Below are 111272 nucleotides of genomic sequence, written 5' to 3' on the forward strand. Positions count from 1 at the left end.
GCCCCTCCGAGAGGGGCAGATGAGAGGGGCAGAACCACACGCAGTGAGCCGGGTGACCCGCCCAGTCATCCGGATGTGTCTCTGAGGGCCGGAAGCTCACGAGGGTGAAGTCCTCGTACTCGAGGCCTGAATGCTGGTGCGGAACACGACATATGTCGCAGGACGGCGGCATCATCGGGCGCTCTCACTCTCTGACGGGTCGGCCATGGCTCGCCGCTCACAGTAGCGATCCACAGAAGCTGAGCCAGAGCCGCTTCACGCGAGCACAGCCACCTGTCCAACCAGGGAGGCGCACCGCGGGCCCTCGCTGTAAACCTTGTCGCAGGCCACGCCGTCCGGCTTCTTCCGAGGTCTGCCCGGACCGGTCCGGGGGACACGAATCTCTGCAGCACAAGCTCGAACTGCGAGCAGTCGGCTCGCTGTCCCGCGGTGAGGACGAGGGACAGCGGGCGGCAGCGGCCATCCACGCCAGGTGGACCTTGCTGGTGAACCCACCGCGCGAGCGGCCCAGGCCCTCGCCTCCAGCACCACCTCCGCCAAGCGGACGACGAGGCTCTGCCACGGCGTCTCGTTCTGGTGTTCTGCCGGCCCAGCCCCTTGTGGGGCAAGGGCCCGCGGCAGATCTTTGCGAGCGTCGGCCGCGTGCTGATGAGCCCGGACGATCGTGGAGCCCACAGAGACGTCCCAATCGATCTCACCGGCCGCCTCCGCCTCAGCCTGGATCTGCTGGAGCAAGCGCTCCCACGTTCCGTCCGCGGACCACAGCCGGTGGCGCTCGTAGACCGTCCTCGACGGGCCGAACCGCTCGGGCAGGTCGCGTCAGTGCGCGCAGGTCCACACTCGGTGAGGCGTGTCACCAACGTCCCCGGACAACACACCTAGGCCGACAACGAAGGCGACCCCGACTGGGTCGTCGCGGTCGACCCCACCATCGTCCGTGACCATCAGCACGTTGCCGGGGCCCGGTCGGTGAGTCGCCCGGTCCTGCGCTCGGCCACTCGTGGCGAGCCGGGGTACTGGGGCCTTCGCCCGGCACGCAGGTCCCTTCCGGACGCGGAGGTCGGATGCCTCGGCGGCTGCCGGTCTCAGGAGCAGGGGATGACGAAGTTGTCGAAGGAACGCTCGGCAGTGAGCACGCGGTCGTCCCCGTAGTAGGGGCCGGTCTGCTCGTAGTGCACATCGAGGCGGTAGGTCCCGCACGTGATCGCTTCGTTCATGGCGCCCAGGCTGGTGTGGTAACTGCGGGACACCAGCGTCCAGATCTTGAAGCGTCCCTCTGAAGGACCCTGCTGCCCTGGGGTCGGCTTGATGCGGACCGTTGCAGTCGCGCCGGCCGGGTAGTTGTCGCTGGCGGAGTACCAGATTCCCCAATCCCGGTAGGTGGTCTTACTGGTTTCGATGGTGAAGTGATAGTCGCCCTGACGGTCGAGAACATCGACGCAGGTGCGGAGATCGGTGTACGTGGTGCCGCCCTGGCCGTAGAACCCCTCCCAGGGGGTGCAATGACTGCCGACCGCGGCGGTGCCCCCGTCATCGGCCGACGCGGCGGCGGGGGCGGCAAGACCGAAGGCGGCCAGGGCGACGGTCGCGGCGATGGCGCGAGTAAAACGCTTGACCCTCATGATGTCCTCTCTGTCCGTCAGATGCCGCGGCATACGCAGCAGTACCTGAAACGACCGGAGGACTGATCAGGTGATGCTTCCTTGGGGTGAAGACTGGATCGAACGGGTGATGTGGCGGTATTCGGGGAACCAACGCTGACGGCCGGTGCGCTCCAGGCGGAACCAGCCGGGCATCACGGCACCAGCCGGGCATCACGGCAAAGGCGATCGGGCTCGCCGTCCACATCCAGTCCCTGCCCGCCCCTGAACGGACCCGCCGTAACGACAGGGGCCCGGCACCGCGAGCTGCTCGCGGTGCCGGGCCCCTGCCCCTGCTTTGGTGCGGTACGTCAGGAGGAGTCGCCACGCGGGAAGGAGACCTCCACGCGGCGGTTCTTCTTGCGGCCCTCTTCAGTGGCGTTGCTGGCGATCGGGTACTGCTCGCCGTAGCCGCGGATCTCGAAGGTGACACTCGAACCCGTGGACTTCACCAACACCGACTGCACGGCATTGGCGCGCTGCTTGGAGAGCACGTCACCGTGCGCGGAGGAGCCGAGGTTGTCGGTGAAGCCGAAGACGCGCACCTTGGTGGCGTTCTGCTTCTTGATCTCGGCGCCGATCGCGGCGATTCGGGAGTTGGCAGCGGGGCTCAGCTTGGCACTGTCCTTGCCGAACAGAACCTCGGCCTGGAGCGCGAACTTGATGTCCGCGTTCGTGTCCTCGCGTCGTTCCTCGCCGCCCTCGTCCTCGACGACCTGGATGATGTCGAGAACCTTGCCCGGAGCGAGGGTTCCGCCCTCGGGCATCTTGAGGTCGGGGTCGCTGCTGTCGAGCTTGACGGGCGGTTCGGACGAGGCCTCCGTGCCCGGAGGAACGCTCGGACCGTCGTCTGCCAGGGCCGTCGTCGCACCGAGGACCGTGGTGCCCGCCAGCAGTACCGCTACAGCAAGCGCCCGCCCTGCACGATGGCTTGGCCGGCGCGGTGCGCGAATGGAGTTCATGTCGGCCATCACCCAGAGATCTTCAGCGAAGTGGTGGCAAACGTGGGCAGCGTGAAGTCGACTTCGGTGCTGGTTTCCGGCGGCGCCGGGAACTGCATGAAGACAGGCGTCGACTTGCCCGGCTGCAGCGGAAGAATCCCCGTGGTGCACAGGCAGCGCGAATCCGTGTCGCGAAGGATGTAGTAGCGCTTCTTGCCGGCCTTGTCGACCAGCGTGGCCCCAGCGACAGAGTTCGGGTTCTTCGCTACGACAGCGCTCTCGGCGCCCACCCAACCAGCCGAGTTCTTGGGCTGGTCGCTCTCGTTCTTGATCTCGCCCTGAACCGTGATGAAGCCGCCGGAGTCACGCTTCACCTGCTGGATGACGAGAGTCAGCCCGCCTTGGCCCTTGATCTCTGCGAGCTTCGCATTCGGGTCCACGTTGTCCCCTGCGGCGGTGTCGCCCCCAGCCCCCTTGTCTCCGTCGGAAGGCTTCGCGGACGACGAAGAGCCGGAGTCCCCCGTCTTACCCCCTTCATCGCCGCCACAACCGGTGACGACGAGGGCCAGAGCTGCAGCCAAGGAGGCAACAGCCACTGCCCTTCGGGACTTCGTGGTGCGCCGAATACTCATGGATTCAGGTTCCTTTACTCGTCGTTCGCTGTCAGTCGTCGATCAAATGCACGGCAAAGATCAGCTTGCTCAGGCCTGCCAAGGGGTCACTGCTACCCAGATCGATCGGGACATCCCGTCCGTCGCAAACGAGGGTGACGATGGGAAGATCCGCCGAACCGCCGGAATCGCCCCCGTCATCCCCACCGACTCCGGAGTCCGGAAGATCCTTGACCTTCGGGCCGCAGCGGAACTCGATCACTGCGGTCGCCGTAGCCGTAGCACGCTTGTTCTCCGTGCCAGGAATGACGGAATCACCCACTGTGTAACGAGTCTTGACCTTGGCTGTAACCCGGTCCTGCCAATAGCCCGGCCGCCAATAGAAATCAATGACGTCCGACCGGTTGTCAGATGCAAGCTGCATAGCTTTCCCGCGGCCCGCCTGGAAGTACTGGTACGTCGCCAGAAACTCATTCAGGCCGTTTGGCTCCCGAAGCGCCTGGAGAAGCGGCGGTGTCAACCCGTCCCGAGCATCCTGGGCAGCAGCAAGCGCGGCGGCATCCGCCGCACCCTGAGCACCGTTCCGCGTGGCGGAGGCCTTGCCGACAGCAAAGAACGCGAACGCGAGGAAGAGCAGGCCCGCCACCATCACAATGTAGATGGGGAAGGCCTGCCCTGCGTCGCTACGTTTGCGCGGCGCCACTAGCCGGCGGTGATCGAGTCCACCAGACCCGTGATGCGAGTCGTGATCGCCCCACCGATACCCGAGGCCACCATGCCACCGATGATCGCGACGACCACCAGGATGATGCCGAGGTACTCGAAGGCCGTCTGACCGCGGTCCGACGTCTCGTAGCGCTTCTGGATCTTGGAGATTGCGGTGTTGGCCCAGCCGTTGACGCGGACGGCGGTCTTCAGGGTGATGTTCGACATGGTGATTCCCTCCAGGTTCGGCCGACCGCCTGCCGGCCGACTCGTAAGTTCCTTTGTTCTCGCTCCCGTTACCGGCTTCCTCCTGGCCGGTGCCGTTTGCGATACGAGAAACATACGGCGGAACACCATGCCCACCAGAGGGTCCCAGGGCCCATTCCCGGGCCCAATCGCCCAGTTGGGCCCTGGGTGCCCGGGACTGGGTCCTCGGGCCCTGACTCGCCACGCCTCGTTCGATCCCCCGATCAGCCATGACTACCTGTCCCTCCGCGCAGCAGGTCCAGCGGGCGATGCCGTGCCGAGCCAGCGGGCGATCGCCTCGCTGCGGCTGCCGCTGTGCAGTTTGGTGAAGATGCGGTTGATGTGGTTCTTGACCGTCTTCTCGCTGATGAAGCAGGTGGCGGCGATCTGCTGATTGCTCATGCCGGACGCGATCAGCTCCATGACCTCCACCTCCCTCGAACTCAGCCCGTACTGCTGCCTGTCAGGAGGCACTCCCGGCCGCCCAGTTACGGAAGACTGTGCCACACCTGATTGCATATGCGAAAGACCCTGCGCGGGAACAACCGTTCGCGCCCCAGGTGGGGCCTGTTGAGGCGCCGGCAGGGAAGTCGGCATATGTGCATACGCATCGTGTTGCTGTGGCGATCCCGGCACGCGGCCGTCATAGCCGGGCTGCTGATACGGAACACCTGAGGTCAGCGCCGTGCCCAGACCCTCCGGCAGCACCGAGCCCTGCGGCCCGGGCCCCTGGCGCATATGGGCCAGGAGCGCGTTCGCCGCTGTGGCGGTGAAGTGGGCCCGGCCGCTCTGCGTGTCACGTACGGCCTGCACCAGCTGATCCGCGGTGAACTCTCCGTGCACCAGGTACCCGCCCGCCCCCAGCCGGAGCGCCTCGTGGACGATCTCGCTCTCACGGCTGTAGGTCAGCATCATCACGGGCGCGACCTGGACCAGGTGCGGCAGCGCGGAGATGCCGTCCACGCCCGGCATGCGGACGTCGAGCAGCACGACGTCCGGGCGGTGCTGGACGGCCATGTCGTAGGCCTGACGGCCGTCCGCGGCCTCGGCGACGACTTCGATGTCGCTGCGGCCGGACAGCAGGGCACCGAGCCCGGCCCGGACCACGGGGTTGTCGTCGGCGACGACGACCCTCATCGGCCGTGGAGCGGGAAAGCCGGGGGCAGGAGGGAAAGCGGGCATGGTTCCGGATGCCGCGGCCTGCTCAGGAACGGGGAACCCTGGGGAGCTGGATTCGGAAGTGACCGGTGTGCCATGCGAGGACGTGTGCTGGGAAGCGTGGTGCTGTGCGGCCCAGTTCTGGCCCGAGGCACGGGAGACGTCGTCCGACATTCTGCGACCTCCTCTCGTGTTTCTGTGGGGACGGATGGTGGGGGGGGGTCAGTCGAGCGGTACAGCGGGTGTTTGGACCAGGGCGGCCATCGGCAGTTCCAGGCGGACTTCCGTGCCGGTGACCGCCTTGCCCTTGCCGATGCGGATGCGGGCGCCGATGGACGCGGCGCGTTCGACCATGCCGACAAGGCCGAAGTGGCCGGCCCGCCTGAGGTCGTCGAGCGTGACGCCGGCGGGCAGGCCGCGCCCGTCGTCGTACACGGTGATCCTCAGGACATCGCCCTTCACTCCGGCGAGCACAACGAGGTAGGTGGGGTGGGCGTGGCGGTTGGCGTTCTCCATCGCCTCGGAGGCGATGGTGAGCAGTTGCCGGGCCACGACCTGGGGCACGGGCGGGACAGGAGTCTCGTTGAGCAGCCGGAAGCTCGCGGTGAGGCCGTGACGTCGGGTGAAGTCGTCAGCGCGTGCCTGGAGTTCCGCCACGACGTCGATTCCGCCGTCGAGGCCCGACTCGCGCCGCAGGTCGGACAGCAGCTCGCGCGACTCCGCCGCCGCGCGGCGTGCGGACCGGGCGACGAGCTCGGCCTGGTGCTTGACGGTCAGCGGGTCCATCCGGTCGGAGGAGCTGGCCAGGCCGTCGGCGGCCATGGCCAGACCGTGCAGCGTCTTGGCCACGGAGTCATGCATCTCCCTGGCCAGACGCGTGCGTTCGCCTTCGATGGCCTCGCTCACGGCCAGGCGTGCGCGGGTCTCGGTGAGGGCTTGACTCGCCGTACCGAAGCGGAGCAGCAGGTTGCGCAAGGTGACGCCGACCGCGCCGGCGATCACGCAGAATCCGGGGAGCAGCAGGGCCGTGGCCTCGCTGGCCTCCAGTTTCGAGTCGGTGCCGTACACGCCGAAGATGATCAGCGTTTGAAGCGCGGCAAAGATCGCCGCACCGCGCCATCCGTAGACAAGCCCGGCAAGCAGTGGCGTACAGACCGTGACGTACGCCAGGGTGGATTCCGGTGTGGCGGTGATCAGCAGCAGGGCACCGAAGAATGCGTCGATTCCGAGCAGCCAGGGGTAGCGCAGGAAGAGCGGGCCGAAGCGCTCCCAGTCCCGGAAGAGGACGTAGGAGCCCATGAAGGTGACGAGAATGGCCGCGCCGATCAGCCACGTGGCGAGGCCGGGTGCGGTGCGGTCGATCGCGAACGGCGTCGCTATGGCCGTCATCGCCAGGCGGAAACCGAAGACCTGACGGCACATGGCCTGGAGCGCGTTGAGCTGGATCGTGAAGGCCGGCTGCGCGCCCGGGTTCGCGAGCGCCTGGCGTACCTCGCTCGTCAACCCCGGTTGAGAGTCGCTCAGTTGGAATGCCATGCGCCTGTCACCTCCTCGAGCTCGTCATTCTCGTCATCTTCTTCATGCGGGTCATCACTTGATGAAGGAGAAGTCGACGTTGGCGCCGTAGACGAATCCGACCGTCAGCATGACCAGCGTTCCGGGAAGCAGGAACGAGGTGACCGCGAAGGTGGCCTTCGGGACGGCCTTGGCCGCCTTCCGCCGCGCGTTCTGCGCGTCGGTGCGGCGCATGTCGTTGGCGATCTGGATCAACGTTTCGACGATCGGCGCACCCAGTTCCTCGCCCTGCTGGAGTGTGGTCACGAACATGGCGACCTGCTCCGAGTCGTTGCGCTTACGCAGCTCCTCGAAGGCCTGGCGGCGGCTTACACCCATGTCCATCTGGCGGAGGGTGATGCGGAGCTCGTCCGCCCAAGGGCCCTCGTACTTCTCGGCGACGCGTTCCAGCGCCTGGCGGAAGCCGAGTCCCGCCGAGACGACGACCGCGAGAACGTCGAGGAAGTCGGGGAGCGTGCGTTCGATGTGGTCCTTGCGGACGCGGACCGCCGACCAGATGCCGACCTCCACCCAGAAGGCACCGAAGGCGAGGAGCAGGATGGAGACGAAGATCTGGCCACGCATGAGGGTCGACAGAGCGCCGAACACGCCGAGTGCCCCGTAGACCGCACGCCGGGCCGCGTAACGGTCGATGGTGAGGCCGCCGGGGTTACCCGCCATGTCGATCTGGTGGCGCTTCTTGTTGACGGCCTTGGGGCCCATCATCCTGAGCACCGCCGGTGCCCACCGCATGCCCATCCGGTCGATGCCGGAGCCGACCGCGCTGGTGCGCGTGGCGCCGACCTCCAGGGCGACGGCCAGGTCGCCGGGCAGCTTGGCGTCGGCACGGTACATCCGGATGCCGGCGATCGCTCCGTACACGGCAAGACCTACAACGAGTGCGAGCAACAAATCCATGTCCGCTCCTCCCCTCAGACGTCGATACGGGACAGGCGGCGGATCACGATGAATCCGATCGCGTACAGGACGAGCGAGACGATGACCGCGACCTGGCCGATGAACGCACCGGTCATACGGTCGAGGGCGCCCGGCATCACGGCGTTCATCAGGAGCATGGCGCCGATGCCGAAGCCCGGGACCGCGTAGGCGGTGACGGTGACCTGTGAGAGCTGCGTCTTGACCTCACGACGGGTCTCCTTGCGCTCCTCCAGCGTCTCGGTGAGGTTGCGCAGGGAGCTGACGACCGTACCGCCGGCCCGGTTGGAGAGCACGAGGGTCGTGACCAGGACGACGAGTTCGCGTGACGGCAGCCGCTCGGTCAGCTCGCTCATGGCGTCCTCGAGTGATTCGCCGACGCTGAGGCGGCGGGCAACCCGGGCGAGCTCCTCACCCGCGGGGTCTTCCAGCTCATCGGCCGCCATGGAGAGCGCGGTACGCAGCGCGAGCCCGGCCTGGGTGGCGTTGGCGAGGATGCGGGAGAGCTCGGGGAGCTGGTTGATGAAGCGCTCGGTGCGCTTGGTCCGCTGGTAGTTCAGGAAGGCGTTGGTGCCCCAGAGCCCGACCAGTGCGGCGACCGGGCCGAAGAAGGAGGCCAGGATCGACGAGGCCGCCATCCAGAGGCCCGCCATGGCGATCAGCGCGTAGACGAAGAACTCGCCGGGCGTGATCTCCAGGCCGGTGGCAGCGAGCTTCAGCTCGATCCTGCGGCCCAGCCCGGTCTTGCGGAGCCTGCGGTCGACGCCCTGGAAGCGGCGGTGGCGTCCAACGGCCTGTATCTGGCCGGTGTGCGAGAGGCGGTCGACGAGAGCGTCGCGGTCGGCCTTGCCACCGGCGTACGCGTGCAGACCCGTGACGCCGAGCACGCCGCAGACGAGCGTGACGCCGATCGTGAGGAGGGGGAGATTGGTCATGGCGCGGTACCTACTTGGCCTCTCGGGTGGCGAGCTGTTCGTCGGACGAGGCGACACCGAAGGCCTGGGGAATGGGCTGGCTGGCCATGTAGAGGCGTTCGGCGATCTTGCGCGGGAGCGGAAGGTACTGGAACTGGCCGTAGATCCGCCCGTCGGCGGCCATCGGCTGGGGAATGAAGCGGGCGACGCTGACGATGCGGTAGTTGTCGCGGCCGTGCGAGTCGAGGATCGCGATCTCGGTGATCTTTCGGCCACCGTCCGCGTGCCGGGTGAGCTGGACGATCACGTCCACGGCGCTGTTGATCTGGTCGTGCAGGGCCTCGAAGGGGATCTTGATCTCCGACATGGAGGCCAAAGTCTGCAGACGCATCAGCGCGTCCTCGGCGTTGTTGGCGTGGACGGTGGCGAGCGAGCCGTCGTGGCCGGTGGACATCGCCTGGAGCATGTCGAGCGACTCGCCGCCTCGGACCTCACCGACCACGATGCGGTCGGGACGCATACGCAGGGAGTTGCGGACCAGGTCGCGGATCGAGATCTGGCCCTTGCCCTCCACGTTGGCCGGCCGTGATTCCAGCCGGATGACGTGGTTCTGCTGGAGCTGGAGCTCGGCGGAGTCCTCGATGGTGATGATGCGCTCGTTGTTGGGGATCAGCCCGGAGAGCGCGTTGAGCAGGGTCGTCTTGCCGGTGCCGGTGGCGCCGGAGACGATGATGTTGAGCTTCGCCTGGACGAGGCCCGAGAGCAGGATCAGCATCTGCTCGTCGAGCGAACCGAAGTTGATCATCTCCTGGAGGGTGAAGGCCCTCGGGAACCGTCGGATCGTGAGCGTGGCGCCGGTCAGCGCGAGCGGCGGGATGATCACGTTGACACGCTCGCCGCTGGGGAGGCGGGCGTCCACCATCGGGTTGGACTCGTCCACGCGCCGGTTGACGGTCGAGACGATGCGCTCGATGGTCTGCATCAGCTGTTCGTGCGAGCCGAAACGCATCGGGAGCTGTTCGACCTTGCCGCTGCGCTCGACGAAGATCTGGTCCGGCCCGTTCACCATGATTTCGGTGATGGACGCGTCTTCGAGCAGCGGTTCCAGGATGCCGAGGCCGAGGGCCTCGTCGACGACCCGGCGGATCAGCTGCGTCCGTTCGGCGGTCGAGAGGACCGGCCCTTCGCGGCTGATGATGTGCCCGAGTACGCGCTCCAGGCGGGCCCGCCGGTCGGCTGCGGCCAGCGAGGACATCTCCGCGAGGTCGATCTCCTCAAGCAGCTTGGCCCGGTAGGAGGCGACCATGTGGCCGTCCTCCCGCCCTCCGGCTTGCTCCTCGGGGGCGGTGATGCGTGCCCGCAGGCTCATTGTGCTGACTCCTCGGTCCGGCTTGCCGGTGTGGTGCGGTGTGGGTGGGTCGGTCGCTCCGCGCTATTCGCGGGGCATGGTGGAACTGCGGGTGGCGGTTCCGAAGTCGTCGACCCACGGGATGATCGAAGGGATCTTGACCTTGGCGGTGTAGGTCACGGTGTCGGCCCCGTACGAGGGAACGAAATAGGCGTTGCCGTGCTTGGAGATCCAGCTGCTCATGGCGCGGTGACCAGCCAGGGTCGGCGGTATGTCCGGCAGATCGTGGCTGGCGGTACGCGCAGCCGCCCGGGCACCAGTACCTGCCTGGTTGGCCGCGTATGCCGCGATGCCCAGCTGGATGGCGCAGAGGCCGACCAGCAGCAGCAGCGGGACGAACCCCATGTACTCGAAGGCGACCTGTCCGCGGTCGCGGGCAGAGCGTCGCTTGTTCCCTGTCATGAATCAGCCCTCCTTCGCCGAGGCCGCTTCGCCGGTGACCTTCGGCCCCCAGTCGAGTACTCCGGGCACCAGCACGGGCACGGTGAGGCGGACCTGCACCTTGTACAGGCCGGGCTCGAACCCGCTGTTGCAGCTGAATCGGGCCTTGCCCTGCCACGCGCTCGGCAGGTCCTCCCGCCCGGCCTCTTCGCAGGCGGCCGACTGCCTCCACTGCGACCCGTTCCCCGCCCGCGCCGCCACGTCCGCCGCGTTCCCTGCCAGAATGAACGTGTAGCCGAACAGCGCGCACTGCCACAGCGCGATGAGCATCAGGATGATCAGTGGCGTAACCCCGACGAACTCGATCGCGGTCTGTCCGCGGTCACGGCCGCGGTCACGCCTCCTGCCTATCCGGGTTTCCGCCCTCTCGGTGGTCACCATGGATCAACCTGCCCCCTCAGTCGTTTTTGCCGCGGCCCGCGGAATCGCCCCGCCTGCGCGAGCGCCCGATCGAACCCCGGTCGTTCTTGTACTTGCCACTGCCTTCCGCCCCGGCGGGGACCTTCACCAGGCCCAGCTCACCCGCCAGAGCCCAGAGCGCCTGCTTGACGACGCTCTTCGAGTCGAGTTCGTGCATGCGGCCGGCGTCGACCGCGCCCTGAAGTTCCTTGAAGTTGGCGGGGATCGCCGTGCCCGCGATCCGGGTCCCGGTGATCTTCTGGATCAGCGGGGGCTGGATCTCGGTGTTGCGGCTGTAGCGGTTGACGAGCGTGGTCGTCTCCTCCGCCTTGCGGATCTGGAGGCGGTCCCACATCCGTACGATGCGCTTCGCGCCGCGTACCGCGACCACGTCCGGCGTCGAGACCAGCAGGGCGACGTCGGCCATCTCGATGGCTGCCGCGTTGGCGCCGTTCATCTGGCTGCCGCAGTCGATGACCACGATCTCGTACCGCGAACGCAGTGCGCTGACGATCTGCCGGGCGGACCGGTCGCTGACCTCCTCGCCCCGTTCGCCCTCGCCGGGTGCCAGCAGCAGGGCGAGCCCGCTGGTGTGGCTGAACACGGCGTCGGCCAGGACGCGGGGCGAGATGTCGCTGATCGCGGCCAGGTCGACGATGGAGCGGCGGAACTGTACGTCCAGGAACGAGGCGATGTCCCCGGACTGCAGGTCCATGTCGACCAGGGCGACGGTGTGGCCGGAGGCCTGGGCCGCCAGGGCCAGCTGTACGGCGGTGACGGTCGCGCCGACGCCGCCCTTCGCGCCGCTGACGGTGACGACCGTACCGCCGGGGCCGGTGAAGACCTCGGCGCCCGCGCCCAGGTGGCGGCGGACTCCGACGGACCAGCCGGCGGCGGCCTGGACGCGCTGGGCCAGCTCCTCGTACGAGAGCGGCAGGCCGACCAGGCCGCGGGCGCCGGAGTCCATGGCTGCCGAGTAGAGCCCGGGGCTCGCGTCGGCGGTGACGAGCACGACCCCGACCGCCGGAAAGCGCAGGGCCACCTCCCGGATCAGCTCAAGGGCTGGAACCGGACCGATCCGCTCGTGCACCAGCACGACCTCGGGCAGCTCGTCCAGGGACTCGGCGGCGAGCCGGGCCAGGGTGTCGAGCAGCGCGGTGGAGTCACCCAGGGGCCCGGCCGGCTCCGCGTCGGGGAGCTGGCTGAGCAGTGTGGTGATGGATCGGGCGGCGTCGGCATCGCCGACAGCCGGGAGGATTCGTGTGCTCATCCGGTCCTCACTTGTTCTTGTCTTCGTCGAGGTTGTAGCTGCCCTCGCCCGGACGCAGGGTGGTCGGGCTGTCGTTCGGCAGCAGGGCCAGTCGGACGTGCTCGGCGAAGGACTCGGCGTAGGCGACGCGCTGCGCGTCGGTGGTGTCCAGGGCGAAGGTGATCGGCACGGCCTCGGTCGGGCCGCTGCGGGAGTCCTCCTTCGGGTCGAGGGAGGTCAGCTGGCCGACGTCGATGACCTTGGCGTTGGGCACGATGACGCGCGAGGTGGGCTGTTCCTTGTCGTTCTGGCCGCCGAAGGTCGCGTAGATGTTGACCAGGTTGCCCGGCCGGATCTTGCCGGCGACGCCGGTCGCGGCGTCGATCATGATGGCGATCTCCTGCTGCCCGCTCTCCAGCGCCGGGCGCTTGACGAGCATGTCCTCCTGGAGCAGCGAACCCTCGCGCAGCTTGGTGACCGCGATCTTGCCGTCCAGCACCGACAGGTCGGTGACGGCGTTCTTGGACAGCCAGCGCTTCGGCATCGAGACCTTCTCGAACTGCCCCGGGTCCAGCGGCCGGTAGGGAAGTATTTCCTTTTTGACCTGGTAGGCAGTCACCTCCGGCCCTACCTTCGAGTTCACATCACTGATCACCGAGAGCACACCGGCGAACGCGCCGAAGGCACAGAGGACCGAGAGAAGGAGAAGGATGACGCCGCGGCGTTGCCGTGAGTTCATGAGCGGAGCAACCTCGTTGAGAGACGTGGGCCGATGAGCGGACAGAGGGGCGGAGCGGGGTCGGGCCGTCGCGGGTCACGCTCCGGCGTCCGCCCGCAGGGATGCGGGCCGGCGCCGTACGCGGTTCACCGGGCTGTGGGTGCAGCAGCGGCACACCGCCGTCGCGGTGGCTCACGACCCGTGGTGCATGGGTGTTCCTTGGTTCAGGACACCGGAACCGTGCGTTTGGTTCTCCGGAGGCTTCAACGGGGCCGAGCACAGGCCGCAACGGTCGCCGATGAGTTCATTTCCGCACCAAGTGCAGACCTCCCTGCGAACCGAAGAAACCAGCTGATAAATCAGTGAGATATCGGGCAGAAAGGCAGCGAATTCGATCATTTTCGGAGTACCCCACCAAGGGGGCGAATCCGCAGGCAATGCAACCTCGTGCACGGCCTGCACCTGCCAGGCCGGAGCGATCGTGGAAGTCACCCAGTCCGACTGCAACTGCCCTTTGGCTACGAGCAGATGGGTCGAGAACTCGGGGCCCGTGAGGTCTCCCGAGCCGATCTTGATCAGCTGGGGGTTCGGGTTGGCCAGCACACCGAACTGCGAGCCCGGCACCCATGACTTCGCGTGGGCCTTCAGGCTGACGGGCACCCGGTCCAGCTTGGTGACCGAGTTCAGCAGCGCCCCGGCGTGGATGTAGTGGGAGAGCAGCCGTGCGGCCGAGGCGACGACTCCGGCACTGAAGTCACAGATGGACAACTGCCGCAATTGACGCACCAGTACCGCCACACCCAAGGGGGGCAGATCGGCCTTGATCAGTGCGATGCGGTCGCTCTCCAGCACCGAGCGGATCATGTGCAGCCGCCGCTCGTGGGCGACCGGGATGCTGGCGGGGTAGACCGCGATGACGTAGCCGTGCTGCTCCAGGAGCAGGTGCATATCGCTCAGCGCCTGGTCGAGCGGCTGCTCGTCGGGCGCCCTCAGGACCACCGCCGGAGGCGTCTGCTGATCGGTCGGAGGCAGCACGAGGTCAGCACTGGTCACTGCTATTGCTGTCGGCACGCTGTTCCCCGTTCGGCTCCGGCCGCCGCGTACCGCCGGCCGCAATCGCTCCTGCCAGGTGCTCCTTACTCGGGCGCTCCTGCCTCAGCACTTTATCCACGTCCGGGGAGGCAGAGAACACCTTTGGGGGCCCAGTGAGGCAGGGCTCACGAAGTCCGCACAGGGCTTTCGCCTGACAAATCATCTCAAGTGACTGGTAGTTAAATTCCGTACCATTCAGCGGCTTAGCCGCGCACGTCGAGATAATTCATGATCCTTTTCCGCTTCCGCGCACGTCAGAGCGCACGAGAGCGCCCAAACGCGGCGGTTATCGGTGTTTCCGGTGGGCCCACCGTGAACTCTGGGCCCGGATTGAGGCCCCCGGGCCTACGGCGCCGGCGCGACCGGGAGTGCCGATGCGCCCGCCCCACCGCGAGGCGATCCACGTCCCTCTCGGGAGTGAACGGACAGCGGAGCGCACACCCCCTGCCGTGCGGGCTGCCGTGCGGGCTGCCGTGCGGGATATTGCGGCCGGTCGCTGCCAGAGGTCTTGACAACTCGATTGGTCTGGACCAGTTTTATCGCCCAGCGGTGGCCACCGTTCCTCGATTCCACACCCAGCACTCCCCGTGCCGCACCCCCGGCATCCCCGTGTCGCTTCCCCGCCATCCCCGACTCCCCCACGGAGGCAGCAAGTGGAACGTTCCCCCGCCACCAGCCACAGACGGCGTCACACCCGCCCGCTCCTCGGCTCCGCCATGGCCGTCGTCGCCGCCGGCGCGCTGACCCTCACCGGTCTCGTCAGCAGCGCCGAGGCCGCCGACGTCAACGTCGCCAAGAACGCCGGGTTCGAGTCCGGCCTCGCCAACTGGACCTGCTCCGGCGGTTCCGGCGCCACCGTCTCCTCCCCCGTGCACGGCGGCACCGCGGCCCTCAAGGCGACGCCGGCCGGCCAGGACAACGCGAAGTGCACGCAGACCGTGGCCGTGAAGCCGAACTCGACGTACAGCCTCAGCTCCTGGGTCCAGGGCGGGTACGCCTACCTGGGCGCGAGCGGCACGGGCACCACCGACGTGTCGACCTGGACGCCCGGATCCAGCAGCTGGACCCAGCTCTCCACCAGCTTCAAGACCGGCCCCAGCACCACGTCCGTCACCGTGTACACGCACGGCTGGTACGGGCAGGCCGCGTACGTCGTCGACGACGTCTCGGTCACCGGCCCGGACGGCGGCGGCGGTACGGACCCCGGTCCGACGATCCCCGCGGCCCCCGCCGGTCTCGCCGTCGGCACGGCCACGCCCTCCTCCCTCGTCCTGTCCTGGAACGCGGTGTCCGGCGCGACCGGCTACAGCGTCTACAAGGACGGCGCCAAGGCCACCACCGCCACCGGGACCTCGGCGACCATCACGGGGCTGGCGGCCGACACGGCGTACCAGTTCTCCGTGACCGCCACCAACGCGGCCGGCGAGTCCGTGAAGTCCGCCACCGTCAGCGGCCGCACGGCCAAGTCCGGGGGCGGCGAGCCCAACCCCGGCACCTCCGTGCCCAAGCACGCGGTCACCGGCTACTGGCAGAACTTCAACAACGGCGCCACCGTGCAGAAGCTCAGCGACGTGCCCGCGAACTACGACATCATCGCGGTCTCCTTCGCCGACGCCACGGCCACGCCCGGCGCCGTCACCTTCAACCTGGACTCGGCTGGCCTGAACGGGTACACCGTCGACCAGTTCAAGGCCGACATCAAGGCGAAGCAGGCGGCCGGCAAGAACGTCATCATCTCGGTCGGCGGTGAGAAGGGTTCCGTCTCGGTCAACAGCGACGCCTCCGCCACCAACTTCGCCAACTCGCTCTACTCCCTCATCCAGGAGTACGGCTTCAACGGCGTCGACATCGACCTGGAGAACGGCCTCAACTCCACCTACATGACGAAGGCGTTGCGCTCGCTGTCGCAGAAGGCGGGCTCCGGCCTCGTCATCACGATGGCCCCGCAGACCATCGACATGCAGTCCACCTCGGGTGAGTACTTCAAGACGGCGCTGAACATCAAGGACATCCTGACCGTCGTCAACATGCAGTACTACAACAGCGGTTCGATGCTCGGCTGCGACGGCAAGGTCTACTCGCAGGGCTCGGTGGACTTCCTCACCGCCCTGGCGTGCATCCAGCTGGAGGGCGGCCTCGACCCGTCGCAGGTCGGCCTCGGTGTCCCCGCCTCCACCAGGGGCGCGGGCAGCGGATACGTGGCCCCGTCGGTCGTGAACGCGGCCCTGGACTGCCTCGCGAAGGGCACCGGCTGCGGTTCCTTCAAGCCGTCGAAGACCTACCCGGGCCTGCGCGGCGCGATGACCTGGTCGACCAACTGGGACGCCACGTCGGGCAACGCCTGGTCGAACGCGGTCGGCCCGCACGTCCACGGTCTTCCGTAACCTGCGTGACCTCCGCGACCTCCGTAACTTCCTTCTGAACGCATCCTGTTGCGCCTGACGCGCCACTGACCAGCAGCGCCGCCGCTCCCCCGGTGGCGCTGCTGCATGTGCGGGGACCGGCGGGCGTCCCGGGCATGTACCGGCCCCGCAACAGTGTGTCCGGGAGTTGCCGCATTCCATGGCTGTCCGGGCGCCCCCGTGGCACGGTTGGGGGGCGCAGTGGTGGTGCGACAGGGGGAGTGACATGGCCGGGGCGCGGGTTCAGGCGCTGGGCGGGGACGATCCGGCGACGCTCGGACCGTACCGGCTGATCGGACGGCTCGCGTCCGGCGGCATGGGACGGATCTATCTCGCCCGCGGCGGCGATCGCGGCGCGCGGGGTCTCGTCGCCGTGAAGACGCTGCTGGCCGAGGGCACCGTCAGCGATGTCGACCGGCGGCGCTTCGCGCGCGAGGTGGCGGTCGCGCAACGGGTCGCCAGCGCCTACACGGCGCGGGTGCGGGATGCCGACCCCGCGGCGGAGCGGCCGTGGATGGCCATCGACTACATCGCCGCGCCGCCGCTCTCCGAACTGGTGCGCACCTGCGGGGTGCTGCCCGCCTCGGCCGTCCGGTGGATCGCCGCCGGCACCGCGGAGGCCCTGGTCACGCTGCACGGGGTGGGCATCGTCCATCGCGACGTCAAGCCGCAGAACGTGCTGCTGCCGCTGGACGGCCCCCGGGTCATCGACTTCGGCATCTCCCACGCCAGCGACCTCACGCTCACCGGGCTCACGCTCGGCACGATCGCCTTCACCTCGCCGGAGCAGGCGCGCGGCGAGGAGTCCACGGCCGCGTCCGACGTCTACTCGCTCGGCGCGACCCTGTTCCTGCTCGCCACCGGTCGGCCGCCCTACGCCTCCGACGGCGACACCCTGCGGCTGCTGGCCCGCGTCCAGCGCGGCGAACTCGACCTCGGCGGGCTGCCGAAGGAGCTCGTCGCGACGATCCGGCCGTGTCTCGCCGTCGACCCGGGCCGGCGTCCCGAGCCCGCCGAACTGCTCGCCCGCTTCCGCGAGGCGCAGGCCCATCTCCCGGCCTCCCACAGCGGCACCCGGTGGCTGCCGCCGCGGTGGACGGCACTGATCGGCGCGTACGCGACCCAGGGCCTGGAACTCGCGAACGACCACCGGACACCCGGAACGGGCCGTCCGGACCGGACGGCCCGGACGGCCCGGACGGATCAGCCGGACCGGACGAGGCCGCCGGTGGTGAATCCGGTGGCCCCGACGCTCGTCCAGCGCACGAACACGGTGCCGCCCCCTCCCCCCACGCTGGTCTACCCGCCGGAGCGCCGGGCCCGCGCGGCCCGCGACCGTGAACGCCGCGAGCGGACCCGGCGGGAGATGGCGGCTCTCGCGGAACTGGCGGAGCGGCAGCGCGCGGAGCAGGCCGAGCAGGAGCGCGCCGAACGCGAACGTGTCGAGGCGGCACGCCTGGAGGCCGAGCGGCAGGCGGCCCAGCGCCAGGAGGCCGAGCGCGCCCGCCGCGAGCGGGAGCGCGCGGCCCAGGAACACGCGCGCGCCGAACAGGAGCGTGCGCGGCGGCGGGCGGAACGGGAACGGGCCCAGCGCGAGCAGGCGGCGCGGGAGCAGGCCGAGCGGGAGCGCGCGGCACGAGAGGCGGCCGAGCGCGCGGCACGGGAGCGGGCCGAGCAGGAGGCCGCACGCCGGGCGGCTCGTGCCGCCCGGGCCCGTACGACCTCGCCCAGCACCGCCCCGACCGGGCCGGCCGGGCCGACGACGACGCGTCCGGCGCCTCCTCGGACCGGCTCCTCGGGAAACTCCTCGGCGCTGGGCTGGCTGGTCGCCGTGGCCGTCGTCATCGGACTGCTGGCCTGGCAGCCCTGGGAGACGGCGGGCAACGGGGGCGGCAGCGGGGGCAGTTCGTCGAGTTCCGGCAGCGGCGGCTCGGCGTCGTCCGACTCCGACAGCGACACCCGCGCGGACGACTCCGGCTCGGACACCGACACCGATTCCCACAGCGACAGCAGCTACGACTCCGACAGCGACACGGCGGACGATCCGACGCCCACTCCCACACCCACGCCCACGCCGACGCCCACGCCGACGCCCACGCCGGACGCCACCGACCTGGCGTTCGCCGCGGTGCACGCCGGCGACTGCCTCGACGTGTACAACGACGGGCACGACGACATGAGCGCCGACAGCCCGATCCGGGTGAGCTGCAAGGCCTCGAACGCCTACATGCACGTCAACCGTGTCAGCACCCGGTCCGGGGGCTCCAGTTCCTGCGACACGGGCGCGGGCTTCACCTGGTGGAGCAGATCCGGTGACGACGGGGTCGACCGGACGCTCTGCCTCGACCGGGTGTACCAGGTGGGGCAGTGCTTCCCCGCGGACGTGAACGGGGCCACCAACGCCGACCTGACGGTGGTCTGGCGCTGCAACGCGTCGACCGTGCCCAAGGCCGGTCAGTCCATCCTGCGCATCACCGGCTTCTACCGGGCCCCGACGGCGGGCCAGAACTGGACCTGCCCGTCGGGGCGCGGTGAGAAGTTCTGGTACTGGCAGGTGAACCAGGGCAAGAGCATCATCTGCGCGTCGGCGGCCTGAACCGGTCCGGACCCGTGCGGGCACCCGCACGGGTCCGGACCGGCCGAAGGTCCTAGATCACCAGGCTCAGCAGCGCTGCCACCGCGAAGCCCGCGACCGACAGGACCGTCTCCAGGACCGTCCAGGACTTCAGGGTGTCGCGCTCGGAGATGCCGAAGTACTTCGACACCATCCAGAAGCCGCCGTCGTTGACGTGCGAGGCGATGATCGAACCGGCCGAGATCGCCATGATGATCAGCGCCAGGTGCGGCTGCGAGAAGCCCTGGTCCTCGACGAGCGGGACCACGATGCCGGCGGTGGTGACGATGGCGACCGTGGCCGAGCCCTGGGCGATGCGCAGGACCGCCGAGATGAGCCAGGCGAGCAGGATGACGGGCAGACCCACGTCGTTGAACGTGTCGGCGAGCGCGTCCGCGATGCCGCTGGCCTTGAGTACGGCACCGAAGATGCCGCCCGCGCCGACGACGAGAAGGATGTTGCCGACCGGCTTGAGGGAGGAGGTCGACACGGACTCCAGGGACTTGCGGGACCAGCCGCGCCGGATGCCGAGCAGGTAGTAGGCGAGCAGCAGCGCGATCGTCAGGGCGACGAACGGGTTGCCGAAGAACTCGATGACCGAGCGGGGCGTCGAGGGGTCGAGCGCGATGGAGGAGAACGTCGCGGCGAGGATCAGCACCAGCGGGGTGCCGATGATCGCGAGGACGGTGGAGAGCGCGACGGGGGCCTCGCGCGGGGTGACCCCGGCGGCCCGCTGCTCGGCGACGACGGCGGCCTTGGCCTCCTCGGCGGCCTCGACCATGTCCTGCGGGACCTCGACGAAGATCCGCTTGCCGATCCAGGCGGCGTAGGCCCAGGCGGCGAGGACGGACGGGATGCCGACGACGGCGCCCATCAGGATGACCCAGCCCAGCGAGACGTGGAAGAGGCCCGCGGCGGCGACCGGGCCGGGGTGCGGCGGCAGGAACGCGTGGGTCATGGACAGGCCCGCGAGCAGCGGCATCGCGTAGAGCAGGATCGATTTGCCGGAGCGCTTGGCCGCCGCGTACACGATCGGCGCGAGCACGAAGATGCCGACGTCGAAGAAGACCGGGATACCGAAGATCAGACCGGTCAGGCCCATGGCGAGCGGGGCGCGCTTCTCACCGAAGAGGTTCAGCAGGCGGGCACTCAACACCTCGGCTCCGCCCGAGACTTCGAGGATCGCGCCGAGCATCGTGCCGAGGCCGATGATGATCGCGACATGGCCGAGGATGCCGCCCATGCCGGACTCGATGACGGAGACGGCGGCGGACTTCTGCACCGTACCGAAGAGCTCGGTGACGGAGAGTCCGGCGCCCAGGCCGACGGCTATGGAGACGGCGAGCAGGGCGACGAAGGGCTGGAGCCTGACCTTGATGATCAGGAAGAGGAGGAGCGCGATGCCGAGGACGGCGACGGTCAGCAGACCGGCCGTCCCGTCCATGAGCAGGAGGAGTCCACCGGTGTGGGGTGGCGTCTCGACCGGTGGGGGGCTGGCGGCGAGCAGCATGGGTAACTCCGTTGTCGTCCATGGTTCTGGGTGGGGTGCGCCGTCCAACTGCCGTCGGCGCCCGGAGGGCGGCCGCGCGGCGCCCGGTGCGTGCGATCACAAGGCGCCGGAGTGGCCTTGGAGCGGGCAGCCTCCCATGCCCTTCGGGCTATGGGGGTGGAGCTGCCGGGCCGTTTCGGCAGTACCGCGAGCGTGCGTGCCGGGCGCCGCGCGGTAGGCGGCAGTCGGCCGGCACGCCCTGCGGGCGGAGCGCGGCACGGCGTCCCGATGGGGCGGGGCGCCGTGCCGTGCGTGGTGGTGCGGTGGTGCGGTGGTACGGGTGCGGCAAGAGGATCGGGCTCAGCCGAGGACCGCGAGGGCGTCGATCTCGATGAGGAGGCCCTTGGGCAGGCCGACGTACACCGTCGTGCGGGCGGCGGGCGCCTCCTTGAGGTTCTGCTCGCCGAAGTAGGCGTTGTAGATCTCGTTCATCTCGGCGAAGTGGTCCACGTCCGTGAGGTAGACGCGCATCATCATCACGTCGTCCCAGCTCGCGCCGCCCTCCTCCAGGATCGCCTTGACGTTGGCGAAGGTCTGGAGGGTCTGCTCGCGGAGGGTCGGGCCGGCCGGGGTGGGGGCCTGGCCCTCGACCGCGGGCAGGAAGCCGACCTGGCCGGCGACCTGGAGGATGTTGCCCTTCCGCACGCCGTGCGAGAACTTCGCGGGCGGGGCGGTGTGGGTGCTCGGGGTGAGCGGGGTCTTCACGGTCTTGTCGGTGCTGTCGGTCATCGCTGATCAGACTTTCTTGGGTTGGTTGGTGCCGGAGTACTCCCGGCTGATGGTGTCGGCGGTGCGACGGACCAGGGGGAGCAGGGTGAGGAGTTCCTCGGCCGTGACGACCACGTTCGGTGCGGAGACCGACATCGCGGCGACGACGCGCCCGTCGGCGCCGCGAATGGGGGCGCCGATGCAGTTGATGGACTCCTCGTGGCCACCGAGGTCGGTGGCCCATCCCTGTTCGCGCACGGTGGCGAGTTCCTTCAGGAAGGCGCCGGGGCCGGGGGTCGAACGGGACGTGTACATGGGGTAGTCGAGCTTCTCCGCGATGGCGCGCCGCTCGGCCTCCGAAAGGTCGGCGAGCAGGAGTTTGGCCACGGCGGCGACGGTGATCGCGACGGGCTTGCCGATGCGGGAGTACATCCGGACCGGGTAGCGGCTCTCGACCTTGTCGATGTAGAGGACCTCGTTCTCCTCGTACACGGCGAGGTGGACGGTGTGGCCGCAGTTCGCGTTGAGCTCGACGAGGTGCGCGTGGGCGATCTCGCGTACGTCGAGGTTCTCGACGGCCTCCTGGGCGAGGGCGAAGAGCCGCGCGCCGAGGCGGTAGCGCTGGTCCTGCTGGCGGTAGACGAGCCCGTGCTCGTGGAGCGTACGCAGCAGCCGCAGGGCCGTGGACTTGTGGACGCCGAGGCGCTCGGCGACCTGCCCGAGGTCGGCGGGCCCCTGGGCGAGCAGCGGCAGGATGCTCAGCGCCCGGTCGACGGTCTGGCTCATGCGCGTGCCTCGCTGCCCTCGGCCCGGCTTTCGCCGGTGACGCCCCTCTGATCGAATCGCTCGCTGCGCTCGCTCATGCGCGTGCCCCGCTGCCCTCGGCCCGGCCCTCACCGGTGACGCCCCGCCGGTCGAATCGCTCGCTCATGTCGTACGTACCTCCGTGTCGTCCCCCGTCCACCCGGGGCCGAGACGCAGTCTCCCCCAGTCGGTGTCGTCGAGGGCCGCGAGGCGGTCAGCCCGGTCGCGGGCGGGCGGGTCGGTGAGGTCGCCGGGGACGGTGAGGACGGCGGCGGCCATCAGGTGCCCGTGCCGGGCCCGGTCGCGGACGGGCAGTCCGCGCAGGGTGGCGGAGAGGAACCCGGCGGCGAAGGCGTCACCGGCCCCGACGGGGGCGACGACGTCGACGCGGAGGGCGGGGACATCGGTGACGGTGCCGGCCGGGCCCGGCTCCGCGGAGAACACCGTCGCGCCCTCCGCGCCCCGCTTCACGACCAGGACCGCCGGTTCCGGCAGCGCCTCGCGGATCGCGGCGGCGCCCTTCACCCCCCACGCCTCCTCCGCCTCGTCCTCGCCGACGAAGACGAGGTCGGCGCGCCGGGCCAGGTCGAGCAGGACGTCCGGGGACGCGTCGGCGCCGCGCCAGAGGCCCGGGCGGTGGTTGACGTCGAAGGAGATGAGCGGGCGCGCGGGGCGCGGGGCCGTCAGCTCGTGCAGCAGGGCCAGGCAGTCGGCGGAGAGCGCCGCGGTGATGCCGGACAGGTGCAGGACCCGGCCGGTGAACAGCGCCTCGTACGGGACGTTCGCCGGAGACATCGCCGAGGCCGCGGACCCGGCCCGGTAGTACGCGACCTCGTGGACGTCGGTGCCGCGGTCCGTCGCCGTACGGAAGTAGATGCCCGTGGGCCGGTCCGGGTCGCGCCGCACGGCGGAGGTGTCGACCCCGTATGCGGAGATCGCGTCGACGAGATGGTCACCGAAGCCGTCCGCGCCGACCCGGCTCACCCAGGCCGCGCGGTGCCCGGCCGCGGCGAGGGCGCAGGCCACGTTGGACTCGGCGCCGCCGATGCCGCGGCCGAAGGACGGAACGTCGGCGAGGCGCCCGGGCCGCGAGGGCAGGAACGTCACCATGGACTCGCCGAGGCACACGACATCGGTGGCCGTTTCGGCGTCGGTCCTGGCCGGGGTTCCGGACACGCGGGCTCCTCGGGGTCGGGCGGGGCGCCGGATCTCATCATTGACCGGGCGTCGGCTCGGATGTTAGACAGCCCTGAGCGATATACGCAATGGGTGTTGCATATGTTGCAACGCGAGCGACGTGCGACGCCGCGCCGGCGACCTGCGGCGACGACGACGTGCTTCGCATCACTTCGAACGAGAAGGAGCCCCCATGGCTGCCGACCGTCCCGTGGCCCGACTCGCCGACGAGCGTGTCGACCACCGGTTCAAGGCGCTCCCGCCCGACGCGGAGGGCCTGACCGTCGGCGAGCTGGCCGCCGAGCGGCGCAACCTCTTCACCGGCGGGTTCACCACCCCCGTGCTCGCCCTGTCGGCCGAGTCCGTCGCGCACAACCTCGCACTGCTGGAGACGTACGCACAGCGCCACGGCCTCGCCTTCGCGCCGCACGGCAAGACCTCGATGTCCCCGCAGCTGTTCGCCCGCCAGCTGGAGCACGGCGCCTGGGGCATCACCGCGGCGGTCCCGCACCAGGCACGCGTCTACCGGGCTTTCGGGATCCAGCGGATCTTCCTCGCCAACGAGCTCGTCGACGCGGCCGCGCTGACCTGGCTCGCGGGCGAACTGAACGCCGACCCGGAGTTCCGCTTCATCTGTTACGTCGACTCGGTGCGCGGCGTCGAGCTGATGGACCGGGCCCTGAGCGCGGCGGACGCCTCCCGCCCGGTGGACGTCGTCGTCGAGCTCGGCGCGGGCGAGGGCGCCCGCACCGGCGCCCGCAGCGAGGCCGACTGCGCCGCCGTCGCCGACGCGGTGGCCGCCGCCGGGACGCTGCGTCTGGTGGGCGTGGCCGGTTACGAGGGCGAGGTGCCGGACGCGACCGGCGAGCGCGTCCGGGACTGGCTGCGACGGCTCGTCGCGCTCGCCGCCGGCTTCGACGCGGCGGGGCGGTTCGGCGCGCTGGAATCCGGCGAGCCGGTCGTGATCAGCGCGGGCGGCAGCGCGTGGTTCGACGCGGTCGCGGACGTGTTCGCCGATATCCCCGAACTCTCCGCTCCTGTACTCAAGTTGCTCCGCTCGGGGGCGTACGTCTCGCACGACGACGGGCACTACCGCCACCTCACCCCCTTCAACCGGGTCCCCGAGGAGGGCGCGCTGCAGCCCGCCTTCCGGCTGTGGGCCCAGGTCGTGTCGCGCCCCACCGGCGAGCAGGCGTTCCTGAACGCGGGCAAGCGGGACGCCGCCTACGACCTCGACCTGCCGCAGGCACAGGTCGTGCGGTCCGGGCGCGACGGCTCGGTGCGGGAGGCGACGGGGATCGAGGTCACGGGCCTGTCGGACCAGCACGCGTGGGTGCGGACGGACGGGGCGGCCGAGCTGGAGGTCGGGGACTGGGTGGGGATGGGGCTCTCGCACCCCTGCACGAGCTTCGACAAGTGGCAGCTGATTCCGCTGGTCGCGGCGGACGGGACGGTCACCGACTACATCCGTACGTTCTTCTGAGCCCCGCCTTCCACGCCCCATCGATGAGCGCGGGCCGGGGGCAGTTCCCCGGCCCGCCCTGAAAGGCACACCCCCCATGGACCTGGTCATCCGCGACGCCCGCGTCATCGACGGCACCGCCACGCCCTCCTACCGCGCCGACGTGGCCCTCGCCGACGGCCGCATCGCGGAGATCCACCGCGAGGACTCCCCCGGCCGCCGCCCCACGGCCGCCCGCACCCTGGACGCCGACGGCCTCGCCCTCTCCCCCGGCTTCGTCGACATGCACGCCCACAGCGACCTCGCCCTGCTGCGCGACCCCGACCACAGCGCGAAGGCGGCGCAGGGCGTCACCCTCGAAGTGCTCGGCCAGGACGGGCTGTCGTACGCCCCGGTCGACGACCGCACCCTCGCCGAGGTCCGCCGCGCCATCACCGGATGGAACGGCGACGGGAGCGACATCGACTTCGACTGGCGCAGCGTCGGCGAGTACCTCGACCGGCTCGACCGCAACTTCGGCGGCCGGGGCATCGCGGTGAACGCCGCCTACCTGATCCCGCAGGGCACCGTCCGGATGTACGCGGTCGGCTGGGACGACCGGCCCGCCACCGACGCCGAACTGGCCCGGATGAGGCAACTCGTCGCCCAGGGCATGGCGGAGGGAGCCGTCGGCATGTCCTCGGGGCTCACCTACACCCCGGGCATGTACGCGGACGACGCCGAACTCACGGCCCTGTGCCGGGTGGTGGCCGAGCACGGCGGCTACTACTGCCCGCACCACCGCTCGTACGGCGCCGGAGCGCTGGAGGCGTACGAGGAGATGGTGGCGCTCACCCGCACCGCCGGCTGCGCCCTCCATCTCGCCCACGCCACCATGAACTTCGGCGTGAACGAGGGCCGCGCCCCGGAGCTGCTCGCCCTGCTCGACGGCGCGCTCGACGCGGGCGCCGACATCTCCCTCGACACCTACCCGTACACCCCGGGCTGTACGACCCTGGTCGCGATGCTGCCGAGCTGGGCGAGCGAGGGCGGCCCCGAGTCGGTCCTGACGCGTCTGGCCGACGACGCCACGGCGGCGAGGATCTGCCACGACCTGGAGGTCGTGGGGTCGGACGGCTGCCACGGGGTACCGATCGAGTGGGACACCATCGAGATCTCCGGCGTCAGCGTGCCGGACCTCGCCGCCCACGTCGGCCGTACGGTGGCCGAGTCCGCGCGTCTGCGGGGCGAGGAGCCCTGGGTGACCGCGCGGCGGCTGCTGATGGAGGACCGGCTGGGGACGACGATCCTCCAGCACGTGGGCCACGAGGAGAACGTCCGGCAGATCATGCGCCACCGCGTCCACACCGGCGGCAGCGACGGCATCCTCCAGGGAGACAAGCCGCACCCCCGGGCGTACGGCACGTTCCCGCAGTATCTCGGCCGGTACGCGCGGGAGTTGGGAATCCTCTCGCTGGAGGAGTGTGTCGCCCATCTCACCTCGCGCCCGGCGGCCCGGCTGCGGCTGGCCGACCGCGGGTACGTGCGCGAGGGCTACCGCGCGGACCTGGTGCTCTTCGACCCGGCGACGGTGGCGGCCGGCTCGACGTTCGACGAGCCCCGTACCCTGCCGACCGGCATTCCGCACGTACTGATCGACGGCCGCTTCGTCATCGAGGACGGGAAGCGGACCCAGGTGCTGGCCGGCCGCTCGGTGCGGTCCGGCGGGGCGGCCGCTGCCGGGGCCCGGTAGTTTCCCGGCGTCCGGCCGGGGCAACCGGCTGCGTATGAATATTTCTGCGACAGCCCGGAAGAGTCACGGAAAGGCGAGACGGGCAGGTGACAGTCCGGCGGTCGAGGCGGGCGGCCGGGCGGGATTCGCGGCCCGTGGAGTGATCTATGTCCTGGTCGGCGTCCTCGCGCTGCGTATCGCGTTCGGCGACGACGGGGGCGGCGGGAAGCAGGCGGACCGGGGCGGGGCGCTCGCGGAGATCGCGCAGAAGCCCTTCGGCTCCGTCCTGCTGTGGGTCCTGGGAGTGGCCCTGGCCGGCATGGCCCTGTGGCGGCTCTCCGAGGCGGCGTTCGGCGCCGCGGGCCCGGACGGGCGCAAGGCGACCAAACGGCTCGCTTCCGCCGGGCGCGCCGTCTTCTACGGCTTCGTGTCCTACTCGGTCCTGATGTTCGCGGCGGGCGACCGGGGCAGCGGCAGCGGTTCCGGCGACGCGCAGTCGAAGGACGTCACGGCACGGGTGCTCGGCATGTCCGGCGGGCGCTGGCTGGTGGGGGCGGCCGGCGCGGTCATCGTCGGCGCGGGCCTGTGGATCGCGGGCCGGGCCGCTCTGCGGAAGTTCCACAAGCATCTGCGGATGGGCGAGATGTCGCCCGCCGTGCGACGCGTGGTGGATGCCACCGGGATCTTCGGCGGCGTCTGTCGCGGACTCGTCTTCGCGGTGGCCGGCGGATTCGCCGTGGCCGCGGCGGTCGAGGCCCGCTCGGGCGAGGCCAAGGGAATGGACGACACCCTGCGGTCGTTCAGCTCGACGCCGGCCGGCCCGTGGCTGCTGGCCCTGATCGCCGTCGGACTGGCCGCGTTCGGTCTCTTCTCCTGGGCGAACGCCCGGTGGCGCAGGATCTGACCCGGGAGACCCGCGCGAACGCCCGGTGGCGCAGGATCCGACCCGGAAGACCCCGCGCGAACGCCCGGCGGCGCAGGATCCGACCCGGGGGCCGGCCGACAGCGGGGCGGCGGCACGACGCGTCCGCCCCGCTGCTCGTCTCACGGCTTGGGCAGCGCACACCCCGCACGGTCGAGGTCGAAGACGTTGCCGGTGCCGATGCACGGCACGATGCCGTAGGTCTCCTGGGCGTAGTTGATGCCCTCGCGGACCGTCACCCGCCCGCTCTCATCGACCTCGCACGGGTTGTTGTCCGTGCACTCCTGCCCGTCCTCGTTGCCGGTGTTGTTGACGGCGACGACCTTGCCGGTGGCGTTGTCGATCACCGGCGAGCCGGACGTACCGCCGATGGTCTGGCAGGCGGAGGTGTAGCGGACCGAGTCCTTCCAGGTCCACTCCCCCTCCTTGAGCCGGTAGACGAACCCGTCGACGTTGCAGCTGTACGTGCGCTTCCAGTACCCGGACACGACGGTGATCGCGGTGCCCTGCACCGGGTGGGCCGTGTTGAGCTCCAGCGCCTTGATGCCGTAGGTGCTCTCGATCTGGGCGTACGTGGAGGTGAGCTGGTACACCGATATGTCGGTGTCCGTCATCGTCCCGTACGCGATCTTGCTCGCCCGGACGGTTCCGACGCCGCTGCCCGAGGCATTGAGCAGGGTGAAGCTGCGGGTGGACGGCTGATTGAACACGACCTCGCCCGGGCCCGGGAATCCGGACTCCATGCAGTGCCCGTTGGAGAGCACGAGCGCGGGGTCGCCCGCCTGGGAGCCGGGCGTACGGACGACCGATCCGGAGCAGTTGCTGAGCGCCACGGTTCCGGCGAAGCCGATGGCCTTGGGCCTGACCTTCGCCCGGACGGCCGTGCTGCCGGATGACGCCGCGTCCGCCGCGCTACGACTCGCGGCGGCCGCTGCCGCCTTGACCGTGCTGGGCGCTGCCGCGTCATGGCTTGTGGCCGCTGCCGCGGGCGCGGTGCCGGCTCCGAGGAGCAGCACCGCGAAGAGCGCACCGACGAGAGGCTTTTTCATGTGGGGGTCCCCTCAAGTGACCTGCGCAGAGCGTGGGAAGCCTCTGCGACCGAAGTTCTTCCGGTTTTGACATGCGCATGGTGGCGCACTGAGGAGAGCCCCACAAGGGGCGAATTCAGGTCACCAGGCCCTGCCGGTAGGCGTAGACGACTGCCTGGACACGGTCGCGGAGCCCGAGTTTGGCGAGGATGCGTGACACGAAGGTCTTGACGGTCTCCTGACTGATCAGGAGGGTCACGGCGATCTCGCTGTTGGAGAAGCCGTCCGCGATGAGGCGCAGGACCTCCAGTTCACGCGGGGTCAGCGGGATGTCGTCCGGGGTGCCGTCGCCCGGCCGGATCCGGGCGGCGTACCGGCCCACGAGCCTGCGCGTCACCTCCGGGTCCAGCAGGGCGGCGCCCGTCTGCACGGTCCGGATTCCGTGCAGCAGGTGGACCGGCGGCGCGTCCTTGAGCAGGAACCCGCTCGCCCCGGCGCGCAGCGCCTCGTAGACGTACTCGTCCAGGTTGAACGTGGTCACCACGAGCACCTTGGCGGGATGCCGCACCCCGGCACCGGCCAGCAGCCGGGTGGCCTCGATGCCGTCGAGCACGGGCATCCGGATGTCCATCACCACGACGTCCGGGCGCAGCCGGCCGGCCATCTCGACCGCCGTCCGCCCGTCCCCGCACTCGCCCGCCACTTCGAGGTCGGGCTGGGCGTCGATGATCGTGGCCAGCCCGGTACGGACCAGGACCTGGTCGTCGCAGACCAGGACCCGGATCGGCTCGCTCATGCGGAGCTCCCCGCGGGTATGCGGGCCCGGACGACGAAGCCGCCGCCGGCCCGCGGGCCGGCGCTGAACTCGCCGCCCAGGACGTCGACCCGCTCGCGCAGACCGGCGAGACCCCGCCCGCTGCCGCCCGGAACCCGGGCCCGCGCGCCCGCGCCATCGGTGCTGACCTCCACGGAGATCTCCCTTTCACTGTGCCGCACATGGACCGAAGTGAGGCTTCCCTGAGCATATTTGAGGGCATTCGTCAGCGATTCCTGCACGACCCGGTAGGCCACGAGATCGGCGCTGCCGGTCGACTCGGCCGGAGTGCCCTCCTCGGTGAACTCCACGGTCTGCCCGGCCCGGCGGGTCCGTTCCACCAGCGGGAGCAGCCTGCCGACGGTCGGCTGCCGTGCCTCGGCGCCGTGGTCGGGGTTGAGGAGGTCCAGCAGATGCCGCAGGTCGGTGATGGCACGCCGGCCCGTGTCGGTGACGGTGGTCAGGGTCTGATCGAGGCGTTCGGGCGCGGCGGTCAGATAGCGGGCCGCCTCGGCCTGCACGACCATCGCCGTGACGTGATGGGTCACGACGTCGTGCAACTCCCGGGCGATGCGGGTGCGTTCGGCGGCACGTGTGTCCTCGGCGACGCGGCTGCGGCGTTCGGCCTCCGCCCTGCGGGTGGACCGCAGCCAGGCCCCGGCGCCCCAGGCGAAGGCCAGCACCAGGTAGAACGTCACGAACTCGATGGGCGGTTCGCCGGTGCCGAACCTCAGGAGCACGAGCGACAGCGGCACGTACGCCGCGGAGAGCAGAAGCACGACGGCCCGCCGGTGCCGTTCCAGATGCGATCCCGCGCTCAGCAGCGCGATGGGCAGCGAGACGCCCGCGACCAGGTGGTAGCCCCGGAGCTGGTCCGCGGCGAAGCCGAGTGACACCAGGGCCGCACAGGCCACCGGCCACCGTCGGCGTGCGGCGAGCGGGAGGCATTCGAGGGCCAGGACCACCAGGGCCGGCACGTCGAAGGAGTGGGTGGGCATCCCGCCGAGCTGCGTCCCGCGGCTGTGGAGCACCGGGACGAGCGACGCCGCGAGGAGCAGCAGTCCGAGCGGGAGATCGCGCAGGGCGACGGGGAGCCGGCGCCACTGCTCGGGAAGGCGCGAAGGACTGGTCACCGGGAAACTGTAGTGGCGGCTTCGCTCCGGACGGCCGGGCGGCGACGGGGGACCACATGGCCGCGCCGGTGGGCCAGCCACATGAACACGGCGGCCAGCACCGCGCCGAACACCACCGAGTACACGCTGCCTTCGGGGCCGAAGGCGCCTCCGGTGATCAGCTGCGGGCCCGAGGTCGCGGCGTCCAGCAGCCCCTGCTGGGTGTCGTTGCCCGAGACCTCGGTGCTGAAGATGCCGGACGCGGCGAAGTTCCACCCGAAGTGCACGCCGATGGGCAGCCACAGCGTGCGGGTGGCCGCGTACGCGGCGGCGAGCATGCCGCCGGCCTCGATCGCGATGGCGACGGCACCCCACAGGTCGGCGTCCGGGTTGAACAGGTGCGCCAGCCCGAACAGCGCGCCCGTCAGCGCCAACGCGATCCAGGTACCCGTGCGCTCCTCGACGAGCCGGAACAGCACGCCGCGGAAGAGCAGTTCCTCCGTCACGGCGGCCGCGGCCATGAAGCCCATCAGTCCGATCGCCCCCGTGACGGTTCCCAGCCCGTCGACCTCGTAGTGGCCGAGAAGGGCGATGTTGGCGATGACGGCCCCGAACAGACCGACGCCGATCAGTACTCCACGGCCGACGCCCGACCCCGCGCCCTTGCGGGCCAGTTCGGCCACCGGGCGGCGCTCCGTCCGCCCCACCACCCACCGGTACACCGGCACGGCGAGCACCGCCGTCAGAAGGCCGAGAACCAGCGTCGGCCACGGATTCCCCTCCACCGCGGCGACGCACTGACCGCCGATCATCGCGATCGCGACGACGGCGGCGATCTGCCAGACCACTCTCATGAGAACTCCTCAGCGGGACCCGCGGACGGTGCGCCGCGGCTTCGCTTCGACGCTACGGATCCGGCGGACAGGAGTCGTCACCGCACGGTGGACACCTGCGGGTAGCTCGCACGGGGGACGGCCCGTGGTCCACGGGGCGTCCAACGCACCGTGAACCACGGGCCGTTCGACCGGGGAACCGGAGCAAGCGCCGGGCTCCTCAGGCTGTGGCGACCCGCTCCACCGGGATCCACAGCTGCGCCTCCGCCCGCGCGCCGTCGGGCGAGACGTGGACCCGCAGGATCTCCGGTCCCGGCCGGCTCCGGTACGGATTCGACGGGAACCACTCCGTGAAGACGTCACGCCACAGGTACTGGAGCGCCTGCGGGAAGGCGCCCGAGCTGTCGAAGACGGCCCAGGTGCCCGCGGCCACGGGGAGGGCGTCCATGTCCTCGGGCACGGGCGCCGAGCTCACCACCCCGTGGTAGTAGTCCAGTTCGGTGCCCTCCGCCCGGCCGTCGGCGAGATCGTCGCTCACCTGGACGATGCCCTCCGGCTCCTGATCGGACAGGCCCTTGATACGCGCCACGGTCTCCTTGCCGATGCTCCGGACGAACGTGGCGATGGCCGGGTTCACCCCCTCGTGCACCAGCGGAACGCGCGCCTTCCTGCCCACCACACGGAACTCCTCCTTCTCCACGATCCGGTATCGCATGCTGCTGGTCCCTTCGACGACGAGACGGAAGGACATCCGGGGCTGGGACCGCAACGCGGCACCGGTACGCCTGGCCTCACCCGGACCGACACCGTGCACGGTCCGGAACGCACGGGCGAAGGCCTCGCCCGAGGCGTACCCGTACCGCACCGCCACATCCAGCAGCGTCCGGTCCCCGGCCAGCACCTCGGCGCCCGCGACCGTGAGCCGCCTGCGCCGGATGTACTCCGACAGCGGCATCCCGGCGAGCGCGGAGAACATCCGCCGCAGGTGGTACTCCGAGGTCATCGCGATCCTGGCCGCCTCGGCGACGTCGATGCGGCCGTCGAGCCGGTGCTCGACGTACTCCATGGCCTCGTTCAGCCGCTCCAGCACCCGGGCCTCCTTCCTTTGACGTCCACCACGCTAGGAAAGGACCACCCTGCCCCACCCGACTTCCTGTGCCCGGTCCGGTCGGGTGCGCGTCAGCGGGGCGGGGGCGGCAGGGTGCCGACCGTCCTGCCCCGCCCCGGACGGCAGGACGCCGGCCGCCTTCCGCCTCAGCGCCCGGGCCGTGGAGAGTCAGGCGCGCGCCGGCCCGCGTCATCACGCCCTTCCCGCCTGCCCGCGCCCGGCCCGTCATGCGGCTCACAGGGGCCGGTTGTCACACCCGGCTGCGAGACTTCCGCCATGAGCGATGCAGTGAAGGGCCCCGCGAGCTATTTCCCGTCGATCGAGCAGAAGTACGGCCGTCCGGTCGCGGAGTGGAAGGAGCTCATCCGCGCCTCGCCGCTGACGAAGCACATGGAGATCGTGGGCTGGCTCAAGTCCGAGCACGCGATGGGACACGGCCACGCCAACGCCCTGGTCGCCCACACCCTCGCCGAGGACAAGGGCCGGTAGACGCGGCTGCGGGACCGGGGGACCAGGACCCGAGGACGAGAAGGTCCCGGCCGAAGGCAGGAGGCGCCCGGGCGCCCCGGCTGCGTACCGTCGGTCCATGACCCGCGACCACACCCTCGACCTCGACGCCTACCTCGCCCGCATCGGCTGGAGCGGGGAGCGCCGGCCCACCGCGGCCGTGCTGCGCTCCGTGCACCGGGCGCACGCACTGGGCATCCCGTTCGAGAACCTGGACCCCGTTCTCGGTACCGTGCCCTCCCTCGCCCTGGCCGACCTGGAGGCGAAGCTCGTACGGAGTGAGCGCGGCGGCTACTGCTACGAGCACAACACGCTGCTCACCGCCGTCCTCCGGGCCCTCGGCTTCGACGTCACACTGTTGTGCGCCCGCGTCGTGCTGGGCGCGGGCCCCGGGGACGTCCGGCCCAGGACGCACATGCTGATGCGGGTCGGGGTGCCGGGTGAGGCGACGCCGTATCTCGCCGATGTCGGTTTCGGTGCCGTGGGCTCGCTGCTGGAGCCGATCCCCCTGGTCCCCGGCGCCGAGCTGCACGACACCCCGCGCCACCACCGGCTCGTCCACACCCCGCACGAAGGGCCGCTGGAGCAGTGGGAGCTTCAGGCAAGGACGGGAGAGGGCGCGTGGCAGGGGCAGTACGCGTTCACGGTGGAGCCGTTCGAGGCGCCCGACTTCGAGGTCATCAACTGGCACATCGCGACCAACCCGCGCTCGCCGTTCGAGCATCTGCTGTACGTCCAGCACACCACCGGCGACGCCCACCTGTCGCTCAGCGGCCGCACGCTCGTGGTGACGGCCGCCGACGGCGGGCGGGAGGAGCGGGAGCTGGCGGACACCGCGGAGGTGGTGCGCGTCCTCGCGGACACGTTCGGGATCCGGCTGCCGGAGGGCGCCCGGCTGCCGGAGTGACCCGGACGGCGCCCGCGGACCGCGGCGCGCCGTGGCGCATGTCACCCGGCGCGGTCCGTCACGTCCCCGTTCCACCCCATTCCAAGCCCCGGCCCGGCCCGCGCCCGGGGTTCCCACGGCCGACGGGCGCGGGCACATGGCGATGGAAGCCGGGGCGGCGGACGGACGGACCCGGGTGGGTCAATGGGCGGGGAAAGGCCGGGCAGCCCGCGAAACACAGTCGTAAGCTCGCAGACATGCAGGTCATCCAGTCCACGAAGCTCGCCAACGTCTGTTACGAAATCCGGGGCCCCGTGCTCGAGGAGGCGATGAGGCTGGAAGCAGCAGGTCACCGCATCCTCAAGCTGAACACCGGCAACCCTGCCGCGTTCGGTTTCGAGTGCCCGCCGGAGATCCTCGAAGACATCCTGCGCAACCTGTCCGGGGCGCACGGTTACGGCGACGCGAAGGGCCTGCTGTCCGCGCGGCGCGCGGTGATGCAGCACTACCAGACCAAGGGAATCGACCTCGATGTCGAGGACGTCTACCTGGGCAACGGCGTCTCCGAACTGATCCAGATGTCGATGCAGGCGCTGCTCGACGACGGCGACGAGGTGCTCGTACCGGCTCCGGACTATCCGCTGTGGACCGCGTCGGTCTCGCTGGCGGGCGGCACGGCCGTGCACTACCGGTGCGACGAGCAGTCGGACTGGATGCCGGACCTGGCCGACATCGAGCGGAAGATCACCGACCGCACCAAGGCGATGGTGATCATCAATCCGAACAACCCGACGGGCGCCGTCTACGACGACGAGATGCTGCGCGGACTGACGGAGATCGCCCGGCGGCACAACCTGGTGGTCTGCTCCGACGAGATCTACGACCGGATCCTCTACGACGGAGCGACCCACACGCCGACGGCGGCGATCGCGCCCGACCTGATGGTGCTCACCTTCAACGGGCTGTCCAAGAACTACCGGGTGGCCGGTTACCGCTCCGGCTGGATGGCGGTCTGCGGGCCGAAGGCGCACGCCTCCTCGTACATCGAGGGGCTGACGATCCTGGCCAACATGCGGCTGTGCGCCAACATGCCCTCGCAGCACGCCGTGGCCACCGCGCTCGGCGGACGGCAGTCGATCAACGACCTGGTGCTGCCGGGCGGCCGGATCCTGGAGCAGCGGGACGTGGCGTACGACCTGCTGACGCAGATTCCGGGCGTGACCTGCGTGAAGCCGAAGGGGGCGCTGTACCTCTTCCCCCGGCTCGACCCCAAGGTCTACAAGATCAAGGACGACCGGCAGATGGTCCTCGACCTGCTGCGGGCCGAGAAGATCATGGTGGTGCAGGGGACGGGGTTCAACTGGACGGAACCCGATCACTTCCGCGTCGTGACGCTGCCCTCGACGAAGGACCTGACGGACGCGATCGGCCGGATCGCCCGCTTCCTGGACGGGTACGCGCAGGTCTGACCGGAGCAGACTCTCGAACACGAACAACTTTAGACTGAATCCAAGCTAGGATGGTCCCCACAGCACCACCAGGAGGCCATCCATGTACGAACCGATCCGCACCAAATCGGTCCACACACCGGCCGACCACGCCGACGACTTCCCGCACCGCACGCGCGAGGAGGAGCTGGACATCCAGCTCGCCGGACACCTGGCCGCCCTGCTCGCGGTCACCGACGAACTGGGACTCGGCGAGGCGGGCGACCGCATCGCCGAGCAGGTCGCCCGGTTGCGCGGCGCACCGCCCGCCCGGCACGCCGGCCTGAGCGACGCGTCCGCGGCCACCCTCCACCGCCGCGCCCACGCCCTCGCGGGCCGGGCCCTGGTGGTGGCGGCGTCCCGCGCCGACACCGTGGTCGCGATCCTCTCGGCCGAGCGTATGGACGCCCACACCGCAGCGGCCTCCGCCGCTGCCGCCGCCGATTCCGCCGCGCCCCCGCGGCTGGTCGGCGCCCTCTGACGGCCCCGGTCCACATGCCGTCGAGGCGTGTGGACCGGGTGCCACCCCTTCAGGACGTGGCCGGTTCCGCAGGCGATGCGGAACCGGCCACGCCCGTATGTCAGTGCCTGCCGCGCGTGGACCGGAAGCGGACCATGGCGAGGCCGGCCAGCAGCAACAGCGCTGCCGCGATACCGATCCCCACGGTGGTGCTGCCGGTGTCGGCGAGGTCACCCGGACGCCCGGGCGTCCCGTCGTGCGTGGGGTGCGGTCCCGGGCTCCAGTCCGGACCGTCCGAGTGGGTCCGGGTGGGAGTCGGGGTCGGGGTCGGACGCGGCGAGTGCGTCCAGGTCGGGGTCGGACGCGGCGAATGCGTCCACGTCGGGGTCGGACGCGGCGAATGCGTCCACGTCGGCGTCGGACGCGGCGAATGCGTCCACGTCGGCGTCGGACGCGGCGAATGCGTCCACGTCGGCGTCGGCTTGGGGCTCGGGCTCGGGATGGTGACCGGCACCTCCACCTCGCAGGGGAGGTCGGGCGCGCCCTCCGTCGCACAGCGCGCACCCGGGGTGTCCGAGGTCACGGCATTGCGCAGCATCGCGTCGCCGGTGTCGGGGTCGTCGACCGTCACCGTGTAGGTGATCGTCGCGGTGTCACCGGGGGCCAGGTTCCCGGACCAGTCGAGCGTGTTGCCGGTGACCTGGGCATTGCCGGTACTGGCGGTGGGTCCGGCCGTGAGCGCGGCGTCGTCGAGCACCCCGGACAGGTCGTCGGTGAGGTGGGCCGGACTCAGCGTGGTCTCACCCGTGTTGGTGGCGGTGACGGTGTAGGTGACCGTGCCGCCCTGTTCGGCGGTCTGCGGATCGGCGCTCTTGGCGATCTCCAGCGACTGGTCCATCTCCTTGACGGGCACGGAGGCGGAGGACTCGTTGGAGGTCACGTCGTCGCCCTCGTGAACCCCCTGGGCCGTCGCGGTGTTGGTGAAGGTGCCGGTGCCCGCGACGTCCGCCTCGGTCAGGACATGGGTACCGGTGCACACCATGGACGAGGTGCTGGAGCCCATCGGCCCCAGGGTGTCGCGCGGGCACGTCGCATCCGTCACGGAGGGATCCGTGACATGGACGTCGGTGAGCTCCGAGGTGCCGGTGTTGGTGACCAGGAACTCGTAGTGAACCGTGTCGCCGACTTCGAACGGCTCGGTCGCGGCGTTGTCCGGGGGAGCGACCGTCTTGACCAGGTTCAGCTGGTCGAGGGTGGTGACGGAGCTCGCCTGAAGGGCGCGGATCAGGTGGGTGTCGATGCTGCCTCCGGTGGATCCGGAGAAGCCGAACTTGTACGTCGCCGGCGCGTCGGCGGTCATCTGCGTCGACAGCACGGGCTGGAAGCCGGCGCCGTCGTTGAAGTCGATCTCGACGCCCACGGTCGGCCGGGTGTCCGGGCTGACCGTGATGTGCACGGTGCGCTTGGCGGGCAACGGGTCGGTGCCCTGGAAGCGGAGGCTGCCTGGCAGCGTGGAGACGAAGCCCGACGCCTGGGTGGCGTCCGGCTCGATGGTGGAGTCGAGGTAGCAGTAGCCTTCGTCGCCCTGCCCCGGGCCGCGCAGGGTGACGGTGTTCGTCACCGGGAGCTCGCTGGCGACCGGGGACTTCTGAGAGTCGGGGCAGCCGTTTCCGCGCAGTTCCGCGTCGTTGGCGAAGTTGCCGTAGGCATCGAGACCTACGCCGAGGTAGCCGCCGTCGACCCCCGGCTCCAGATTGCGCTGGGCATAGCCGAGCGAGCCGCCGTTCGCGCCCGCCTTGGTCAGGTCCACCGACCCGTCCACCAGGAAGAAGCCGATGCCGTCGGCACCGGAGTCGTTGGTTCCGTACTGATACTGCTCGAAGGTGACGTCGAGGCCGCCGTTGCCCGGCAGCGGCCGGTTGTAGAGCATCCCGCCGACCCGGTAGTAGTCGTGGTCGGTGAGCTGGAGCCAGCCGGGCGTCTCGCCCGGGGTGGGCACGGGCGGGGTCGTCTGGGTGGCGGGGTCGTCGCACGGTCCGACCTGGGACTCATCGGCCGCCGGTTCCGCCGAGGCTCCGGTCAGACAGGCGTTGTCCAGGGGCACGAAGCCGGGGTCGGACACCGAGGTGCCGGTGAAGGTCTCGTCGAGCAGCACCGATTCGCCCAACGCCCGCGGAGCAGTCGGTGCGGCGGCGGTGGGCGCCGCGGTCAGGATCAGGCCGAGGGCCGTTCCGGCGGACGCCGTGGCGGCAAGCACCGGAGCGCGCCGCAGACGTTCATACTTTTTCATGACATCAAGGTAAAAATGCCAGGCAGAGGCCTCGGTGTACACGCCTCCGACACGCCGCAGCGGCGGCTGAATGGCGTCCCCCGGGTCCCCGTCCCGGGGCGCGGCGGACGCGTACGCCGGGACGGCCGGCCGTGCCCCGGCCACGAAGAGGGCCGGACGGCACCCGCCGTCCCGGGAAACGGGAGCGGCCCCCGGAACCGCTGTCGGTTCCGGGGGCCAGGGCCGTGTTCGTGCACGTCCCTACCGCGGCAGGCCTTTGACCCCACAGGTCAGGGCGGATGTCGGGAGCCGGGCCGCGGAGTTCGAAGGGGCGGTCAGCCCAGGCGCTGGACCAGCGCCCGGTACTCGTCCCACAGTTCCTTCGGCGTGTGGTCACCGAAGGTGTTGAGGTGCTCGGGGACCAGCGCCGCCTCCTCGCGCCAGACCTCCTTGTCCACCTTGAGCAGGAAGTCCAGGTCGGACTCGGAGAGGTCCAGGCCCTCGGTGTCGATCGAGCCCTTGGCGGGCAGGATGCCGATCGGGGTCTCGACGCCCTCGGCCTTGCCCTCCAGGCGCTCGACGATCCACTTCAGGACGCGGCTGTTCTCGCCGAAGCCGGGCCAGACGAACTTGCCCGCCTCGTTCTTGCGGAACCAGTTCACGTAGTAGATCTTCGGGAGCTTGGACTGGTCCGGCTTGTCCGCGCCGACCTTCAGCCAGTGGTTCATGTAGTCGCCCATGTTGTAGCCGCAGAACGGCAGCATGGCGAACGGGTCGCGGCGCAGCTCGCCGACCTTGCCCTCGGCGGCGGCGGTCTTCTCGGAGGCGACGTTGGCTCCCAGGAAGACGCCGTGCTGCCAGTTGAAGGACTCGGTGACCAGCGGGACGGCCGAGGCGCGGCGGCCGCCGAAGAGGATGGCCGAGATCGGCACACCCTTCGGGTCCTCCCACTCGGGCGCGATGATCGGGCACTGGCCGGCCGGGACCGTGAAGCGGGCGTTGGGGTGCGCGGCGGGCGCGGTGGACTCGGGGGTCCAGTCGTTGCCCTTCCAGTCCGTGAGGTGCTTCGGGAGCTCCTCGGTCATGCCCTCCCACCAGACGTCGCCGTCGTCGGTGAGCGCGACGTTGGTGAAGACGGAGTTGCCCCACATGGTCTTCATCGCATTGGCGTTGGTGTGCTCGCCGGTACCGGGCGCGACGCCGAAGAAGCCGGCCTCGGGGTTGATCGCGTAGAGGCGGCCGTCCTCGCCGAACCGCATCCAGGCGATGTCGTCGCCGATGGTCTCGACGGTCCAGCCGGAGATCGTGGGCTCCAGCATGGCGAGGTTGGTCTTGCCGCAGGCGGAGGGGAAGGCCGCCGCGACGTACTTCGACTCACCGCGCGGCGGGGTGAGCTTGAGGATCAGCATGTGCTCGGCGAGCCAGCCCTCGTCGCGCGCCATGACGGAGGCGATGCGCAGTGCGTAGCACTTCTTGCCGAGCAGGGCGTTGCCGCCGTATCCGGATCCGTAGGACCAGATCTCGCGGTCCTCGGGGAAGTGCGAGATGTACTTGGTGGAGTTGCAGGGCCACGGAACGTCCTCCTGGCCCTCCTCCAGGGGTGCGCCGAGCGTGTGGACGGCCTTGACGAAGAAGCCGTCGGAGCCGAGCTCGTCCAGGACGGCCTGCCCCATGCGCGTCATGGTGCGCATCGAGACGGCGACGTACGCGGAGTCGGTGATCTCGACGCCGATGGCGGAGAGCGGCGAGCCGACGGGGCCCATGCAGAAGGGCACGACGTACATGGTGCGGCCACGCATGGAGCCGCGGAAGACGCCCTTGTCCCCCACGAAGATCTCCCGCATCTCGGCGGGGTCCTTCCAGTGGTTCGTCGGACCGGCGTCCTCCTCCTTGGCGGAGCAGATGAACGTCCGGGTCTCGACGCGCGCGACGTCGCTCGGGTCGGAGGCGGCGTAGTAGGAGTTCGGGCGCTTGATCTCGTCGAGCTTGGTGAACGTGCCCTTGGCGACGAGCTCCCCGCACAGGCGCTCGTACTCGGCCTCGGAGCCGTCGCACCACACCACTCGGTCCGGTTCGGTGAGGGCTGCGATCTCGTCGACCCAGGAGACGAGCTCCTGGTGGTTGGTGGGAACAGTGAGGGGAGCCGCGATGTCGCGCGCCACGATCGCTCCTTGATGAGGGTGTCTGTTTGGTAGGCCCCGTGGGGGCTGCGACCCGGATGCTTCTACCCCTTCGAATTCCCTGGCGCTCATCCGGTGCCGACCGCACTCATTTGATCATCCGACCGTTCCGCCCATATGTCCAGGGGGCCGCCCACGTGAGCATTGCCACTCGTATCCGATACCTACGGAGGCGTAGGTACGATGCGGGAATGACTGCCGCCTCCGCCGCCGCACCCGAACCCGCCGGGCTGGAACCAGCCGGAACCATCGCGGCGGAGGTCAAGCCACGTATGCGCGGCTGGCTGCACGCCGGCATGTTCCCGGCCGTCCTGATCGCGGGCATCGTGCTCATCGCCCTGGCGGACAGCACCCGCGGCCGGATCGCCTGCGCGATCTACATCGTGACCGCGTGCCTGCTCTTCGGCGTGAGCGCGGTCTACCACCGCGGCACGTGGGGGCCGCGCGGCGAGGCCGTCCTGCGCAGGCTCGACCACGCGAACATCTTCCTGATCATCGCGGGCACCTACACCCCGCTGACCCTGCTCCTGCTGCCCGAGTCCACCGGGACCCCGCTCCTGTGGGCGGTCTGGGCGGCGGCGGTCGCGGGCATCGCCTTCCGGGTCTTCTGGGTCGGCGCGCCGCGCTGGCTCTACACGCCCTGCTACATCGCGATGGGCTGGGCCGCGGTCTTCTTCCTGCCGGACTTCATGCGGACCGGCGGGATCGCGGTCCTGGTACTCGTCGTGGTCGGCGGGCTGCTCTACAGCGCCGGGGGCGTCATCTACGGCATCAAGCGGCCGAACCCGTCACCGCGCTTCTTCGGGTTCCACGAGGTCTTCCACTCGCTGACGCTCGCGGCGTTCGTCGTCCACTACGTCGGCATCTCGCTGGTGGCCTACAACCACAACTGAGCCTCCTCCCACAACCGAGCCCTCTCCGGAGAAGGGCCGCAGCCTTCGGGCCGCGGCCCTTTCGCATGTCCGGGCGGCGACAGCGGGGCCACACATTGACACTCGCAATCTTTTGAGAGTTACTGTCACTTGACTGCAACTATCAAAGGAGTGGGACATGGACCGGCGCTGGTGGGCCCTCGGGGCCCTGGTGGCGAGCATGCTCGTCCTCGGCTTCGACATGACGATCCTCAACGTGGCGCTGCCGACGATGGCCGGTGAGCTCGGCGCCACCACCGGCGAACAGCAGTGGATGGCCGACGGCTACGTGGTCGTGTTCGCCGCGCTCATGCTTCCGGCCGGCCTGCTCGGCGACCGCTTCGGACGCCGCCGGATGCTCATCGCCGGCCTCGGCGTCTTCCTCATCGGCTCGGTCATCGGCACCCTCGCCGACAACGTGCCCACCGTGATCGCCGCCCGCTGCGTGATGGGAGTCGGCGGTGCGCTCGTGATGCCGCTCGCCATGGCCGTACTGCCCTCGTTGTTCGGCGAGCCCAAGGACCGGATCAAGGCCGTCGGCATCGTCTCGGCCGCCTCCGCGCTCGGCATGCCGCTCGGCCCGATTCTGGGCGGCTGGCTGCTCGACCACTTCTGGTGGGGCTCGGTCTTCCTCGTCAACATCCCGATGGTCGGCATCGGCATCGCCGCCTGCGTGTTCCTGCTCCCCGAGACCCGCGACCCCGCGGCCCCCGCGGTCGATGCCGTCTCCACCGCCCTGTCCGCGACCGGCCTGGGCGCCCTGATCTACGGAGTCATCGAGGCGCCGGGCCGGGGCTGGGGCGACCCGCTGGTCCTGACCGTCCTGGCCGCGGGCGTGATCCTGATCGCCGCGCTCGTCCTGCGCGAGCGCAGGTCCGCCCGCCCGATGCTCGACATGGCCCTGCTGCGGCAGCGGACGTTCCTGCTGAGCACACTCGCCTCGACGCTCGTCATGTTCGCGCTGGCCGGGCTGATGTTCATCCTGCCCGGATACCTCCAGGCGGTACGCGGCCACGACGCCTTCGGCACCGGTGTGCGGATGCTGCCGATGATGGGCGGACTGATCCTCGCCACCAGGGCGGGCGGCCCGGTCAACGCACGCTTCGGGGCCCGCGCCACGATGTCGGCCGGACTCGTCGTGCTCGCCTTCGCCGCGCTGCTCGGCAGCCGTACGACGGTCGGCAGCGGCTACGGATTCACCGCCCTCTGGCTCACCATCGCCGGCGCCGGCTTCGGCTTCGCCGTCGTCCCCGCCATGAACGCCGCCCTCGGCGCCCTGCCCCCGGACCGCGCGGGGAGCGGGTCGGGGCTGCTGATGACCGTACGGCAGACGGGCAGCGCCCTCGGGATCGCCCTGCTGGGCAGCCTGCTCGCCGGGGCCTACAGCAACCGGCTCGACACCACGGGACTGCCGGCCGCCGCCGCGGACACGGCCGGTGACTCCGTCGTCGCCGCCCACGCCGTCGCGGCACGGCTCGGGGCGCAGCGGCTCGCGGAGTCCGCCGACGCCGCGTACGTCCACGGCATGAGCCTGGTCCTGCTGGTCGTCGGCGCCACCGCACTGGTCAGCGCGCTGCTCGTCGGGGCGTTCCTGCCGGCCGCGGAACCGGAGCGGGAGGAGCCCGCGGACGTGGCCGCCGTCCCCGTCGATGCCTGACAATGGCAACCATGGCCGCCACCTCCCGTACCCCCTCCTTCACCGCACCCGAGGCGCAGCCCCCGATGGGGCTGCGCGAGCGCAAGAAGCTCAAGACCCGGGTCGCGATCCGGCAGGCGACGTACCGCCTCATCCAGGAGCAGGGCTACGAGGCGACGACCATCGAGCAGATCGCGGAGGCGGCCGAGGTGTCGCCGAGCACGGTGTTCCGGTACTTCGCGACCAAGGAGGACATCGTCCTCACCGACGAGTACGACCCGATCATGGAGGCCGTGCTCCGCAGCCGCCCGCTGGACGAGCCTCCGCTGGAGTCCCTGCGGCTGATGATGCGCGAGGCGCTGACGTCGTTCGCCGCCGCGGAGGACGAGGAACTGCGCCAGCGCACCCGGCTGATGGTGGAGGTCCCCGCCATCCGCTCCCGGATGACGGAGACCATGTCGGACACGGCGAAGGTCCTCTCCCAGGTGCTCGCCGACCGCACCGGCCGCAGCGCGGACGACCTGCGGATCCGGGTCTTCATCGCGGCGGTACTGGGTGCGCTGCGCGAGGTCACGCTGTACTGGGGCGAGCACGGCCAGGAGGGCGACCTGATCACGATGGTCGACGAGGCGATGATCGCGCTGGAGGGCGGCCTGCGGCTGTAGCCGCCTCAGGAGGACGTGCCGCCGAGCGCCTGCGCCAGCGCGTCCGGGTCCGTCGTCGGCGCGTCGCAGACGAAGTGCCGGCACACGTACGCCGTCGGCGCACCGCCCAGCATCGGCCGCTCCGCCAGCAGCGGGAACTCCGACCCCGCCGTCTCCCCCGCCGCGACGACCGCGCCGGGCGCCGTGCCCAGCAGGGCCGTACGGTGCAGCGCGCCGCCGACCGGTCCGGCGACCGCCACCTCGCGCGGCCCGTCGAGCAGCGCCTCGGCGACCGCGAGGCCCCAGCCGATGAAACGCGGCGCGCGCGGCCCCAGCGCCTTCACCACACCCAGCGCGCCTTCCGCAGCCGTGCGGTGCGGCTCCGATCCGGTGTAGGCGGCGTACGAGAGCAGCGCACCGGCCGCCGCGGTCCAGCCCGCCGGGGTAGCGCTGTCGGTGGGGTCCTGCGGGCGGCGGATCAGCTGCTCGGCGTCGTCCGCCGTGTCGTACAACTGCCCGCCCTCACCGGTGAAGTGCTGGAGCACGATGTCGGTCAGGAAGCCCGCGAACTCCAGCCAGGTCCCCTCGCCGGTGACGGCGGCCAGGGCCAGGAAGCCCTCCGCGACATCGCCGTAGTCCTCCAGCACCCCGGCGTGCGTACCGGCGCGGCCGTCCTTCGAGGTACGGACCAGCCGGGCGACCGGGCCCATGTGGAGCCGCACCAGCAGGTCCGCCGCCTCGGTGGCGCGCTCGATCAGGTCGGGCCGGCCGAAGTAGGCCCCGGTCTCGGCGAGCGCGGCGATGGCCAGCCCGTTCCACGCCGCGACCACCTTGTCGTCCCGCCCCGGCCGCACCCGCAGCTCCCGGGCCGCGAGCAGCCGGGCGCGCACATCGGCGGCCCTGCCCTCGTCGGTCGCCTCCGGCGCGTCCGTGCGCGGGAGCTGGAGCACCGAGGAGCCCTCCTCGAAGGTGCCCTCCTCGGTCACCCCGAAGAGCTCCGCTGCGAACACGGCGTCCTCCTCGCCCAGCACCTCACGCAGCTGCGCGGGCGTCCAGACGTAGTAGGCGCCCTCGACGTGCTTCCCGTCCGCGTCCTCGCTGTCGGCATCCAGCGCGGAAGCGAAGCCGCCCTCGGCCGTGCGCAGTTCACGGACCATGAAGTCGGCGGTCTCCAGGGCGATCCGGCGGGCGGACTCCGATCCGGTGGAGCGCCACAGATGGGCGTACACGCGGCAGAGCAGCGCGTTGTCGTACAGCATCTTCTCGAAGTGCGGGACGACCCACTCACGGTCCACCGCGTAGCGGGCGAAGCCGCCGCCGAGCTGGTCGTAGATCCCGCCCCTGGCCATCGCCTCGCAGGTGTCGGCCGCCATCTGGAGTGCGCCGTCGGCCCCGGTGCGGGCGTGGTGGCGCAACAGGAACTCGATGGCCATCGACGGCGGGAACTTGGGCGCGCCGCCGAAGCCGCCGTGCTTCGCGTCGTACTCACGGGTCAGCCCGAGCAGCGCCTGCGCGAGCTCCGCCTCACCGGGCAGCCCGTCGCCGCCGTGGTCCAGCGTGCGCTCGGACAGGTCGTGGACAATACGCGCGGCTACCTCGCCGACCTCGTCCCGGCGGTCGGTCCAGGCCGCCGCCACTCCTTCGAGCACCTGCCGGAAGGACGGCAGACCGTGCCGGGACTCGGGCGGGAAGTACGTGCCGAAGTAGAAGGGTTCGGCGTCGGCGGTGAGGAACACGGTCATCGGCCAGCCGCCCTGCCCGGTCGCGGCCTGCACCGCCTCCATGTACACGGCGTCGACATCCGGCCGCTCCTCGCGGTCGACCTTGACCGGCACGAAGTGCGCGTTCAGGTACTCCGCGACCTCGGCGTCCTCGAACGACTCGTGCGCCATCACGTGACACCAGTGGCACGCGGAGTATCCGACGCTGAGCAGCACCGGAATGTTCCGCCTTCTGGCCTCCTCGAACGCCTCGGGCGACCACGGCCACCAGTCGACGGGGTTGTCGGCGTGCTGAAGGAGATACGGGGAGGTGCTCTGCGCAAGTCGGTTGGCCATGCCCCAATCCTCGCGCACCCTCCTCCACGAGACCCGCGCGCCACGGGGCGGTAGGCAAACGGGCAGGCGGGACGGATACTCCGGGCCGAAGCCGGGTGGACCGGCAGCGGAACAACGCCTCCGCGCCGCGGGCGGGAAGGCGCAAGGACGATCTCGCGAATGTAATAGAGATGGTCTTACACTCATTCCATGAAGCAGAACCGATCCGGAGTCACCGAGAACATCTCCGTATCCATGCCTTCCGACCTGGTCAGCGAACTCCGGTCGAGGACTGGACGACGAGGGCTGTCCGGCTACGTCACCGAGGCTGTCAGGCACCAGCTCGCCATGGACGGGCTCGCCGAGATCGTGGCATCCCACGAGGAGGAGCACGGCGCGCTCACGGAGCGGGAGATCGAAGCCGCTCGCCGTGAACTGTTCGGAGACGAGAACACCGAGCGGGGCGCCGCGTGAAGGAGCAGCCGGCCCGCTCGCTGGTGCTCGACTCCGAGGCACTCTCCCTGCTCCTACGTAACGACCGCGGAATGGCGGCTCGCATCGAAGCCTCGCGCCAGGCCGGGATCCCTGTCCACGTGTCCGCGCTGACCATCGTTGAAGCCGTGCACGGAGAGACCGATCTCTCACGCTTGAAGTGGGTGCTCTCCCGACTACGAGTGGAGCCGGTCAGCCAGGAGGATTCCCTGACCGCGGTGGCACTGCTTCAGGACGCGGGCGGGCTGCATGGTCACACGTACGCGATCGATGCCCTCGTTGCCGCGCTCTCACTCCGGCTTCCGGCTCCTGTGATCGTGCTGACCTCGGACCGTGACGACTGGTCGAAGCTCTGCGGGAAGCGCGTGATCATCAAGGACGTGTAAACGCCCGCGATCCACTGGGTTCAGCCGGAGGCGGTACGGCGACCCCGCGCAGGCGCCATGGGGCGGCGCGCGAACCGGGTGAGGGCCCGGGGCGGCTCCGCCGTCCTGCGGACACCCGCCCTGCTCGGCGGCCGCCGTGGGGCCGGCGGCGCAGTCTCGCCGACTCCCTGTCGCACGCCGGTCCCAGGCGGGAGACTGGTGCCTCAGGCGGCCGGATGCCGGACCGGCCGAAAGGGCAGGGACCGAGGGGGACTCATGGGGATGCGGGACAGCCACCGGGCGGAAGCCGAACGGCTGTTGGCACGGGCCGTGGAGGAAGAGGTGCGCCGCTCCGGCGGCCGGACCGACCCCGGCACGCTGATGGCACGCGGCCGCGCCGCGCTCGACTCGCTGGCGGCCGGGGCGGGCGAGGAGTACGCCACGTACACCCAGGCGCTCGACGCGGAGACGGCCGGACAGCAGCCGCTGGCGCAACGGTTCAACCGGTCCACACTCGGAACGCCGTTACTCGTCACGGGAGTTGCCGCAGCGGCAGCCTTCGGGGCGGACGTGGCGCTGGGTACGGCCTCCGGGCTGGCGCTCGGCGCGGGCGCCGTCGTCGCGGTCGCCGGAGCCACCGCGACCGTCGCCAAGGTGACCGCCTCGCACTGGCCGGCCGCCTCCCGCCGGGCCGGAGCCCTCGGCCAGCCCGGCGGGACGGAACAGCTGCGGCTGCAGTGGCTGACGGCGCTGGAGGTACGGGGCATCCGCCCGTTCATCGACCAGCAGCGGATGCTGACCGCCGCGTCCCGAACCCCGGCGAAGAAGAAGGCCGCAGCGTCCCGCGGCGCGCCCCAGTTGCGCGGCGGAGACCGCAGCGCGGCCGCGCGCATGCGCGCGCTCCTCGATCAGTCGTTCAGCCATCTGCCCGCTTCCGAGGGCGGGTTCGCCGGCCGGCGCGCCGAGCTGGCCCGGATCTCCCAGTGGGTGCACGCGGCCCGCGCCTCGACGCAGACGCAGCCGACCGTCGTCGTCCTGCACGGACCGCCGGGGTCCGGGCGCACCACCCTGGCCGTGCGGGCGGCGCACAGTCTGAAGGACCAGTTCCGGGGCGCGTGCGTGGTGGACCTGCGCGGCGGCGCCGACGACGAGCCGCCGCTGCCGACCCGGGACGCGCTGCTGCATCTGCTGAACCGGCTCGGCGCCCCCCGCGAGCAGCTGCTCTTCCGCGACAGCTCCTCCGCCGAGCAGCAGGTGCGCCGGCTCAGCGAGCTGTACCACCAGCACCTGACCGGCACCCCGGTGACGGTCGTGCTCGACGACGCGAGCGATGCCGAGCAGGTCCGCACCCTGATACCGGAGCGTTCGGACAGCCTCGTCCTGGTCACCGCCCGTGAACCGCTCGATCTCCCGGAGTCCCTGCCGGCCCGGGTCCATCAGCTGGAGGTCGGGCCACTGGACCCGGCGGGCGCGGAGGAGCTGCTGCGGGAGGTCTCCCAGGAGGACGGGGAGGCGCCGTACGACTATCCGGCGGGCGAGGCGATCACCGAGCTGTGCGGCGGGCTGCCGCTGGCGCTCCGGGTCGCGGGCTCCTCGCTCGGGGCGCGTACCCCGAGCACGCTGGCGGCCGACCTCGCCGCGTACGGGCCGGTCCCGCCGGTCGAGCGGGCCCTGTGGCTGCGCTACACCGACCAGTCCGAGCAGGCGCGGCGGCTGCTGCGCCGGCTCGCGCTGGCCGGTCGTGCCAGCCTCGGCGCCGCGGCGGCCGCCGCGCTGCTGGCAGCCGACGAGCAGGAGGCCGGACGGCTGCTGACCGCCCTGTCGCAGGCCGGGCTCCTGGACCATGTGCGGGGCTCGCGCTACCGGCTGCACGATCTCGTACGGGGCTTCGCCCTGGCCCGGCTGAACGACGAGGAGGAGGCCGCGGACCGCACGGCCGCGCAGGAGCGGCTCATCGCGAACTACGCGGAGCTGGCGGGCGCGGTCATCCGGATGGTCGACGGCAAGATGTCCACCCGGGCCGGGCAGTTCGGACCGCACGGGTTCGGCTCGCTCGACGCGGCGCTGCGCTGGCTGGACGACGAGTCGAGCTTCATCACGTCCGCGCTGCGGCACAGCGAGGGCGTCGACCAGGGCGCGGTGCTCGATCTCCTTGGCGCGCTGTGCGACTACTGCCTGCTGCGCGGCGACCTCTACCGGCTGGGCGAGATCAGCGAGTTGACGCAGGCCGTCGACCAGGGGCTGCTGGAGCGTTCGGTGCAGTGGCGGACCGGGATCGCGGCCCGTCAGCTCGGCGAGCTGGACAAGGCCCGCACCACGCTGTCGTCCGTCGTCGGCCTGTACCGCGAGGCGCGGAACGACTCCGGTACGGCACTGGCGCTCTGCTCGCTCGGCATCACCCTGCACCACCAGGGCAACCTGACGGAGGCGGCGGAGCGGCTGCGCGAGGCGATCGGGCTGCAGTCGTCGGCGGCCCAGGCGGAGGACCGGGCCTGGTCGCTGCACGCGCTGGCCGCGGTGGAGCGCGACCGGGCCCGTCTGGCCGAGGCGCTGGAGCTTCTGGACACCGCGCTGGTCCTGCACCGCGAGGGCGAGTCGCTGCACGGGGAGGCGTGGACGCAGTTCCAGCTGGGTCAGGTGCGCCTGCGGGCGGGCGATGTGGAGCGGGCCGAGACCGCGCTGCGTACGGCCCTGGATCTGTACGGGCGGACCCGGGACGAGCGGGGCGAGGCGTGGGCGATGACCCAGCTGGCCCGGGCCCGGCTGATGGACGGCGATGCGGCCCCCGCGGTCGAGCAGCTGAACGCGGCCCTGGCCCGTCACCGCGACAGCGAGGACGCCCGGGGCGAGGCGTGGACGCTCTACTACCTGGGCCAGGCCCTGGAGGAGGCCGGCGAGACCGATCAGGCGGTACGGCAGCTGGAGCGGGCCCGCACTATGTTCTCCCGGATGCGCGACGTGTACGGGCTGGCGTGCGCCCGCCACCACTCGGGGCGCGTCACCCGCGACCAGCGGGCGGCCCAGACGGGCAACCTGCGCAATTCGGGGTTCGCCCGCCAGCTGCTGGTCGACGCGCGGGCCGACTTCCGCCGCATCGGGGTCGCGCACGGGGAGGCCTGGACGGCTCTGGAACTGGCCCTGATCGACGCGGGCAACCAGCGCGCCCCGCAGGCCCTGGAGCTGTGCGGCGAGGCGGCCGCGCTGTTCGACTCGTACGGCGACGCGCGGGGCGCGGACTGGGCCCGCTTCCTGCGCTGCACGCTGCTGCCGTACGCCTCGCCGGGCGGCATCGAGGTGGGCACGGTGGTGGCCCAGCAGGAACTGGCCGACCTGACCGGGGCCGGTCATCCCACCCGGGACGCCAAGCTGGAGGACTGCGCGGAGGCGTTCCGGGTGGTCCTGAACCGGGGCGTGGACCTGGAGGACGGCTGGCAGGCGTGGCGCCTGGGTCTGATCCCGACCCGTCATGCCCGCGAAATCATGGGAGTGCCGATCCCGACGGCCCCATGACCGGGCCCGCCGGCTCCCTCGGTCACCGCCCGGCCCCGTCAGGCCCGCCGGGCGGTTGAGGGCACCTCCCGGCCCCAGCCCGGCACCGCTCCAGCCTGCCCGGCGTTCGAGGGCATCGCTCAAGTCCGCCCGGCGCTCCAGGACGGAACCGGCCCGCAGGGGGCGGGGCGCCACCGGTCATCCCGGTCCGCTCCGCCCCCGCACTACTTCCGCTTCGCGGAACCCGAGGACGCCCCGGACTCCACCCGCTCCGCCGCAGCCGGGTCCGGCGTCTCCTCGAAGTCGACCTTCCCCATGTGCCGGTTCATGGACTTCATCAGCAGCCACACGCCCACGGCGAGCGCGGCGAAGACGATGAAGCCGAGGACCCCGGGGGTCACCTTGTTCTTGTCGAGTTCCTCGGCGAGCGGGACGAGGTGCGTCAGTGCCTGAGTCGCGTACATATCAGGCATTGTCGCGGATGCCCGCGAAGAGGTCGCTCTCGGGGAGGGAGGTATCGACGAGAGACTTCGCCAGCTCGTACTCCTCGGTCGGCCAGACCTCCCGCTGGATGTCCATCGGAACGCGGAACCAGCCGCCGTCCGGGTCGATCTGCGTCGCGTGCGCGATCAGCGCCTTGTCGCGGATCTCATAGAAGTCCGCGCACGGAACGTGCGTGGTCAGCGTGCGTTCGGCGCGCTCGAACTCCTTCCAGCGCTCCAGCCAGTCCCCGTACGGCGACTCCAGGCCCCGCGCCAGCAGCGCCTCGTGCAGCGCGACCGTGCGCGGCTTGTTGAAGCCCTGGTTGTAGTAGAGCTTCTGCGGCGTCCAGGCGGGACCGAACTCCGCCTCGGGGAACTTCTCGGTGTCCGCCGCTCCCTCGAAGGCGATCATCGAGATGGTGTGGGTCATGATGTGGTCGGGGTGCGGGTAGCCCCCGTTCTCGTCGTACGTGGTGATGACCTGCGGCCGGAAGGCGCGGATCTTCGCGACGAGGCGTCCCGCCGCCACGGTCTCGTCCTCCAGCGCGAAGCAGCCCTCGGGCAGCGGCGGCAGCGGGTCGCCCTCGGGCAGGCCCGAGTCGACGAAGCCGAGCCACTCCTGCTTGACGCCCAGGATCTCCCGGGCCTCGTCCATCTCCTTCTTGCGTACCTCGTGGATGTGCTCCTCGATGTACGCGTCCCCCTGGAGTTTCGGGTTGAGGATGGAGCCGCGCTCGCCTCCCGTGCAGGTCACGACCAGCACGTCCACCCCCTCGGACACATACTTGGCCATGGTGGCCGCGCCCTTGCTCGACTCGTCGTCGGGGTGGGCGTGTACGGCCATCAGTCGAAGCTGCTCAGTCAAGACTCGATCCTCAGTGATTGGTCGCGAAGTGCAACTTCTATAGTGACCGAACCGGGGGGTGGAAAATTCCTCGATACCCGGTACGGGAGGAACGATCATGACGGCGGTGCGCGAGGCGCTTCCCGAGAACCGCTACGGCCGCTCCGCGGACCAGCGCGCGGACCGCAAGCTCAAGATCATCGGCTCCGTGCTGGGCGTCGCCCTGCTGGGCGTGGTCGGCTGGATCGGCTTCGGGTACGTGAACGGCCAGGGCCTCAGCGCCGAGATGATCAAGTTCAAGGTCGCCTCGGACGACCACGTCGAGGTGCACCTGGAAGTCCGCAAGGACCGGGACGCCAAGGGCTACTGCACGCTCCGCTCGCTGAGCGAGGACGGCATGGAGGTCGCCCGCAAGGACTTCCGCTTCGACGAGCCGTCCGACCGCATCGACCAGGTCCTCACCCTGCGTACGACGTCCAGGGCGACCGCCGTCGAGCTCCTGGGGTGCACGGATGACGGCGGTGCGTAGCCTTGACCGCCGCACGGGTGACCTGAGCGACTCCTGACGCGTCTGACCTGCGGTTCAACACTCCCAGCCGTTTACCTCCTCCCCCTTTCCCCGGCGAATTGTTAGGCTCGTGGTTTCGCCCACCCGTGGAAGCGCATGCTTCGGGGTAGGGCGATGCTTTGTATTCCCAGTACCGACGAGGAGCACCCTGTGACCCAGACCAGCGAAAACGTCACCTGGCTCACGCCGGAGGCGTACAACCAGCTCAAGGCCGAGCTGGAGTATCTGTCTGGTCCCGCGCGCACGGAGATCGCCGTCAAGATCGCGGCGGCCCGTGAGGAGGGCGACCTGCGCGAGAACGGCGGGTACCACGCGGCCAAGGAGGAGCAGGGCAAGATGGAGCTCCGGGTGCGCCAGCTGACCCAGCTCCTGGAGCACGCGAAGGTCGGCGAGGCACCGGCCGACGACGGCGTGGTCGAGCCCGGCATGGTCGTGACGATCGCGTTCGACGGCGATGACGACGACACGACGACCTTCCTTCTCGCCTCCCGCGAGTACGCGAGCTCGGACATCGAGACGTACTCCCCGCAGTCCCCGCTCGGCGTGGGCGTGAACGGCAAGCGGATGGGCGAGAGCGCCGAGTACGAGCTCCCGAACGGCAAGACCGCCACCGTGAAGATCCTCTCGGCGAAGCCGTACTCCGGCTGATCCGCACCCTCCGTGAGAGAGCCCCGGCCGCATGCGGCCGGGGCTCTTGCTGTTGCCCGGACGGCGACCGGCGCTCAGACGGCCACCGAGCGGTACTTGCGCACGGCCAGGGTCCGGAAGACCACAATGATCACTACGGACCAGATCAGCGAGGCCCAGACGGGGTGCTGCATCGGCCAGGCGTCGGACGTCGAGACGCCGGGGTTCCCGAAGAGCACCCGGCACGCCTGAACGGTCGCGCTGAAGGGGTTCCAGTCGGCGATGGGCTGGAGCCAGCCCGCCATCTGGCTGGAGTCCACGAAGGCGTTGGAGATGAACGTCACCGGGAACAGCCAGATCAGCCCGCCCGAGGTGGCCGCCTCGGGAGTGCGGACGGACAGGCCGATCAGCGCGCCGATCCAGGAGAAGGCGTATCCGAGGAGCAGGAGCAGCCCGAACGCGCCCAGCGCCTTGGGCACGCCCTCGTGGATGCGCCAGCCGACGAGCAGCGCGACGATCGTGAGCACCAGCACGGTGAACATGGTCTGCACGAGGTCGGCCAGCGTACGGCCGGTGAGGACCGCGCCGCGGGCCATGGGCAGCGAGCGGAACCGGTCGACAAGCCCCTTGTGCATGTCGTCGGCGATCCCGGCGCCCGCCCCTGCCGTCGCGAAGGTGACGGTCTGCGCGAAGATCCCGGCCATCAGGAAGTTCCGGTAGACGACGGGGTCCGTCGAGCCACCGATGTTCATGGAGCCGCCGAACACGTAGCTGAACAGCACCACGAACATGATGGGCTGGATAAGCCCGAAAAGTACCACTTCGGGAATCCGGGTCATACGAATCAGGTTCCGCCGGGCCATGACCAGCGAATCGCGGGCGGACTGACCGATCCCGCCGGCGCCCCGGGGCGCGCGGCCTGCTGTCGTCCCGGCAACGGCACTCACTTCGCCACCTCCGTCCGGGCGGCGTCCGCCTCGTCCGTTCCGTTGTCGTCGCTCTTGTCCTGCTCGGCCGCGTGGCCGGTGAGGGAGATGAACACATCGTCGAGGGTGGGGCGGCGCATCCCGATGTCGTCGATCTCCACGCCGCGGGCGTCGAGGTCACGGATGACCTCGGCGAGGAGCTTGGCGCCGCCGTCGACCGGGACGGTCAGCTTGCGCATGTGCGGGACGACGGCGACCTCACCCTTGCCCAGGTGGGCGAGGACGTCCCGGGCCGGGCCGATCTGATCCGGCTGCTGGACGACGACCTCGACACGTTCGCCGCCGGTGCGGGCCTTGAGCTGGTCGGAGGTGCCGCGGGCGATGACGAGACCGTGGTCGATCACGCAGATGTCGTGGGCGAGGCGGTCCGCCTCCTCCAGGTACTGCGTGGTCAGCAGCAGCGTCGTGCCGCCGGCGACGAGCTCCTCGATGACCTCCCAGAGCTGCTGCCGGTTGCGCGGGTCGAGTCCGGTGGTGGGCTCGTCCATGAACATGACCGGCGGGGAGACGACGAGCGCCGCCGCGAGGTCGAGCCGCCGCCGCATGCCGCCGGAGTAGGTCTTGGCGGTACGGTCGGCCGCGTCGGCGAGGTTGAACCGCTCCAGCAGTTCCCCGGCCCGGGCCTTCGCGGCGCGGGAGGACATCTGGTAGAGCTGGCCGACCATGTGCAGGTTCTCGCGGCCGGTCAGGTACTCGTCGACGGCGGCGAACTGGCCGGAGAGCCCGATCGAGCGCCGCACGTCGTTGGGATTCTTCAGCACGTCGATGCCCGCGACGAAGGCGCTGCCGCTGTCGGGCCTGAGCAACGTGGTGAGAACGCGTACGGCGGTCGTCTTGCCGGCTCCGTTGGGGCCGAGAAGTCCGAGGACGGTGCCTTGCGGTACGTCGAGGTCGACGCCGCCGAGTGCGGTGACGTCACCGAAGGTCTTCACCAGACCTTCGGCGTGGATCGCGCCTGGCATACGGGATTCCCCCAGTGCAGTGCGTTCGGGTGACTTCCTCACAGATCCTAGATTTGCCCGGGTTTCCGCGCCCGGTGAACACACGAGAGGACCGTGCGTGCAACCGGGCCGGGCGCACGCAAGGTATCGCGATACATCGCGACTGACAAGAGGTCAGCCCACCACCAGATAGCCCGCCCCGCGCAGGGCCGCGGCGACCTCCTCGCAGTGCTCCGGCCCCTTGGTCTCCAGATGGAGCTCCACCTCGGCCTCGGTGAGGCCGAGCCTGGGATCGGTACGCACATGGCTGACGTCGAGCACGTTGGCATCGGCCACCGTGAGCACACCCAGCATGGTGGCCAGCGCGCCGGGGCGGTCCGTCAGACGCAGCCGCAGGCTGAGATAGCGGCCGGCCGCCGACATGCCGTGGGTCAGGATGCGCTGCATCAGCAGCGGGTCCACGTTGCCGCCGGACAGCACCGCCACCACCGGCCCGCGGAACGACCCGGGGTCGCCGAGCAGTGCGGCCACCGGGCTCGCGCCGGCCGGTTCGACGACCATCTTCGCCCGCTCCAGGCAGAGCAGCAGGGCGCTGGACAGCTCGTCCTCGGAGACCGTGCGGACTTCGTCGACCAACTCCCGGACCAGGCCGAACGGCACGTCGCCGGGGCGTCCGACCTTGATGCCGTCGGCCATCGTCTGGAGCGTGCCGATCGAGACGGGGTGGCCGGCGGCGAGCGACGGCGGGTAGCAGGCCGCGCCGGCCGCCTGCACACCGACGATCCGCACGTCGGGCCGGACCGCCTTCACCGCCACGGCGATTCCGGCCGCGAGACCGCCGCCGCCGATGCCGACGACGATCGTGCGCACCTCGGGGCACTGGTCCAGGATCTCCAGGCCCACCGTGCCCTGGCCCGCGATGATGTCCGGGTGGTCGAAGGGGTGGATGAAGACCGCACCGGTCTCCCGCGCGTACTCCTGCGCCGCGGCGAGCGTCTCGTCGACGACGTGGCCGTGCAGCCGCACCTGCGCTCCGTACTCACGGGTCGCGGCGATCTTGGGCAGCGGTGCGCCGACCGGCATGAAGACCGTTGAGCGTACGCCGAGGAGCGCAGACGCGAGCGCTACACCCTGCGCATGGTTTCCGGCACTCGCGGCGACGACACCGGCGGCGCGTTCGACCGGGGTGAGTCCCGAGATCCGTACGTACGCGCCCCGCAGTTTGAACGAGCCGGTCCGCTGCAGGTTCTCGCACTTGAACTGGACGGGTGCGCCCACCAGCGCCGACAGATGGCGGCTTCCCTCGAGCGGGGTGACCCGGGAGACGCCGGAGAGCATCTTCTGCGCCCCCCTGACGTCATCGAGGATCAGCGGGGGAAAACGGCCGGGCGGCGGGAAGTTCATACCGCAAGTCTTGCAGCTGAAAGCGGGTTCGGCGGCCGCCGGGCATCCCCTCCTGCGCCGATGTCCGCAGGTTTGTGCGGCACTGGTACGCGTTGCCCCGGGGCCGCGTACTCTGTCCCCCACCCATCCGACACCGCACGAAGAGAGCTCCCGGCCATGCCCCCTCAGGACATGACGACTGCCGCGTCTCCTTCCGGGGGCGCAGCCCCGGAGAACCCGGGTCACGACCACCTTCTCGACGCTCTGCAGCACCAGGTGGCGGTCTTCGCCCGGCGTGCCGAGCAGACCCGCCTCGGCGGCGTCGGTCAGGTGCGCAACTCCATGGACCGGGCCGCGTATCTGCTGCTCAACCGGCTGGACCGGGAAGGCCCCATGGGCGTCAAGGCGCTGGCCGCGGGGATGGGGATCGACTCCTCGACCGTGACCCGGCAGGTCGCCCCGCTCGTGGACACCGGTCTGGTCAAGCGCACCTCGCACCCGGAGGACGGACGTGCGGTCGTGCTCCAGCTGTCGCCGCGCGGGCAGGCCCGGCTGGACGAGGTGCGGCTCTCGCGGCGCGAGTTGATGTCCCAGGTGACGGACGAGTGGTCCGAGGACGAACGGGACACGTTCTGCGCGCTGCTCACCCGCTTCAACGCGGCCCTCGCCGCGCGGCAGGCCGCGCACCAGGCACCGTCTGCGGGATAGCCCGGGCCGCCGGGCTCCCGGGGGTTGACCCGGGGCCCGCGGAGCGCTCCGATTGACCTCGTGCGACAGCGTCACGCGGACCGACAGCGGCGCCGCGCCCAGGAGTTCGAGGCCTTCGTGGCAGGCGCGGCGGGCCGGCTGCTGCACGTCGCGGCGCTCCTCACGGCCGAGCCGGTGGACCCGGCCGGGGCCTGCGAGCGCGCGCAGCGGCTTCTGACGGCCGCGCTGGCCCGGACGTACGCGGACTGGGACCAGCTGCACGGCGAGGATCCCTACGTCCGTACCCGGCAGGATCTGTCTGTCCGGTTCGCCCGTCAGGCGTGGCGGCACCGCCGTCCGCGCGGCGGGCTGCTGGACCGGCTGACCCCGCAGGAGCGGCTGGTTCTGGTACTGCGCCTGTACGAAGGCGTCCCGGAGGAGCAGGCGTCGGCGCTGCTCGGGATCGCGGTGGAACGGATCCGTTCGGTGTGCGACCGCTCGGTGGCCACGATGCGCGGCACCCGGAGCCCGACGGCGCGATGGGGTCGTACCCGGCAGCAGCTGCGGGCCGCGCCGTGAGCGGTGTCCGGCGCAACGAGGACGAGGTCCGGCGGATGCTGGACGCCTCCCGTCCGCAGGTGCCCGTGGACCTGGCGGCGCGGGCGGCACGGCGCGGCGCCCGGCTGGTGCGCCGCCGGCGGGTGCTGCGCCGGCTGTGGCTGGTGGCGGCGGGAGCGGTGGTCGTGGCGTTCACGGTCTGGGCCGTGATGGTCCAGCCCTGGCAGGCGCCGCCCGCCGGCACGACACCGCCGTTGGACGGCTGGTAGGGCGGCGGACCCGGAATGCGCGGGACGGCTCGCCTACGCTCGCTCACGAGCCTGGAAAGAAATCCGGCCGGGGATGTCGAGAACCCGTGACCGGCTCCGTCCCCGGGGTGAACGCGACCGGAACGGGTCGCACGAGACCAAGGAGAACCGTCATGGCCAAGTACCTGCTGCTGAAGCACTACCGCGGCGCCCCGGCCCCGGTCAACGACGTCAGCATGGACCAGTGGACGCCGGAGGAGATCTCGGCCCACATGCAGTACATGCACGACTTCGCGGCCCGCCTGGAGAAGACCGGCGAATACGTCGACGGTCAGGCGCTCGCCCCCGAAGGTGCGTGGGTCCGCTACGACGGGGAGGGACGCCCGCCGGTCACCGACGGGCCGTTCGCCGAGACGAAGGACCTGATCGCCGGCTGGATGATCATCGATGTCGACAGCTACGAGCGTGCTGTCGAGCTGACCGGGGAGCTGTCGGCCGCCCCCGGCGCGGGCGGCAAGCCGATCCACGAGTGGCTGGAGCTGCGCCCGTTCCTGACCGAGGTCCCCACCATCACGGAGTAGCTCTCGGATGAACCGGATCGACGAGGTACTGCTCAGGACCCTCACCCCGGGCGTGCTCACCGTCCTCGTCCGCCGCGGAGCCGACTTCGCGGCGGCCGAGGACGCGGTGCAGGACGCCCTGGTCGAGGCGCTCCGGGTCTGGGAGGCCGGCCCGCCGCGGGATGCCAAGGGCTGGCTGATCACCGTGGCCTGGCGCAAGTTCCTCGACGCGAAGCGCGCCGACACCGCGCGCCGTCGCCGTGAGGACCGGGTCGAGGAGGAGCCGGTGCCCGGGCCGGCGCCCGCGGGGGACGACACGCTCCAGCTGTACTTCCTGTGCGCCCATCCGTCGCTGACCCCGGCGTCGGCGGTCGCACTCACGCTGCGAGCGGTCGGCGGGCTCACCACCCGCCAGATCGCCGCCGCCTACCTGGTGCCCGAGGCGACCATGGCGCAGCGGATCAGCCGGGCCAAACGCACCGTGTCCGGGGTGCGGTTCGACCGGCCCGGCGACGTCGCCACCGTGCTGCGCGTCCTCTACCTGGTCTTCAACGAGGGCTACTCCGGCGATGTCGACCTGGCCGCCGAGGCCATCCGCCTCACCCGGCAGCTCGCGGCCGCCGTCGACCATCCCGAGGTGGCGGGGCTGCTCGCCCTCATGCTGCTCCACCACGCCCGGCGTGCCGCCCGGACCGCGTCCGACGGCAGCCTGGTCCCGCTGGCCGAGCAGGACCGCGGCCGGTGGGACACGGCGTCAATCGCCGAGGGTGTCGGGATCCTTCAGGCGGCGCTCGCCCGCGACCGGCTGGGCGAGTTCCAGGCGCAGGCCGCCATCGCGGCGCTCCACGCGGACGCGCCCGCCGCCGAGGAGACCGACTGGGTGCAGATCGTCGAGTGGTACGACGAGCTCGCGCGCCTGACCGGCAGCCCGGTCGTCCGGCTCAACCGCGCGGTCGCGGTCGGGGAGGCCGACGGGCCGCGGGCCGGCCTCGCGGCGCTCGCGGCGCTGGAACCCACGCTCCCCCGCCACACCGCGGTGGCGGCGTACCTCCATGAGCGCGACGGCGACCTGGAGACGGCGGCCCGGCTGTACGCGGAGGCGGCCCACCGGGCCCCGAACCTGGCGGAGCGCGACCACCTGACCCGCCGGGCTGCCCGGCTCAATGCCGGCCGGGGCCGCTGAGAGGTCGCGCGGGACTGCCCGATTTATCCTGGAAGGGCATCGGCCGAGGAGGCTGACATGACCAGGAAGATCGCCGACTGCCGCAAGTATCCGAGCGTGTCGAACTGCTCGCTGACCATCTCCGGCGAGGAAGACGAAGTCGTGCGGGCCGCGACCGAGCACGCGGTCTCCGTCCATGAGCACACCGACAGTCCTGAGCTGCGGGAGCAGGTCAGGGCCTCGTTGGAGGACGAGAAGGTCTCGGTCTGAGCGCGAGCGCAACAGGGGCGGGGCCGGCGGAACCGGCCCCGCCCGAGAACACGTACCGCTCTGCGGCGGAGCCCCGCCCGAGCATGGGGACAGCCGTGCGGCGGGGCCCCGCCCGGGCATGGGGGACAGCTGTGCGGCGGAGCCCCGCCCGGGCAGGGCGGCCGGCCCTTAGCCGAGCGCCTGCGTCAGGTCGGCCAGCAGGTCGTCACCGTTCTCGATGCCGACGGAGAGCCGCACCAGGTCGGCCGGGACCTCCAGGGGGGATCCGGCGGCGGAGGCGTGCGTCATCCGGCCCGGGTGCTCCAGCAGCGACTCGACGCCGCCGAGCGACTCACCGAGCGTGAAGAGCTTCGCGCGGTTGCAGACCTCGACGGCCGCCTCCTCGCCGCCCACGACGCGGAAGGAGACCATCCCGCCGAACGCCTTCATCTGCTTGGCGGCGATCTCGTGGCCCTGGTGCTCGGGCAGTCCGGGGTAGAGGACCTGGGTGACCTTGGGGTGGCGGGTCAGCAGGTCGGCGACCCTGGTGGCGTTCTCGCTGTGCCGGTCCATCCGGACGGCGAGGGTCTTGATGCCGCGCAGCACCAGCCAGGCGTCGAACGGCCCGGCGACGGCGCCCATCGCGTTCTGGTGGTACGCCAACTCCTCGGACAGGTCGGGGTCGTTGACGATCAGCGCGCCGCCGACGACGTCCGAGTGGCCGCCCATGTACTTGGTGGTGGAGTGGACCACGACATCGGCGCCGAGGGCCAGGGGCTGCTGGAGGTAGGGACTGGCGAAGGTGTTGTCGACGACCAGCCGTGCGCCGGCGGCGCGGGCGACCCCGGCGACGGCCGCGATGTCGGTGATGCCGAGCAGCGGGTTGGACGGGGTCTCCACCCAGATCGCCTTGGTGCGCGGGGTGATCGCGGCCCGTACCGCCGCCACGTCCGACGTGTCGGCGACCGAGAACTCCACGCCCCAGCGCGAGGCGACCTTCGCGAACAGCCGGAACGTGCCGCCGTAGGCGTCGTTCGGGATGACCACGTGGTCGCCGGGGGTCAGCAGCGTACGGAGCAGGCAGTCCTCGGCGGCGAGGCCGGACGCGAAGGCGAGCCCGCGGCGGCCTCCCTCCAGGGCCGCGAGGTTCTCCTCCAGCGCGGTGCGGGTCGGGTTGGCGCTGCGGCTGTACTCGTAGCCGCCGCGCAGTCCGCCCACGCCGTCCTGCTTGTACGTGGACACCTGGTAAATGGGCGGAACAACGGCGCCGGTAAGGGGATCGGCGGTGTTTCCCGCATGGATCGCGAGAGTCTCGAAGCTGTGCTGGTCGCTCATGGGCCCCGAGCGTAGCCCGCCGCCGAGGCCACTCACGGAGCACCGGGCCGTCCGGTGACAATGGGGGCATGGAGATTCTGTGGTTCCTGCTCGCGCTCTGCATGCTCGCCGCGGTCATCGGCCCCTTCGCGCTGCGCCGTCGCGGTGGTATCCGCCAGGTGGCGCCCGGTTCCCCGGACGCCGCCGACCCGGACACCTACGGCTTCGTGCGTCAGGAGGAGCTGGACATCCGGATGCCGGGCCCCGACCAGGATCTCCTCGACGTGCTCGATGTCGTCCAGCACACCCAGGAGTGGCGGGCGGCGTCCCAGCTGCTGTCCGGTACGCCCAAGGACGGCGAGGTGCGGTGGCAGCGGGTGCAGGCGTTCGCCGGGGCCGCTTCGCTGGAGCTGATGCAGCGGCCGGGCGTCGGCGGGGCGTGGCTGCGCAAGTGGCGGGCCGAGGCGCCCAAGGACGCGGGCGGCGCGGCCGTGCACGCGGAGTTCCTGGTCCAGCAGGCGTGGCGTTCGTCGACGGCCGGTACGGACGACTTCCGGATCATCCTGGAGGAGGCCCGTACGGTGGTCGGCGAGGCGGCCCTGCTGGCGCCGGGCGACCCGGTGCCGTATCTCGTGGAGCTGGCCGTGGCCCGTGGACTGGGCTACTCCCACGAGGAGTTCGACCAGCTCTGGGCGAAGATCATCGACCGGGCGCCGGCCCACATGGGCGCGCACATCGCGGCGCTGCACTTCTGGTGCGAGAAGTGGCACGGATCGCGCGAGGAGGCCGACCGCTTCGCGACCGCCGCGGCGGCCCGCGCCCCGCAGGGCTCGCTGCTGGCCGCGCTGCCGCTGTTCGCGGTGTACGAGCACCTTCCCGAGGTCAATCTGGTGCAGGGGTTCTACCGGAGCCAGGTGGTGACCAGGGCGGTCGAGGGCGCGATGTTCGCGGTCCACGCGGCCCGTGCCGACGATCCGATGCTCGCGCACGTCCGGCATCTCCTGGTGCTGTTCCTGGTCCGGATGGAGCGCTGGTCCGAGGCGATGAACCAGCTGGTCCACATCGACGGGCACGTGGGCGCGCTGCCGTGGACGGAGAACTCCGACCCGGCCGCCGAGTACACCGTGTACCGGGCCTTGGCGGTGGCCGGCTACGAGGCGAACGGCGGCAGCCCGGCGACGCTGCCCCGGTAGCCGGTGTGCGACCGTGGACGCACCCGATACCGCGCAGCAGCGGCCGACCTCACGACAAGGACCGGTGTTCCCGTGGCACGACTGATCCCCCTGATCCTGATCGCTCTCGGCGTGTACTTCTGGCTCAGGGCCCGCAAGCGGGCCGACTCGTTCGCCGAGACCTTCCGGCCCGAGGACGGCACGCCCCGGCGCTGACCGCGGGGGCCGGAATCCGCGGGGCTCCCGGGACGTTGTACGGACAGCACACCGACCCAGGAGGAGCCCCCGCATGTTCCTGCACCGCCGTACCCCGCAGCTCCCCACACCGGAGGAGGCCCTGCGCGGCCGCCCCACCCCGGAATTCACCGTCCCGTCCCGGCACACGGTCCTGGGCAACGCCCTGCTGGGCCCGTACCCGGAGGGCCTGGAGGTCGCGGACTTCGCGATGGGCTGTTTCTGGGGCGCCGAGCGGAAGTTCTGGGAGACGGACGGCGTCTGGACGACGCTCGTCGGCTACCAGGGCGGCTACACGGAGAATCCGGCGTACGAGGAGGTCTGCTCGGGCCTGACCGGGCACACGGAGGCCGTCCGCGTGGTCTACGACCCGAAGGCCGTCACGTACACCCAGCTCCTGAAGGTCTTCTGGGAGTCCCACGACCCGACGCAGGGCTTCCGCCAGGGCAACGACGTGGGCACCCAGTACCGCTCCGCCGTCTACACCCACTCCCCCGAGCAGGCGGCGGCCGTGGCGGCGTCCCGCGAGGCGTACCAGAAGGTCCTCACGGGCTCCGGCCACGGCGAGATCAGCACGGAGATCCTGCCCGCCGAGGGCCGCGTCTTCTGGCCCGCGGAGCCCGCGCACCAGCAGTACCTCGACAAGAACCCGGCGGGCTACTGCGGGATCGGCGGCACGGGAGTCTCCTGCCCGATCGGCGTGGCCCCGGCCGAGGGCTGAGCTCCCGCGGGGCGGGCCCGTCACTGATGCCGTGAGCCCGTCTGCTGCTCCCGGATGACCTCCACCAGCTGACTCTTGCGCATCCTGGCCGTGCCTCGGATGCCGAGCCCGGCCGCGACCTGCTGGAGCTCCGCCAGCACCATGCCGTCCAGCCCTGAGCCCGTGCGCCGTGCGGCGCGGGCGAAGGGCACCGGGGCCAGATCCCGCTCTTCGGCAGGGCCCCGGCCGAGCCGGAGCATTCCTTCCAGATCGACCAGCCGCCGTTCCTGCTGGCGCATCAGGACGAGAACCTCCGACAGCATGTCGGGGGTCGTCCGGCTCGCCCGCGTGGGGCTGCCCGCCTTCTCGCGCAGCACGGTGAGGTTCTGGTGCAGGTCCGGCCAGTAGCGGTCGAAGGAACGGTCAAGTCGTTCGGGCGCGATGCCCGCGCCGTCGAGTGCCGCGTTGAGATCGTGCATGAGCTTGCGGAAGTCGTCGCGCGACCGGCTCTCGGCTGCTTGGAACTGCGCCAGCGGGCCGGTGAGATCGGCGATGGATACGTCCAACAGCACGGGCACCACCAGCGATTCGCTGATCTGCTTCGACAGGGCGCCGGCTTCGAAGTTGACCCACTGGGAGTGCTGATTGTCCGAGGTGACGCAGATGATGCCGAAGTCGGACTCGGCAAGTTCGTCGGCAACCTGGGCGAGCCCTCGGCTGCCTTTCTTGATGTCCTGCGAGGACACCCACGGCTCGACGGCCTGGATGACGTCCGGCAGCCACGTCTTCAGCGCCTCCGCCATCTTCCTCGATCGCTCGCCGGACCAGCTCAGGAACACCTTCACGGGACCCCCTCCGGGCCGCAGGGCTTCCGGTCACGAGCCCTCTTCTCGTCATTCTGACACATCGAAGCGTGACGCAAGGACCCTGCATCGGGAACGGCCGGTACGCTCACAGCCACATGGAGCGCGGAGGGGGCCCAGTGCACGAACAGCCTGCAGACGGACGAGTGATCCCACCCATGGCCGGTCAGCCCTGGTGGGCCGCCAACGAAGTTCTGGCATTCCTCGTGGAACTGGCGGCGCTGGGCTGTCTGTTCTGGTGGGGATTCAGCCTGGGGGACACTCCATTCGTTCAATTCCCTCTGGGGTTTGGTGTGTTGGCGATCGCCATCGCCCTGTGGGGGATGTTCGCCGCACCGCGCGCCCGGTTCCGGCTGCCGCTGAGCGGCGTGCTCGCAGTGAAGACCGTGGTGCTCGGCGGCGGCGCCCTCGCGCTCTACGGGGTGGGGCATCCGGTGGCATCTGCGGTCATGGCTGTCGTCGTGGTGGTGAACACGAGCCTGGCGGAGACGTTCCGACGCAGGCCGGCCCCTACCCGGTAGCGTCGGCACGCGCCTGGCCACCGGCGTCGTTCGCGGGACGCCTTTGAGATCATTTTCGGTCAAGCGGGGCGGGACAGCGCACGCGGCAACGACCATGCCACCACCATGGAGGCATGGCGACTTCGGGGGTACGCAGCGTTCAGCTCGGTGGGTTGCGACAGTGGTGGGGGGTCATCGCCGCCGCGTTGTTGGTCGCCGCCTGGGTCAACAGGACCGCCGGGCCGGCAAGCGTCACGGCCCTCTCGGCGTTGGTGCTGATCTGGTGCTTCTTCCAGGCTCCCGTCACCTGCGCGGCCCCGGTCAGAGGTCGGGAGGACGGTTGCCGTAACAACGCGACCGGCCTCCTGATGGGCTGCCACATCCGCCAGCATCGCTGGCAGAAGTTGAAGATGCTGATTCTCCGACGTCAATTGCGCGCGTTCTTCTCGGGCCTCTTCTCGGACGGCAAGGCGGCTCTTGTCACGCTGGCAGCGCTCGGCAGCTTCCTCTCCGGACTCGCGACTTTCGTGCCCGGGGCGATCGTCAAGTGAGGGCGTGACGGCGATCGGCGCACGTCGCGCTTCCTGCCGGCAGACCGTGCGCACGCTGAACGGCCACGCAGCAGACATCGGCCCGGGACGCGTCCGCGTCCCGGGCCGGTGTCAGTGCGCCGGGGCGCCGGTCAGATCAGGCCCTGGGCCAGCATCGCGTCCGCCACCAGCTCGAAGCCGGCGATGTTCGCGCCGACCACGTAGTTGCCGGGGCTGCCGTAGCGCTCCGCCGTGGTGTAGCAGGAGTCGTGGATGTGGCGCATGATCTGCGCGAGGCGCTCCTCGGTGTGGGCGAAGGTCCAGGAGTCGCGCGAGGCGTTCTGCTGCATCTCCAGGGCGCTGGTCGCCACGCCGCCCGCGTTGGCCGCCTTGCCGGGCGCGAAGGCCACGCCGGCCTCCTGGAACACGCGGACGGCCTCGGGGGTGGTGGGCATGTTGGCGCCCTCGGCGACCGCCTTCACGCCGTTGCGTACGAGGGCCAGCGCGTCGGCCTCGTGGAGCTCGTTCTGCGTGGCGCAGGGCAGCGCGACGTCCACGGGGACGTTCCACACGCCCGTTCCCTCGACGTACTTCACGTGCGCGCCGCGCCGCTCGGCGTATTCGGAGATGCGGCCGCGGCCCTGCTCCTTGATCTCCTTGAGCAGGTCGAGGTCGATGCCCTTGTCGTCCACGACATAGCCGCCGGAGTCCGAGCAGGTCACGACGGTCGCGCCGAGCTGCTGGGCCTTCTCGATCGCGTAGATCGCGACGTTGCCCGAGCCGGAGACCGAGATGCGCTGCCCGTCGAGGGACTCGCCGCGGCTGCGGAGCATTTCGGCGGTGAACAGGACGCAGCCGTAGCCGGTCGCCTCCGTACGCACCAGGGCGCCGCCCCAGCCGAGGCCCTTTCCGGTCAGGACGCCGGACTCGTAGCGGTTGGTGATCCGCTTGTACTGCCCGAAGAGGTAGCCGATCTCGCGACCGCCCACGCCGATGTCACCGGCGGGGACGTCGGTGTACTCGCCGAGGTGGCGGTGGAGCTCCGTCATGAACGACTGGCAGAACCGCATGATCTCGGCGTCCGAGCGGCCCTTCGGGTCGAAGTCGGAACCGCCCTTGCCGCCGCCGATGGGCATGCCGGTGAGGGCGTTCTTGAAGATCTGCTCGAAGCCGAGGAACTTCACGATGCCGAGGTTGACCGAGGGGTGGAAGCGCAGCCCGCCCTTGTACGGGCCCAGCGAGCTGGAGAACTCGACCCGGAATCCGCGGTTGACGTGGATGTCGCCGGAGTCGTCCGACCACGGCACCCGGAAGATGAGCTGGCGCTCCGGCTCGCATATGCGCTCGATGATCCGGGCGTCCACGAACTCCGGCCGCTGGGTCAGCACCGGGCCGAGCGTCTCCAGGACCTCCCGTACGGCCTGGTGGAACTCCTTCTCGCCCTGGTTGCGGCGGAGGATCTCCGCGTACAGCGGCTCGATGACGCGGTGGGTGGCGGGCGGCGTTGCGGAGTCAGGGGTGGCCGTCATCTGATCAAGACCTTCCATGGATCGGCTCATGCGCGAAGGCGCCCCCGTCCCGAGGGGCACCAGGTCCCCCCTCGCCGTTGAGGGCGTCGCCCGACATCACGCATACCGTGCTCACGAAAGCGACGTACAGGACCGTTGTGGCGTATCGAGTGTCCCAGTGGGGCGGCGGGATGCTCCACGGGCATCCACATGATGATCCCTGCGCGTCGTGCGCGGGAAGGCCGCCGCAGCCCGGCTCCAGGCCGGTTCCGGGCAGAATCGGCGGGGTTGCGGCGGGGTGGCGGGCGGGGCCGTACTTCATTCGAAGTGGTGAACCTCACAAGGGCGCGTGGGTGACTGTGAGGTCCGCCCTCAGGTCTCGCGCGGGCCCCGCAGCATCCACAGGCCCGCCGCCGACGCGAGCACGACCACGCCCGAGACGACGCTCAGCGCGATGTGCAGGCCTTCCTGACCCACCAGGAAGTTCAGCGAGACGTTCGCGACGAGGGCGACGAGGAGCACGGTCCAGAGCAGCGGCTTCACGGGTTCTCCAGAAGGTCGGGCGGGGCGCCGGGTCCCTGCCCGGCCGTGTCCCTCATCCTTCCGGCGGACGGGCCCGGGCACGAGGGACCGGCCTCCCGGACCGATGGTGTAGCGGGCTCCACCATGAGGCCGTCGGTCCCGACGCCCGGAGGTGTGCGGTCCGGGCCCGCGGCGACGGGCTATCCGACATGATTCCGTCATGACGACATCACGGGGGAACCGCGGGGGCCGCGATCCTCATATTCCTTACAGGCAAAGGCCGTTGGCCGCTGGAGCCCTGCTCGGTTACGGACAGTCCGGGCCCCCGTACGTTCCCGGGCGGGCGGAGCGGCCCGAGCCGGGGATACCGCCCCGGGCCGGCGAGATGCGCCGGTACCTCGCCGTGGGGCTCGACTGCTACCTCTGCCTGGTCACCAGCGGCTTACTGATCCGGCCGTACGCGCACTCGGCGGCCGTTCCCCACGTCATCGGGCTGCTGATCGGGCCGGTGCTCGTCCTGTCGTTCCTCAACCAGGTGGTGCTCACCGCGGTCGCGGGGGCCGGAGCGGGAAAGCTGATCATGGGGATACGGGTGGTGAGCCTGCCGGACGTGGGACGGCCCGGGCCCGCCCGGCTGGTCCGGCGCTGGCTGTACGGGCTGTGCTGGCTGCCGCTTCAGCCCTGGTACGGGCTGCGCGCCCGGCCGGCCGGCGGCGGTCCCGGTCCGCGGACGGCCTGCGAGGAGGGCGCCGCGTACAGCGACCCGGCCGGCCTGCGCCAGGTCCGCCGCACCGATCTGGTGGCGCACCGCCGGGCCGTGGCCGGGCGGACCGGCTGAGCCGGCGGGTCCGTCGTACGGGCCGGGTCCGCCGGCCGGGCGTGAGTGCCGCCGGGTCAGGCCGCGGCGTTCTCCGTGATGGTGACCTTGCCCTTGCGGATGGTCGCCAGGCGCGGGGCCCTGCGGGCGATCGCGCTGTCGTGCGTGACCATGATGAAGGTCAGCCCGTGCTCCTTCCACAGGGTCTCCAGCACCTCCATGATCTCGTCGCGCATCGACTCGTCGAGGTTTCCGGTGGGCTCGTCGGCGAGGAGCACCTTGGGCTGCTTGACCAGGGCCCGGGCGATCGCGACGCGCTGCTGCTGGCCGCCGGACATCTCGCTGGGGAGATGGGTGAGGCGCTCTCCCAGCCCGACCGAGTCGAGTGCCTCGGCGGCTCTTCTGCGGCGCTCGGACGCCTTGACTCCGAGCGGGACGAGCGCGGTCTCGACGTTCTCCTGGGCGGTGAGCGTCGGGATGAGGTTGAAGCTCTGGAAGACGAAACCGATGTTCTCGGCGCGCACCTTGGTGAGCTTGGCCTCGCTGAGCTTCGCGAGGTCCACCCCGTCGAGTTCGACACTGCCGGAGGTGGGGCGGTCCAGGCCGCCGAGCATCTGCAGCAGCGTGGACTTGCCGCCGCCGGTGGGGCCCTGGATGACCAGACGGCCGCCGTCCTCGATGGTCAGGTCCACGCCGGCGAGCGCGTGGACGATGGACTTGCCGCGTGTGTACTGCTTGGTGACGCCTTGAAGCGTGTACATGGGTCAGCTCCTGCTGGGCGGTGATCGCGGATCCCGGGCGACCGCCTCGGGGGGTCGCCCCGTGGACCGGGGATCGCTGGGGGACGGGGTACGGGATGCCCGGTGGCCGGTCATCCCGTGCGGGCTACTCGACGCGGCGCAGCGCGTCGGCGGGGCGCAGCCGGGAGGCGCGCCAGCCGCCGAAGGCGCCCGCGATCAGCCCGCCCGCCACGGCCAGGCCGACGGCCATCAGGATGACGGAGAGGGAGACGGGCGCGGTCAGCGCGATGTCGAGCGCCTTGGACGCGCTCTGCCGGCCGGGGCCGCCGCCCATCATGCCGCCGCGCATCCCGCCGCCCCCGCCGCCCGAGGAGCCGAGCTGAGCGGTGAGGGTGGGGCTGATGGCGGTCACGACGTATGCGCCGCCGAGGCCGATCGCGATGCCGAGGACGCCGCCCATCAGGCCGTTGACGAGCGCTTCGCCGATGACCTGGCGGGTGACCCGGCCGCTCTTCCAGCCGAGTGCCTTGAGCGTGCCGAACTCGCGCACGCGGCGGCTGACCGCGGAGGAGGTGAGGAGGCCGGCCACCAGGAAGGCGGCGACGAGCACGGCGATGGAGAGCCACTTGCCGACGCTGGAGGCCAGGTCGGAGGCAGTGGACAGGGAGCCGGACACGGTGTCCGCGAGGTCGGCGGAAGTGGTGACCGTGGTGCCCGTGATGTTCTTCTGGATCGTGGTCTTGACGCTGTCGATCTGCTGCGAGTCGGCGGCCTTGACGTAGACCGTGGTGACCTTGTCCTTCGAGTCGGCGAGGGTCTGCGCCTGCTGGAGCGGGATGTACAGGTTCGCGGCGGCGTCGCCGCTCTCGGCCGTCGAGACACCGACGATCGAGAACGTGGTCCCGTGGATCGTGACCGTCTTGCCGGTCGAGAGTTCCTTCTCCTTCGCGTACGCGGCGTCGACGACGGCCACCTTCGCGTCGGTCTCGGTCGCCTTGAAGGTACGTCCGGTGGTGATCTTCGACGAGGTGAGCGGGCCGAGGTCCTGCTTGGTGACGTCGGTGCCGTACACGGTGTAGGAGTTGACGTCGAAGGAGGCTCCGCCGCCCTGGACCTCGCCCTGCGGCTGGCCGGTGCCGCCGCCGGGGCCGCCGCGGCCGCCGCCCTGGGTCCCGGCGCTCTCGTCCTGCTTGAACTCTCCGCGCTTGAACTGGCCGTCCACCTTCATGACGGTCAGGCTCAGCCCGCCGACGGCGTCGGCGACGCCGGTCTGCTTGCCCACCTGGTCGACCGTGCTCGCGGCCAGGCTCTGGAAGCCCTGGACCATGACGCGGTCGGTGCTCTGCGTCGCGTCGTCGTCGCCGTCCTTGGCGTCGAACTCGAACCGGGGGCGCTGTGTGCCGGAACCCGGAGCTGCGGCGGCCTTGGTGACGGTCATGTCCGTGCCGAGGCCGTACAGCGATTCCAGGACCTTGTCCTGGGCCTTGCTCATGCCCGAGGAGACCGAGCTGACGATGATGACGAGCGCAATGCCGAGGGCGAGCCCCGAGGCGACGACGAGCGCCGCCTTTCTGCGGCGGCGCAGCTCGCGCCGGAGGTAGGTGAAGAACATGGCGCGAGGCTAGGTACCGCTTGTGATGGTGGGTTAAGGCCACGATGAGAGCGGGATGAGAACGGTCCGCCGAACGCCGCAGGCGGCGGCTCCGGGATCCGTGCGGATCGCGGAGCCGCCGCCTGCGGCGTTCGGCGCGGGGTGGGGCGGGTTCAGGCCTGGGAGCCGGCCGTCCACTCGGCCCAGCTGAGGTTCCAGCCGTTGAGGCCGTTGTCGGGCTTGATGGTCGCGTCCGGGGAGTTCTTGACGACGACCACGTCGCCGATCATGGAGTTGTTGTAGAACCAGGCGGCGGGCGCGTTGGGGTCTCCGGCGCCCTTGGCGTCGGCGAGGCCGACGCAGCCGTGGCTGGTGTTGGCGCTGCCGAAGATCGACTTGGCGCCCCAGTAGTTGCCGTGGATGAAGGTGCCCGACGTGGACAGCCGCATGGCGTGCGGCACGTCCTTGATGTCGTACTCGCCCTTGCCGTCGTCGTCGGTGAAGCCGACCGTCGAGCCGTCCATCCGGGTCTCCTTGAACTTCTCGGAGATCACCATCTGGCCGTTGTAGGTCGGGTTGTCCGACGAACCGGCCGAGATCGGGATGGTCTTGATCGTCTTGCCGTTCTGGGTGACGGTCATCATGTGCGTCTTGGCGTCCACGGTCGACACCTGGTTGCGGCCGATCTTGAAGGTGACCGTCTTCTGCTGCACGCCGTAGACGCCGTCCGCGCCCTCGACGCCGTCCAGCGCCAGCTTCAGCGTGACGGTGGAGCCGCCCGTCCAGTAGTCCTCGGGGCGCAGGTCCAGGCGCTGGGAGTTGAACCAGTGGCCGGCGACCTGCTGGCCGCTGCTGGACGTCACGGTGATGCCGGCCTGAACGGCCTTCTGGTCCGTGATCGGCTTGTTGAAGTTGATCGAGACGGGCATGCCGACGCCGACGGTGGAGCCGTCCTCGGGGGTGAAGTTCCCGATGAAGCTGTTGGCGGGCGACACGGTGGTGAAGGAGGAGTTCTCGTGCGCCTCGCGGCCCTTCGAGTCCTGCGCCGTCGCGTTGATCTTGTACGTGGTCGAACGCTCCAGCTGCGCGTCCGGCTTCCAGCTGGTGCCGTCGGCGGACAGGGTGCCCTTGACGCTCTCGCCGGCCGCCGTGGTCATCGTGACGACGGTCAGCTTGCCCTTGGCGACGGTGACCTTGGCGGCGTTGTTGATGCTCGCGTTGGTCGCGCCGTTCTTCGGCGAGATCGCTATCTGCGCCTCGGAGGTCTCCTCGGCCGCCGCCTTGTCGACCTCGGCCGCCTGTGACTTCTTCGAGCTGTCGGGGCTGGGGCCGCCCTTGTCGCCGCCGTCGCTGCAGGCCGAAAGCACCAGCACGCCGCCGAGCAGTGCGGACGCGGCCATGAGGCCCTTGCGCCGTTTGCTGTCCGTCATCACACGCTTCTCCATCGTTGCCGAAATCCCCGAAAACCCCGTGCCGGCCCGTCGGCCGGCAATCCCCGTCAATGTTCCAAGAACACCCTGCACGGGTGCCCCGTTCCATATCCGCTTCAGATGTGGGGAACACCACTCATCGACGCGGTGGCGACAGCGGTGGTTCCCGCTGTTCACCACCTGTGTGCCGGCCGGTGCACGACCCGGTTGTACCGCACGTCCGCGGTCCGGATCCACCGGCCGCTCACGCGCACCGGCCCCGGTCCGCCAGAAACGGGCCGGGGCCGGTGTTCCGGCCCGCTAGGCCCGCCGCGCCGTGCTGCCGCGCCGGTCGTCCTTCTCCCCATTGTGCGGGACGCCGGAAGCGCTCCCGTCGCCGTCGCTCTCGTCCTCGTCGTCGTACGCGTCACCGTCCCCGTCCTCGTCCTGACCCTCGCCGAGGTCCCATCCCTCCGGGTCCTCCGGGTCGTAGTCGATGGTCTCGCTGCTCCAGGAGGCCTGGGTCAGCTCGACCCCGGGAACCTCGCTGACCAGGTCGAACGGGTCGATCAGCGAGGCAAGGGCCTCTGCGGCGTCTTCCCGTACCGCGGTCTCGGCATGCGTGCGTTCCTCGGCGGACTCGCCGCCGGGTTCGCCGTACTCGGCGGCGAGGCTTTCCAGCGCGGTTCCGCTCAGGGCTTCGGCGTCCGTGATCTCCAACACCATTTCGACACGAAGGCGAACGAATCGTGATGACTCAGAAGTACTCATGAAGCGGAGCGTAAGCCGCCTGCCGCCATGGCTTTCCCGCGACCCGCTGCGTTCATTAGCATCGGTGCAACAGGCCTGAGGGGACCCGGCATTCGGGAAGCCCTCGTACGTACGGCTGCCCCGAGGGGGATCGATTCCGTGGCCATCACCCGCCGCCCGCTCCTGACCGCCACCGCTGCGGGAACACTGCTGTGCGCCCTGTGGTTCGTGCCGTCCGCCAACGCGGACGACGCGGCCGCGGCCCCGGGCACGGCCGGCCACAGCGCCGCCGTCACCGGTCCGCAGCCGGACTCCGGCACGCTCGCCGACACCGGGACCGGCGTCGACACGACGCCGTACCTCATCGGCGGGATGGCGTTCCTGGGCGCCGGAGCGGGTTTCGTCACCTACTCGGGCCGTCGCGGAGGTCCGCGGCCGGCCGTGTGACCGGACCGCGGAAGCGGCCACCGGTGCTGTCCGGCGGCCGCCTGCGCGCACGTCCTGCGGTCAGGCCAGCGGCCCGGTGACCGGCTCGACCGCCGCGACGAGCCCGCCCGCCCGGACGAAGGCGTCCGCCGCGGCCAGGTCCGGCGACAGGAAGCGGTCCGGCCCGGGGCCCTCGACGCCCGCCGCCCGCAGCGCCTCGATGGCGGCGAGCGAGGCGGGGGCCGGGGTCAGCCCCTGCGCGGCGCGCAGCTCGACGGCGCGGGTAGCCGCGTAGAGCTCGACGGCCACGATCCGGGCGAGGTTGTCGACGGAGGTACGGAGCTTGCGCGCGGCCGACCAGCCCATCGAGACGTGGTCCTCCTGCATCGCGGAGGACGGGATCGAGTCGGCGGAGGCGGGGACGGCGAGCCGCTTCATCTCACTGACCAGGGCGGCCTGCGTGTACTGGGCGATCATCAGGCCCGAGTCGACACCGGCGTCGTCGGCGAGGAACGGCGGCAGCCCGTGCGAACGGTTCTTGTCCAGCAGCCGGTCGGTGCGGCGCTCGGCGATCGAGCCGAGGTCGGCGGCGACGATCGCCAGGAAGTCCAGGACGTACGCGACCGGCGCCCCGTGGAAGTTGCCGTTGGACTCGACCCGGCCGTCGGGGAGGACGACCGGATTGTCGACGGACGACGCCAGTTCGCGGTCGGCCACGGTCGCGGCGTACGCGAGGGTGTCGCGGCCCGCCCCGTTGACCTGGGGCGCGCAGCGCACGGAGTAGGCGTCCTGGACGCGCGGCGCGTCGTCCTGGTGGTGACCGGTCAGACCCGAACCGGCCAGCACCCGCAGCATGTTGTCGGCGCTGGCGCCCTGGCCGGGGTGCGGGCGGATGGCGTGCAGCTCGGGGGCGAGGACCTTGTCCGTGCCGAGCAGGGCCTCCAGGGACAGGGCCGCGGTGATGTCGGCCGAGGTGTAGAGGCTGCGCAGGTCGGCGAGGGCCATCACGAGCATGCCGAGCATGCCGTCGGTGCCGTTGAGGAGGGCCAGGCCCTCCTTCTCGCGCAGCTCGACCGGGGCGATGCCGTGGGCGGCGAGCAGTTCGCCGGCCGGGCGGACGGTCCCGTCGGGACCCTCCGCGTCGCCTTCGCCCATGAGGGTCAGGGCGCAGTGCGAGAGCGGTGCCAGATCGCCGGAGCAGCCGAGGGAACCGTACTCGTGAACGACGGGTGTGATCCCGGCGTTGAGTACGTCGGCCATGGTCTGCGCGACCTCGGGCCGAACGCCCGTGTGACCGGAGGCGACCGTCTTCAGCCGCAGGAACATCAGCGCCCTGACGACCTCGCGCTCGACCCGGGGGCCCATGCCGGCGGCGTGCGAGCGGACGATGTTGCGCTGGAGCTGAGCGCGGAGCTCCGGGCTGATGTGGCGGCTGGCCAGTGCGCCGAATCCGGTGGAGACGCCGTAGACCGGCTCGGGCTTGGCGGCGAGCGCGTCCACGATCTCGCGGGCGGCGGCCAGGGCGCTCACCGCGGCGGCGGAGAGCTCGACACGGGCGTTGCCGCGGGCCACGGCGATGACGTCCTGAGCGGTGGTGCCGGACGTCCCCACCACGACTGTATGCATATCCATATTCAGAAGCGTACGGATTGAAACCCTTCATGTCACTAGTGGTCCTCGGGGTGACCCCTTACCTCGTCCGCCGCCCCGGGGGCCGCCCCCCGCAGCCGGCGGCGGTCGTGGGGGGATCCGGGCGGGGAGTCCGCCAGCCGGATGACCTCGCCGTCACGCCCCGCCACCACGGGCCGCCTGGAGCGGGCCGCCTTCGCGCGGTACTGGGCCGCGTCCGCGAGCCGGAAGAGCCGCCGGGCGGAGACCACCGGGCCGATCGGGTCGCCTGTGGAGGCGATCCCGCAGGCGACCCCGTTGCCGAACTCCAGCTCGGCCGCCCGCTCACAGAGTTCCGCGGCCACCGCGACCACCTCGTCCGCCCCGGGGCCCAGGGCCAGCAGGCAGAACTCGTCGCCGCCGAGGCGGGCCGCGAGCGTTCCGGGCAGCATGGCCCCGCACCGGGACAGCACGGAGCCGAAACGTTCCAGCAGACGGTCGCCGACGGCATGCCCGTGGGTGTCGTTGACCCACTTGAGACCGTTGAGATCACAGACGACCAGGCTCACCACCGAGCCGTCCTCCCGGTGCCGCTCCACCGCCTCGTCCAGCCGCATGTCGACGGCCCGACGGTTGGCGAGGCCGGTCAGCGGATCGGTGAAGGCGAGCTTGCGCACCTCCTCCAGGCGCTCCGTCTGGGAGATCCCGGCGGCCACCACGGCGGCCAGCACCGTGGCGAAGTCCGCGTCCCGGCGGTCGAACACCGGCTCCCCCGACGGCCGCGCCACATAGAGCTCGCCCCAGGCCCGCCCGTGCAGCACGATCGGCGCGACGACACAGCAGCCGCGCCCGCGCCGGCGCAGCGCCGCCACCCGCTGATGGCAGTAGCCGCGCCGGTAACCGTGCGCACCCGACACGTCCACGCCCCCCGCACCGGCATCGCCGGGCTCCGGCTCCACCGGACCGTCGGCGGTCTCCACCCAGGCGTCCGGCTCACCGCCCCCGGCCCACCGCTCGTGCAGGAACTCGGTGATCTCCGGAAACTGGTGCACGGGGTACGTCTCCTCGTCGGGGAACTCCTCCTCCCCGTCCGCCCGCTCGCCCGCGTTGACCAGGACCCGCAGCCGTCCACGCCCGCGCTCCCAGACCGACAACGCGGCGAAACTGCCGCCCAGCGCCTCGCACGCCCCCAGCGCCGCCGCCCGCCAGCACCCCCGAGGGGTGTGCGCCGCCGCCATCGCCTGCGCAAGCGAAACCACGGCCCGCAGCCGCGCATCGTCACCGCCCATCGCACCAGCTTATGTAGATTTGCGGTGATTTGATCACTTGACGACCTGAATCACGCACGGTGCGTCGCGGCGCGGGCACGTGGAGTCACCCGCGGGTCACTCCCCGGGCCATTGCGGCTTCCGCTTCTCGTTGAACGCGGCCACGCCCTCCGCCCGGTCGCCGGAGAAGGCCACCGACCGCCAGGCGGAGTCCTCGACCTCCAGACCGGCCCGCAGATCGAGCCCGTGGCCGAGCCGCAGGGCCCGCTTGGCCGCCCGCAGCCCCACCGGGGAGTTCGCCGCGATCCGGCCGGCGAGCGCCAGCGCCTCGGCCCGGTCCCGGCCGTCCGCGACCAGCTCGTCGACCAGGCCCAGCTCGCGCGCCTCGGCCGCCTCCACCCGGCGGGCGGTGAAGATCAGCTCCGCGGCGCGCGCCGCCCCGATCCGGCGCGGCAGCAACTGGGTGCCGCCACCGCCCGGGATGACGCCGACCGAGACCTCGGGCAGACCGACCAGGGCGGTCCGGTCGGCGACGATCAGATCGCAGGACAGGGCCAGCTCGAACCCGCCGCCCAGCGCGAAGCCGTGCACCGCCGCGATCGTCGGCATCGGCAGTTCCAGCACGCCGGTGTAGGCGGCGCGCGCGGTGGGCCGCTGACGCACCAGGTCGGCGTCCGTGAAGGAGTTGCGCTCCTTCAGGTCCGCGCCCACGCAGAAGGCCCGCTCATGGCTGGAAGTGAGGACGGTGACCCGGACCTCGGGATCGGCGGCGAGCGCGGCGCAGGCGGCGGCGATCGAGCGGGCCATGTCCGTGGACACCGCGTTCATGGCCTTGGGCCGGTCGAGCACCAGCTCGGCGACATGCTCCAGGCCCTCGTGGCCCCGTACGACGACGAACTCCCCGAACCGCTGCTCGGACGTGACGGTCATGGCTGCACCCCTGTCAGTTAACGAGCGTTACCCGAGGGATCCTAGAGCTCTCCATTCGCCGGAGGTCAGGGGGCGGCCGGAACGGGCCGGCCGGGGACGGTCAGGGCGCCGCCGGCCGGGGAGCGCGGGGGTGGGTCAGACGTGGTCAGGACGTGCCACGACGGGCCAGCAGCCACGGTTCGACGATGCCGAGGCCACGCACCGGCCGCTGCCACATCGGCTGCAGCCCGTAGCGGTACTTGGGTACGGGAGCCGGCTCCTCGCCGTCCGCGCTCTCCTTCGCGGCGGCGGCCTCCTCCGCGGCCCGGGCCTCGGAGACCGGGGCGTCACCGGTCCGGGTCAGCTCCTTGGCGAACGCCCCGTCCACCAGGACGGCGTCCTTCGGAGCTATCGACGTCAGCCGGCTGGCAAGGTTCACCGTGGTGCCGAAGACATCGCCCATCCGGGTGGTGACGGTGCCGAACGCGATGCCGACGCGCAGGGCCGGCATCGTCTCGTCCAGCGTCATCGCCTCGATGAGGCGCAGCGCGATCTCGGAGGCCGTGCCCGCGTCGTCGGCGGCGAAGAGCACTTCGTCGCCGAGGGTCTTGATGAGCCGGCCGCCGTGCGCGGCCACGAGGTCGGCGCAGGTGGTCTCGAAGGACTCGACGAGCTCGCCGAGCTCCTCCTCCTCCAGCCGACGGGTCAGCCGGGTGAATCCGACGAGGTCGGCGAAACCGACGGCCAGGCGCCGGTCGACCATCTCCTCGTCGTCCGCGGCCTGCACGACCCGGCCGGTGGCGGCGGCGAGCTGGCGCCGCCACACGTACACCAGGAACTCCTCCAGCTCCGGCAGAAGCAGTTCGATCAGGGGGTACGTGACCTCGGTGCGGGTCATTCCGGGCTCGGGCGGCTCGGTGAGGTCCTCCAGGAACGAATCGATCTGCCATTCCGCCAGCCGGGCGGTGGTCTGCCCGGTCGAACGGGCCACCTGGATCGCCATCGGCTCGCTGAGCAGCCCCGCCTCGACCAGGCCGGACAGCCGTCGCAGCGCCAGCACGTCCGCCTCGGTCAGCGCCTTGGCCTGGCCGATGTCGGCGAACCCCATGGCCCGCCAGAACCGGGATGCCAGGTCCATGGAGACGCCCGCCGTCCGGGCGGCCTGGAACGGGGTGTAGCGCCGGTCGGCGCCCAGGATCAGCTGTTCCAGCCGGATCGCCAGAGGGTCGTCGGTCGGTTCGGCCGTGTGGTCGACTTCGTGATGCGGTGTCGCGTGGACCGAGGAGTCCGACGGGGGCTCCGCGCCCGCGCCGGAGGTCGTGTCGCCGACGGTCACCAGCCGCCTCCTGCCCGTTCCCTGCGCACTGCCCTGCCGATCTGTCGGTGGATCGCCTCAACGATACGGCAGGTGTGCCCTACCTCACGTCGTCGAGGCGTTACCCGTCGGGTCGGGGCGTACGCGCCGCTCACCAGTGCCTCTGCGAGGCCTCCGGGTGACCCGCGGCCGCCCGGTCCACCGGTCACGCGACAGCCTCTCAGGTCAGTCCGCCCTCCGCACCGCGCAGGTGCACGATGTCGCCCGCCGAGACGGGCTCGCGCAGGCCGCCGTCCGAGGACAGGACCAGCCGGCCGTCCCCGTCGATCGCCACCGCCTCGCCGGTGAGCGTGCGGTCGCCGGGCAGCTGGGCCCGTACCGTCCGGCCGAGCGTGGCGCAGCCCGCCGCGTAGGCCTCCTGGAGGCCGCTCGCCGCCGCGTCGCCGTCGGCCGCGCGCCACTGCCCGTACCACTGCTCCAGCGAGCGCAGTACGCCGCGCAGCAGCGTTTCCCGGTCGGTGGAGACCGCTCCGGCGAGGGCGAGCGAGGCGGCGGTGGGGGCGGGCAGTTCGTCGCTGCGCAGGGAGACGTTGAGGCCGATGCCGATGACGACGCCGTCGCCGGCCCGCTCGGCGAGGATGCCGCCCGTCTTGCGCTCCTGGCCGACTGGGGTCTCCCCCGGACGGACCTTGCCGGAGTCCTCGGGGACGGTGACCAGCAGGTCGTTGGGCCATTTCAGTGCCGTGTCGACGCCGGCCGACCGCGCCAGGCCGGTCGCCGCGGCGACCCCCGCCAGCAGCGGCAGCCAGCCCCACCGCTGCACCGGTACGGGCGCCGGCGTCAGGTAGACGGAGAAGAACAGGCCGGAGCGGGCCGGTGCGGTCCAGGTGCGGTCCAGACGGCCTCGGCCGGCGGTCTGCTCCTCGGCGACCAGGACGGCACCCTCGGTGAGCGAGGCCGCACGCCCCGCGAGGTCCGAGTTGGTGGAACCGGTGCTGTCGACGACGTCGAGCGAGGTCCACAGCCCGTCCGGCCGCAGCAGTCCGCGGCGCAGCGCGGGAACGTTCAGGGGCGGTCGGTCCAGGTCCGACCAACGGCTCTGTGGCGCATCCGAGGGTGTCATGCAAGCCACCCTAGGTGTGTCAAACGACGCACTGCCGAACGGTATCCGCGCCGATACGCTACGGATCAGTAGCCGTTCAGCGCTGCGCGCCGTCAGCCGTTCATCCGCTGATCAGCAGCGCCGTCGTCCCCGTGACCAGGCAGGGAGCCGCCACCCGATGTCCGAGCCGGAAGAGATCGACATCCACACCACCGCGGGCAAGCTCGCGGACCTGCAGCGCCGTATCGACGAGGCGACCCACGCGGGTTCCGCGCGCGCGGTGGAAAAGCAGCACGCGAAGGGCAAGTTGACCGCGCGTGAGCGCGTCGATCTCCTGCTCGACGAGGGTTCCTTCGTGGAGCTGGACGAATTCGCCCGGCACCGCTCGACGAACTTCGGCATCGAGAAGAACCGGCCGTACGGGGACGGTGTCGTCACCGGGTACGGCACGGTCGACGGCCGCCCCGTCTGCGTGTACTCGCAGGACTTCACCATCTTCGGCGGCTCGCTCGGCGAGGTCTACGGTGAGAAGATCGTCAAGGTGATGGACTTCGCGCTGAAGACCGGCTGTCCGGTCATCGGCATCAACGACGGCGGCGGCGCCCGCATCCAGGAGGGTGTCGCGGCGCTGGGCCTCTTCGCGGAGATCTTCCGCCGCAATGTGCACGCCTCGGGCGTGATCCCGCAGATCTCGCTGATCGTCGGACCGTGCGCGGGTGGCGCGGTCTACTCCCCCGCGATCACCGACTTCACGGTCATGGTCGACCAGACCTCGCACATGTTCATCACCGGGCCCGACGTCATCAAGACGGTCACCGGCGAGGACGTGGGCTTCGAGGAGCTCGGCGGCGCCCGTACGCACAACACCACCTCGGGTGTGGCGCACCACATGGCGGGCGACGAGAAGGACGCCATCGAGTACGTCAAGTCGCTGCTGTCCTACCTCCCGTCGAACAACCTCTCCGAGGCCCCGGCCTTCCCGGAGGAGGCGGACCTGGCGGTCGGCGACGAGGACCGCGAGCTGGACACGCTCATCCCGGACTCGGCGAACCAGCCGTACGACATGCACACCGCGATCGAGCACGTGCTGGACGACGGCGAATTCCTGGAGACCCAGGCCCTGTTCGCGCCGAACATCCTCACCGGCTTCGGCCGGGTGGAGGGCTATCCGGTCGGCATCGTCGCCAACCAGCCGATGCAGTTCGCCGGTTGCCTGGACATCAACGCGAGCGAGAAGGCGGCACGGTTCGTCCGCACGTGCGACGCCTTCAACGTGCCCGTGCTGACCTTCGTCGACGTCCCGGGCTTCCTGCCGGGTGTGGACCAGGAGTACGGCGGCATCATCCGCCGCGGCGCCAAGCTGATCTACGCGTACGCGGAGGCGACCGTCCCGCTGATCACGGTGATCACGCGCAAGGCGTTCGGCGGCGCGTACGACGTCATGGGATCCAAGCACCTGGGCGCCGACATCAACGTCGCCTGGCCGACCGCGCAGATCGCCGTGATGGGCGCACAGGGCGCCGTCAACATCCTGCACCGCCGCACGATCGCCGCCGCCGAGGACCAGGACGCGACCCGCGCCGAGCTGATGGCGGACTACGAGGACGCGCTCCTCAACCCGTACGTGGCGGCGGAGCGCGGCTACGTGGACGCGGTGATCATGCCGTCCGAGACCCGGGCCCACGTGGTGAAGGGGCTGCGGCAGCTGCGGACCAAGCGGGAGTCCCTGCCCCCGAAGAAGCACGGCAACATCCCCCTCTAGAAAGGGTCCTGGCCATGATCAAGGTCGTACGGGGCAACCCGACCCCGGAGGAGCTGGCCGCCGCCCTGGCGGTGGTGCGGGCGCGCGCCGCGGCGGCGTCCGCCGTGTCGTCCGGTACGCCGGAGCTGCCCGCGCAGTGGTCCGACCCGGGCCGCCTGGCCCGGCGCGGCCGCCATCTGCCGGGACCGCGCGCATGGGCGCGTACGTACTGGCCCGGGTAGGCGTGCGTGACGCGTGTGGCGGCGGTTGAGTACCCGTACTCAGGCGCCGCCGCGGTTCGCACCGCAGGATCGGATCATGCTGTGGTCCGATCCCGAGAACAAGCCCCCCAAGGAACTGCGCGACGCCCAGGACATGCTCCGGCGCGCGGGCCTCGTGCTCGCGCTGGCCATGGTGATCGCGATGTTCGTGCTGGGCGCCCGCTGACCGTGTGGAGCCGTTGCGGCTCGTCGAGCCCCGCCGGCGATTGAGGGGTCCGGGGCCGTGCCCCCGGGAGCGGCCCGCGCATGCGGCTGATTTGTACGATGGCCCGCATGACTGATCCCGCGCCCCGTCGCCTCGTACTCGCCTCGCAATCACCCGCCCGTCTCGGTCTGCTGCGGCAGGCAGGCTTCGCGCCCGAGGTGATCGTCAGCGGGGTCGACGAGGACGCGCTGAGCGCCGGGACCCCGGCAGAGCTCGCACTCGTCCTTGCCGAGGCCAAGGCCGGAGTGGTGGCCGGGCTGCCGCAGGCCGCGGGGGCCCTGGTCATCGGCTGCGACTCGGTGCTGGAACTGGACGGCCGGGCACTCGGCAAGCCGGCCGACGCCGAGGAGGCCACGGCCCGCTGGAAGTCCATGCGGGGGCGCTCCGGGGTCCTGCGGACGGGGCACTGCCTGACCGACACCGCGAGCGGGCGCACCGCCTCCGCGACCGCGTCCACGACGGTCCGCTTCGGTGAGCCCTCGGACGCCGAGATCGCCGCCTACGTGGCCTCCGGCGAGCCGCTGCACGTCGCGGGCGCCTTCACCCTCGACGGGCGCTCGGCACCGTTCGTGGACTCGATCGACGGCGACCCGGGCAATGTCATCGGTCTTTCGCTGCCGTTGCTGCGGCGGCTGCTGGGCGAGCTGGGGATCCAGGTCACCGACCTCTGGGTCTGAGCCGCCCGGTTCAGGCCGGGGCCGGTGCCGCCGGCTGCTCGGGCTCGGCGCGGGCGGCCGCCGGGTTGTCCTCGGCGGGGCCGTACGCCACCAGGGCCAGCACGATCAGGCCCAGCACCACCATCATGAGGACGAACGCCTCCCAGCCCACCAGGCCGACCGTCAGCGCGCCCAGCACGCCGTGGACGACGGCGCAGCCGATGAGCACGATCCGGGCGGCACGGCCCGGCGCCCGGTCACGGATGCCGGCCACCAGGAGCAGCACGCCGCAGAGCACCAGGAACAGTCCCGAGACGCCTCCCAGCACCCACGTGCCCTTGGACATGACACCGGGGTCGGTGCCGGCCAGGGACATGTCCTGGTTCTTGACGACCGTTCCCAGGACGGCATTGATGATCACGATGCCCACGGCTTCCGCGAACAGCACGAGCGCGGCTATGAAAGCCACCGGCCTGCGCACCACGGCGCTCACCCCCTGTTACCTGCAGTACGTGCGATAGCGCGGACCCTACTAACGGGTAATCCCCTGGACAAGGGGTTGAGCGCCCCCCTTCCCACCCCTGTGCGCCCCGGCTGCGCACCCCCTTGTCCACGCCCAAGTGCGTCGGGCAAAGAATCCCGCCCCCCTTAGTGGGAAGTCCACAAAGAAACACCGGGAGTCGGTGCCCGTGCCGACAGAGACCTGGACCACACCTCGTGGCTACTGTGCGGTCATGGTTCCCGGCGTACCGTGGTGCCACAAGGGATTTCGCGACTTGAGCAAGCCTCGAATCACACTCCGTGTGGGAAAGCTCACCAGTGGGGACGGGTCGTAGGGCCGTGTCGGTTGTCCCTAAACTCAGCTTGTTTCAAGGAGGGAGCCATCGTGCGCAAGGTGCTCATCGCCAACCGTGGCGAAATTGCTGTCCGTGTTGCCCGAGCCTGCCGGGACGCGGGAATCGGGAGCGTGGCCGTCTACGCAGACCCGGACCGCGACGCTCTGCATGTGCGTGCGGCCGACGAGGCATTCGCTCTGGGCGGTGACACCCCGGCCGCCAGCTATCTGGACATGGCCAAGGTGCTCCAGGCGGCCAAGGACTCCGGGGCGGACGCGATCCACCCGGGTTACGGCTTCCTCTCGGAGAACGCCGAGTTCGCCCAGGCCGTGCTCGACGCCGGTCTGACGTGGATCGGCCCGCCGCCGCAGGCGATCCGGGACCTCGGTGACAAGGTCGCCGCCCGTCACATCGCCCAGCGCGCCGGTGCCCCGCTCGTCGCGGGCACCCCGGACCCGGTCGAGGGTTCCGCCGAGGTCGTCGCCTTCGCGAAGGAGCACGGGCTGCCGATCGCGATCAAGGCCGCCTTCGGCGGTGGCGGACGCGGACTGAAGGTCGCGCGCACGCTGGAGGAGATCCCGGAGCTGTACGACTCCGCGGTCCGCGAGGCCGTCGCCGCGTTCGGGCGCGGTGAGTGCTTCGTGGAGCGCTACCTCGACAAGCCGCGGCACGTGGAGACCCAGTGCCTGGCCGACACCCACGGCAACGTGGTCGTCGTCTCCACCCGTGACTGCTCGCTCCAGCGCCGCCACCAGAAGCTCGTCGAGGAGGCCCCGGCCCCCTTCCTGTCCGAGGCGCAGAACGCGGAGCTGTACGCGGCGTCCAAGGCGATCCTGAAGGAGGCCGGCTACGTCGGCGCCGGCACGGTCGAGTTCCTGGTCGGCGTCGACGGCACGATCTCCTTCCTCGAGGTCAACACCCGCCTCCAGGTCGAGCACCCGGTGACCGAGGAGGTCACCGGCATCGACCTCGTACGCGAGATGTTCCGCATCGCCGACGGCGAGGAGCTCGGCTACGACGACCCGGAGATGCGCGGCCACTCCTTCGAGTTCCGCATCAACGGCGAGGACCCGGGCCGCGGCTTCCTGCCCGCTCCCGGCACCGTCACCGTGTTCGCGCCGCCGACCGGCCCCGGTGTCCGCCTCGACGCGGGTGTGGAGTCCGGCTCGGTCATCGGCCCGGCCTGGGACTCGCTGCTCGCCAAGCTGATCGTGACCGGTGCGACGCGCGAGCAGGCGCTCCAGCGCGCGGCCCGCGCGCTGGCCGAGTTCAACGTCGAGGGCATGGCCACCGCCATTCCCTTCCACCGCGCGGTCGTCGTCGACCCGGCGTTCACCGCCGACCCGTTCCGCATCCACACCCGCTGGATCGAGACGGAGTTCGTCAACGAGATCAAGCCGTTCGCCGCGCCCGCCGACACGGAGGCGGACGAGGAGTCCGGCCGCGAGACGGTCGTCGTCGAGGTCGGCGGCAAGCGCCTGGAGGTCTCGCTGCCCTCGTCGCTGGGCATGAGCCTGGCCCGTACGGGACTCGCGGCGGGCGCCAAGCCCAAGCGCCGTGCGGCGAAGAAGTCCGGCTCGGCCGTCTCCGGCGACACCCTGGCCTCCCCGATGCAGGGCACGATCGTGAAGATCGCGGTGGAAGAGGGCCAGGAGGTCAAGGAGGGCGATCTGATCGTCGTCCTGGAGGCCATGAAGATGGAGCAGCCGCTCAACGCGCACCGCGCGGGCACCATCAAGGGCCTCGCCGCCGAGGTCGGCAGCTCGGTCTCCTCCGGCGCGGTCATCTGCGAGATCAAGGACTGACGCCCGCGGCATCCGTTCCCACCTGTTCCACCGGCGCCCCGCTCATGTCATAGGACGTGACCGGGGCGCCGGTCATTGCGATGCGGGGACCGGGCCCCCAGCGTTGCGGAGGGCACCTCCGGTTACCCGGTGGCATCCTGGACCCCGGAGCGGACACAGGGAGGACTGCGCAATGGCGATCAGTACGGCAGGGACACCGGTCCGCGCGCCGGACCGGCCCATGCGCGCCGACGCGCGCCGCAACTACGACCGGCTGCTCACCGAGGCCCGCGACTCCTTCGCCGAGCACGGCACCGACGCCTCCCTGGAGGACGTCGCGCGACGGGCGGGCGTGGGCATCGGCACCCTGTACCGGCACTTCCCGACGCGGCACGCGCTGATGAGCGCGGTCTTCCAGGAGGCCGTGGCCGCCCTGATCGCCCGCTCCCACGAGCTGGCCGGGGCTCAGGAGCCGTGCACCGGCCTGGTGGAGTGGCTGGGCGCGCTCATCACTCATGCGGGTGAGTACCGGGGGCTGGCCCAGGCACTCATGTCGACGTGCCGGGACGAGACATCGGCCCTGTCGCCGTGCAACGTGCCGTTGCGCGAGGCGGGTTCGGTACTGCTGGCCCGGGCGCAGTCGAGCGGGGCGGTACGGGCCGAGGTGTCCATCGACGACCTGATGCAGCTGACGAACGCGATCGCGCTGGCCGCCGAGCAGTCACCGGACGATCCGGACCTGGCGGAGCGGCTGCTGACACTGACGCTGCGGGGCCTGAGCAGCTCCGGCCCCTCCGGTTCGTCCGGCCTCTCCGAGCCCGCCAGCCCTTCCGCCGGCTGAGGAGCGGGAGTCCGGGGGCAGGGCCCCCGGCTACCGGCGGCGCAGATCCGCCACCCGCGCCCGGTCCCCCTGACCGCCCTGGTCGGCCAGCACCGCCCCCCGCAACTGCTGCGCATGCGTGCGCCGCTGCCCCGGCAGGGGCATGTCGCGGCGGGCGGACCGGCCGGATGGAGGGGAGTCCGTGGAGGACGCTCCCCCCGTGGCACCCGCCACCGCGATCTGCACGCCCTGATCGGCCAGGGCCTGCAACTCCGCGGCTGCCCGGTCGTCGTGCGCGGCCGGTTCGTCCGTCACCAGACGCGTGATGAGATCCGTCGGCACGGTCTGGAACATGGTGTCGGAGCCGAGCTTGGTGTGGTCGGCGAGGACCACCACCTCCCCCGCGGCCTGCACCAGCGCCCGGTCCACGCTCGCGGAGAGCATGTTGGACGTGGAGAGTCCGCGTTCGGCGGTGAGCCCGCTCCCGGACAGGAAGGCGCGCGAGACCCGCAGCCCCTGGAGCGACTGCTCGGCACCACTGCCCACCAGGGCGTAGTTGGAACCGCGCAGGGTGCCCCCGGTCATCACCACTTCCACCCGGTTGGCATGGGCCAACGCCTGGGCGACGAGCAGCGAGTTGGTGACCACGGTCAGACCGGGGACCCGCGCGAGCCGGCGGGCCAGCTCCTGCGTGGTCGTACCGGCGCCGACCACGATGGCCTCGCCCTCTTCGACGAGACCGGCGGCCACGTCGGCGATGGCCGTTTTCTCCGCGGTGGCGAGATGGGATTTCTGCGGAAAGCCGGACTCCCGCGTGAAACCGCCCGGCAAGACCGCACCGCCGTGCCGGCGGTCGAGGAGTCCTTCTGCCTCCAGTGCCCGCACGTCCCGCCGTACGGTCACTTCGGAGGTCTGGACGACGCGGGCGAGCTCACGGAGCGATACCGCCCCGTTGGCACGCACCATTTCGAGGATCAACTGACGACGTTCTGCAGCGAACACAAAACTGACAGTAACGTGACCGCCCGAGCGTTTTCAGCTGTTTGCGCCGAATAACAGAAGTTGTACATACAAGGGGCCGCCAAGTGGTATAGGCGGCCCCGTTGTTGTTCCGTACTGACCGAACGGCGGTCCACAGACCGCCTGACTTGCCAGGGGTTGCCGGGGAATGCCGGTTTACCCGGCAACCCCGGGGCCCGTTACGCCTCGCCCGCCTGCTTCCGGGTGTGCAACTGGCGGGCCACTTCCGCGATCGATCCCGACAGGGACGGATACACAGTGAAGGCGTTTGCGATCTGTTCAACGGTCAGGTTGTTGTCGACCGCGATCGAGATGGGGTGGATCAGCTCGCTCGCCTTCGGCGCGACGACACAGCCGCCGACCACGATGCCGGTGCCGGGCCGGCAGAAGATCTTGACGAAGCCGTCCCGGATGCCCTGCATCTTGGCGCGCGGGTTGCGCAGCAGCGGGAGCTTGACGACACGGGCGTCGATCTTGCCGCCGTCGACGTCGGCCTGGGTGTACCCGACCGTGGCGATCTCGGGGTCGGTGAAGACGTTCGAGGAGACCGTCTTCAGGTTCAGCGGCGCCACCGCGTCGCCGAGGAAGTGGTACATCGCGATCCGGCCCTGCATGGCGGCGACCGAGGCGAGCGCGAAGATCCCGGTGACGTCACCGGCCGCGTAGACGCCCGGCGCGCTGGTGCGGGAGACCTTGTCGGTCCAGATGTGGCCCGAGTCCTTGAGCCGGACCCCGGCCTCCTCCAGGCCCATGCCGGCGCTGTTCGGGATCGCGCCGACCGCCATCAGGCAGTGCGAGCCGGAGATGACCCGGCCGTCGGCGAGGGTCACCTCGACCCGGTCGCCCACCCGCTTGGCGGACTGGGCGCGGGAGCGGGCCATCACGTTCATGCCGCGGCGGCGGAAGACGTCCTCCAGCACGGCCGCCGCGTCCGGGTCCTCGCCCGGCAGCACCCGGTCGCGGGAGGAGACGAGGGTGACGCGGGAGCCGAGGGCCTGGTAGGCGCCGGCGAACTCGGCGCCGGTGACACCGGAGCCGACCACGATGAGCTCCTCGGGGAGCTCGTCGAGGTCGTAGACCTGGGTCCAGTTCAGGATCCGCTCGCCGTCGGGGAGCGCGTCCGGGATCTCCCGGGGGTGGCCGCCGGTGGCGATCAGCACGGCGTCCGCGGTGAGCGTCTCCTCCGTACCGTCGGCCGCCGTGACGACGACCTGGCGGGAGCCGTCGGCGGCCTGGAGGCCCTCCAGACGGCCGCGCCCGCGCATCACCCGTGCGCCGGCACGGGTGACGGAGGCGGTGATGTCGTGGGACTGGGCGAGCGCGAGGCGCTTCACCCGCCGGTTGACCTTGCCCAGGTCGACGCCGACCACCCGCGCCGCCTGCTCCATGTGCGGCGTGTCGTCCGCGACGATGATGCCGAGCTCCTCGTACGAGGAGTCGAAGGTGGTCATCACCTCTGCCGTCGCGATCAGGGTCTTCGAGGGCACGCAGTCGGTGAGCACGGACGCGCCGCCGAGGCCGTCACAGTCGACGACGGTCACCTCCGCGCCGAGCTGGGCGCCCACCAATGCCGCCTCGTACCCGCCGGGTCCGCCGCCGATGATCACGATCCGGGTCACGAAAAGTCCGCCTCGCGTTTCTCGTCCCGCGGCCGTCTGCTGTCCCGGCCGGGGGTCCGGGGGGCCGCCCCGGGGGAATGCAGTACGTACTTCATTGTCCCGCACGCGCCAAGGTGCTTCGCCCCGGGGCCCTCCATACGTGCGCCGGGGCGCCAGGGGCACGGGAAGCGGCCGGTCGGACCGGCGGCGCACGGGGGCCGGCCGGTACGGATCCGGCTCGTCCGGCAGATGATTCCGCAGGGTGGTTCCTCCCAGGAATCGACGCTCCCGGTGCCACCTCCCGTACCCTCGGTCCCATGTCGCTCTACGCCGCGTACGCCGGCAACCTCGACGCGCGGCTGATGACGCGCCGCGCACCGCACTCCCCGCTGCGCGGCACCGGCTGGCTGAACGGCTGGCGGCTGACGTTCGGCGGCGAGCAGATGGGCTGGGAGGGCGCACTGGCCACGGTGGTCGAGGCGCCGCGCTCCCAGGTGTTCGTGGCGCTGTACGACCTGGCGCCGATGGACGAGGACTCCATGGACCGCTGGGAGGGCGTCGGCCTGGACATCTACCGCCGCATGCGGGTCCGGGTGCACACCCTGGACGGCGAGGAACCGGCCTGGATGTACGTGCTGAACGGCTACGAGGGCGGGTTGCCGTCGGCCCGCTACCTGGGCGAGGTGGCCGACGCGGCCGATTCCGCGGGCGCGCCGCACGACTATGTGATGGAACTCCGCAAGCGCCCCTGCTGAGCCCTCGGAACCCGCTCCGAGCTGCCGTTTCCCCTCATCTCCCGCGGCTCGCTGTGGGAACGTACGAACGAACGCGCCCAGACTCTGTACCGGAGCATCTACGCGCGTAGGGATTCAGCGGTTACGCTCATCCGCGTGAACGCATCAGTTATTCCGGACCACATCCAGGGCGACCCCCACGCCGCCGCCGCCGACGCCGCCGCCCGCCTTCGCGAGCTGACCGGTGCCGAGACCCACGACGTCGCCCTCGTGATGGGTTCCGGCTGGGCGCCGGCCGGCGATGCGCTCGGCACTCCGGAGGCCGAGTTCCCGGTCACGGACCTGCCCGGATTCCCCGCCCCCGCGGTCGAGGGCCACGGCGGCACGATCCGCTCGTACCGCATCGGCGAGAAGCGCGTCCTGGTCTTCCTGGGCCGTACGCACTTCTACGAGGGCCGCGGCGTCGCCGCCGTGTCCCACGGGGTGCGCACCGCCGTCGCCGCGGGCTGCGGGACCATCGTGCTGACGAACGGCTGCGGCGGTCTGCGCGAGGGCATGCGCCCGGGACAGCCGGTCCTGATCAGCGACCACATCAACCTCACGGCGGCGTCGCCGATCATCGGCGCCAACTTCGTCGATCTGACCGACCTGTACTCGCCGCGGCTGCGGGCGCTGTGTAAGGAGATCGACGACACCCTCGAAGAGGGCGTGTACGTGCAGTTCCCCGGCCCGCACTACGAGACCCCGGCCGAGATCAACATGGTCCGCGTGATGGGCGGCGACCTCGTCGGCATGTCCACCGTGCTGGAGGCCATCGCGGCCCGCGAGGCGGGCGCGGAGGTCCTGGGCATCTCCCTGGTGACGAACCTGGCGGCGGGGCTGAGCGGGGAGCCGCTGAACCACGAAGAGGTACTGCAGGCGGGGCGCGACTCGGCGACCCGGATGGGGTCGCTGCTGGCGAGGGTCCTGGACCGGATCTGACCGCCTGGGGCACCTTCCCGGGGGCGCCGTCCACGCGCCCCCGGCCGGGGGCCCGCCTTCCGGCCCCGCCGGCTCACGAGGCGCCGGGCCCGGAAGGCGGGCACCCGCGTGCGGCCCCGCCGGCGTTCGGGGCACGGGGGTCCGGGGACAGCGCCCCCGGTTCCGGGAAGGGGCGGGGAGCAGACATGACCCGCCGCAGGCGCAATCCCACCTCCGCCCCCACCAACCCCATACAGACCGCAGGAAGGCGGACACCGTGACGACGACGCAGGACCTCATCGCCCGGGCCAGGACCTGGCTCGCCGAGGACCCCGACCCCGAGACCCGCGACGAGCTCGCCGGGCTCATCGACGCGGAGGACCTCGACGAGCTCGGCGCGCGCTTCGCCGGCACGCTCCAGTTCGGCACCGCCGGACTCCGCGGCGAGATCGGCGCCGGGCCCATGCGGATGAACCGCTCCGTCGTCATCCGCGCCGCCGCCGGGCTCGCCGCGTACCTGAAGGACCAGGGCCAGGACGGCGGCCTCGTCGTCATCGGCTACGACGCCCGCTACAAGTCCACCGACTTCGCCCGGGACACCGCGGCCGTGATGACCGGCGCCGGTCTGCGGGCCGCCGTGCTCCCCCGCCCGCTCCCCACCCCCGTCCTGGCGTACGCCATAAGGCATCTGGGAGCCGTGGCGGGCGTCGAGGTCACCGCCAGCCACAACCCGCCGCGCGACAACGGCTACAAGGTCTACCTCGGCGACGGCTCGCAGATCGTGCCGCCGGCCGACGGCGAGATCGCCGCCGCGATCGCCGCGGTCGGCCCGCTCGACACCGTGCCCCGCCCCGACAGCGGCTGGGAGACCCTCGGCGACGAGGTCCTGGACGCCTATCTGGCGCGTACGGACGCCGTGCTGGCCGACGGTTCGCCGCGCACGGCCCACGTCGTGTACACGGCCATGCACGGGGTCGGCACCTCCGTGCTCACCGCCGCCTTCGACCGCGCCGGCTTCCCCGCCCCGGTCCTCGTCGCCGAACAGGCCGATCCCGACCCCGCGTTCCCCACCGTGGCCTTCCCCAACCCGGAGGAACCCGGCGCGATGGATCTCGCGTTCGCCACCGCGCGCCGCTCGGCCCCGGACCTCGTCATCGCCAACGACCCGGACGCGGACCGCTGTGCCGTCGCCGTCCCGGACACGGCCGCGGAGGGCGGCTGGCGGATGCTGCGTGGCGACGAGGTCGGGGCGCTTCTCGCCGCCCACCTGGTCCGCCGCGGGGTCGGCGGGGTGTTCGCCGAGTCGATCGTGTCCTCGTCCCTCCTGGGCCGGATCGCCGGGAAGGCGGGGCTCGGCTACGAGGAGACGCTGACCGGCTTCAAGTGGATCGCCCGGGTGGACGGTCTGCGGTACGGCTACGAGGAGGCGCTCGGCTACTGCGTCGACCCGGACGGCGTCCGCGACAAGGACGGCATCACGGCCGCGCTGCTGGTCGCCGAACTCGCCTCCGTGCTCAAGGAGCAGGGCCGCACCCTCCTCGACCTGCTGGACGACCTCGCGGTCGAGCACGGGCTGCACGCCACCGACCAGCTGTCGGTGCGGGTCGAGGACCTGTCCGTCATCACGGACGCCATGCGCCGCCTGCGCGAGCAGCCGCCGGCCGCCCTCGCGGGCCTCGCCGTCACCTCGGCCGAGGACCTGTCGCACGGCACGAAGCTGCTGCCGCCCACGGACGGACTGCGCTATCAGCTGGAAGGCGCCCGGGTGATCGTCCGCCCGAGCGGCACCGAGCCGAAGCTCAAGTGCTATCTGGAGGTAGTGGTCCCGGTCGGCTCGGCGGACGAGCTGCCCGCGGCCCGGACGAAGGGCGCGGAGCTGCTGGCCGGCATCAAGCGGGACCTGGCGGCCGCGGCCGGGATCTGACGAACCCGGCTCCGGCTGGCACAGGCATCGGGCCGGGTGCCGGCATCGAGTGCTGACCTCACCCATGCGGACGCCCCCGGCCGGTACTCCACCCGGCCGGGGGCGCTTCGGTCGTACGCCCGGCGGCCGTCAGCCGACGAGGAGCAGCACCACCAGCAGCACGGCGCCCACGGCGGCCGGTGCGATCACCTCGTACGCCCAGCGGACCGACGGGGCGGCGCCCTCGGCGGCGGGCCGGTCGCCCGCGCGCTCGGCGAGCTGCCGCAGATCGCTCATCGTCTGGTCGGCGACCGCCGCCCGCGCCTTCGTGTCGCGCACGTCGGCGGTGGCGGACGTCCGGCCGTACGGATCGTCGGCCGCCTGCCGGGACTGGTGGCGGGCGGCCTTCTTGCGCTGCCGCAGCGACACCGGGATCGCGTAGAGCTGGTACTTCGCGCCGCCCTCGGTGAAGATCTCGCTCGAGTACCCGGCGCGGACGTCCTTGACCTCGGTCCACGGCAGCGTGATCGTCCGGAACGGATTGCGGATCCGGATGCGCTGTTCGTTGGCGGACACCACAGGCCGCAGGGTGAAGGCGATCACCAGCGGCACCACGGCCAGCAGGGCCGCCAGCGCCAGCCACGGCACAGTGCCCTCGCCCTGGATGACGGCGTCCACGCCGATCCAGCCGACGAGCACAAGCAGCAGGACACCCCCGATCAGCCCGGCGGGCGACCGGAACGTCCGGTCGGCGTAGGTGGGCTCGGAGGGCGGTGTGGGGCTCGTCATGAGCCCGATTCTGCCTGACGGGCGCGGCGAACGCGGGGGCGGCCACCCGGACACGCGTGCGGACCGGGCGGGGCGGGTCCCGGACCAGCGTGCGGACTCCAGCGGGCCGGGCACCTGACAGGCGTACGGAGCCCGGGGCCCAGAACACCCGACACGCGTTCGCATCCGCCGTGTCTGGCGCGCGATACGCGTCCGACCTGGGCCCCTGTACAGGTCGCTACGCGCGTAGATATGCTCATGTGGTGACCATGCCCACCACTGCTCCCGCATTCGCCGACGCGACGGCGTCCGACAGTGCGCTGCGCCGCTTCCTGCACGGGCTGCCCGGCGTCGACGCCGTCGGCCTCGAAGCGCGCGCCGCCTCGCTCGGAACCCGTTCGATCAAGACGACGGCCAAGGCGTACGCCATCGACCTCGCCATTTCGATGATCGACCTGACGACGCTGGAAGGCTCGGACACTCCGGGCAAGGTCCGCGCGCTCGCCGCCAAGGCCGTCCATCCCGATCCCACCGACCGCACGACCCCGCGCACCGCGGCGGTCTGCGTCTACCCCGACATGGCGGCGACCGCGGTGGCCGCCCTGGCCGGTTCCGGCGTGAAGGTGGCGTCCGTCGCCACGGCCTTCCCCGCCGGGCGCGCCGCGCTCGACGTGAAGCTCGCGGACGTCCGGGACGCCGTGGCCGCCGGGGCCGACGAGATCGACATGGTGATCGACCGCGGCGCCTTCCTCTCCGGCCGCTATCTGAAGGTGTACGAGGAGATCCTCGCCGTGAAGGCCGAGTGCGGCTCCGCGCGCCTGAAGGTGATCTTCGAGACCGGCGAGCTGTCCACGTACGACAACATCCGGCGGGCCTCCTGGCTCGGCATGCTGGCGGGCGCGGACTTCATCAAGACGTCGACCGGCAAGGTCGGCGTCAACGCCACACCCGCGAACACCCTGCTGATGCTGGAGGCGGTGCGCGACTTCCGTGCGCAGACCGGCATCCAGATCGGCGTGAAGCCGGCCGGCGGCATCCGCACCTCCAAGGACGCCCTCAAGTTCCTGGTGCTGGTGAACGAGACGGCGGGCGAGGACTGGCTGGACAACCACTGGTTCCGCTTCGGCGCCTCCAGCCTGCTGAACGACCTGCTGATGCAGCGCCAGAAGCTCAGCACCGGCCGTTACTCCGGCCCCGATTACGTGACGGTGGACTGATTCCCATGGCATCTGCATTCGAGTACGCACCGGCGCCGGAATCCCGTTCCGTCGTCGACATCGCCCCCTCGTACGGCCTGTTCATCGACGGCGAGTTCACCGACGCCGCCGACGGCCAGGTCTTCAAGACGGTCAGCCCGTCGTCCGAGGAGGTGCTCTCCGAGGTCGCGCGGGCAGGCGCCGCGGACGTGGACCGGGCCGTGCAGGCGGCCCGCCGGGCGTTCGGGAAGTGGTCGGCACTGCCCGGCTCCGAGCGCGCCAAGTACCTGTTCCGGATCGCCCGGATCATCCAGGAGCGCAGCCGCGAGCTCGCCGTTCTCGAAACCCTCGACAACGGAAAGCCGATCAAGGAGACCCGCGACGCGGACCTCCCGCTGGTCGCCGCGCACTTCTTCTACTACGCGGGCTGGGCCGACAAGCTGGACCACGCGGGCTACGGCGCGAACCCGCGCCCGCTGGGCGTCGCCGGCCAGATCATCCCGTGGAACTTCCCGCTGCTGATGCTCGCGTGGAAGATCGCCCCGGCGCTCGCCACCGGCAACACGGTGGTGCTGAAGCCGGCCGAGACGACCCCGCTCTCCGCCCTCTTCTTCGCCGACATCTGCCGCCAGGCCGGGCTGCCCAAGGGCGTCGTCAACATCCTGACGGGCTACGGGGACGCGGGCTCGGCCCTCGTCGAGCACCCGGACATCAACAAGATCGCCTTCACCGGATCGACCGCCGTCGGCAAGGCCATCGCCCGCCAGATCGCGGGCACGGACAAGAAGGCCACGCTGGAGCTGGGCGGCAAGGGCGCCAACATCGTCTTCGACGACGCCCCGATCGACCAGGCCGTCGAGGGCATCGTCACCGGCATCTTCTTCAACCAGGGCCAGGTCTGCTGCGCGGGCTCGCGACTCCTCGTCCAGGAGTCCGTCGAGGACGAACTGCTGGACTCGCTCAAGCGCCGCCTGTCCACGCTGCGCCTCGGCGACCCGCTGGACAAGAACACCGACATCGGCGCGATCAACTCCGAGGAGCAGCTCTCCCGGATCACCGCGCTCGTCGAGACGGGCGAGGCCGAGGGCGCGGACCGCTGGTCGGCGCCGTGCGAGCTGCCGTCCGCCGGCTACTGGTTCGCCCCGACGCTGTTCACCGGCGTCACCCAGGCGCACACCGTCGCCCGCGACGAGATCTTCGGCCCGGTCCTGTCCGTGCTGAGCTTCCGTACGCCGGACGAGGCGGTCGCCAAGGCCAACAACAGTCAGTACGGCCTCTCGGCCGGCATCTGGACGGAGAAGGGCTCCCGCATCCTCGCGGTGGCGAACAGGCTCCGGGCGGGCGTCGTCTGGGCCAACACGTTCAACAAGTTCGACCCGACCTCGCCGTTCGGCGGTTACAAGGAGTCGGGCTTCGGCCGCGAAGGCGGCCGTCACGGCCTGGAGGCGTACCTCGATGTCTGAGCGCAGTGACCGACTGAGCGTCTTCAAGACCTACAAGCTGTACGTCGGGGGCAAGTTCCCCCGCTCCGAGAGCGGCCGGGTGTACGAGGTGACGGACTCGAAGGGCAAGTGGCTGGCGAACGCGCCCCAGTCCTCCCGCAAGGACGCGCGGGACGCCGTCGTGGCGGCGCGCAAGGCGTTCGGCGGCTGGTCCGGCGCGACCGCGTACAACCGCGGCCAGATCCTCTACCGCGTCGCGGAGATGCTGGAGGGCCGTCGGGACCAGTTCGTCCGCGAGGTGGCGGAGGCCGAGGGACTGTCGAAGTCCAAGGCGGCGGCCGTCGTGGACGCGGCGGTCGACCGCTGGGTCTGGTACGCGGGCTGGACGGACAAGATCGCCCAGATCGTGGGCGGGGCCAACCCGGTCGCGGGACCGTTCTTCAACCTCTCGACCCCGGAGCCGACCGGCGTCGTGACCGTCGTCGCGCCGCAGGAGTCCTCGTTCCTGGGCCTGGTCTCGGTGCTCGCGCCCGTGATCGCGACCGGCAACACGGCGGTCGTCGTGGCCTCGGCCGCGTCGCCGCTGCCCGCGCTCTCGCTGGGCGAGGTGCTGGCCACCTCGGACCTGCCGGGCGGCGTGGTCAACATCCTGTCGGGGAGGACGGCGGAGATCGCCGCGCCGCTCGCCTCCCACCAGGACGTGAACGGCATCGACCTGACGGGCGCCGACGCGGATCTGGCGAAGGAGCTGGAGATCGCGGCGGCCGACAACCTGAAGCGCGTCTCGCGTCCACAGGCTGTGGACGGTGACGCCGACTGGTCGGCCGATCCCGGTACGCGCCGGCTGACGGCGTTCCTGGAGACCAAGACCGTCTGGCACCCGACGGGCGCGCTGGGCGTGTCGGGCTCCTCGTACTGACGCGCGCACCGGGTGTGGCCCGTGCCCCGGGGTCCCGGGGCACGGGCCACGTCCGCGTCAGCCGTGCAGCAGGCCCGTGACCCGACCCACCACGGGCAGGTCCTTCAGCGCGCCGCCGCTGGTCAACGGGTCGGTGACCAGCGCGGTGGAGACCGGCTTGAAGTCGGCGATCTGCGTCCCCACCGCGTTGTCCAGCGGGTCGGTACCCGTGCCGGCCAGCGGGTCGAGACGCAGATGCGTCACGGGCGCGACGCTGTTGCCCAGCGAGTGCCCGAGTGCGCCGGTGACCGCACCGCCGGCCGCCTCGCTCGCCTCGGCGAGGCTGGTGTCCGTGCCCGACGCCTGCACGAGAGGCAGCGGGGCCGCCTGGGCCGCCGCACCCCCCGCACCGAGCGCGGCGCCCACCGCGGTGACGGTCAGACCTGCCCGCAGCAGAGTGCGGCGCCGGGACTTGGAAAGTGCGTGACGTGCCATGAAGTTCCCACCTGATCGGGCCGATTCGAACCATCAATCGAGTAATCGGTTGAGTGCACAGAGTAGTTGAGGTGTGATGCCGGATACCAACAGGACCTCCGGGGATCCCCTGTGCGGGTCAATGCCTCACACTTGTGTTCTGTGAGTTCCCAAGCGATTTCGACCCGTGTCGTCCTGCTGGCGGGCCCCTCGGGCTCCGGCAAGTCCTCCCTGGCCGCCCGTACCGGTCTTCCGGTGCTGCGGCTGGACGACTTCTACAAGGAAGCAGGCGACCCCACGCTGCCGCTCGTCACCGGCAGCACGGACATCGACTGGGACTCCGCCCTGTCCTGGGACGCCGACGCGGCGGTCGCCGCGATCACGGAACTGTGCCGCACCGGACGGACCGACGTCCCGGTGTACGACATCGCGACCAGCTCCCGTACGGGACACGAGGGCTTCCACATCGAGCGCACGCCGCTCTTCGTGGCCGAGGGGATCTTCGCAGCGGACATCGTGGAGCGGTGTCAGTCCCTGGGCCTCCTGGCGGACGCCCTGTGCCTGCGCGGCCGCCCGTCGACCACGTTCCGCCGCCGGCTGCTGCGGGACCTTCGCGAAGGCCGCAAGTCCGTGCCGTTCCTGCTGCGTCGGGGCTGGCGGCTGATGCGCGCCGAGCGCCGCATCGTGGCGCGCCAGACGGAGCTGGGGGCGTACCCCTGCGGCAAGGCCGAGGCCCTCGGCCGCCTGGCCGCCGCCGCGGCCGGCAGGTGCCGCACGCCTGCGCCCGCGCCCGCGCCCGCGGTGATCCCCGCCGGCGACTGAAGCGCCGAGCCCGGGGGCGATTCAAGCGCTTCCGGCGATTGAGGAGCGGGGGTGGGGGGGGGGGGGGCCGCCCCGCCGCCCCCCCCCCCCCCCCCCCCCCCCCCCCCCCCCCCCCGCCCCCCGCCCCCCCCCCCCGCCCCCCCCCGCCCCCCCGCCCCCCCCCCCCCCCCCCCGCGGGGGGGGGGGGGGGGGGGGGGGGGGGCGCGGGGGGCGCGGGCTTTGGGGGGGGGGGGGGGGGGGCCCCCCCCCCCCCACCCCCGCTCCTCATCGACCCCGCGCAAACGCCGAAGGGCCGGACGGGACCCCCCGGCCCGTCCGACCCCTCGACTTCCCCCGTACACCGCCGCCTCCCCCGAAGCGACGACCCCGTACCCCGTTCCCCCCGCTGCCTCAGGCCACCAGCTCGCCGAAGGACTCCTCCTCGTCACGGCCGAAGCTGAGGACCTCGTCCTCGCGCAGCCGGCGGAGCGACCGCCAGATGCTGGACTTCACCGTGCCGACACTGATGTCGAGGATGGACGCGATCTCCGGGTCCGTGCGGCCCTCGTAGTAGCGCAGGACCAGCATCGTGCGCTGCGTCTCGGGCAGTCGCGCCAGCGCCTGCCAGAGCACGGCGCGCAGCTCCGTACCGCGCATCGCGTCCGTGTCGCCCACCGTCTCCGGCAGCTCCTCGGTCGGGTATTCGTTCAGCTTGCGCCTGCGCCAGGCGCTGATGTGCAGGTTGGTCATGGTGCGGCGCAGATATCCGCCGACCGCCGCCTTGTCGCTGATCCGGTCCCATGCCCGGTACGTCGAGAAGAGGGCGCTCTGCAGCAGGTCCTCGGCCTCGAACCGGTCACCGGTCAGGTGGTAGGCGGTGGCGTACAGGGAGGCGCGGCGCTCCCGGACGTAGGCCGTGAACGCCGCTTCGGCGTCCTCGGTCCGCGCCGGGGTCTTCCGCTCCCCCGTGACCTCCCCGTACGTGCTTCCCCCGTTGCCCGCCCCCGTGGCGGCAGGCGCGTCGACCACCGTCATGTACGACGGGTGCTGACGCCCGGCGCCTCGAACGCACCCCCGCCCGTTCACTGCGGCGCCGGACTTCTCGGTGTTCCGCCCGACGTCGTGGAGACGCGTGACAACTGCGCTCGTGGTGATGCTGTGCGTTGCGTTCATCTCGCGCCCCCCGTCGGTGGAGTCCGTCCGTTCCTTGTGTCAACGAGCTTGCCGGGGCGATTTCATGGCCCTGTCCGCCGACTGTCACAGACCTGTCACAGGGCCCGGCGAGGACGTGATTCGGGGCCGCCGGATGCTTGAGAGGGGACCAACTGTCGAACTGGGGCACCCCCATGGGTCAGAATGACCAACGTGCCTTTCCTGTTGCTGATCGAGGACGACGACGCCATCCGCACGGCCCTCGAACTCTCGCTGTCTCGCCAGGGCCACCGTGTGGCCACCGCGGCGACGGGAGAGGACGGCCTCAACCTGCTGCGCGAGCAGCGGCCCGACCTGGTCGTGCTGGATGTGATGCTGCCCGGGATCGACGGTTTCGAGGTGTGCCGGCGCATCCGGCGCACCGACCAGCTGCCGATCATCCTGCTGACCGCACGGAGCGACGACATCGACGTCGTGGTCGGTCTGGAGTCCGGTGCCGACGACTACGTGGTGAAACCCGTCCAGGGCCGGGTGCTCGACGCCCGGATCCGCGCGGTGCTGCGCCGCGGGGAGCGCGAGTCCACCGACTCCGCCACGTTCGGCAGCGTGGTGATCGACCGGTCCGCCATGACCGTGACCAAGAACGGGGAGGACCTGCAGCTCACGCCGACCGAGCTGCGCCTCCTCCTGGAGCTGAGCCGCCGGCCGGGCCAGGCCCTGTCCCGGCAGCAGCTGCTGCGCCTCGTGTGGGAGCACGACTACCTCGGCGACTCCCGGCTGGTGGACGCCTGCGTCCAGCGGCTGCGCGCGAAGGTGGAGGACGTGCCGTCCTCGCCGACCCTGATCCGTACCGTGCGGGGCGTGGGATACCGGCTGGACTCGCCGCAGTGAGCACGGCTGTGCGGCGGAGTCTGCTCGCCGGGCTCCGCTGGACCAGCCTGCGGCTGCGGCTCGTCATCGTGTTCGCGCTGGTCGCGCTGGTCGCCGCGGTGTCCGCGTCCGGGATCGCGTACTGGCTGAACCGCGAGGCGGTGCTGACCCGTACGCAGGACTCCGCGCTCGGGGACTTCCGGCAGGAGATGCAGGGCCGCGCGGCCTCGCTGCCGCTGAAGCCCACCAAGGAGGACCTGCAGACCGCCGCCGTGCAGATGGCGAGCAGCAGCCCCGGCTACAGCGTGCTGCTGATCGACGAGCGCGATCCGGGCAAGCCGATCGTCGGCAACTCCGACCTGGACACCTTCACCCGCGACAACGTGCCGGTGTCGCTGCAGGAGCAGGTCGACAGGAAGCAGCCGGTCAAGGCGGGCAACAAGTACGAGTACCACCTGTTCTGGCAGCGGACGTCGATCCGCGGCACGCCGTATCTCGTCGCCGGTACGAAGATCATCGGTGGTGGTCCGACGGGCTACATGCTCAAGTCGCTCGACCAGGAACGGCAGGACCTCAACTCCCTTGCCTGGTCACTGGGAATCGCCACCGCCCTGGCCCTCGTCGGCTCCGCCCTGCTGGCCCAGGCCGCGGCGACGACCGTGCTGCGGCCCGTACAGCGGCTCGGCGACGCGGCGCGCAAGCTCGGTGAGGGCAAGCTCGACACCCGGCTCACGGTGTCCGGCACCGATGAACTGGCCGATCTCTCCAGGACGTTCAACAGAACGGCGAGCTCCCTGGAGAAGAAGGTCGCGGACATGAGCGCGCGGGAGGAGTCCAGCCGCCGCTTCGTCGCCGACATGTCGCACGAACTGCGCACCCCGCTCACCGCGATCACCGCGGTCGCCGAGGTGCTGGAGGACGAGGCCGACAGCCTCGACCCGATGATCGCGCCCGCCGTGCACCTGGTGGTCAGCGAGACCCGGCGCCTGAACGACCTGGTGGAGAACCTGATGGAGGTCACCCGCTTCGACGCGGGCACGGCCCGTCTGGTCCTCGACACCGTCGACGTGGCCGACCAGGTGACCGCCTGCATCGACGCCCGGGCCTGGCTGGACGCGGTGGACCTGGACGCCGAGCGCGGGATGATGGTCCGCCTCGACCCGCGCCGGCTCGACGTGATCCTGGCCAATCTGATCGGCAACGCGCTGAAGCACGGCGGTTCGCCGGTTCGGGTCGCTGTCCGGACCGAGGGCGAGGACCTCGTCATCGAGGTACGCGACCACGGCCCCGGCATCCCCGAGGACGTGCTGCCGCACGTCTTCGACCGCTTCTACAAGGCGAGCGCCTCCCGCCCCCGCTCGGAGGGCAGCGGCCTGGGGCTCTCGATCGCCATGGAGAACGCGCACATCCACGGCGGCGACATCACCGCCGCGAACTCGCCGGACGGCGACGGCGCGATATTCGTCCTGCGCCTGCCGCGCGACGCGGAGGCGCTGAACCGCACCACCGAAGGACATGGCGCGGAGATCCCCGACCAGGAGGACGACGCCACGTGACACCCACCGGACGCCGGGGCAGCCACCCCACCGGACGCGGGGCAAACCGCCTCATCGCATCCCGGGGCAGGCACCTCACCGCGCCCCGCCCGGGCCGCCGCCCCGCCGCGGCCCTCGCCGCCGCCGCGCTCTGCGCCGTACTGACCGCGGGCTGCGGGATCAGGACGACCTCGGTCCCCGTCGATGCCGGAGCGGCCCCCTCCCGGGTGCCGTGCGCCATGCCCGCGGAGGACATCACCACCCAGGCCCAGCAGGGCATCCCCGTACAGATCTATCTGGTCTGCGCCTCGGAACTGGTCACCGTGGACCGCGCGGTGCAGGTCCCGGAGACCGCGTCGGACCGGCTCCGGATCGCCCGGGCCCTCCTGGACGAACTGCGCCTGGAACCGCCGAACGCGGAGGCGCAGGCGGGTTTCTCCACCCACGTCCCCGGGACGCTCCGCGTCGACGGCCCCCACCCGGGCGACCCGAAGGCCACGCTGCGTCTCAGCGCGCAGCCGGAGGACCTGCCGTCCGAGGCCCTGGCGCAGATCGTCTGCACGTTCACCGAGAGCGAGTCGCTGGTCCCCGACGAGTCGGTGACGCTCGGCGGCCCGGGCGACTACGCACCGCGCGCCTACCTGTGCACGACGGAGACGAAGGCCAGCCCGGAGTCCGTGCCGACGGCGGACACGGCCCGGCTGCCCTGAGCCCGCCCTGCTGTCCCGCGCCGCCCCCGGCGCCCCGCGCCGGGCCCGGCTGCCTGAGCCGGCCCGGTCGCGAACCCTTCGGGGCAGGTTCCGGAACAGGGTGAGCCAGGTCTCCCCCGACCGAGCGGAACCGATCCTGCCGCCCCCCGCGTCTTGGCTGGCGTGCGTCAAGGTTCGGGCGGCCAAGCCGTCATCCGCTTCCGCGCGGTCGGAGTGTCACTGCTCCTCGCGCATCTGCTGCTCGTCGGGTGGCTGACTCTGCGCCCCCTGGACGTGCCGTGGATGACCGCCGCCAACCTCCAGCCGTTCGCCGGCATCAAGGCCGACCTGTCCCTGGGCCCGGTCGCCGCCGTCCGCCACATCGGCAAGGAGCTCCTGCTGCTGGCCCCGCTGGGCGTGCTGCTGCCGCTGGCCGGAGGCCGGCTCCTCGTCTCCCCGTGGGCCTCGCTGACCCGTACGGTCGCTGCCGGAGCGTTGATATCGCTGGCCATCGAACTGGGCCAGACCGCGGTGCCCGGGCAGGTCGTCGACATCGACTCGCTGCTCCTGAACACCGTCGGCGTCGGACTCGCCCACATCCTCGTGGTCCCCGCCTGGCGGTCGCGGCTGCGCCGCCGCGGGCAGCAGCGGGGCCGGACACCGTCCGGGTCCGGGCACGAACAGCCCCGGACCACCCGGGGCGCGGCGGCATCCCCCGGGAACGGACACAGGTCTCCGGGGTCGACCCCGACGATTTCCAGGGTCGGTATCGCCCCGTAGAGCGACGCTTCACCCCCGTTGCCCGAGCCATCCTGGATACACCGGGAGCGCGACGAACCGCTCCCTCCGCAGCAACGGTTCGCGAAGGAGCCCACCATGGCCGCACTTGCCCGCCCCCGTGACGGACGCATGCTCGGCGGAGTGTGCGCAGCGCTGGCACGGCGCTTCGGCACCTCCGCGAGGACCATGCGCATCGTCTTCGTCGTCTCGTGCCTGCTGCCCGGCCCGCAGTTCCTGCTCTACCTGGCGCTGTGGCTGCTGCTCCCCCAGGAGCAGCCGTCGTCCGCCGCGACCGCCTGGTAGCCCCGCACGCACGCCTGTGGGCGGACACCCGTTGCCGGGTGTCCGCCCACAGGCGTGTGCGAGGCGGACCTCAGCGGCCGAGCGGCAGCCCGTTGGCCGACAGGCCACTGGTCGTCAGACCACCGGCGGGCATGCCGCCGAGGAGGCCCTTGGCCGGGGCGGCGACGTCGCCCAGGACCTTCGTCTGGCTGGTGCCGAGGAGCTCGGTGGCGGTGTCCTGGACCGGCAGGGTCGACGTGGCGTTCGCCAGGGCGCCGGCGACGGGCAGGGCGCTGGTCGCGGCGTCCAGCGGCAGCGCGGAGGCGGACGCCGTACCGGCGGCGGCAGCGGCGAAAGCGGCACCGAGGGCGGCGACACCGAGAGTCCTGGCAGCAGACTGCTTCATGTGAAATTCATCCTTGGGGAAGGGGATGTGAGGGGGTCTGCAACGTAGTCAGCTCTCCGCCCGTCCCGCAAACATCGAAAATCACGGAAAACGGCCGGGAAAGTGATTCCCGGCCGTTCCCCGAAGGCGTCCGTTCAGCCGGCGACCGAGGTAGAAACGCTGGTCGCAGCGGTCTGCTCGAAGAGCCATTCGGACTTCAGCTCGGCGTATCCGGGCTTGATGACGTCGCTGATCATCGCCAGACGTTCATCGAAAGGAATGAATGCTGATTTCATCGCATTGACGGTGAACCACTGCATGTCATCGAGCGTGTATCCGAAGGTCTCGGTCAGCTTCTCGAATTCCCGGCTCATGCTCGTCCCGCTCATCAGCCGGTTGTCCGTGTTCACGGTGGCCCGGAAGTGAAGCCGGCGCAGCAGCCCGATGGGGTGCTCGGCGTACGAGGCCGCGGCACCGGTCTGCAGGTTGGAGGTCGGGCAGAGCTCCAGCGGGATGCGCTTGTCCCGTACGTACGAGGCGAGGCGGCCGAGCTTCACGCTGCCGTCCTCGGCGACCTCGATGTCGTCGATGATGCGGACCCCGTGGCCGAGCCGGTCGGCGCCGCACCACTGGATGGCCTGCCAGATCGACGGCAGGCCGAAGGCCTCGCCGGCGTGGATGGTGAAGTGGTTGTTCTCGCGCTTGAGGTACTCGAAGGCGTCGAGGTGCCGGGTGGGCGGGAAGCCCGCCTCGGCGCCCGCGATGTCGAAGCCGACAACGCCCTGCTCGCGGTAGCGGTTGGCCAGCTCCGCGATCTCCAGCGACCGCGCGGCGTGCCGCATCGCCGTGAGCAGCGCGCCCACCCGGATCCGGTTCCCGTCCTTCCGCGCCCTGCGCTCTCCCTCGCGGAAGCCCTCGTTGACGGCCTCGACGACCTCTTCGAGGCTCAGACCGGCTTCCAGGTGCTGCTCGGGGGCGTAGCGCACCTCGGCGTAGACGACACCGTCGGCGGCCAGGTCCTCCGCACACTCGGCGGCGACCCTGACCAGCGCCTCACGCGTCTGCATGACGGCACACGTATGGGCGAACGTCTCCAGATAGCGTTCCAGCGACCCGGAGTCGGCGGCCTCCCGGAACCAGATGCCGAGCTTGTCGGGATCGCTCTCCGGAAGTCCTTCGTATCCGTTGACCGCGGCGAGTTCGACGATCGTCCCGGGGCGCAGGCCGCCGTCGAGGTGGTCGTGGAGAAGGACCTTGGGGGCACGCCGGATCTGATCCTGGCCGGGCACATTGAGGGTCGGGCTCATCATCCACGCACTGTAGCGCCTACGCGCGTAGAGCGCTGCTGGACGGCGCTCGCCGATACGTAACAGAGACCGCGAATACGGGTGGCGTACACCTGCCCTTCTGACACTGTTACGTCATGGCACAGCGCGCACTCCCCCTGCCTGCTGCAAGGCTGGGACGGGCCGTCAGGACGGCCGGAGAATCCACCACGGTCAGCGGCGTGGTCCTGCTGCTCCCGGACGGCGAGCCCTACTCGCACCGCCGCCCCTCCCCTTTCACCTACGCCCTCCAGCTCCCCCTGGCCCGCTCCCTGGCCCGCGCCGGCGGCACCGACGGCCTCGCCGCGCACGTCGTCCACTACCGCTGCCGCGGCTGGAACACGACGGAGGCGCACCTCGCGGCGGACGCCGAATGGGCGGTGGACGAGGTCGTACGCCGCTACGGCGACGTCCCCGTCTGCCTGGCCGGTCACGGCATGGGCGGCCGCGCGGCACTCCGCGCGGGCGGTCACCCGGCGGTCACCTCGGTCCTCTCCCTGGCCCCCTGGCTCCCGGGCGACCCGGACGCCGAACCGGAACCGGTCAAGCACCTGGTCGGCCGCCAGGTCCTGCTGGTCCATGGCACGAACGACGCCCGCTCGGACCCGGAGTTGTCCTTCCGCCTGGCCGAGCGCGCGAAGAAGTCCAACCGCGACACCTGCCGCTTCGAGGTCCATTCGGACGGCCACGCGCTGCGCCAGCACCACGCCGAAGTAGCCGCTCTGGCCGCCGACTTCGTCCGCGGCTCCCTCTTCGGCCGCAGCTACGCCCGCCCGGTCGCGGACGCCCTGGCGGCTCCGCCCCCGCTGGGCCTGCGGATGCCGTTGGCCGCGGGGTTCGGGAAGTCGTTGCGGGGGTGACGTGACCCGGCGCGGCCGGCCCGTCGCCCGTCTACGCGCTCGTGCGCCGGCTCGCCCGGTCCCTCTCTCCCTGCGGGAGCGCGTCAGCGACCAGCAGCCGTGGCAGCAGCTCCGGTTCGAGCGTCATCGCCCGGAAGACGAGCGCGACGCTCACGTCGTGGTCGGGCCGGTGCACGATCTCGACCGGGTCCAACGCCCTGATCTCTCCCGGCTCGATCACGCGCAGATAGGCGCCGGGCACCGCGGCCCGGGTGAACCGCTTGATCCAGCCCTCCCGCTCCAGCCATCCCTGGAACGTCGCGCAGGGAATCCGCGCGCAGGACACCTCCAGGACCACGTCCGGCCCGATGCGCCAGCGCTCGCCGATGAGGGCGCCGTTGACGTCGAGGCCGAGCGTGGTGAGGTTCTCCCCGAAGGCACCGCCGGCGAGCGGCCTGCCCAGCTCGGCCTCCCATCCGTCGAGATCCTCACGGGCATAGGCGTAGACGGCCTGGTCGATACCACCGTGATGATTCACGTCGTAGACGCGGTCACCCACCAGACCGACCTCACCGGTCCCCTTCGGGCCGGGAGCGATCACACCGACCGGCCCGGTGACGGGCCGCTTGTCGATTCCCGTCGCGCTGAGGCCCTTCCACGGGTTGGGCCGGGGCCTGCCGACATTGACGGAGAGCAGCTTCATGCGCGCGACGGTACGGCGCTGCGCATGCTACGGCGACTCATTTCCTTTCCAGCCCTTGGGAATCGATCACCTGGGCACGAAGTTCTCTGCGCAGGACCGTAGAGCTGTGCCGGACCGTCATGCCCACCCGTAGATACAGGTCGAGCGCGCCGGTGTCCGAGTGCGTCCACAGGACGCAGGAGCTGCGGCCCGCCCGGTGGAAGGCCCGGAACGTGTGGCACAGCAGCAGCCTGGCGAGGCCACGGCCTCGGTGGTCGACGCGTACGGCGACCTGCTCGACGTACCCCTCGCCCGATCCGGGCACGTCCAAAGCCAGCGCGCCACCGACCAGTTGACCACCACAGAAGGCCAGACTCGATTGCGCCGGGGCGAACGCGGGCCGGTCGACGGTATGGGCGGCCCACTCCTCGTACGCCTGCCGCCGCTGCTGCCACTCATCGAACGCGTCCTGTACGAGGGTGTGTGCGGCAGGGCCGTCGCCGACGCGGAACGGCCGCACCGTCACACCCGTCGGCGGCTCGGGCACCGCGGGTTCGGCCGGCATGGCGAACTCCAGCTGCCACGCCGTCACCAGCGGCCTGAACCCGCGTGAGCCCAGCAACGCGACGGCTGCGGCATCCGCGTCGGGCACGGTCTGCACGATGCCGTCGCAGCCGGTCTCCCGCGCCCGCGACTGCACCCAGTCCAGAAGCGCCGCGCCCAGGCCCCGGCCCCGGTGCCCGGGATGCACGTCGACCTCGGAGCGCCGGTCCACCCAGGCCCAGGCGGCCGGACTCCCGGCCCGGTCGAGGACGAGCACGGTATCCGACTCCGGCACCAGACCCGGCCGCGAAAGATCGGCGGCGACGGCACCGGCGTCGCTCCGCACGCGCCCGTACACCTCCCGTTCGCAGGCCGCGACCAACGCGTGGACCGCCGGAATGTCGTCGGCGTTCACGGGCCGCGAGCGGTAGCCGGGAGGCAAGGACAGGGCTGTCGAAGGCATCAGCGGACCCTAGCCGCAGGCCGATCTGCCGGTCCAGGGCACGGCTCTCCGGACGCACCCAGGGGCCGACCCGCGATTCCTGGCGGGACAGCCCTCAGTCGGGGATTCCCGGCATGCCCCAGTGCGCGCCTCTTTCGCCGACCTCGGCTGCCGGGCATGCACTGCGCCATGCCGTGAGAGCCGGCGGGCGGCCCGGGCGTCCGAAGAGGAGCCGCCCGCCCTGCAGGCTCAGGCGGAGACTGGCCAGGTCGAGGACGTTGTCGTGGATGAGGAGGACGCGGACCACGTGCTGGGGGTCGTGTTCGGTGGTCCGTCCGCCGACCCGGCGGAGGCGGAGTCCGGCTGGCCCGTCGGCTTCGCCCGGGACGAGACGCACCTCGATCAGACGCCGTCGGTCCCACGCCCAGTACACGATCTCCCCGAGCAGGTAGAAGGCACCCACGAAGAGGACCCACGTGGCGTCCGAGTCGATCCAGAACAGCAGACCGAGAAAGCCGAGGCAGGCGGCCGTGACCCCGATGCGCCGGAGTCGCGGAATCATCTGCATGCTCTTGTCGTCCGCGTCCCAGATCAGGTCGTCGCTGACAGCCATGCCGCCATCATGGGCCGTGTCCGCCCTCACGGAAAGCCCGCAGCTCACTTCCAAGGACAGCTGCTTCCACGGGAGTTCGGCTCCGGCAGGCCGCGCATCGGACCGGTTCCGTGACTGCGCGGCACACCGCCTCAGGCCGTCAGCGGCTCAACCGACCTGAGTCTCGAAGCCGTTGTCCTGGCAGTACTGCACGACGAGCCCGCCCGCCTCGCTCTCATTGCTCTTCAGCGCCGCCGCCGTGGCCTCCGCGAGCGAGCGGCCGCCTCCGACAGATTCGTCCCGGAGCGGCTCCATCGCGAGGAAGACGTCATCGGCGACGGCCCCGACCATGTCGTACCCCGACGCTTCCTCCGCCTCCGATCCCTCCGTCTCGGCGTCCGCCTGTTCCGCCCGCGCGTCCTGCCACGCACCGAGCTGCGTGCAGTAGCTCTCGCGCTGCTCGGTCAGCCGCTGTTCGCTCTTGCCGTCCGAGGAGGAACACCCGGCTGTCACGGCGACCAGGGCAAGCACGGGAACGAGCGTCCTGATCAAGCGAGCCATGCCATCCCCCGATTACCACCGCTTGTACGTGCCCTGACCACTCAACTGCCGCAGCAGGATACCCACATCGGCCGAGCTGACCCCGCCTCGCTCTCACCCCTTCACGGGGCCACCCGGCGGGCGCGCGGCGTCCTCGCCGCGGTCCGCGTCCGGTTCGGCGTGGCCGCCGGAGTCCGGCACGGGTTTCACGTGGAGGATCTCGCGGACCTGTTCCGCGGCGCGGAGAATGCTCTCGCTGATGAAGTCGCTGAAGCGGGCGATGTTCTCCAGGCGGGCGGCGGCGGGGCTGTCGCGCCCGAGGACGGCGACGCCCTGACGCGCGGTCTCCGCTATCAGGGCGCTGCCGTGGGCACTGGCGATCGTCGACCGGTACCAGACGTCGTCGTCGACGAAGTAGCGCTCGCGGCGGCGTTCGTCGCGCTGCCGCAGGACGAGTCCCTGGCTTTCGAGGAAGCCGATCGCCTTGGAGACGGATGCCGGGCTGACCTGGAGGTGCTGGACCAGTTCGGCCGCGGTGAGGCTGCCCGCGTCGGCGACGAACAGACAGGTCAGCACCCGGGCCGTCATCCTGGGCAGGCCCTGCTGCATCAGGAGGGTGGTGAACGCCTCCTCGTACTCGCGCACCGCCTCGTCGTCGCGCCCATCGGCCGGCACCGGGGCCCCCTGGCCGCGCGGCGGGGCCTGCTTGCGCCGGTGGGCGCGGCGTTCGGTGGCGCGGTGGGCCAGATCGGCGCGGTAGGCGGCGGGGCCACCGTTGCGCATCACTTCACGCGTGATCGTCGAGGTGGGGCGGTCGAGACGCCGGGCGATCTCCGCGTAGGCCAGGTCGTCGGCCAGCCCGAGTGCGATCTGCTGCCGTTCCTGCTGAGTGAGCCTGCCTCCCGGCATCGCCGCCTCCTTCGTGGTCCGTGAGGGCGTCAGCGTAGCGTTCGACCACAACTCAATGCAATGACCACCCCTCCACGCATTGCATTAGCCGCACATCCATTGCAACGAAATACCGATTCCCACCTGCACGTATGGAAGTTGAGCGCAACAACCTCGTTGCCAGGTCTTCGAACGCAACGTAGCTTTTCCGTTGTAAGAAACGAAGAACGCACACGAGGAGAGCATCATGCAGAAGTTCGACACCCCCGCAGCCGTCTCCGCCCTGGTCGACATCGCCGCCGGGCGCGTCCAGGTCATCGCCGCCGACCGGGCCGACACCACCGTCACGGTCCTGCCCGCCGACGCCTCCAAGGCCCGGGACGTGAAGGCCGCGGAGCAGACCTCGGTCGAATACGCCGACGGCACGCTGCGGATCAGGACCCCGGCGGGGAAGAACCAGGTCCTCGGCGCATCCGGGTCCATCGAGGTGACCGTCCAGCTGCCCGCCGGCTCCCGCGTGGAGACGAAGTCGGCCGGTGCCGGGTTCCGCGGCGTCGGACGACTCGGCGACGTCACCTGCGAGGGCGCTCTCGGCACGGTCAGGATCGACGAGGCCGCGAGCGCGCACATCACCGCCCACGCTTGCGACATCACGGTCGGCCGCCTCACCGGCGCCGCGCAGATCAGCACCCAGAAGGGCAGCATCCACATCACCGAGGCCGCCTCCGGCACGCTCGTGCTGCGGACCCTGACGGGCGACGTGACGGTCGGCGCCGCCCGCGGCGTCTCCGCCACCCTGGACGCCGGCACCGGCTACGGCCGGGTCGACAACACGCTGAAGAACACCGAGGGAGCCACGGCCGGCCTGAACATCCGGGCGACCACCGACCACGGCGACATCACCGCCCGCAGCCTCTGAGGACCCGCGGCGCAACCGCCTCGGCTCCAACCAGCCCGCGATTCGCCTGCGGGGCCCTCGAAGAGCCGTACACGACGCACACCACACACGACCAGGAGAACCACATGACGAAGAACAGCCCTTCCTCGACCGGTTCGACGTGGACCGGCATGGTGCCGGTCGACGACACGGCCCTGGCCGTGACGGACACCGGCGGCTCCGGAACCCCCGTGATCTACCTCAACGGCCAGTTCGCCACCCAGGGCTACTGGCGGGCGGTCATCGCCGAACTGGGGCCGCAGTGGCGGCACATCACCTACGACGAGCGGGCCCGCGGAAGGAAGTCGAAGCGTTCCGCGGACTACTCCTTCGAGGCCGCCGTACGGGACGTCGACGCCGTTCTCGCGGCCAGAGGCGTCGACCGGGCACTCGTGGTCGGCTGGTCCTACGGAGCGTTCGTCGCAGCGCACTGGGCCGCCCGCAACCCCGCCCGCACCCTGGGCGTCGTCATGGTCGAAGGCGCCCAGCCGCACGACTGGCTGGACGACGCCATGGAACTGCGCATCCGCAAGACCTTCCGCCGGCTCAACCTCTTCATGCCGCTGCTGCGCCCGACGGGCCTGACCCCGCGCATGAGCGCCGACCAGATGGCGGACTGCAACATCGAACTCGGCAAGATCGCCCGCGAGCGCGAACTGGGCCCCGTACTGGACAGCATCACCGTCCCCGCGCGGTACGTGGTCGCGTCGGGCAACTCCCTCGGGAGCAAGGGCGACGAACAGGAGCTCATCCGCGCCAGCCTCGACGGCGTGGCCGCCCGCAACGCACACATCAAGATCAGCGCGAAGGTCGCCAGCAACCACGACGCGATCCTGAAGAAGGACTTCAAGGCCGTCGCCGAGGCCGTACGCGAGGCCGCCGCCTCCGATCAGGGCCCGCGCTGAAGACCGGACCGGGTGCCCGCGCGCACGGGTCACCGCTCCGGCCCCGGCGGCCGGGGGCTGCGTCGCGCCCGAGGCCGTACGGCGGGGGCGCATCGGCACGGAAGGCCCACGGCCCCACGCGCGTCGCTCCGTCCGCACCCGGCCTCTCACCCGGCAACCGGCACCGTCTCCGCCCACACCGTCTTGCCCGGCCCGATCCGGTCGCTCACGCCCCACCGGGCGGCGATCTCCTCGACGATGAGCAGACCCCTGCCCCCATCGGCCTCCGGGTCGGACCGGGGCGCGGCAGCGGGGTCCGGGCGGGCCTCGTGGGTGTCGGAGATCTCGATCCGTACGACTCCGGTTCCGTACGCGTACGAGAGCCGCAGTTCGAAGTCGCGGCCCGGCACGCGCCCGTGCAGGACCGAGTTCGCCGCGAGCTCCGCGACGAGGAGGGCCACGGTGTCGGAGAGCTGCGTGCCGTACGGAACACCCCAGACGTCGAGCTTCCACACGGCCAGACGCCGCGCGAGGGTCGCGCCCAGGCGGGTGGCGGAGCAGCGCTGGACGAACACGCTTACGGTTACGGCCGGTTGGGCTTGCAGTGCTGTCATGCGCCAAGCGTTCCGCCTCACCCCACGCTTCCAGCAGGAACGACGCCCATACAGATCCACCTGTATGGGTTGACGCTCTGGACGGGGTGGGTAACCGTCCGTGATCATTGTGCGCGTTGATCGATGCGCGAAGGACGGGGCGGCGATGACGGTGGACCGCGAGAGCACCACGACGGGCGGCGAGCCCGAACTGTCCGACAGCCTGCGGACGTTCGGGGCCGTCCTGAAGGCCCTGCGTGAGACCGCCGGTCTCACGCAGGAGGATTTCGCGCCCCGCGTGCAGTACTCACCCGCCTACATCGCCAAGATCGAGCAGGGCAAGCGTTTCCCGCCGGAGAACCTTCCGGAGCGCGCGGCAGAGGCCCTGGGGGCGGTCGCGGGCAAGGTCCTCGGCGCCGCCGCGCGGAGTCTGCGCAGGAGGGCCGGGCTCGCCTCCTGGTTCCAGCAGTGGGCGGGGATCGAGGAGGAGGCGATCACGCTGTACGCGTACGAGTGCCGGGGCGTTCCTGGACTGCTCCAGACGGACGGATACATCCGGGCGGTCTTCGAGAGGCGCCTCCCACCGCTCGCGGAGGACGCGTTCCAGCAACAGGTGGCCGCACGTCTGGCGCGGCAGGAACTTCTTCCCGGACGACCCAGCACATCCTTCTCGTTCCTCATCGAACAGGCCGTCCTGGAACGCCGGTTAGGGGGTACGCAGGTCACGTCCGCCCTCATCGACAACCTGCTGACACAGGGTGGGCGCCGCAACGTCGAGGTTCTCGTCATGCCGCTCAGGCAGCCGGACCACTCCGGCATCGACGGGCAGATGTACCTCGCCGAGGCGCCCTCGCACACCTGGTTCGGCTACGTCGAAGGGCATGACAGCAGCACCCTCCTCACTGACCCGAAAGTGGTCAGTGCCATGCTCCAGCGCTATGGCAAGATGCGCTCACAGGCGCTGAGCCACGAGGCCTCGGCGGGCCTGCTGAAGCAGATGCTAGGAG

Annotated in this window: 110 protein-coding genes and 4 pseudogenes (1 of these 114 running past the window's edge); 52 read left to right on the plus strand and 62 right to left on the minus strand. The window is 71.0% G+C overall.

Annotated elements, in window-relative coordinates:
- Positions 1-306: 306 nt before the first annotated feature.
- The 17 genes and pseudogenes from ACIQMX_RS02510 to ACIQMX_RS02590 form a co-directional block, all read right to left on the minus strand.
- Positions 307-520: pseudogene (locus tag ACIQMX_RS02510) on the minus strand (IS5/IS1182 family transposase); the annotation flags it as partial.
- A 104-nt stretch (positions 521-624) separates the two neighbouring features.
- Positions 625-819: pseudogene (locus tag ACIQMX_RS02515) on the minus strand (transposase); the annotation flags it as partial.
- Between the two features lie 266 nt (positions 820-1085).
- The gene (locus tag ACIQMX_RS02520; protein WP_402474478.1) at positions 1086-1622 is read right to left on the minus strand and encodes a hypothetical protein; all 537 of its coding nucleotides are present in this window, start codon (positions 1620-1622) and stop codon (positions 1086-1088) included.
- Positions 1623-1951: 329 nt separating this feature from the next.
- Entirely contained in the window at positions 1952-2602 is a 651-nt protein-coding gene (locus ACIQMX_RS02525; protein WP_402474479.1) for an OmpA family protein, read from the minus strand.
- Positions 2603-2610: 8 nt separating this feature from the next.
- Positions 2611-3213, minus strand: coding sequence for a hypothetical protein (locus tag ACIQMX_RS02530; protein WP_402474480.1), 603 nt, complete (start codon positions 3211-3213; stop codon positions 2611-2613).
- Between the two features lie 31 nt (positions 3214-3244).
- A complete protein-coding gene (locus ACIQMX_RS02535) occupies positions 3245-3895 on the minus strand; it encodes a pilus assembly protein TadG-related protein (RefSeq protein WP_402474482.1) in 651 nt (216 codons plus the stop codon).
- Positions 3895-4125, minus strand: a complete 231-nt coding sequence (locus tag ACIQMX_RS02540) for a hypothetical protein (RefSeq protein WP_402474483.1) — start codon at positions 4123-4125, stop codon at positions 3895-3897. Before ACIQMX_RS02540 ends, ACIQMX_RS02535 begins: the two co-directional genes overlap by 1 nt.
- Positions 4126-4377: 252 nt before the next feature.
- A complete protein-coding gene (locus ACIQMX_RS02545) occupies positions 4378-5475 on the minus strand; it encodes a response regulator transcription factor (protein ID WP_363075516.1) in 1098 nt (365 codons plus the stop codon).
- 48 nt (positions 5476-5523) lie between these two features.
- Positions 5524-6837: a sensor histidine kinase gene (locus ACIQMX_RS02550; protein WP_402474485.1), complete on the minus strand. Its 1314-nt coding sequence runs from the start codon at positions 6835-6837 to the stop codon at positions 5524-5526.
- Positions 6838-6891: 54 nt separating this feature from the next.
- Complete coding sequence (locus ACIQMX_RS02555; protein WP_402474487.1) at positions 6892-7773, minus strand: DUF5936 domain-containing protein; 882 nt, start codon at positions 7771-7773, stop codon at positions 6892-6894.
- A gap of 14 nt (positions 7774-7787) precedes the next feature.
- A complete protein-coding gene (locus ACIQMX_RS02560; RefSeq protein ID WP_402474489.1) occupies positions 7788-8726 on the minus strand; it encodes a type II secretion system F family protein in 939 nt (312 codons plus the stop codon).
- A gap of 10 nt (positions 8727-8736) precedes the next feature.
- Entirely contained in the window at positions 8737-10074 is a 1338-nt protein-coding gene (locus tag ACIQMX_RS02565) for a CpaF family protein (RefSeq protein ID WP_306071486.1), read from the minus strand.
- A gap of 63 nt (positions 10075-10137) precedes the next feature.
- Positions 10138-10515: a TadE/TadG family type IV pilus assembly protein gene (locus ACIQMX_RS02570; protein WP_363075508.1), complete on the minus strand. Its 378-nt coding sequence runs from the start codon at positions 10513-10515 to the stop codon at positions 10138-10140.
- A gap of 3 nt (positions 10516-10518) precedes the next feature.
- Entirely contained in the window at positions 10519-10935 is a 417-nt protein-coding gene (locus ACIQMX_RS02575) for a TadE family protein (RefSeq protein ID WP_402474492.1), read from the minus strand.
- 16 nt (positions 10936-10951) lie between these two features.
- The gene (locus ACIQMX_RS02580; RefSeq protein WP_363075504.1) at positions 10952-12223 is read right to left on the minus strand and encodes an AAA family ATPase; all 1272 of its coding nucleotides are present in this window, start codon (positions 12221-12223) and stop codon (positions 10952-10954) included.
- A 7-nt stretch (positions 12224-12230) separates the two neighbouring features.
- Positions 12231-12941, minus strand: coding sequence for a Flp pilus assembly protein CpaB (gene cpaB / locus ACIQMX_RS02585; RefSeq protein WP_363075502.1), 711 nt, complete (start codon positions 12939-12941; stop codon positions 12231-12233).
- 171 nt (positions 12942-13112) lie between these two features.
- Positions 13113-13973 carry a hypothetical protein gene (locus tag ACIQMX_RS02590; protein WP_402474494.1) on the minus strand — a complete coding sequence of 287 codons (861 nt, stop codon included), beginning with the start codon at positions 13971-13973 and terminating at the stop codon, positions 13113-13115.
- A gap of 755 nt (positions 13974-14728) precedes the next feature.
- Here ACIQMX_RS02590 and ACIQMX_RS02595 point away from each other — a divergent pair.
- Complete coding sequence (locus ACIQMX_RS02595) at positions 14729-16396, plus strand: chitinase (protein ID WP_402475573.1); 1668 nt, start codon at positions 14729-14731, stop codon at positions 16394-16396.
- A gap of 244 nt (positions 16397-16640) precedes the next feature.
- Positions 16641-19010 carry a serine/threonine-protein kinase gene (locus ACIQMX_RS02600; protein WP_402474496.1) on the plus strand — a complete coding sequence of 790 codons (2370 nt, stop codon included), beginning with the start codon at positions 16641-16643 and terminating at the stop codon, positions 19008-19010.
- Between the two features lie 52 nt (positions 19011-19062).
- On the opposite strand, the gene ACIQMX_RS02605 is transcribed toward ACIQMX_RS02600, so the two are convergent.
- The 4 genes from ACIQMX_RS02605 to ACIQMX_RS02620 form a co-directional block, all read right to left on the minus strand.
- The gene (locus ACIQMX_RS02605; protein ID WP_363075494.1) at positions 19063-20538 is read right to left on the minus strand and encodes a gluconate:H+ symporter; all 1476 of its coding nucleotides are present in this window, start codon (positions 20536-20538) and stop codon (positions 19063-19065) included.
- A 339-nt stretch (positions 20539-20877) separates the two neighbouring features.
- Entirely contained in the window at positions 20878-21306 is a 429-nt protein-coding gene (locus ACIQMX_RS02610) for a RidA family protein (protein WP_363075492.1), read from the minus strand.
- 6 nt (positions 21307-21312) lie between these two features.
- Positions 21313-22071, minus strand: coding sequence for an IclR family transcriptional regulator (locus ACIQMX_RS02615; RefSeq protein WP_402474498.1), 759 nt, complete (start codon positions 22069-22071; stop codon positions 21313-21315).
- Positions 22072-22212: 141 nt separating this feature from the next.
- Complete coding sequence (locus ACIQMX_RS02620) at positions 22213-23265, minus strand: sugar kinase (protein WP_402474500.1); 1053 nt, start codon at positions 23263-23265, stop codon at positions 22213-22215.
- A gap of 193 nt (positions 23266-23458) precedes the next feature.
- On the opposite strand from ACIQMX_RS02620, the gene ACIQMX_RS02625 reads away from it, so the two are divergent.
- From ACIQMX_RS02625 to ACIQMX_RS02635, 3 genes are all read left to right on the plus strand, one after another.
- Positions 23459-24748: an alanine racemase gene (locus ACIQMX_RS02625; RefSeq protein ID WP_402474502.1), complete on the plus strand. Its 1290-nt coding sequence runs from the start codon at positions 23459-23461 to the stop codon at positions 24746-24748.
- A gap of 76 nt (positions 24749-24824) precedes the next feature.
- Positions 24825-26459 carry an amidohydrolase family protein gene (locus ACIQMX_RS02630; RefSeq protein ID WP_402474504.1) on the plus strand — a complete coding sequence of 545 codons (1635 nt, stop codon included), beginning with the start codon at positions 24825-24827 and terminating at the stop codon, positions 26457-26459.
- A gap of 34 nt (positions 26460-26493) precedes the next feature.
- Positions 26494-27342, plus strand: a complete 849-nt coding sequence (locus tag ACIQMX_RS02635) for a DUF1206 domain-containing protein (RefSeq protein WP_363075482.1) — start codon at positions 26494-26496, stop codon at positions 27340-27342.
- 140 nt (positions 27343-27482) lie between these two features.
- Here the strand turns inward: ACIQMX_RS02635 and ACIQMX_RS02640 are convergent, their stop codons facing one another.
- From ACIQMX_RS02640 to ACIQMX_RS02660, 5 genes are all read right to left on the minus strand, one after another.
- Entirely contained in the window at positions 27483-28409 is a 927-nt protein-coding gene (locus ACIQMX_RS02640; RefSeq protein WP_363075480.1) for a serine protease, read from the minus strand.
- A 115-nt stretch (positions 28410-28524) separates the two neighbouring features.
- Positions 28525-29184, minus strand: coding sequence for a response regulator transcription factor (locus ACIQMX_RS02645; protein ID WP_363075478.1), 660 nt, complete (start codon positions 29182-29184; stop codon positions 28525-28527).
- Positions 29181-30335, minus strand: coding sequence for a sensor histidine kinase (locus tag ACIQMX_RS02650; protein ID WP_402474507.1), 1155 nt, complete (start codon positions 30333-30335; stop codon positions 29181-29183). The genes ACIQMX_RS02645 and ACIQMX_RS02650 overlap by 4 nt, the downstream gene beginning before the upstream one ends.
- A complete protein-coding gene (locus ACIQMX_RS02655) occupies positions 30332-31168 on the minus strand; it encodes a lysostaphin resistance A-like protein (protein WP_402474508.1) in 837 nt (278 codons plus the stop codon). The genes ACIQMX_RS02650 and ACIQMX_RS02655 overlap by 4 nt, the downstream gene beginning before the upstream one ends.
- Positions 31169-31367: 199 nt before the next feature.
- Complete coding sequence (locus ACIQMX_RS02660) at positions 31368-32237, minus strand: GyrI-like domain-containing protein (RefSeq protein WP_402474510.1); 870 nt, start codon at positions 32235-32237, stop codon at positions 31368-31370.
- Between the two features lie 294 nt (positions 32238-32531).
- Between ACIQMX_RS02660 and ACIQMX_RS02665 the strand changes: the two genes are divergently transcribed.
- From ACIQMX_RS02665 to ACIQMX_RS02680, 4 genes are all read left to right on the plus strand, one after another.
- Complete coding sequence (locus ACIQMX_RS02665) at positions 32532-32744, plus strand: DUF4287 domain-containing protein (RefSeq protein WP_402474511.1); 213 nt, start codon at positions 32532-32534, stop codon at positions 32742-32744.
- A 97-nt stretch (positions 32745-32841) separates the two neighbouring features.
- Positions 32842-33669: an arylamine N-acetyltransferase gene (locus ACIQMX_RS02670; RefSeq protein ID WP_402474513.1), complete on the plus strand. Its 828-nt coding sequence runs from the start codon at positions 32842-32844 to the stop codon at positions 33667-33669.
- A 236-nt stretch (positions 33670-33905) separates the two neighbouring features.
- On the plus strand, positions 33906-35117 hold the full coding sequence (locus tag ACIQMX_RS02675) for a pyridoxal phosphate-dependent aminotransferase (protein WP_363075467.1): 1212 nt from the start codon (positions 33906-33908) through the stop codon (positions 35115-35117).
- Between the two features lie 82 nt (positions 35118-35199).
- On the plus strand, positions 35200-35616 hold the full coding sequence (locus ACIQMX_RS02680; RefSeq protein ID WP_363075465.1) for a hypothetical protein: 417 nt from the start codon (positions 35200-35202) through the stop codon (positions 35614-35616).
- 100 nt (positions 35617-35716) lie between these two features.
- Here the strand turns inward: ACIQMX_RS02680 and ACIQMX_RS02685 are convergent, their stop codons facing one another.
- The gene (locus ACIQMX_RS02685) at positions 35717-37885 is read right to left on the minus strand and encodes a lectin-like domain-containing protein (RefSeq protein WP_363075463.1); all 2169 of its coding nucleotides are present in this window, start codon (positions 37883-37885) and stop codon (positions 35717-35719) included.
- Between the two features lie 314 nt (positions 37886-38199).
- Positions 38200-40026: a phosphoenolpyruvate carboxykinase (GTP) gene (locus ACIQMX_RS02690; protein WP_363075461.1), complete on the minus strand. Its 1827-nt coding sequence runs from the start codon at positions 40024-40026 to the stop codon at positions 38200-38202.
- A 209-nt stretch (positions 40027-40235) separates the two neighbouring features.
- Here ACIQMX_RS02690 and ACIQMX_RS02695 point away from each other — a divergent pair, with 209 nt between their 5' ends.
- From ACIQMX_RS02695 to ACIQMX_RS02705, 3 genes are all read left to right on the plus strand, one after another.
- A complete protein-coding gene (locus tag ACIQMX_RS02695; RefSeq protein WP_363075459.1) occupies positions 40236-40937 on the plus strand; it encodes a hemolysin III family protein in 702 nt (233 codons plus the stop codon).
- 157 nt (positions 40938-41094) lie between these two features.
- Positions 41095-42612, plus strand: coding sequence for a DHA2 family efflux MFS transporter permease subunit (locus ACIQMX_RS02700; protein ID WP_402474515.1), 1518 nt, complete (start codon positions 41095-41097; stop codon positions 42610-42612).
- Between the two features lie 11 nt (positions 42613-42623).
- Positions 42624-43256, plus strand: coding sequence for a TetR family transcriptional regulator (locus ACIQMX_RS02705; RefSeq protein ID WP_363075455.1), 633 nt, complete (start codon positions 42624-42626; stop codon positions 43254-43256).
- A gap of 5 nt (positions 43257-43261) precedes the next feature.
- Here the strand turns inward: ACIQMX_RS02705 and ACIQMX_RS02710 are convergent, their stop codons facing one another.
- On the minus strand, positions 43262-45292 hold the full coding sequence (locus ACIQMX_RS02710) for a thioredoxin domain-containing protein (RefSeq protein WP_402474517.1): 2031 nt from the start codon (positions 45290-45292) through the stop codon (positions 43262-43264).
- A gap of 189 nt (positions 45293-45481) precedes the next feature.
- On the opposite strand from ACIQMX_RS02710, the gene ACIQMX_RS02715 reads away from it, so the two are divergent.
- From ACIQMX_RS02715 to ACIQMX_RS02725, 3 genes are all read left to right on the plus strand, one after another.
- The gene (locus ACIQMX_RS02715) at positions 45482-45745 is read left to right on the plus strand and encodes a hypothetical protein (RefSeq protein WP_402474519.1); all 264 of its coding nucleotides are present in this window, start codon (positions 45482-45484) and stop codon (positions 45743-45745) included.
- Positions 45742-46149 carry a PIN domain-containing protein gene (locus ACIQMX_RS02720; protein WP_363075449.1) on the plus strand — a complete coding sequence of 136 codons (408 nt, stop codon included), beginning with the start codon at positions 45742-45744 and terminating at the stop codon, positions 46147-46149. The genes ACIQMX_RS02715 and ACIQMX_RS02720 overlap by 4 nt, the downstream gene beginning before the upstream one ends.
- Before the next feature lie 255 nt (positions 46150-46404).
- Positions 46405-49638 carry a tetratricopeptide repeat protein gene (locus ACIQMX_RS02725; protein ID WP_363075447.1) on the plus strand — a complete coding sequence of 1078 codons (3234 nt, stop codon included), beginning with the start codon at positions 46405-46407 and terminating at the stop codon, positions 49636-49638.
- Between the two features lie 203 nt (positions 49639-49841).
- Here the strand turns inward: ACIQMX_RS02725 and ACIQMX_RS02730 are convergent, their stop codons facing one another.
- Together ACIQMX_RS02730 and mca are read right to left on the minus strand one after the other, a co-directional pair.
- A complete protein-coding gene (locus ACIQMX_RS02730; RefSeq protein WP_402474521.1) occupies positions 49842-50081 on the minus strand; it encodes a hypothetical protein in 240 nt (79 codons plus the stop codon).
- Between the two features lies 1 nt (position 50082).
- Positions 50083-50964 carry a mycothiol conjugate amidase Mca gene (gene mca / locus ACIQMX_RS02735; RefSeq protein ID WP_363075443.1) on the minus strand — a complete coding sequence of 294 codons (882 nt, stop codon included), beginning with the start codon at positions 50962-50964 and terminating at the stop codon, positions 50083-50085.
- A gap of 97 nt (positions 50965-51061) precedes the next feature.
- Here mca and ACIQMX_RS02740 point away from each other — a divergent pair, with 97 nt between their 5' ends.
- Both ACIQMX_RS02740 and greA read left to right on the plus strand, forming a co-directional pair.
- Positions 51062-51472, plus strand: a complete 411-nt coding sequence (locus tag ACIQMX_RS02740) for a DUF4307 domain-containing protein (protein ID WP_363075441.1) — start codon at positions 51062-51064, stop codon at positions 51470-51472.
- A 189-nt stretch (positions 51473-51661) separates the two neighbouring features.
- The gene (gene greA / locus ACIQMX_RS02745; protein ID WP_148020412.1) at positions 51662-52159 is read left to right on the plus strand and encodes a transcription elongation factor GreA; all 498 of its coding nucleotides are present in this window, start codon (positions 51662-51664) and stop codon (positions 52157-52159) included.
- Positions 52160-52233: 74 nt separating this feature from the next.
- Here greA and ACIQMX_RS02750 read toward each other — a convergent pair whose 3' ends face one another.
- The 3 genes from ACIQMX_RS02750 to ilvA form a co-directional block, all read right to left on the minus strand.
- Positions 52234-53001, minus strand: coding sequence for an ABC transporter permease (locus ACIQMX_RS02750; RefSeq protein ID WP_148022144.1), 768 nt, complete (start codon positions 52999-53001; stop codon positions 52234-52236).
- Between the two features lie 80 nt (positions 53002-53081).
- Complete coding sequence (locus ACIQMX_RS02755) at positions 53082-54086, minus strand: ATP-binding cassette domain-containing protein (protein ID WP_363075438.1); 1005 nt, start codon at positions 54084-54086, stop codon at positions 53082-53084.
- Positions 54087-54239: 153 nt separating this feature from the next.
- A complete protein-coding gene (gene ilvA / locus ACIQMX_RS02760) occupies positions 54240-55469 on the minus strand; it encodes a threonine ammonia-lyase (protein ID WP_363075436.1) in 1230 nt (409 codons plus the stop codon).
- Positions 55470-55625: 156 nt separating this feature from the next.
- Here ilvA and ACIQMX_RS02765 point away from each other — a divergent pair, with 156 nt between their 5' ends.
- The 6 genes from ACIQMX_RS02765 (at position 55626) to ACIQMX_RS02790 (ending at position 58933) form a co-directional block, all read left to right on the plus strand.
- Positions 55626-56156: a MarR family transcriptional regulator gene (locus ACIQMX_RS02765; protein WP_363075434.1), complete on the plus strand. Its 531-nt coding sequence runs from the start codon at positions 55626-55628 to the stop codon at positions 56154-56156.
- Positions 56157-56216: 60 nt separating this feature from the next.
- On the plus strand, positions 56217-56714 hold the full coding sequence (locus tag ACIQMX_RS02770; protein ID WP_402474524.1) for a sigma factor-like helix-turn-helix DNA-binding protein: 498 nt from the start codon (positions 56217-56219) through the stop codon (positions 56712-56714).
- The gene (locus tag ACIQMX_RS02775; RefSeq protein ID WP_363075430.1) at positions 56711-56962 is read left to right on the plus strand and encodes a hypothetical protein; all 252 of its coding nucleotides are present in this window, start codon (positions 56711-56713) and stop codon (positions 56960-56962) included. Before ACIQMX_RS02770 ends, ACIQMX_RS02775 begins: the two co-directional genes overlap by 4 nt.
- Before the next feature lie 152 nt (positions 56963-57114).
- Positions 57115-57522 (plus strand): YciI family protein, encoded by a 408-nt coding sequence (locus ACIQMX_RS02780; RefSeq protein ID WP_402474527.1) that lies wholly within the window; start codon positions 57115-57117, stop codon positions 57520-57522.
- A 16-nt stretch (positions 57523-57538) separates the two neighbouring features.
- Positions 57539-58684 (plus strand): DUF6596 domain-containing protein, encoded by a 1146-nt coding sequence (locus ACIQMX_RS02785; RefSeq protein ID WP_363075583.1) that lies wholly within the window; start codon positions 57539-57541, stop codon positions 58682-58684.
- 57 nt (positions 58685-58741) lie between these two features.
- The gene (locus ACIQMX_RS02790) at positions 58742-58933 is read left to right on the plus strand and encodes a DUF1059 domain-containing protein (RefSeq protein ID WP_266782074.1); all 192 of its coding nucleotides are present in this window, start codon (positions 58742-58744) and stop codon (positions 58931-58933) included.
- A gap of 168 nt (positions 58934-59101) precedes the next feature.
- On the opposite strand, the gene ACIQMX_RS02795 is transcribed toward ACIQMX_RS02790, so the two are convergent.
- Positions 59102-60247, minus strand: a complete 1146-nt coding sequence (locus ACIQMX_RS02795; protein ID WP_363075426.1) for a cystathionine gamma-synthase — start codon at positions 60245-60247, stop codon at positions 59102-59104.
- A gap of 68 nt (positions 60248-60315) precedes the next feature.
- On the opposite strand from ACIQMX_RS02795, the gene ACIQMX_RS02800 reads away from it, so the two are divergent.
- From ACIQMX_RS02800 to msrA, 3 genes are all read left to right on the plus strand, one after another.
- Positions 60316-61419 carry a hypothetical protein gene (locus ACIQMX_RS02800; RefSeq protein WP_363075424.1) on the plus strand — a complete coding sequence of 368 codons (1104 nt, stop codon included), beginning with the start codon at positions 60316-60318 and terminating at the stop codon, positions 61417-61419.
- Positions 61420-61491: 72 nt separating this feature from the next.
- On the plus strand, positions 61492-61614 hold the full coding sequence (locus ACIQMX_RS02805) for a hypothetical protein (protein ID WP_363075422.1): 123 nt from the start codon (positions 61492-61494) through the stop codon (positions 61612-61614).
- Positions 61615-61687: 73 nt separating this feature from the next.
- Positions 61688-62353, plus strand: a complete 666-nt coding sequence (msrA, locus tag ACIQMX_RS02810) for a peptide-methionine (S)-S-oxide reductase MsrA (protein ID WP_363075420.1) — start codon at positions 61688-61690, stop codon at positions 62351-62353.
- 35 nt (positions 62354-62388) lie between these two features.
- Here msrA and ACIQMX_RS02815 read toward each other — a convergent pair.
- A pseudogene (locus ACIQMX_RS02815) lies at positions 62389-62631 on the minus strand (Rho termination factor N-terminal domain-containing protein); the annotation flags it as partial.
- 192 nt (positions 62632-62823) lie between these two features.
- Positions 62824-63177 (minus strand): annotated as a pseudogene (locus ACIQMX_RS02820) (toll/interleukin-1 receptor domain-containing protein); the annotation flags it as partial.
- 176 nt (positions 63178-63353) lie between these two features.
- On the opposite strand from ACIQMX_RS02820, the gene ACIQMX_RS02825 reads away from it, so the two are divergent.
- Entirely contained in the window at positions 63354-63716 is a 363-nt protein-coding gene (locus ACIQMX_RS02825; protein ID WP_402474529.1) for a YrdB family protein, read from the plus strand.
- A 113-nt stretch (positions 63717-63829) separates the two neighbouring features.
- Positions 63830-64246: a hypothetical protein gene (locus ACIQMX_RS02830; RefSeq protein WP_402474531.1), complete on the plus strand. Its 417-nt coding sequence runs from the start codon at positions 63830-63832 to the stop codon at positions 64244-64246.
- A 131-nt stretch (positions 64247-64377) separates the two neighbouring features.
- Here ACIQMX_RS02830 and gdhA read toward each other — a convergent pair whose 3' ends face one another.
- Positions 64378-65754 carry an NADP-specific glutamate dehydrogenase gene (gene gdhA / locus ACIQMX_RS02835; RefSeq protein ID WP_363075416.1) on the minus strand — a complete coding sequence of 459 codons (1377 nt, stop codon included), beginning with the start codon at positions 65752-65754 and terminating at the stop codon, positions 64378-64380.
- A gap of 351 nt (positions 65755-66105) precedes the next feature.
- Positions 66106-66276, minus strand: coding sequence for a hypothetical protein (locus tag ACIQMX_RS02840; RefSeq protein ID WP_363075414.1), 171 nt, complete (start codon positions 66274-66276; stop codon positions 66106-66108).
- A 364-nt stretch (positions 66277-66640) separates the two neighbouring features.
- Here ACIQMX_RS02840 and ACIQMX_RS02845 point away from each other — a divergent pair, with 364 nt between their 5' ends.
- Positions 66641-67093, plus strand: coding sequence for an RDD family protein (locus ACIQMX_RS02845; protein ID WP_363075581.1), 453 nt, complete (start codon positions 66641-66643; stop codon positions 67091-67093).
- A 56-nt stretch (positions 67094-67149) separates the two neighbouring features.
- Here the strand turns inward: ACIQMX_RS02845 and ACIQMX_RS02850 are convergent, their stop codons facing one another.
- The 4 genes from ACIQMX_RS02850 to ACIQMX_RS02865 all read right to left on the minus strand — a co-directional run bounded on the left by ACIQMX_RS02850 (position 67150) and on the right by ACIQMX_RS02865 (position 71538).
- The gene (locus ACIQMX_RS02850) at positions 67150-67833 is read right to left on the minus strand and encodes an ABC transporter ATP-binding protein (RefSeq protein WP_402474534.1); all 684 of its coding nucleotides are present in this window, start codon (positions 67831-67833) and stop codon (positions 67150-67152) included.
- Positions 67834-67957: 124 nt separating this feature from the next.
- Positions 67958-69424, minus strand: a complete 1467-nt coding sequence (locus ACIQMX_RS02855; RefSeq protein ID WP_363075410.1) for an ABC transporter permease — start codon at positions 69422-69424, stop codon at positions 67958-67960.
- Between the two features lie 152 nt (positions 69425-69576).
- Positions 69577-70848, minus strand: a complete 1272-nt coding sequence (locus ACIQMX_RS02860; protein WP_363072622.1) for an Ig-like domain-containing protein — start codon at positions 70846-70848, stop codon at positions 69577-69579.
- Between the two features lie 285 nt (positions 70849-71133).
- Positions 71134-71538 carry a hypothetical protein gene (locus ACIQMX_RS02865; protein WP_402474536.1) on the minus strand — a complete coding sequence of 135 codons (405 nt, stop codon included), beginning with the start codon at positions 71536-71538 and terminating at the stop codon, positions 71134-71136.
- 183 nt (positions 71539-71721) lie between these two features.
- On the opposite strand from ACIQMX_RS02865, the gene ACIQMX_RS02870 reads away from it, so the two are divergent.
- A complete protein-coding gene (locus ACIQMX_RS02870; RefSeq protein WP_363072626.1) occupies positions 71722-72009 on the plus strand; it encodes a hypothetical protein in 288 nt (95 codons plus the stop codon).
- Between the two features lie 60 nt (positions 72010-72069).
- Here the strand turns inward: ACIQMX_RS02870 and hutH are convergent, their stop codons facing one another.
- The 5 genes from hutH to ACIQMX_RS02895 all read right to left on the minus strand — a co-directional run bounded on the left by hutH (position 72070) and on the right by ACIQMX_RS02895 (position 78211).
- Positions 72070-73620, minus strand: coding sequence for a histidine ammonia-lyase (gene hutH, locus ACIQMX_RS02875; RefSeq protein ID WP_363072628.1), 1551 nt, complete (start codon positions 73618-73620; stop codon positions 72070-72072).
- Positions 73621-73655: 35 nt separating this feature from the next.
- The gene (locus ACIQMX_RS02880; protein WP_363072630.1) at positions 73656-74885 is read right to left on the minus strand and encodes a GGDEF domain-containing protein; all 1230 of its coding nucleotides are present in this window, start codon (positions 74883-74885) and stop codon (positions 73656-73658) included.
- Between the two features lie 96 nt (positions 74886-74981).
- Complete coding sequence (locus tag ACIQMX_RS02885) at positions 74982-75794, minus strand: enoyl-CoA hydratase/isomerase family protein (RefSeq protein WP_402474538.1); 813 nt, start codon at positions 75792-75794, stop codon at positions 74982-74984.
- A 145-nt stretch (positions 75795-75939) separates the two neighbouring features.
- Positions 75940-77109, minus strand: coding sequence for an adenylate/guanylate cyclase domain-containing protein (locus ACIQMX_RS02890; protein WP_363072634.1), 1170 nt, complete (start codon positions 77107-77109; stop codon positions 75940-75942).
- Positions 77110-77308: 199 nt separating this feature from the next.
- A complete protein-coding gene (locus ACIQMX_RS02895; protein ID WP_402474541.1) occupies positions 77309-78211 on the minus strand; it encodes a biotin--[acetyl-CoA-carboxylase] ligase in 903 nt (300 codons plus the stop codon).
- A 157-nt stretch (positions 78212-78368) separates the two neighbouring features.
- Between ACIQMX_RS02895 and ACIQMX_RS02900 the strand changes: the two genes are divergently transcribed.
- From ACIQMX_RS02900 to ACIQMX_RS02915, 4 genes are all read left to right on the plus strand, one after another.
- Complete coding sequence (locus tag ACIQMX_RS02900; protein ID WP_363072638.1) at positions 78369-79952, plus strand: acyl-CoA carboxylase subunit beta; 1584 nt, start codon at positions 78369-78371, stop codon at positions 79950-79952.
- Between the two features lie 14 nt (positions 79953-79966).
- Complete coding sequence (locus tag ACIQMX_RS02905) at positions 79967-80173, plus strand: acyl-CoA carboxylase epsilon subunit (RefSeq protein ID WP_363072640.1); 207 nt, start codon at positions 79967-79969, stop codon at positions 80171-80173.
- A 76-nt stretch (positions 80174-80249) separates the two neighbouring features.
- Complete coding sequence (gene mmpB, locus ACIQMX_RS02910; RefSeq protein WP_261991678.1) at positions 80250-80378, plus strand: morphogenic membrane protein MmpB; 129 nt, start codon at positions 80250-80252, stop codon at positions 80376-80378.
- A gap of 98 nt (positions 80379-80476) precedes the next feature.
- Positions 80477-81094, plus strand: coding sequence for a nucleoside triphosphate pyrophosphatase (locus tag ACIQMX_RS02915; RefSeq protein WP_363072642.1), 618 nt, complete (start codon positions 80477-80479; stop codon positions 81092-81094).
- A gap of 10 nt (positions 81095-81104) precedes the next feature.
- Here the strand turns inward: ACIQMX_RS02915 and ACIQMX_RS02920 are convergent, their stop codons facing one another.
- Positions 81105-81566, minus strand: a complete 462-nt coding sequence (locus ACIQMX_RS02920) for a hypothetical protein (RefSeq protein WP_402474543.1) — start codon at positions 81564-81566, stop codon at positions 81105-81107.
- Between the two features lie 393 nt (positions 81567-81959).
- On the opposite strand from ACIQMX_RS02920, the gene ACIQMX_RS02925 reads away from it, so the two are divergent.
- Both ACIQMX_RS02925 and ACIQMX_RS02930 read left to right on the plus strand, forming a co-directional pair.
- On the plus strand, positions 81960-83714 hold the full coding sequence (locus ACIQMX_RS02925; protein WP_402474545.1) for an acetyl/propionyl/methylcrotonyl-CoA carboxylase subunit alpha: 1755 nt from the start codon (positions 81960-81962) through the stop codon (positions 83712-83714).
- A 172-nt stretch (positions 83715-83886) separates the two neighbouring features.
- Positions 83887-84534, plus strand: a complete 648-nt coding sequence (locus ACIQMX_RS02930) for a TetR/AcrR family transcriptional regulator (RefSeq protein WP_402474546.1) — start codon at positions 83887-83889, stop codon at positions 84532-84534.
- A 30-nt stretch (positions 84535-84564) separates the two neighbouring features.
- On the opposite strand, the gene ACIQMX_RS02935 is transcribed toward ACIQMX_RS02930, so the two are convergent.
- On the minus strand, positions 84565-85515 hold the full coding sequence (locus tag ACIQMX_RS02935; RefSeq protein WP_363072649.1) for a DeoR/GlpR family DNA-binding transcription regulator: 951 nt from the start codon (positions 85513-85515) through the stop codon (positions 84565-84567).
- A gap of 197 nt (positions 85516-85712) precedes the next feature.
- Positions 85713-87152 carry an NAD(P)H-quinone dehydrogenase gene (locus ACIQMX_RS02940; protein ID WP_363072651.1) on the minus strand — a complete coding sequence of 480 codons (1440 nt, stop codon included), beginning with the start codon at positions 87150-87152 and terminating at the stop codon, positions 85713-85715.
- Between the two features lie 296 nt (positions 87153-87448).
- On the opposite strand from ACIQMX_RS02940, the gene ACIQMX_RS02945 reads away from it, so the two are divergent.
- The 3 genes from ACIQMX_RS02945 to ACIQMX_RS02955 all read left to right on the plus strand — a co-directional run bounded on the left by ACIQMX_RS02945 (position 87449) and on the right by ACIQMX_RS02955 (position 90749).
- A complete protein-coding gene (locus tag ACIQMX_RS02945) occupies positions 87449-87886 on the plus strand; it encodes a gamma-glutamylcyclotransferase (RefSeq protein ID WP_136327705.1) in 438 nt (145 codons plus the stop codon).
- Between the two features lie 135 nt (positions 87887-88021).
- Positions 88022-88846 carry a purine-nucleoside phosphorylase gene (locus ACIQMX_RS02950; protein WP_363072653.1) on the plus strand — a complete coding sequence of 275 codons (825 nt, stop codon included), beginning with the start codon at positions 88022-88024 and terminating at the stop codon, positions 88844-88846.
- Positions 88847-89102: 256 nt separating this feature from the next.
- Positions 89103-90749: a phospho-sugar mutase gene (locus ACIQMX_RS02955; protein ID WP_363072655.1), complete on the plus strand. Its 1647-nt coding sequence runs from the start codon at positions 89103-89105 to the stop codon at positions 90747-90749.
- Positions 90750-90878: 129 nt separating this feature from the next.
- Here ACIQMX_RS02955 and ACIQMX_RS02960 read toward each other — a convergent pair whose 3' ends face one another.
- On the minus strand, positions 90879-91517 hold the full coding sequence (locus ACIQMX_RS02960) for a PH domain-containing protein (RefSeq protein ID WP_363072657.1): 639 nt from the start codon (positions 91515-91517) through the stop codon (positions 90879-90881).
- A gap of 248 nt (positions 91518-91765) precedes the next feature.
- Here ACIQMX_RS02960 and deoC point away from each other — a divergent pair, with 248 nt between their 5' ends.
- From deoC to ACIQMX_RS02975, 3 genes are read left to right on the plus strand one after another with little or no spacing between them, the layout of a single operon-like run.
- Positions 91766-92713, plus strand: a complete 948-nt coding sequence (gene deoC, locus ACIQMX_RS02965) for a deoxyribose-phosphate aldolase (RefSeq protein ID WP_363072846.1) — start codon at positions 91766-91768, stop codon at positions 92711-92713.
- A gap of 5 nt (positions 92714-92718) precedes the next feature.
- Positions 92719-94155 (plus strand): aldehyde dehydrogenase family protein, encoded by a 1437-nt coding sequence (locus ACIQMX_RS02970; RefSeq protein WP_402474549.1) that lies wholly within the window; start codon positions 92719-92721, stop codon positions 94153-94155.
- A complete protein-coding gene (locus tag ACIQMX_RS02975; RefSeq protein WP_402474551.1) occupies positions 94148-95053 on the plus strand; it encodes an aldehyde dehydrogenase family protein in 906 nt (301 codons plus the stop codon). The genes ACIQMX_RS02970 and ACIQMX_RS02975 overlap by 8 nt, the downstream gene beginning before the upstream one ends.
- 57 nt (positions 95054-95110) lie before the next feature.
- Here ACIQMX_RS02975 and ACIQMX_RS02980 read toward each other — a convergent pair whose 3' ends face one another.
- Positions 95111-95527 carry a hypothetical protein gene (locus ACIQMX_RS02980; RefSeq protein WP_363072663.1) on the minus strand — a complete coding sequence of 139 codons (417 nt, stop codon included), beginning with the start codon at positions 95525-95527 and terminating at the stop codon, positions 95111-95113.
- A gap of 141 nt (positions 95528-95668) precedes the next feature.
- Here ACIQMX_RS02980 and ACIQMX_RS02985 point away from each other — a divergent pair, with 141 nt between their 5' ends.
- Complete coding sequence (locus tag ACIQMX_RS02985; protein ID WP_402474553.1) at positions 95669-96328, plus strand: uridine kinase; 660 nt, start codon at positions 95669-95671, stop codon at positions 96326-96328.
- 390 nt (positions 96329-96718) lie between these two features.
- Here ACIQMX_RS02985 and ACIQMX_RS02990 read toward each other — a convergent pair whose 3' ends face one another.
- Positions 96719-97480, minus strand: a complete 762-nt coding sequence (locus ACIQMX_RS02990) for a SigE family RNA polymerase sigma factor (RefSeq protein ID WP_402474555.1) — start codon at positions 97478-97480, stop codon at positions 96719-96721.
- A gap of 192 nt (positions 97481-97672) precedes the next feature.
- On the opposite strand from ACIQMX_RS02990, the gene afsQ1 reads away from it, so the two are divergent.
- The 5 genes from afsQ1 to ACIQMX_RS03015 all read left to right on the plus strand — a co-directional run bounded on the left by afsQ1 (position 97673) and on the right by ACIQMX_RS03015 (position 101636).
- Positions 97673-98350, plus strand: a complete 678-nt coding sequence (gene afsQ1 / locus ACIQMX_RS02995) for a two-component system response regulator AfsQ1 (protein ID WP_185095372.1) — start codon at positions 97673-97675, stop codon at positions 98348-98350.
- Positions 98347-99885, plus strand: a complete 1539-nt coding sequence (locus ACIQMX_RS03000; RefSeq protein WP_363072669.1) for a HAMP domain-containing sensor histidine kinase — start codon at positions 98347-98349, stop codon at positions 99883-99885. Before afsQ1 ends, ACIQMX_RS03000 begins: the two co-directional genes overlap by 4 nt.
- A 53-nt stretch (positions 99886-99938) precedes the next feature.
- Entirely contained in the window at positions 99939-100574 is a 636-nt protein-coding gene (locus tag ACIQMX_RS03005) for a GerMN domain-containing protein (RefSeq protein WP_402475576.1), read from the plus strand.
- 162 nt (positions 100575-100736) lie between these two features.
- A complete protein-coding gene (locus ACIQMX_RS03010; RefSeq protein ID WP_363072671.1) occupies positions 100737-101333 on the plus strand; it encodes a VanZ family protein in 597 nt (198 codons plus the stop codon).
- Between the two features lie 96 nt (positions 101334-101429).
- A complete protein-coding gene (locus ACIQMX_RS03015; protein ID WP_363072673.1) occupies positions 101430-101636 on the plus strand; it encodes a PspC domain-containing protein in 207 nt (68 codons plus the stop codon).
- A gap of 70 nt (positions 101637-101706) precedes the next feature.
- Here the strand turns inward: ACIQMX_RS03015 and ACIQMX_RS03020 are convergent, their stop codons facing one another.
- Both ACIQMX_RS03020 and ACIQMX_RS03025 read right to left on the minus strand, forming a co-directional pair.
- Positions 101707-102021 carry a hypothetical protein gene (locus ACIQMX_RS03020; protein ID WP_219568771.1) on the minus strand — a complete coding sequence of 105 codons (315 nt, stop codon included), beginning with the start codon at positions 102019-102021 and terminating at the stop codon, positions 101707-101709.
- A 134-nt stretch (positions 102022-102155) separates the two neighbouring features.
- Positions 102156-103310 (minus strand): adenosine deaminase, encoded by a 1155-nt coding sequence (locus tag ACIQMX_RS03025; RefSeq protein WP_363072675.1) that lies wholly within the window; start codon positions 103308-103310, stop codon positions 102156-102158.
- Between the two features lie 113 nt (positions 103311-103423).
- On the opposite strand from ACIQMX_RS03025, the gene ACIQMX_RS03030 reads away from it, so the two are divergent.
- The gene (locus tag ACIQMX_RS03030; RefSeq protein WP_363072677.1) at positions 103424-104185 is read left to right on the plus strand and encodes an alpha/beta hydrolase; all 762 of its coding nucleotides are present in this window, start codon (positions 103424-103426) and stop codon (positions 104183-104185) included.
- Between the two features lie 31 nt (positions 104186-104216).
- On the opposite strand, the gene ACIQMX_RS03035 is transcribed toward ACIQMX_RS03030, so the two are convergent.
- The 5 genes from ACIQMX_RS03035 to ACIQMX_RS03055 form a co-directional block, all read right to left on the minus strand.
- On the minus strand, positions 104217-104867 hold the full coding sequence (locus tag ACIQMX_RS03035) for an MOSC domain-containing protein (protein ID WP_402474556.1): 651 nt from the start codon (positions 104865-104867) through the stop codon (positions 104217-104219).
- A gap of 37 nt (positions 104868-104904) precedes the next feature.
- The gene (locus ACIQMX_RS03040) at positions 104905-105852 is read right to left on the minus strand and encodes a GNAT family N-acetyltransferase (RefSeq protein WP_402474557.1); all 948 of its coding nucleotides are present in this window, start codon (positions 105850-105852) and stop codon (positions 104905-104907) included.
- Between the two features lie 94 nt (positions 105853-105946).
- A complete protein-coding gene (locus ACIQMX_RS03045; RefSeq protein WP_402474559.1) occupies positions 105947-106444 on the minus strand; it encodes a hypothetical protein in 498 nt (165 codons plus the stop codon).
- A 147-nt stretch (positions 106445-106591) separates the two neighbouring features.
- Entirely contained in the window at positions 106592-106984 is a 393-nt protein-coding gene (locus ACIQMX_RS03050) for a hypothetical protein (protein WP_402474561.1), read from the minus strand.
- 93 nt (positions 106985-107077) lie between these two features.
- Entirely contained in the window at positions 107078-107872 is a 795-nt protein-coding gene (locus ACIQMX_RS03055; protein WP_402474563.1) for a helix-turn-helix domain-containing protein, read from the minus strand.
- A gap of 226 nt (positions 107873-108098) precedes the next feature.
- Here ACIQMX_RS03055 and ACIQMX_RS03060 point away from each other — a divergent pair, with 226 nt between their 5' ends.
- Positions 108099-108770 carry a DUF4097 family beta strand repeat-containing protein gene (locus ACIQMX_RS03060; RefSeq protein WP_402474565.1) on the plus strand — a complete coding sequence of 224 codons (672 nt, stop codon included), beginning with the start codon at positions 108099-108101 and terminating at the stop codon, positions 108768-108770.
- A 104-nt stretch (positions 108771-108874) separates the two neighbouring features.
- Complete coding sequence (locus tag ACIQMX_RS03065) at positions 108875-109693, plus strand: alpha/beta fold hydrolase (RefSeq protein WP_363072697.1); 819 nt, start codon at positions 108875-108877, stop codon at positions 109691-109693.
- Positions 109694-109839: 146 nt separating this feature from the next.
- On the opposite strand, the gene ACIQMX_RS03070 is transcribed toward ACIQMX_RS03065, so the two are convergent.
- Positions 109840-110286: an ATP-binding protein gene (locus ACIQMX_RS03070; protein WP_402474566.1), complete on the minus strand. Its 447-nt coding sequence runs from the start codon at positions 110284-110286 to the stop codon at positions 109840-109842.
- Between the two features lie 145 nt (positions 110287-110431).
- Between ACIQMX_RS03070 and ACIQMX_RS03075 the strand changes: the two genes are divergently transcribed.
- Positions 110432-111272: the 5' portion of a helix-turn-helix transcriptional regulator gene (locus ACIQMX_RS03075; protein WP_363072701.1), read on the plus strand. Its footprint extends 8 nt past the window's final position; the window shows 841 of its 849 coding nt (coding positions 1-841); its start codon is at positions 110432-110434; its stop codon lies beyond the right edge, outside the window.

It is taken from the genome of Streptomyces sp. NPDC091416 (assembly GCF_044756845.1).
Taxonomy (GTDB): Bacteria; Actinomycetota; Actinomycetes; order Streptomycetales; family Streptomycetaceae; genus Streptomyces.

Coding starts and splice junctions, on each gene's coding strand:
- ACIQMX_RS03020 (WP_219568771.1), bottom strand. CDS start 102,021: ATGAAGCAGTCTGCTGCCAGGACTCTCGGTGTCGCCGCCCTCGGTGCC.
- ACIQMX_RS02635 (WP_363075482.1), top strand. CDS start 26,494: ATGAATATTTCTGCGACAGCCCGGAAGAGTCACGGAAAGGCGAGACGG.
- ACIQMX_RS02580 (WP_363075504.1), bottom strand. CDS start 12,223: ATGAGCACACGAATCCTCCCGGCTGTCGGCGATGCCGACGCCGCCCGA.
- ACIQMX_RS02855 (WP_363075410.1), bottom strand. CDS start 69,424: ATGTTCTTCACCTACCTCCGGCGCGAGCTGCGCCGCCGCAGAAAGGCG.
- ACIQMX_RS02630 (WP_402474504.1), top strand. CDS start 24,825: ATGGACCTGGTCATCCGCGACGCCCGCGTCATCGACGGCACCGCCACG.
- ACIQMX_RS02930 (WP_402474546.1), top strand. CDS start 83,887: ATGGCGATCAGTACGGCAGGGACACCGGTCCGCGCGCCGGACCGGCCC.
- ACIQMX_RS02740 (WP_363075441.1), top strand. CDS start 51,062: ATGACGGCGGTGCGCGAGGCGCTTCCCGAGAACCGCTACGGCCGCTCC.
- ACIQMX_RS02915 (WP_363072642.1), top strand. CDS start 80,477: ATGGCCCGCATGACTGATCCCGCGCCCCGTCGCCTCGTACTCGCCTCG.
- ACIQMX_RS02550 (WP_402474485.1), bottom strand. CDS start 6,837: ATGGCATTCCAACTGAGCGACTCTCAACCGGGGTTGACGAGCGAGGTA.
- ACIQMX_RS02530 (WP_402474480.1), bottom strand. CDS start 3,213: ATGAGTATTCGGCGCACCACGAAGTCCCGAAGGGCAGTGGCTGTTGCC.
- ACIQMX_RS03025 (WP_363072675.1), bottom strand. CDS start 103,310: ATGATGAGCCCGACCCTCAATGTGCCCGGCCAGGATCAGATCCGGCGT.
- ACIQMX_RS02700 (WP_402474515.1), top strand. CDS start 41,095: ATGGACCGGCGCTGGTGGGCCCTCGGGGCCCTGGTGGCGAGCATGCTC.
- ACIQMX_RS03035 (WP_402474556.1), bottom strand. CDS start 104,867: ATGAAGCTGCTCTCCGTCAATGTCGGCAGGCCCCGGCCCAACCCGTGG.
- ACIQMX_RS02595 (WP_402475573.1), top strand. CDS start 14,729: ATGGCCGTCGTCGCCGCCGGCGCGCTGACCCTCACCGGTCTCGTCAGC.
- ACIQMX_RS02975 (WP_402474551.1), top strand. CDS start 94,148: ATGTCTGAGCGCAGTGACCGACTGAGCGTCTTCAAGACCTACAAGCTG.
- ACIQMX_RS02705 (WP_363075455.1), top strand. CDS start 42,624: ATGGCCGCCACCTCCCGTACCCCCTCCTTCACCGCACCCGAGGCGCAG.
- ACIQMX_RS02780 (WP_402474527.1), top strand. CDS start 57,115: ATGGCCAAGTACCTGCTGCTGAAGCACTACCGCGGCGCCCCGGCCCCG.
- deoC (WP_363072846.1), top strand. CDS start 91,766: ATGCCCACCACTGCTCCCGCATTCGCCGACGCGACGGCGTCCGACAGT.
- ACIQMX_RS02680 (WP_363075465.1), top strand. CDS start 35,200: ATGTACGAACCGATCCGCACCAAATCGGTCCACACACCGGCCGACCAC.
- mmpB (WP_261991678.1), top strand. CDS start 80,250: ATGCTGTGGTCCGATCCCGAGAACAAGCCCCCCAAGGAACTGCGCGAC.
- ACIQMX_RS02845 (WP_363075581.1), top strand. CDS start 66,641: ATGCGCCGGTACCTCGCCGTGGGGCTCGACTGCTACCTCTGCCTGGTC.
- ACIQMX_RS02850 (WP_402474534.1), bottom strand. CDS start 67,833: ATGTACACGCTTCAAGGCGTCACCAAGCAGTACACACGCGGCAAGTCC.
- ACIQMX_RS02605 (WP_363075494.1), bottom strand. CDS start 20,538: ATGCTGCTCGCCGCCAGCCCCCCACCGGTCGAGACGCCACCCCACACC.
- ACIQMX_RS02675 (WP_363075467.1), top strand. CDS start 33,906: ATGCAGGTCATCCAGTCCACGAAGCTCGCCAACGTCTGTTACGAAATC.
- ACIQMX_RS03060 (WP_402474565.1), top strand. CDS start 108,099: ATGCAGAAGTTCGACACCCCCGCAGCCGTCTCCGCCCTGGTCGACATC.
- ACIQMX_RS02545 (WP_363075516.1), bottom strand. CDS start 5,475: ATGTCGGACGACGTCTCCCGTGCCTCGGGCCAGAACTGGGCCGCACAG.
- ACIQMX_RS02900 (WP_363072638.1), top strand. CDS start 78,369: ATGTCCGAGCCGGAAGAGATCGACATCCACACCACCGCGGGCAAGCTC.
- ACIQMX_RS02790 (WP_266782074.1), top strand. CDS start 58,742: ATGACCAGGAAGATCGCCGACTGCCGCAAGTATCCGAGCGTGTCGAAC.
- ACIQMX_RS02725 (WP_363075447.1), top strand. CDS start 46,405: ATGGGGATGCGGGACAGCCACCGGGCGGAAGCCGAACGGCTGTTGGCA.
- ACIQMX_RS02865 (WP_402474536.1), bottom strand. CDS start 71,538: ATGGTGTTGGAGATCACGGACGCCGAAGCCCTGAGCGGAACCGCGCTG.
- ACIQMX_RS02970 (WP_402474549.1), top strand. CDS start 92,719: ATGGCATCTGCATTCGAGTACGCACCGGCGCCGGAATCCCGTTCCGTC.
- ACIQMX_RS02560 (WP_402474489.1), bottom strand. CDS start 8,726: ATGACCAATCTCCCCCTCCTCACGATCGGCGTCACGCTCGTCTGCGGC.
- ACIQMX_RS03055 (WP_402474563.1), bottom strand. CDS start 107,872: ATGCCGGGAGGCAGGCTCACTCAGCAGGAACGGCAGCAGATCGCACTC.
- ACIQMX_RS02755 (WP_363075438.1), bottom strand. CDS start 54,086: ATGCCAGGCGCGATCCACGCCGAAGGTCTGGTGAAGACCTTCGGTGAC.
- ACIQMX_RS03070 (WP_402474566.1), bottom strand. CDS start 110,286: ATGACAGCACTGCAAGCCCAACCGGCCGTAACCGTAAGCGTGTTCGTC.
- ACIQMX_RS03030 (WP_363072677.1), top strand. CDS start 103,424: ATGGCACAGCGCGCACTCCCCCTGCCTGCTGCAAGGCTGGGACGGGCC.
- ACIQMX_RS02665 (WP_402474511.1), top strand. CDS start 32,532: ATGAGCGATGCAGTGAAGGGCCCCGCGAGCTATTTCCCGTCGATCGAG.
- ACIQMX_RS03045 (WP_402474559.1), bottom strand. CDS start 106,444: ATGGCTGTCAGCGACGACCTGATCTGGGACGCGGACGACAAGAGCATG.
- ACIQMX_RS03050 (WP_402474561.1), bottom strand. CDS start 106,984: ATGGCTCGCTTGATCAGGACGCTCGTTCCCGTGCTTGCCCTGGTCGCC.
- ACIQMX_RS02610 (WP_363075492.1), bottom strand. CDS start 21,306: ATGACCGACAGCACCGACAAGACCGTGAAGACCCCGCTCACCCCGAGC.
- ACIQMX_RS02615 (WP_402474498.1), bottom strand. CDS start 22,071: ATGAGCCAGACCGTCGACCGGGCGCTGAGCATCCTGCCGCTGCTCGCC.
- gdhA (WP_363075416.1), bottom strand. CDS start 65,754: ATGACGGCCACCCCTGACTCCGCAACGCCGCCCGCCACCCACCGCGTC.
- ACIQMX_RS02640 (WP_363075480.1), bottom strand. CDS start 28,409: ATGAAAAAGCCTCTCGTCGGTGCGCTCTTCGCGGTGCTGCTCCTCGGA.
- ACIQMX_RS02945 (WP_136327705.1), top strand. CDS start 87,449: ATGTCGCTCTACGCCGCGTACGCCGGCAACCTCGACGCGCGGCTGATG.
- ACIQMX_RS02520 (WP_402474478.1), bottom strand. CDS start 1,622: ATGAGGGTCAAGCGTTTTACTCGCGCCATCGCCGCGACCGTCGCCCTG.
- ACIQMX_RS02625 (WP_402474502.1), top strand. CDS start 23,459: ATGGCTGCCGACCGTCCCGTGGCCCGACTCGCCGACGAGCGTGTCGAC.
- ACIQMX_RS02655 (WP_402474508.1), bottom strand. CDS start 31,168: ATGAGAGTGGTCTGGCAGATCGCCGCCGTCGTCGCGATCGCGATGATC.
- ACIQMX_RS02600 (WP_402474496.1), top strand. CDS start 16,641: ATGGCCGGGGCGCGGGTTCAGGCGCTGGGCGGGGACGATCCGGCGACG.
- ACIQMX_RS02730 (WP_402474521.1), bottom strand. CDS start 50,081: ATGTACGCGACTCAGGCACTGACGCACCTCGTCCCGCTCGCCGAGGAA.
- ACIQMX_RS03015 (WP_363072673.1), top strand. CDS start 101,430: ATGGCCGCACTTGCCCGCCCCCGTGACGGACGCATGCTCGGCGGAGTG.
- ACIQMX_RS02695 (WP_363075459.1), top strand. CDS start 40,236: ATGACTGCCGCCTCCGCCGCCGCACCCGAACCCGCCGGGCTGGAACCA.
- msrA (WP_363075420.1), top strand. CDS start 61,688: ATGTTCCTGCACCGCCGTACCCCGCAGCTCCCCACACCGGAGGAGGCC.
- ACIQMX_RS02555 (WP_402474487.1), bottom strand. CDS start 7,773: ATGGATTTGTTGCTCGCACTCGTTGTAGGTCTTGCCGTGTACGGAGCG.
- ACIQMX_RS02685 (WP_363075463.1), bottom strand. CDS start 37,885: ATGAAAAAGTATGAACGTCTGCGGCGCGCTCCGGTGCTTGCCGCCACG.
- ACIQMX_RS02645 (WP_363075478.1), bottom strand. CDS start 29,184: ATGAGCGAGCCGATCCGGGTCCTGGTCTGCGACGACCAGGTCCTGGTC.
- ACIQMX_RS02885 (WP_402474538.1), bottom strand. CDS start 75,794: ATGACCGTCACGTCCGAGCAGCGGTTCGGGGAGTTCGTCGTCGTACGG.
- ACIQMX_RS02525 (WP_402474479.1), bottom strand. CDS start 2,602: ATGAACTCCATTCGCGCACCGCGCCGGCCAAGCCATCGTGCAGGGCGG.
- ACIQMX_RS02825 (WP_402474529.1), top strand. CDS start 63,354: ATGGCCGGTCAGCCCTGGTGGGCCGCCAACGAAGTTCTGGCATTCCTC.
- ACIQMX_RS02800 (WP_363075424.1), top strand. CDS start 60,316: ATGGAGATTCTGTGGTTCCTGCTCGCGCTCTGCATGCTCGCCGCGGTC.
- ACIQMX_RS03040 (WP_402474557.1), bottom strand. CDS start 105,852: ATGCCTTCGACAGCCCTGTCCTTGCCTCCCGGCTACCGCTCGCGGCCC.
- ACIQMX_RS02830 (WP_402474531.1), top strand. CDS start 63,830: ATGGCGACTTCGGGGGTACGCAGCGTTCAGCTCGGTGGGTTGCGACAG.
- ACIQMX_RS02670 (WP_402474513.1), top strand. CDS start 32,842: ATGACCCGCGACCACACCCTCGACCTCGACGCCTACCTCGCCCGCATC.
- hutH (WP_363072628.1), bottom strand. CDS start 73,620: ATGGATATGCATACAGTCGTGGTGGGGACGTCCGGCACCACCGCTCAG.
- ACIQMX_RS02750 (WP_148022144.1), bottom strand. CDS start 53,001: ATGGCCCGGCGGAACCTGATTCGTATGACCCGGATTCCCGAAGTGGTA.
- ACIQMX_RS02795 (WP_363075426.1), bottom strand. CDS start 60,247: ATGAGCGACCAGCACAGCTTCGAGACTCTCGCGATCCATGCGGGAAAC.
- ilvA (WP_363075436.1), bottom strand. CDS start 55,469: ATGAACTTCCCGCCGCCCGGCCGTTTTCCCCCGCTGATCCTCGATGAC.
- ACIQMX_RS02540 (WP_402474483.1), bottom strand. CDS start 4,125: ATGTCGAACATCACCCTGAAGACCGCCGTCCGCGTCAACGGCTGGGCC.
- ACIQMX_RS02575 (WP_402474492.1), bottom strand. CDS start 10,935: ATGGTGACCACCGAGAGGGCGGAAACCCGGATAGGCAGGAGGCGTGAC.
- ACIQMX_RS02565 (WP_306071486.1), bottom strand. CDS start 10,074: ATGAGCCTGCGGGCACGCATCACCGCCCCCGAGGAGCAAGCCGGAGGG.
- ACIQMX_RS02570 (WP_363075508.1), bottom strand. CDS start 10,515: ATGACAGGGAACAAGCGACGCTCTGCCCGCGACCGCGGACAGGTCGCC.
- ACIQMX_RS02860 (WP_363072622.1), bottom strand. CDS start 70,848: ATGGAGAAGCGTGTGATGACGGACAGCAAACGGCGCAAGGGCCTCATG.
- ACIQMX_RS02765 (WP_363075434.1), top strand. CDS start 55,626: ATGCCCCCTCAGGACATGACGACTGCCGCGTCTCCTTCCGGGGGCGCA.
- ACIQMX_RS02710 (WP_402474517.1), bottom strand. CDS start 45,292: ATGGCCAACCGACTTGCGCAGAGCACCTCCCCGTATCTCCTTCAGCAC.
- ACIQMX_RS02990 (WP_402474555.1), bottom strand. CDS start 97,480: ATGAACGCAACGCACAGCATCACCACGAGCGCAGTTGTCACGCGTCTC.
- ACIQMX_RS03065 (WP_363072697.1), top strand. CDS start 108,875: ATGACGAAGAACAGCCCTTCCTCGACCGGTTCGACGTGGACCGGCATG.
- ACIQMX_RS02880 (WP_363072630.1), bottom strand. CDS start 74,885: ATGGGCGGTGACGATGCGCGGCTGCGGGCCGTGGTTTCGCTTGCGCAG.
- ACIQMX_RS02895 (WP_402474541.1), bottom strand. CDS start 78,211: ATGACACCCTCGGATGCGCCACAGAGCCGTTGGTCGGACCTGGACCGA.
- ACIQMX_RS02715 (WP_402474519.1), top strand. CDS start 45,482: ATGAAGCAGAACCGATCCGGAGTCACCGAGAACATCTCCGTATCCATG.
- ACIQMX_RS02960 (WP_363072657.1), bottom strand. CDS start 91,517: ATGACGAGCCCCACACCGCCCTCCGAGCCCACCTACGCCGACCGGACG.
- cpaB (WP_363075502.1), bottom strand. CDS start 12,941: ATGAACTCACGGCAACGCCGCGGCGTCATCCTTCTCCTTCTCTCGGTC.
- ACIQMX_RS02980 (WP_363072663.1), bottom strand. CDS start 95,527: ATGGCACGTCACGCACTTTCCAAGTCCCGGCGCCGCACTCTGCTGCGG.
- ACIQMX_RS02905 (WP_363072640.1), top strand. CDS start 79,967: ATGATCAAGGTCGTACGGGGCAACCCGACCCCGGAGGAGCTGGCCGCC.